Source organism: Undibacterium paludis (genome assembly GCF_022568815.1).
GTDB lineage: Bacteria > Pseudomonadota > Gammaproteobacteria > Burkholderiales > Burkholderiaceae_D > Undibacterium.
The window spans coordinates 230,687-346,029 of record NZ_JAKZHX010000004.1; the positions used below are offsets into that span (position 1 = coordinate 230,687).

General features: G+C 51.4%; 84 protein-coding genes (2 of these 84 running past the window's edge). 34 read left to right on the plus strand and 50 right to left on the minus strand.

From position 1 onward, the window contains the following. Positions 1–50, plus strand: partial view of a D-glycero-beta-D-manno-heptose 1,7-bisphosphate 7-phosphatase gene (gmhB, locus tag LZ463_RS09320; RefSeq protein WP_241455351.1) — the final stretch only. 514 nt of this gene lie to the left of the window's left edge; 50 of the gene's 564 nt are visible here — the last part of the coding sequence; the start codon falls outside the window, past its left edge; it ends in the stop codon at positions 48–50. Between the two features lie 32 nt (positions 51–82). Further along, positions 83–838, plus strand: a complete 756-nt coding sequence (locus LZ463_RS09325) for a lysophospholipid acyltransferase family protein (protein WP_241455352.1) — start codon at positions 83–85, stop codon at positions 836–838. Positions 839–919: 81 nt separating this feature from the next. Here LZ463_RS09325 and LZ463_RS09330 read toward each other — a convergent pair whose 3' ends face one another. Then, a complete protein-coding gene (locus LZ463_RS09330) occupies positions 920–2,539 on the minus strand; it encodes a MutS-related protein (RefSeq protein WP_241455353.1) in 1,620 nt (539 codons plus the stop codon). Positions 2,540–2,842: 303 nt separating this feature from the next. Between LZ463_RS09330 and LZ463_RS09335 the strand changes: the two genes are divergently transcribed. Next, entirely contained in the window at positions 2,843–3,781 is a 939-nt protein-coding gene (locus LZ463_RS09335; protein WP_241455354.1) for a M48 family metallopeptidase, read from the plus strand. A gap of 142 nt (positions 3,782–3,923) precedes the next feature. Here LZ463_RS09335 and LZ463_RS09340 read toward each other — a convergent pair whose 3' ends face one another. The 5 genes from LZ463_RS09340 to LZ463_RS09360 form a co-directional block, all read right to left on the minus strand. Beyond that, positions 3,924–4,787: a FecR family protein gene (locus LZ463_RS09340; protein WP_241455355.1), complete on the minus strand. Its 864-nt coding sequence runs from the start codon at positions 4,785–4,787 to the stop codon at positions 3,924–3,926. Then, on the minus strand, positions 4,756–11,055 hold the full coding sequence (locus tag LZ463_RS09345; RefSeq protein WP_241455356.1) for a beta strand repeat-containing protein: 6,300 nt from the start codon (positions 11,053–11,055) through the stop codon (positions 4,756–4,758). Before LZ463_RS09345 ends, LZ463_RS09340 begins: the two co-directional genes overlap by 32 nt. Before the next feature lie 15 nt (positions 11,056–11,070). Beyond that, positions 11,071–12,684, minus strand: a complete 1,614-nt coding sequence (locus tag LZ463_RS09350; protein ID WP_241455357.1) for a ShlB/FhaC/HecB family hemolysin secretion/activation protein — start codon at positions 12,682–12,684, stop codon at positions 11,071–11,073. Positions 12,685–12,981: 297 nt separating this feature from the next. Continuing rightward, on the minus strand, positions 12,982–13,587 hold the full coding sequence (locus tag LZ463_RS09355; RefSeq protein WP_241455358.1) for a hypothetical protein: 606 nt from the start codon (positions 13,585–13,587) through the stop codon (positions 12,982–12,984). A 2-nt stretch (positions 13,588–13,589) separates the two neighbouring features. After that, complete coding sequence (locus tag LZ463_RS09360; RefSeq protein WP_241455359.1) at positions 13,590–14,009, minus strand: DUF6404 family protein; 420 nt, start codon at positions 14,007–14,009, stop codon at positions 13,590–13,592. 440 nt (positions 14,010–14,449) lie between these two features. On the opposite strand from LZ463_RS09360, the gene LZ463_RS09365 reads away from it, so the two are divergent. From LZ463_RS09365 to LZ463_RS09375, 3 genes are all read left to right on the plus strand, one after another. After that, complete coding sequence (locus tag LZ463_RS09365; protein WP_241455360.1) at positions 14,450–15,604, plus strand: acyltransferase family protein; 1,155 nt, start codon at positions 14,450–14,452, stop codon at positions 15,602–15,604. A gap of 72 nt (positions 15,605–15,676) precedes the next feature. Then, a complete protein-coding gene (locus LZ463_RS09370) occupies positions 15,677–17,290 on the plus strand; it encodes a glycoside hydrolase family 10-like protein (RefSeq protein ID WP_241455361.1) in 1,614 nt (537 codons plus the stop codon). Positions 17,291–17,624: 334 nt separating this feature from the next. Continuing rightward, the gene (locus tag LZ463_RS09375; RefSeq protein WP_241455362.1) at positions 17,625–20,462 is read left to right on the plus strand and encodes a TonB-dependent receptor domain-containing protein; all 2,838 of its coding nucleotides are present in this window, start codon (positions 17,625–17,627) and stop codon (positions 20,460–20,462) included. A 96-nt stretch (positions 20,463–20,558) separates the two neighbouring features. Here the strand turns inward: LZ463_RS09375 and LZ463_RS09380 are convergent, their stop codons facing one another. Next, a complete protein-coding gene (locus tag LZ463_RS09380) occupies positions 20,559–21,881 on the minus strand; it encodes a serpin family protein (RefSeq protein WP_241455363.1) in 1,323 nt (440 codons plus the stop codon). Between the two features lie 157 nt (positions 21,882–22,038). Beyond that, positions 22,039–22,614, minus strand: coding sequence for a L,D-transpeptidase (locus LZ463_RS09385; protein ID WP_241455364.1), 576 nt, complete (start codon positions 22,612–22,614; stop codon positions 22,039–22,041). A gap of 177 nt (positions 22,615–22,791) precedes the next feature. Here LZ463_RS09385 and LZ463_RS09390 point away from each other — a divergent pair, with 177 nt between their 5' ends. Continuing rightward, a complete protein-coding gene (locus LZ463_RS09390; RefSeq protein ID WP_241455365.1) occupies positions 22,792–23,694 on the plus strand; it encodes an N-acetylmuramic acid 6-phosphate etherase in 903 nt (300 codons plus the stop codon). A 39-nt stretch (positions 23,695–23,733) separates the two neighbouring features. Then, positions 23,734–24,636: a LysR family transcriptional regulator gene (locus LZ463_RS09395; protein WP_241455366.1), complete on the plus strand. Its 903-nt coding sequence runs from the start codon at positions 23,734–23,736 to the stop codon at positions 24,634–24,636. A gap of 8 nt (positions 24,637–24,644) precedes the next feature. On the opposite strand, the gene LZ463_RS09400 is transcribed toward LZ463_RS09395, so the two are convergent. The 5 genes from LZ463_RS09400 to LZ463_RS09420 all read right to left on the minus strand — a co-directional run bounded on the left by LZ463_RS09400 (position 24,645) and on the right by LZ463_RS09420 (position 30,852). Then, positions 24,645–25,952: a serine hydrolase domain-containing protein gene (locus tag LZ463_RS09400; protein ID WP_241455367.1), complete on the minus strand. Its 1,308-nt coding sequence runs from the start codon at positions 25,950–25,952 to the stop codon at positions 24,645–24,647. 55 nt (positions 25,953–26,007) lie between these two features. Then, entirely contained in the window at positions 26,008–26,607 is a 600-nt protein-coding gene (locus LZ463_RS09405; RefSeq protein ID WP_241455368.1) for a M15 family metallopeptidase, read from the minus strand. A 128-nt stretch (positions 26,608–26,735) separates the two neighbouring features. After that, complete coding sequence (locus LZ463_RS09410) at positions 26,736–28,535, minus strand: ABC transporter substrate-binding protein (RefSeq protein WP_241455369.1); 1,800 nt, start codon at positions 28,533–28,535, stop codon at positions 26,736–26,738. Further along, positions 28,532–29,527, minus strand: a complete 996-nt coding sequence (locus tag LZ463_RS09415) for a M14 family metallopeptidase (protein WP_241455370.1) — start codon at positions 29,525–29,527, stop codon at positions 28,532–28,534. The genes LZ463_RS09410 and LZ463_RS09415 overlap by 4 nt, the downstream gene beginning before the upstream one ends. Next, positions 29,524–30,852, minus strand: coding sequence for an MFS transporter (locus LZ463_RS09420; protein ID WP_347176253.1), 1,329 nt, complete (start codon positions 30,850–30,852; stop codon positions 29,524–29,526). Before LZ463_RS09420 ends, LZ463_RS09415 begins: the two co-directional genes overlap by 4 nt. Positions 30,853–31,040: 188 nt before the next feature. On the opposite strand from LZ463_RS09420, the gene LZ463_RS09425 reads away from it, so the two are divergent. From LZ463_RS09425 to LZ463_RS09435, 3 genes are read left to right on the plus strand one after another with little or no spacing between them, the layout of a single operon-like run. Beyond that, positions 31,041–32,018 carry an N-acetylglucosamine kinase gene (locus tag LZ463_RS09425; protein WP_241455371.1) on the plus strand — a complete coding sequence of 326 codons (978 nt, stop codon included), beginning with the start codon at positions 31,041–31,043 and terminating at the stop codon, positions 32,016–32,018. After that, positions 31,996–32,874, plus strand: coding sequence for an N-acetylmuramoyl-L-alanine amidase (locus LZ463_RS09430; RefSeq protein WP_241455372.1), 879 nt, complete (start codon positions 31,996–31,998; stop codon positions 32,872–32,874). The genes LZ463_RS09425 and LZ463_RS09430 overlap by 23 nt, the downstream gene beginning before the upstream one ends. A gap of 2 nt (positions 32,875–32,876) precedes the next feature. Beyond that, complete coding sequence (locus LZ463_RS09435) at positions 32,877–33,380, plus strand: M15 family metallopeptidase (RefSeq protein WP_241455373.1); 504 nt, start codon at positions 32,877–32,879, stop codon at positions 33,378–33,380. Positions 33,381–33,385: 5 nt separating this feature from the next. On the opposite strand, the gene LZ463_RS09440 is transcribed toward LZ463_RS09435, so the two are convergent. Genes LZ463_RS09440 through LZ463_RS09455 form a run of 4 tightly spaced genes read right to left on the minus strand, consistent with a single transcriptional unit; the run spans position 33,386 to position 37,137 of the window. Continuing rightward, positions 33,386–34,519 carry an ABC transporter permease gene (locus LZ463_RS09440; RefSeq protein ID WP_241455374.1) on the minus strand — a complete coding sequence of 378 codons (1,134 nt, stop codon included), beginning with the start codon at positions 34,517–34,519 and terminating at the stop codon, positions 33,386–33,388. Then, positions 34,516–35,469 carry an ABC transporter ATP-binding protein gene (locus LZ463_RS09445; protein WP_241455455.1) on the minus strand — a complete coding sequence of 318 codons (954 nt, stop codon included), beginning with the start codon at positions 35,467–35,469 and terminating at the stop codon, positions 34,516–34,518. The genes LZ463_RS09440 and LZ463_RS09445 overlap by 4 nt, the downstream gene beginning before the upstream one ends. Positions 35,470–35,483: 14 nt before the next feature. After that, positions 35,484–36,500 carry an HlyD family secretion protein gene (locus tag LZ463_RS09450; RefSeq protein WP_241455375.1) on the minus strand — a complete coding sequence of 339 codons (1,017 nt, stop codon included), beginning with the start codon at positions 36,498–36,500 and terminating at the stop codon, positions 35,484–35,486. Further along, the gene (locus tag LZ463_RS09455; protein WP_241455376.1) at positions 36,493–37,137 is read right to left on the minus strand and encodes a TetR/AcrR family transcriptional regulator; all 645 of its coding nucleotides are present in this window, start codon (positions 37,135–37,137) and stop codon (positions 36,493–36,495) included. The genes LZ463_RS09450 and LZ463_RS09455 overlap by 8 nt, the downstream gene beginning before the upstream one ends. A gap of 445 nt (positions 37,138–37,582) precedes the next feature. Here LZ463_RS09455 and LZ463_RS09460 point away from each other — a divergent pair, with 445 nt between their 5' ends. Beyond that, positions 37,583–37,777: a hypothetical protein gene (locus tag LZ463_RS09460; RefSeq protein ID WP_241455377.1), complete on the plus strand. Its 195-nt coding sequence runs from the start codon at positions 37,583–37,585 to the stop codon at positions 37,775–37,777. Between the two features lie 406 nt (positions 37,778–38,183). Further along, positions 38,184–39,698, plus strand: coding sequence for a hypothetical protein (locus LZ463_RS09465; protein ID WP_241455378.1), 1,515 nt, complete (start codon positions 38,184–38,186; stop codon positions 39,696–39,698). A gap of 90 nt (positions 39,699–39,788) precedes the next feature. Here LZ463_RS09465 and LZ463_RS09470 read toward each other — a convergent pair whose 3' ends face one another. The 3 genes from LZ463_RS09470 to LZ463_RS09480 form a co-directional block, all read right to left on the minus strand. Next, positions 39,789–40,661: an HDOD domain-containing protein gene (locus LZ463_RS09470; protein ID WP_241455379.1), complete on the minus strand. Its 873-nt coding sequence runs from the start codon at positions 40,659–40,661 to the stop codon at positions 39,789–39,791. Between the two features lie 146 nt (positions 40,662–40,807). Continuing rightward, positions 40,808–41,287: a CreA family protein gene (locus tag LZ463_RS09475; RefSeq protein WP_241455380.1), complete on the minus strand. Its 480-nt coding sequence runs from the start codon at positions 41,285–41,287 to the stop codon at positions 40,808–40,810. A gap of 57 nt (positions 41,288–41,344) precedes the next feature. Beyond that, on the minus strand, positions 41,345–42,811 hold the full coding sequence (locus LZ463_RS09480) for an APC family permease (protein ID WP_241455381.1): 1,467 nt from the start codon (positions 42,809–42,811) through the stop codon (positions 41,345–41,347). A gap of 211 nt (positions 42,812–43,022) precedes the next feature. On the opposite strand from LZ463_RS09480, the gene LZ463_RS09485 reads away from it, so the two are divergent. Both LZ463_RS09485 and LZ463_RS09490 read left to right on the plus strand, forming a co-directional pair. Then, positions 43,023–43,448 (plus strand): DUF2946 family protein, encoded by a 426-nt coding sequence (locus LZ463_RS09485; protein WP_241455382.1) that lies wholly within the window; start codon positions 43,023–43,025, stop codon positions 43,446–43,448. Between the two features lie 79 nt (positions 43,449–43,527). Next, entirely contained in the window at positions 43,528–45,921 is a 2,394-nt protein-coding gene (locus LZ463_RS09490; protein WP_347176254.1) for a TonB-dependent receptor, read from the plus strand. A gap of 46 nt (positions 45,922–45,967) precedes the next feature. Here LZ463_RS09490 and LZ463_RS09495 read toward each other — a convergent pair whose 3' ends face one another. The 3 genes from LZ463_RS09495 to LZ463_RS09505 form a co-directional block, all read right to left on the minus strand. Beyond that, on the minus strand, positions 45,968–46,327 hold the full coding sequence (locus LZ463_RS09495) for a 5-carboxymethyl-2-hydroxymuconate Delta-isomerase (RefSeq protein WP_241455383.1): 360 nt from the start codon (positions 46,325–46,327) through the stop codon (positions 45,968–45,970). 104 nt (positions 46,328–46,431) lie between these two features. Continuing rightward, positions 46,432–47,028, minus strand: a complete 597-nt coding sequence (locus LZ463_RS09500) for a hypothetical protein (protein WP_241455384.1) — start codon at positions 47,026–47,028, stop codon at positions 46,432–46,434. A 73-nt stretch (positions 47,029–47,101) separates the two neighbouring features. Beyond that, the gene (locus tag LZ463_RS09505; protein WP_241455385.1) at positions 47,102–47,524 is read right to left on the minus strand and encodes a hypothetical protein; all 423 of its coding nucleotides are present in this window, start codon (positions 47,522–47,524) and stop codon (positions 47,102–47,104) included. Between the two features lie 202 nt (positions 47,525–47,726). Between LZ463_RS09505 and LZ463_RS09510 the strand changes: the two genes are divergently transcribed. Continuing rightward, complete coding sequence (locus LZ463_RS09510) at positions 47,727–48,410, plus strand: MarC family protein (RefSeq protein WP_241455386.1); 684 nt, start codon at positions 47,727–47,729, stop codon at positions 48,408–48,410. Between the two features lie 8 nt (positions 48,411–48,418). Here LZ463_RS09510 and cadR read toward each other — a convergent pair whose 3' ends face one another. Further along, on the minus strand, positions 48,419–48,856 hold the full coding sequence (gene cadR, locus LZ463_RS09515) for a Cd(II)/Pb(II)-responsive transcriptional regulator (RefSeq protein WP_241455387.1): 438 nt from the start codon (positions 48,854–48,856) through the stop codon (positions 48,419–48,421). Between the two features lie 127 nt (positions 48,857–48,983). On the opposite strand from cadR, the gene LZ463_RS09520 reads away from it, so the two are divergent. Beyond that, on the plus strand, positions 48,984–51,281 hold the full coding sequence (locus LZ463_RS09520; RefSeq protein WP_241455388.1) for a heavy metal translocating P-type ATPase: 2,298 nt from the start codon (positions 48,984–48,986) through the stop codon (positions 51,279–51,281). A 50-nt stretch (positions 51,282–51,331) separates the two neighbouring features. Here LZ463_RS09520 and LZ463_RS09525 read toward each other — a convergent pair whose 3' ends face one another. The 5 genes from LZ463_RS09525 to LZ463_RS09545 form a co-directional block, all read right to left on the minus strand. Beyond that, positions 51,332–51,637 carry a hypothetical protein gene (locus LZ463_RS09525; RefSeq protein WP_241455389.1) on the minus strand — a complete coding sequence of 102 codons (306 nt, stop codon included), beginning with the start codon at positions 51,635–51,637 and terminating at the stop codon, positions 51,332–51,334. Between the two features lie 99 nt (positions 51,638–51,736). After that, the gene (locus tag LZ463_RS09530) at positions 51,737–53,278 is read right to left on the minus strand and encodes a SpoVR family protein (protein WP_241455390.1); all 1,542 of its coding nucleotides are present in this window, start codon (positions 53,276–53,278) and stop codon (positions 51,737–51,739) included. Positions 53,279–53,286: 8 nt separating this feature from the next. After that, positions 53,287–54,558: a YeaH/YhbH family protein gene (locus tag LZ463_RS09535; protein ID WP_241455391.1), complete on the minus strand. Its 1,272-nt coding sequence runs from the start codon at positions 54,556–54,558 to the stop codon at positions 53,287–53,289. A gap of 71 nt (positions 54,559–54,629) precedes the next feature. Beyond that, positions 54,630–56,552, minus strand: a complete 1,923-nt coding sequence (locus LZ463_RS09540; RefSeq protein WP_241455392.1) for a PrkA family serine protein kinase — start codon at positions 56,550–56,552, stop codon at positions 54,630–54,632. Between the two features lie 349 nt (positions 56,553–56,901). Beyond that, a complete protein-coding gene (locus LZ463_RS09545; RefSeq protein WP_241455393.1) occupies positions 56,902–59,118 on the minus strand; it encodes a putative bifunctional diguanylate cyclase/phosphodiesterase in 2,217 nt (738 codons plus the stop codon). A 694-nt stretch (positions 59,119–59,812) separates the two neighbouring features. Between LZ463_RS09545 and LZ463_RS29055 the strand changes: the two genes are divergently transcribed. Next, complete coding sequence (locus tag LZ463_RS29055; protein WP_277624001.1) at positions 59,813–59,941, plus strand: hypothetical protein; 129 nt, start codon at positions 59,813–59,815, stop codon at positions 59,939–59,941. Positions 59,942–59,997: 56 nt separating this feature from the next. Here LZ463_RS29055 and LZ463_RS09550 read toward each other — a convergent pair whose 3' ends face one another. The 4 genes from LZ463_RS09550 to LZ463_RS09565 form a co-directional block, all read right to left on the minus strand. Then, a complete protein-coding gene (locus LZ463_RS09550; protein WP_241455394.1) occupies positions 59,998–60,810 on the minus strand; it encodes an ABC transporter ATP-binding protein in 813 nt (270 codons plus the stop codon). Between the two features lie 2 nt (positions 60,811–60,812). Then, a complete protein-coding gene (gene ntrB / locus LZ463_RS09555) occupies positions 60,813–61,724 on the minus strand; it encodes a nitrate ABC transporter permease (protein ID WP_241455395.1) in 912 nt (303 codons plus the stop codon). 9 nt (positions 61,725–61,733) lie between these two features. Then, complete coding sequence (locus LZ463_RS09560) at positions 61,734–62,906, minus strand: CmpA/NrtA family ABC transporter substrate-binding protein (protein ID WP_489686099.1); 1,173 nt, start codon at positions 62,904–62,906, stop codon at positions 61,734–61,736. A 404-nt stretch (positions 62,907–63,310) separates the two neighbouring features. Continuing rightward, the gene (locus tag LZ463_RS09565) at positions 63,311–63,979 is read right to left on the minus strand and encodes an ANTAR domain-containing response regulator (protein WP_241455397.1); all 669 of its coding nucleotides are present in this window, start codon (positions 63,977–63,979) and stop codon (positions 63,311–63,313) included. A 134-nt stretch (positions 63,980–64,113) separates the two neighbouring features. Between LZ463_RS09565 and tsaD the strand changes: the two genes are divergently transcribed. Further along, complete coding sequence (gene tsaD, locus LZ463_RS09570) at positions 64,114–65,142, plus strand: tRNA (adenosine(37)-N6)-threonylcarbamoyltransferase complex transferase subunit TsaD (protein WP_241455398.1); 1,029 nt, start codon at positions 64,114–64,116, stop codon at positions 65,140–65,142. A 26-nt stretch (positions 65,143–65,168) separates the two neighbouring features. On the opposite strand, the gene LZ463_RS09575 is transcribed toward tsaD, so the two are convergent. From LZ463_RS09575 to LZ463_RS09600, 6 genes are all read right to left on the minus strand, one after another. Then, positions 65,169–65,633 (minus strand): cache domain-containing protein, encoded by a 465-nt coding sequence (locus tag LZ463_RS09575; RefSeq protein WP_241455399.1) that lies wholly within the window; start codon positions 65,631–65,633, stop codon positions 65,169–65,171. Between the two features lie 95 nt (positions 65,634–65,728). Then, complete coding sequence (gene plsY / locus LZ463_RS09580; protein ID WP_241455400.1) at positions 65,729–66,358, minus strand: glycerol-3-phosphate 1-O-acyltransferase PlsY; 630 nt, start codon at positions 66,356–66,358, stop codon at positions 65,729–65,731. 103 nt (positions 66,359–66,461) lie between these two features. Further along, on the minus strand, positions 66,462–66,956 hold the full coding sequence (gene ybaK / locus LZ463_RS09585; protein ID WP_489686100.1) for a Cys-tRNA(Pro) deacylase: 495 nt from the start codon (positions 66,954–66,956) through the stop codon (positions 66,462–66,464). A gap of 170 nt (positions 66,957–67,126) precedes the next feature. After that, on the minus strand, positions 67,127–69,124 hold the full coding sequence (locus LZ463_RS09590; RefSeq protein WP_241455402.1) for a S9 family peptidase: 1,998 nt from the start codon (positions 69,122–69,124) through the stop codon (positions 67,127–67,129). Between the two features lie 121 nt (positions 69,125–69,245). Then, positions 69,246–71,999, minus strand: a complete 2,754-nt coding sequence (locus LZ463_RS09595) for a TonB-dependent receptor (protein ID WP_241455403.1) — start codon at positions 71,997–71,999, stop codon at positions 69,246–69,248. Positions 72,000–72,577: 578 nt separating this feature from the next. Continuing rightward, positions 72,578–75,220 carry a zinc-dependent metalloprotease gene (locus LZ463_RS09600; RefSeq protein ID WP_241455404.1) on the minus strand — a complete coding sequence of 881 codons (2,643 nt, stop codon included), beginning with the start codon at positions 75,218–75,220 and terminating at the stop codon, positions 72,578–72,580. Positions 75,221–75,837: 617 nt separating this feature from the next. On the opposite strand from LZ463_RS09600, the gene LZ463_RS09605 reads away from it, so the two are divergent. Beyond that, entirely contained in the window at positions 75,838–78,726 is a 2,889-nt protein-coding gene (locus LZ463_RS09605) for a TonB-dependent receptor plug domain-containing protein (RefSeq protein ID WP_241455405.1), read from the plus strand. Between the two features lie 95 nt (positions 78,727–78,821). Beyond that, positions 78,822–80,804, plus strand: a complete 1,983-nt coding sequence (locus LZ463_RS09610; RefSeq protein WP_241455406.1) for an alpha/beta hydrolase family protein — start codon at positions 78,822–78,824, stop codon at positions 80,802–80,804. 64 nt (positions 80,805–80,868) lie between these two features. Here LZ463_RS09610 and xerD read toward each other — a convergent pair whose 3' ends face one another. The 3 genes from xerD to LZ463_RS09625 form a co-directional block, all read right to left on the minus strand. After that, complete coding sequence (gene xerD, locus LZ463_RS09615; RefSeq protein ID WP_241455407.1) at positions 80,869–81,801, minus strand: site-specific tyrosine recombinase XerD; 933 nt, start codon at positions 81,799–81,801, stop codon at positions 80,869–80,871. After that, a complete protein-coding gene (locus tag LZ463_RS09620; RefSeq protein WP_241455408.1) occupies positions 81,792–82,325 on the minus strand; it encodes a methylated-DNA--[protein]-cysteine S-methyltransferase in 534 nt (177 codons plus the stop codon). Before LZ463_RS09620 ends, xerD begins: the two co-directional genes overlap by 10 nt. Positions 82,326–83,132: 807 nt before the next feature. Next, on the minus strand, positions 83,133–84,137 hold the full coding sequence (locus tag LZ463_RS09625; RefSeq protein WP_241455409.1) for a TRAP transporter substrate-binding protein: 1,005 nt from the start codon (positions 84,135–84,137) through the stop codon (positions 83,133–83,135). 585 nt (positions 84,138–84,722) lie between these two features. Here LZ463_RS09625 and LZ463_RS09630 point away from each other — a divergent pair. The 5 genes from LZ463_RS09630 (at position 84,723) to LZ463_RS09650 (ending at position 90,454) form a co-directional block, all read left to right on the plus strand. Then, positions 84,723–85,361 (plus strand): TRAP transporter small permease, encoded by a 639-nt coding sequence (locus LZ463_RS09630; RefSeq protein ID WP_241455410.1) that lies wholly within the window; start codon positions 84,723–84,725, stop codon positions 85,359–85,361. A 101-nt stretch (positions 85,362–85,462) separates the two neighbouring features. After that, positions 85,463–86,749: a TRAP transporter large permease gene (locus LZ463_RS09635; protein WP_241455457.1), complete on the plus strand. Its 1,287-nt coding sequence runs from the start codon at positions 85,463–85,465 to the stop codon at positions 86,747–86,749. Positions 86,750–86,910: 161 nt separating this feature from the next. Further along, the gene (locus tag LZ463_RS09640) at positions 86,911–88,908 is read left to right on the plus strand and encodes a sensor histidine kinase (protein ID WP_241455411.1); all 1,998 of its coding nucleotides are present in this window, start codon (positions 86,911–86,913) and stop codon (positions 88,906–88,908) included. A 42-nt stretch (positions 88,909–88,950) separates the two neighbouring features. After that, complete coding sequence (locus LZ463_RS09645) at positions 88,951–89,541, plus strand: response regulator transcription factor (RefSeq protein ID WP_241455412.1); 591 nt, start codon at positions 88,951–88,953, stop codon at positions 89,539–89,541. A gap of 22 nt (positions 89,542–89,563) precedes the next feature. Beyond that, the gene (locus LZ463_RS09650) at positions 89,564–90,454 is read left to right on the plus strand and encodes an AEC family transporter (RefSeq protein WP_241455413.1); all 891 of its coding nucleotides are present in this window, start codon (positions 89,564–89,566) and stop codon (positions 90,452–90,454) included. Between the two features lie 78 nt (positions 90,455–90,532). Here the strand turns inward: LZ463_RS09650 and LZ463_RS09655 are convergent, their stop codons facing one another. From LZ463_RS09655 to LZ463_RS09675, 5 genes are all read right to left on the minus strand, one after another. Then, a complete protein-coding gene (locus LZ463_RS09655; RefSeq protein WP_241455414.1) occupies positions 90,533–92,413 on the minus strand; it encodes a hypothetical protein in 1,881 nt (626 codons plus the stop codon). Continuing rightward, positions 92,410–96,822, minus strand: a complete 4,413-nt coding sequence (locus tag LZ463_RS09660) for a DUF6603 domain-containing protein (RefSeq protein WP_241455415.1) — start codon at positions 96,820–96,822, stop codon at positions 92,410–92,412. The genes LZ463_RS09655 and LZ463_RS09660 overlap by 4 nt, the downstream gene beginning before the upstream one ends. Before the next feature lie 2 nt (positions 96,823–96,824). Further along, on the minus strand, positions 96,825–98,588 hold the full coding sequence (locus LZ463_RS09665; RefSeq protein ID WP_241455416.1) for a ComEC/Rec2 family competence protein: 1,764 nt from the start codon (positions 98,586–98,588) through the stop codon (positions 96,825–96,827). Between the two features lie 322 nt (positions 98,589–98,910). After that, entirely contained in the window at positions 98,911–100,986 is a 2,076-nt protein-coding gene (locus tag LZ463_RS09670) for a hypothetical protein (protein WP_241455417.1), read from the minus strand. A 32-nt stretch (positions 100,987–101,018) separates the two neighbouring features. Further along, a complete protein-coding gene (locus LZ463_RS09675; protein WP_241455418.1) occupies positions 101,019–104,552 on the minus strand; it encodes a hypothetical protein in 3,534 nt (1,177 codons plus the stop codon). 354 nt (positions 104,553–104,906) lie between these two features. On the opposite strand from LZ463_RS09675, the gene LZ463_RS09680 reads away from it, so the two are divergent. Beyond that, a complete protein-coding gene (locus tag LZ463_RS09680; RefSeq protein ID WP_241455419.1) occupies positions 104,907–105,221 on the plus strand; it encodes an AEC family transporter in 315 nt (104 codons plus the stop codon). Between the two features lie 92 nt (positions 105,222–105,313). Here the strand turns inward: LZ463_RS09680 and queG are convergent, their stop codons facing one another. After that, entirely contained in the window at positions 105,314–106,408 is a 1,095-nt protein-coding gene (queG, locus tag LZ463_RS09685) for a tRNA epoxyqueuosine(34) reductase QueG (protein ID WP_241455420.1), read from the minus strand. Positions 106,409–106,497: 89 nt separating this feature from the next. Here queG and tsaE point away from each other — a divergent pair, with 89 nt between their 5' ends. Genes tsaE through LZ463_RS09700 form a run of 3 tightly spaced genes read left to right on the plus strand, consistent with a single transcriptional unit; the run spans position 106,498 to position 108,943 of the window. Beyond that, positions 106,498–106,983 (plus strand): tRNA (adenosine(37)-N6)-threonylcarbamoyltransferase complex ATPase subunit type 1 TsaE, encoded by a 486-nt coding sequence (gene tsaE / locus LZ463_RS09690; protein WP_241455421.1) that lies wholly within the window; start codon positions 106,498–106,500, stop codon positions 106,981–106,983. Then, complete coding sequence (locus LZ463_RS09695; RefSeq protein WP_241455422.1) at positions 106,947–108,407, plus strand: N-acetylmuramoyl-L-alanine amidase; 1,461 nt, start codon at positions 106,947–106,949, stop codon at positions 108,405–108,407. Before tsaE ends, LZ463_RS09695 begins: the two co-directional genes overlap by 37 nt. An 11-nt stretch (positions 108,408–108,418) precedes the next feature. Then, positions 108,419–108,943 carry a hypothetical protein gene (locus LZ463_RS09700; protein ID WP_241455423.1) on the plus strand — a complete coding sequence of 175 codons (525 nt, stop codon included), beginning with the start codon at positions 108,419–108,421 and terminating at the stop codon, positions 108,941–108,943. Positions 108,944–108,958: 15 nt separating this feature from the next. On the opposite strand, the gene LZ463_RS09705 is transcribed toward LZ463_RS09700, so the two are convergent. Continuing rightward, entirely contained in the window at positions 108,959–110,284 is a 1,326-nt protein-coding gene (locus tag LZ463_RS09705; RefSeq protein WP_241455424.1) for an aminotransferase-like domain-containing protein, read from the minus strand. 92 nt (positions 110,285–110,376) lie between these two features. Between LZ463_RS09705 and LZ463_RS09710 the strand changes: the two genes are divergently transcribed. Further along, the gene (locus LZ463_RS09710; RefSeq protein WP_241455425.1) at positions 110,377–111,009 is read left to right on the plus strand and encodes a LysE family translocator; all 633 of its coding nucleotides are present in this window, start codon (positions 110,377–110,379) and stop codon (positions 111,007–111,009) included. A 111-nt stretch (positions 111,010–111,120) separates the two neighbouring features. Then, positions 111,121–111,780, plus strand: coding sequence for a hypothetical protein (locus LZ463_RS09715; RefSeq protein ID WP_241455426.1), 660 nt, complete (start codon positions 111,121–111,123; stop codon positions 111,778–111,780). 336 nt (positions 111,781–112,116) lie between these two features. Here LZ463_RS09715 and LZ463_RS09720 read toward each other — a convergent pair whose 3' ends face one another. Next, positions 112,117–112,770: a DedA family protein gene (locus tag LZ463_RS09720; protein WP_241455427.1), complete on the minus strand. Its 654-nt coding sequence runs from the start codon at positions 112,768–112,770 to the stop codon at positions 112,117–112,119. A 94-nt stretch (positions 112,771–112,864) separates the two neighbouring features. On the opposite strand from LZ463_RS09720, the gene mutL reads away from it, so the two are divergent. Beyond that, on the plus strand, positions 112,865–114,769 hold the full coding sequence (mutL, locus tag LZ463_RS09725) for a DNA mismatch repair endonuclease MutL (protein WP_241455428.1): 1,905 nt from the start codon (positions 112,865–112,867) through the stop codon (positions 114,767–114,769). 13 nt (positions 114,770–114,782) lie between these two features. Further along, positions 114,783–115,343: the beginning of a multidrug effflux MFS transporter gene (locus LZ463_RS09730; RefSeq protein ID WP_241455429.1), read on the plus strand. The gene runs 672 nt beyond the window's last position; 561 of the gene's 1,233 nt are visible here — the first part of the coding sequence; it begins with the start codon at positions 114,783–114,785; the stop codon falls past the right edge of the window.

Consider the following 115,343-nt stretch of genomic DNA (forward strand, 5'->3'; position numbering starts at 1 on the left):
TGAACCAACTGGTTGAAAACTCACCATCAGAATTTAATATCGCAATCTGAGCTGGCTCAGCATCGCTACAACTGGAGACTACATGCTTAGCATCACCCGTTTCATACGTTCACTGATTTTCCTGCTGGTGATGGCGATAGTCACTGTCATCTGGGCGCCGATCAGCATGCTGTTTGCATTTTTGCCGTATAACCAGCGTTACTACATCACGGCGCGCTGGAATGTTTTCATTATCTGGGCCGCAAAAGTGATTTGCGGCATACGTTATCAAACCAAGGGCTTTGAAAACTTCCCTGACGGCCCTGCTATCTTGCTGGCCAAGCATCAGTCAGCATGGGAAACCATCTTCCTGTTGATGGCAACTCCGCGCCCACTGGTCTTCGTCTTCAAAAAAGAAATTACCTACATCCCCTTCTTTGGATGGGCGATTTCCATGCTGCGCATGATCCCTATCGACCGCAGCAAGGGCAAGGATGCCTTTGCCCACGTTGTCACTCAGGGCCGCAAGCGCCTGGCTGATGGACAGTGGATCATCATGTTCCCCGAAGGTACACGTATTGCCGTTGGCAAAAAAGGTCAGTATAAAGGCGGCGGTGCCCGTCTGGCAGTAGAAACCAACACCCCGGTCGTACCTATCGCACTGAACTCAGGCGAATGCTGGCCGAAGAATTCTTTCACAAAATTGCCAGGCACAGTCACCGTATCAGTTGGCAAACCAATACCGCCCAATGGCATGAATGCAGTGGAACTGATGGCTGAAGTGGAAAAATGGATAGAAGCTGAAATGCGTGTCATTTCTCCTCATGCCTACGCTGGAGAAAACAAGCTTCAGTCCTGAAGCCCTTTCATCTCTGGACAGTTGCCATCACATCCCGTCGTGGCAACTGTATCCGGGTAACGATTCAAGTGATGCTTCAAGTCACGATTCAAGCTCAAGTATTTGTCCAGACTTGTCAGGGTGCGCGAGGTAACTGCTCAGCCATTCGAACACACGCCTCGCCTTGTTCTCTATCTCGCCTCCCAACCCCTGGGAAGCAAGCAGCTTGATGCCATTGGTATGCGCCAGCACTCCATCCTGCAATTGTAAAAAATCTTTCCCCGGATGTCCGGCAACAACACACATGGGCGTCAGTTGTTGCTCCAGCAGGCTGGCAAGGACAAGGTTATGGGAAGACACGATCACCAGATTTGATCTGGACAGGCTATGCAGCACGGCAGCAGCGGCCGAGATGGACTCCATGTGATTAGTGCCGCGAAAGACTTCATCGATAATGAACAAGGCGGCTTGCCCCTTTTCAGCCACGCTGAGCAACTCCCTGGCACGTCTCAATTCTGTCAGATATAAACTCTCCCCGCCCAGCAAGGAATCTTCACTTTGCATGCTTGAATAAACTGTCAGCACAGGAACGGCGGCCGTGGCGGCATAGCAAAAACCAAAAGCTTTGGCGACAATCAGGTTAAGGCCCACAGTACGCAAGAGCGTGCTTTTACCCACGCCGTTCTGACCTGAAATAAAGGCCCCCTTGTCGATTAACTCAATGGACAGGGGCTGCATCTGCTCCAGCAGCGGATGTGTGAGCTGCTGAAAATTCAGTTGCGTCGCAGCAGTCTGCTCTGTCCAGCAATACTGTGGCACTGTCTGCAAATGCCTTACCAGAGCCAGGTCGGCGTCAAGGTTTGCCAGCAACAGATAAAGCTGTTTGAGACATTCCTGACTGTCCCTGACGAGGAGGCTGGTCTTGAAATAATATTTGATATTGTCCAGCATGACCCAGTCTGCATATTCACGAAAACCAGGTATCGAGATAAATATTGAGCGATTACTGCCCCGAATTATTTTCTTTACCTGCTGACGATTGATAGCGCTCGCCGTGTCACCTGTCGTAGCATCCCATAGCTGTTGTTCATCAAGTAAATGAAAACTGTGCAGCATATACCTGATAGCACGCATTTTTTTGTCCCATCCGGCTACCTCAGCTTGAAAATGCATTTGCAAGAATAACAAACCACCCCAGGCCAGGATAACGGCAGTCCAGACATAAGCATTTGAGGGTAATAACACAGCCAGTGATATCATCAGGATCATGAAGATCGGCGCCAGCCAGATCATCTTGAACCACTTCGGCGGTACCGGTATATGGCTGGCAAAAAGCTGTTCGCTGAGCTCACTCTCGACCTCACGCAAGGGTTGACAATGCGTGATAACCTGCGCCAGCGCCGGATGCTCAGACAAGGCGGTCAATCGCTGCTTCTGATGCGCCCCCTGATACCCCTCGCGCAGACGTTTATACAATATTTGCCGACCAAAAATACTGGTTCCGGCCGCCAGTGTGTCTGCATATTCGTCGACCAGCATGTCAGCCGTAGTCTGCTCATCAATGGCAACAATATCAGCACAGGCTGTATGCTGATACAACAGGGTGGCGTCACTGCGTGCAAATGGATAATCCAGGGGCTTTTTATCAAAGATGCCCAGCCATCTCAATAATTTACCGGTCAGGATGTGTCGGTATTTTTGCAGCAATGTCAGTATGGACATACAGGCCCGGTAGTTAATGAATGGATACAGGAAATGGATAGAAGCCGGTGACTGGAAATAACACGCCATCAGCAATCGTCTTCATCTGTCGCCACAACGATATGTGTGCGATAACAAAAAAAGCAAATTCATTCCATAATTGCCATGTTTTTTTAATGGAGATTGATTTTTCCGCATAAAAACACGAACCCTTAAAAATAGGTCAAACTAAGGGGAGTAAGGACTTTTATTGCAGGACAAATGCCTGCAAAAGATGAGCCCTTTAAAATCTGTATTATTGAATCAGGATCACCCCAATCTGAAATGAAACCGCGCATTCCATCATCAATAGGCAAGGCAATACAAATGGCCTTGCAGCTGGATTTATTCAGTGATTTTCTGGTGCCGGACAAATTGCGTCCCACCTCACCAGGTGCACCAGATTCACCGGGCGCTGCAAAGCGTGAAATACCAGTCATGGATAAACCCGGGCAGACCGGGGCTGTGCCGCAGCCACCGTCGACCTATGTCAACACCAGCAACAAACGCAGAATCCTGATCCAGGATTATTTGCTCGAATATGACCTGCAACGTTCCAAACGCCGCAGCATAGGTTTTTTGATCAGTGAAGATGGCCTGCGCATCACTGCGCCGCGCTGGGTGACAATAGCAGATATAGAAACTGCCATACAGGAAAAGCAGGCCTGGATCCTGCGCAAGCTGACTGAAAGACGCGAACGCACACAGCGTCAGCTGGAACCCAGCATGCACTGGCGGGATGGCGCAAAACTGCCTTACCTTGGTGGTGAGATCACCTTGCGGATTGCACCGGCTTCTGTCAGCGGCACCCATTTTGAAGCTGACCGTGCTGAACTGGTCATCAGCCTGCCTGTCGACGCCGGTGAACAACAATTGAAAGACCGTGTACAGGCCTGGTTGCAGCAGGAGGCAAAACGTATATTCAATGAGCGCCTGCCAGTATTTGCGGAAAAACTCAATGTACGCTACCAGAGCATGAGTCTGTCATCGGCAAGTACCCGCTGGGGGTCGTGTACTTCGCAAGGCAGGATCAGGCTGAACTGGCGCCTGATTCATTTCTCGCCGATGATCATTGATTATGTGGTCGCACACGAACTTGCCCACTTGCGCGAAATGAATCACAGCCCACGCTTCTGGGCGACGGTGCAGTCCGTCTTCCCTGACTTTGAAACTGCACGCCATACCCTGCGCCAGCACGCGAGTTCTGACTTGCCGGCTTTTTAAATTGAATACGAATGGCCGTACAAGCTATCCAAACCAAGCTATAGAAACCGGTCCATCCATACAATAAATACCCTGCAAGAAAACATTCAGCAGGCTCGTTTTAACACAGAGTCATCCAAATTAAATTGTCCCCAGTTGTCAATCAACGTACCTCGCAAATCAGGCTGCCCGCCTTATTGTCGCTATTGGTATTGTCCTGACTGACATTGACCGGGAAACCCCTTGGCGGATTAAACTGCATGCCAGGATTGTTCGGCAGAATGATGGGGGGCCGGTTAAAGCTGATAGCAAAACCAAACTGTCCCGTGGTGACATCAAGCAGGCCGGCATTGTTTTTCATGAAGATGGTGCCATCAAGAACCTGTACATACAAACCTGGCGCACGCCCCTGCCCTGCCCCCGGGGTTTCATCCGCAGCCAATTGCAGAGCCTGTATCGGTGCGATCGATGTACCGGCATCAGTATGGATGCTGCTATTGGCGACGGGGACTTTATCCAGCGCCGCCACCGTCGCCAGGTTGTAGGCTGCCAGACTGTTTTCCGGTGGCACGTATTCCGCGATGAAGGTGGTACCACGTATGCCTATCGACGCCGTAGGTGTATTCAAGCCAAAACGTTCTTTATTGCGCTTGCCCAGCAAACCGGTGACAGCACGCAAGCCCCCCTTGATCAGGGTCATGGTGAAACCGTCGTTATTGGGTTTGTCTTCTTCAAATGAAAACTGGTCTATCTTGATCTGGCTATTGGGTCTCAAGACAATTTCACTATTGTCGGCAAACTTGATGCGGGCATACGTATCTTTTTCTGCAATCAGGGTATCCCCCTGCTCTACATTCGATTGCAGCGCCAATACCTTGACCGCACCGTCGGCTTTTTTGGCGATCAACGGTCCGCTCAGATGCGTCACTGTTCCCGCAACCTGTGCAGCAGCGGCGAGCGCGCAGCTCAGGCACAGGGCAACAAGAAAGACGAACTTAATTGCAATAGAGTTTTTTATCACTGACATTTTTTAATACTCCGTTGTCCCTGCTGCCGGCAAAACTGCTTTTTTGCTCAAACCTGGTTTCCCTGCCCGAATCACTGGCTCCGCTCTCGAAGAAATGATCGGGATTGCTGAGTGAATTCGTCATCGACAGCGTGGAGCTGATGAAGTTGTTCAGGGCAAAATTGATCGTATTGTTCAAGACATTGCCAGTCCTCAGATCGCCTATAGGCAATACCAGGGTACAACCCAACAGGCCAGGATTGGCTGCACACTGTGCCTGCGTAGGCAGGATGGCAGCGCATCCGTTCAGGGCCGGATTGGCCGCGCAACTGGCCAGCGTAGGTAAGACTACACTGCAACCAGGGGTGGCAGGGCTGGCGACACAAGTAGCGATGCTGGGTAGTATGGCGCTACAGCCAGCTGCAAATGGTGAAGCAATACAGGTGGCCAAAGTAGGCAATACAGCCGAGCATCCGGGCAAAGCAGGATTGGCCACACAGGCGGTCAAGCCTGGCAGGACTGCACTGCAACCTGCCGCGGACGGTGTCGCCGTACATGTTGCCAAAGTCGGCAAGACTACATTACATCCGGCCTGTGCCGGGTTGGCAGTGCAACTGGCCAGACTTGGCAATACTGCGCTGCATCCGGGTGTAGTCGGCGCTGCAGTACAGGTGGCCAGACCAGGCAAGACAACACTGCAACCTGGCAATCCGGGATTGGCAATACAACTGCTCAGGCCTGGCAACACGACATTGCAACCTGGCAGGTTGGGTGTCGCTGTACAGGCTGTCAGTGTCGGCAAGACTGCACTGCAACCAGCCAGTGTCGGTGTTGCTATGCAAGTCGCTATACCAGGCAACACTGCAGTACAGCCTGGCAGGCCAGGGTTGGCAACACAGGCGGCAAGTGTAGGCAGGATGGAACTGCAACCTGGCAAATTAGGATTGGCCGTACAGTTTGCCAGTGTTGGCAGTACCGCACTACACCCCGGCAGACTGGAGTTGGCCTGGCAAGCAGCCAGGGTAGGCAGCACACTGCTGCAACCAGCCAGGTTAGGACTGGCAGTACAGGCTGCCAAAGTCGGCAGAACCACACTACAGCCTGACAGATTAGGGTTAGCCTGACATGCAGCCAGGGTTGGCAGTACACTGCTGCAACCGACCAGGGCAGGATTGGCTATACAGGCAGTTAATGTGGGCAGGACCGCGCTGCAACCGGACAAAGCTGGGTTGGCCTGGCAAGCGGCTAGGCTTGGCAAGACACTGCTGCAACCAGCCAGTGAAGGGTTACTGATACAGGCACTCAATGTCGGCAAAACAGCACTGCAACCTGCCAGGCTTGGCGTTGCAGTACATGCGGCCAGCGTCGGCAGGACAGCACTACAGCCAGCCAGACTGCTATTGCTGATACAGGCAGACAGTGTGGGCAGGACAGCGCTGCAACCTGGCAATGTCGGGGTGGCCGTGCAAGTGGCAATACTTGGCAACACTGCCGAGCAACCGGCAATGTTTGGTGAAACCAGGCACGCTGCCAATGCCGGCAGGACCACGCTGCAGCCTGCCGTAGAAGGGCTGGCGGTACATTGTGTCAGGCTAGGCAGTACCACGCTGCAACCGACCTGGCTGGAATTGCTGATGCAGGAATTCAGGCTGGGCAATACCGAGCTGCATCCAGGTATGGCAGGATTGACCAGGCATGAAGACAAACTGGGCAGGACAGCACTGCAACCGGCCAGATTGGGGTTAGCCTGGCAGGCAGATGCGCTGGGCAAGACATAGCTACAATTAAAAAGACCAGGATTGGCTAAACAGGCACTCAGACTGGGCAACACTACACTGCAACCAGACAACGTAGGTGAAGCCTGGCAAGCAGCGATGCTGGGCAGGACGACGCTGCAACCTGCCAGTTCCGGATTGGACATGCATGACGCCAGGCTTGGCAATACAGAACTGCAGCCCGCCAGGGACGGATTGGCAATACATTGCGACAGCGTTGGCAAACTGACAGAAGCATTCAGGAACTCTTGCTTGGTTACAGGGCCAGTCCCTACCGAGCTGGGGTTGGCAATGACAATTGAGTCCCCTGCCTTGAGCAGTATATTACCCGTGGTATTTACCACACCGGTAGAGCTTATCGTCAGCTTGTCAGCAGTACTGCCAGTTGCGCCAGCTTCCAGTGTGATATTGCCGCCGTTTGCGCTGGCAACCGTACCATTCACCGTCAACGGGCTATGTGCGACCAGACTGATGTTGCCAGCCTTGCTGCGCACTGAATCAGTACTGTCGAGGGTAATGGCGCCGGTATTATCGATCAGTATGTTACCCGTACTGCCGGCACTGCTTTGCTGCACATTGCGGATATTCAACGCACCGGTGTTCTTGATATTGATATCTGTATTTGAACCTGTATTATTGGCCAGCAACACAGGCACAGCGGTTTTAAGACCAGTTCCGTTGCCTATGCCGCCGCTGGCTGTTGCATCAAGCGCCCCACCGCTCAGCACGCTGCCGCCGGACTGGCTGATGGCCCCATTGGGTGCTGACAGGGTAGTGGTAGCCGTGCCGGAATTGACATTGGCCCCCAGAGCGATATTGCCGCTATTGGCAGTCAGGTACAAGTTACCTGCAGTAGCAATACCAGAGAGGCTATAGGTACTGGAACCATTACCTCCGCTCAAAGTCGTGACATTGATACCCTGACCATTTACCAGACTCAGACCAGCATTAGTTTTGGCAGCCAGATTGCTGATCATGTTCGTACCATTGAGGGTAACGCTGCTACCGGCAACGATACCCAGATCCTGCACCGTGATAGGGTTGACCTGCGTAATATCACTACCTGTCAACAAACCTATGCGTGTTGTTGTCAGATGCTTGATATCAGTAATTGCACTGGTATTGGTATCCGTGATGCCAACTACAGATATGGGGCCGGATGCATTGCCCGCATCTCCGCTGCCTATCGCAATATTGGCTGCACTGACCTTGTACAGATTGGTCACACTGAGGCAAGGTGAAGAAGTACAGGTACCTGAGCCTATCGTAATAGCCCGCCCAGAGGTAAATGGGCGTATGCCAACATCTCCCGCAGTGACACCGCCCGGTCCGCCCAGCGAAAGCTGGTCGGCAATGAAGCCCACCTTGCCGGTACCTGCATTGACATTGTCAGAGACCGTCAGCGTGCCAGTACCAGAACTGACCGTCACCGACTGGTTATTGGTCGTAATACCAGTGATAGCAGCGAGATTTGAGATATTGAGATTGCCCGAACTATAAATATTCAGACTGCCGGTACCGAGACCGGAAGGATTGAGGTCAGCGGCCAGCGAACTGAAACTGTTGCCCGTATTAGCCAGATTGACCGCCCCCTTGGTCTGCAAGGCCAGACCACCTGTCGTGATTGGGTTGCTTGCGGCCTGACTGATACCGGATACGGAATCAGATATGAGCTTGACACTTGATGGCGCATTGATGCCGCTGTATCCATCAACCGTAGAAATATTAATAGGATTGCTTGAACGATAAAAGAAACTGCCTGTGCTGGCGGAGCCGGAGATGACACCAATGAAGTTTGCTTCAGTCAGGCTGACACTGTAACCTCGCGCCTGCACGGCACTGGCACCATCTATGGTGGCCCCTGCTTGCTGCGTGATGGTATTGCCAGAATTCAGGGTCAGTGAAGTATTGATATTCTGCAGAGCCCCACCAGAACCGGAACCCATGGCACCTTTGATATCTATGGCGCCGCCAGCCATTGAACCTATCTTCAAGCGCGTCGCCGTAATGCGGTTCAATTCAGCAGCAGATAATTCCAGTGTGCTGGCTGTCAGATTGGTCGCCACTGTCGCCAAGTGTATGCTGCTCCCCCCTGCATTCGGCTGCAATATCACAGAACCTGAGCCCGCATTGACATTACCAAGCAAATCCATCTTGTCAGACTGTAGGGAAACATTTGCGCCAGAACTGTTGATCTGTGCACCAGACGCTGTACTGGTCAGGGCATCAGCATCAGAGGCGGACAGGCTGACCGTACCGCCCGTGCTGACAATATTACCGCCTGCAAACTGATTGATGCCGCCTGCACCATTCACTGAAATCAGCCCGTTATTGGTAATAACGGGTGCATTGAGTTCAACGGCAAAAGTTGTCGGTGAACTCAAGTATATCGCCTGGCCTGCGGTCTGTTGTTTAATGCCGTAACCGGTAGCACCGACGTCACCAACGACAAGATTGGCGCCGCTACTGGTAATGCGAATATCGCCACTACCGGTATTCAAGGCATTCACTTTTGCCGCCTTGACTACCATATTGTCGGTGGGATTGGTACCATGCAGACCAGTGGCGGCAATCAGCTTCAGGTCGTTGGCATAAATAATTGTTCCGTTGAGCTGGGTTACGTCAGTACCCGCAGTGATCGTGACATTCGCATTCGCCGCAGAGTTGCCGCGTGCATCGACACCACCAGAACCGAGACTGACAAAACCACTACTATTAATAGTAATGTTGCCGCCAGCCCCAGTCGTCCCTGGTGTCGTCAACAGAGTTTTGGTTGTAGTATTACCGCTGGAGTTCAAACTGATCGTCCCGCCATTTGTGGTCAGCTTCGCAACCGAAATATCGGCGGCCTGCGGCGACACGGCTGACCCGGCCTGCAGGCTGATGCTGCCGGTACCGGCAGTCTTGAATTCAAGATTGGGGTCAGCTCCCGTCAGATTGATGCCCCGTGTGGCACTGATATCAGTAGAAGCATTGCGGGTTCGCAGCGTGAGGTTTGAATTGGCAGGAAGATTGATCACACTGCCAAAGAAGGTGCCACTGGTGTCAATATAATTGCTTGCTTCCAGGATGATGTTAGTACCTGGCGTCAGTCCCTGAAGCTCAGACTGGTATACGGTCGTTGGACTGCCATCAGCAAAATTGATCGTGCCTATCGCTGATCCCTGGAAGGTACTGGTACCATCTGAAGCACCATCACCAGTGCCGCCAGCGATGGTGATTGATGCAGGGTCAAGTAATAGAGTACCGTTCTTGCCGCGCGGAGAACTGACATTTACTTTGGCATGAAAATCCAGAGTCTGCTTACCGGAGGTTTCGACAAAGCCGCCATTGCCCCCCTGTACACCGCCGCGTGCAGAAATACTGCCATTTACCCGTGTCAACTCATCCGACCAGACGATGACCTTGCCACCATCTCCTGCGGACAAGGCGTCAGCACTGATTTTCGCATCAATCGCCACAAAGGCACGTTTGGCATTCATCACACCAGGGTTGTCGCCGTGATAGTCGCCGCCTAGCAGTACCTGACCACCGCCCGTATTGCCGCTGGCATCCACCTCGGCATTACCGGCCAGTGCTACACGCTGCCCGAGTATCTGGATGTCACCGCCCTTGCCTGCCGAAGTCGCCGAGGTGCGGCTGCCGCTGTCAAGTATTGTATCCTGGCTGGCCTTGAAGTAAATTTTTCCATTTGCGCCAACAACAGCGCTATCAGCACTGACCAGACCACGCTGGCTGATCAGTGCGCCATAAATACCGATTCTGCCTCCTTGCGATATCACCTGCCCCAGGTTGACAATCTGGTTATTGTCGGCACTGACAACCACATGCACATCGGGATTGGCAGAGTCAACCAGTTTGACCGAGCGCCCGGCCGCCAGCAATACCTCACCATTTGGCGAAGTGATGATGCCGTTGTTTTCTACATCAGGTGCAATCAGATAAACATGGCCACCGGCATTCGTCGTGATGGCGCCCTGGTTTGTCACCTTGCCAGCTTGTGCACCCGCTTCAAAATTCAGCTTGCCGGCCTTGAAGTCGGCATCGCTCATGCCCAGGCTGGATACAGTCAGGCCATTGACATCAACCTGCGCTCCTTTTCCAAACAGCACCCCATTGGGATTGATCAGAAACACCCGGCCATTCGATTGCAGGGCGCCCAGTATCTGGGACGGATTCTGTCCAGTGACACGATTAAGCACCGCACTGTTTGCATTCTCTTGTATGAAGCGCGTTATCTCACCGCTGTCGATGGAAAAATCCTGCCAGTTGATGATGGCGCCCGGTGTATTGGTGATCGTGAACAGGTTGCCATTCTTGTTGAATATCACCTTGCCATTAACGACCTGCGGGCCAACCGGATTGGCCATCGCCCCAGACAACACAAAACAGCTGGCCAGCAGCACAGGTAACAACCTGGGCGTCATGGGGATTAGGCGTGATAACAAGCCAGGTTTCAGGTTCGGGCACAATGCAGATTCAGTGTGGGCGAACAGATTGATTTCTTTCCTCATGCTCTTCCTCATCGATCAGTAGTTGACGCCAAGCCTGACATGCAGGCGCCTGTCGTCTTTACTCAATTCATCCGGTGAACGCAAGCCTTTGCCATAATCCATCTGCAAGGACATCATCCTCGACATCGCCAGGCGAAAGCCTATACCCACACTGGCAATCGAAGCTGAAGCCTGCTCACCGGGCAAGGCTTTGTTACGTGAAACGTGAGCCATATCATAAAAACCCAGCAACTGGCACTGTGTAAAACTGGATGTGAAACCTGCACACAGATTTGGTGTATAAATCTCACCGCTGAACAGGGTGCCATAATCATTTGCCAGTGCACGTTCGGTAAAGCCGCGTACACTGCTGGCACCACCGGCGCCGAATTGCTCACCGGGCACCAGACTGTCACTGGTATATTGTCCGCTCAAGGTCAACTTCAGCTGCCAGGCGGCCGGCAATACCCTGCTATAGCCAGCACCATAACGGAGTATGCTGTACCCTGCTTTGGCGCCGCTGCGTACCTTCAGAAAATCTTCGGTCTTGCCTTTTTCTCCACCGGGGATATTGTGCACGGCAGTCAGGTAAAAACTGGTTTCGCCAGTGGTTGAGCTCACATTGCCGGAATAGGTCAGGCTGAGCGGATGCACAGTCACATCATTGCCCAGTTGTATGCCCTGCAGGGCCACATTATTCTTGAAAGCCTTGTAATCCAGACCCAGGCTAAGGCGGGAATCAAAATCTTCGCTGCGGCCAAGACTGTAGTTATAACGGGTACCAAACACCGAGCCACGACCACTGACTGCCAGGTCAAAAATACCGGCGGCCACTGAGCCGGAATCGACATTCGAGTAGCTCGCATAGACATCGACAGAATCACCGCGCGCATAGACAGGCAAATGATAGCCGACGCCAAGCACACTGTATTTGCTGGGCTTTTGCAGGGTAGTCGTATATTGCAGGCTCAGCACATCATCGTTACCGCTGATGTTTGCATGCTGGAACAATAAACCGAGGTGCGATTTACCCGTATTGCTGTCGCCAGCATTGTCGAGGTTGGCGCCGACAGCCCAGGGTTTGTTATCCACCACATTCAGGACAGCATTGACCTCACCTTCCTTACTGGCGGTTTCAAACTGCAAATTGGTTTTCTTGGCCGGATTTTCATTGGCCAGCTTGAGGCTGTTCGACAGCACCTTGATGTTCGGCGTATCGCCTTCACGCAATTGCGGCAGGCTGCGGCGTACATTATCGCTGTCAAAATTCTTGTTGCCCTTGACGCTGATACTGCCTATACGCGCCTGCACAACGACGAATTTGACAACACCCTGATTAAGTTCCTGCTCTGGCAAGACCACTTGCACCAGGCCGTAGCCTTTCTGGTGATAAGCTTTTTCCAGCGTTTCCAGCGCTTTTTGCACATCGGCAAAGCTACGATTTTTCCCGGTATAGGGGGTCAGCAACTCATTGATCACAGTTGCCGGAAGTAAATCATTGCCTTTGACGTCATAGCGACTGACCTCAAATCTGCCGATCACACTGTCAGTATCTTGCGCTGACACCGGTTGACCGAACCCACATGTCAGTGCCAATAACAGACTGACAGTAAAACAAGGTCTGGAATACTTGCTCTTCAATGATCTCATACTAAGATTTCCCAGTAACGGAATCGTGCTATATCAAGTTTTATGCAAAGGCTAAACTGCCTCCACTGATCATGTCGATAAGGGCTATCGAAAAACTTTTTCTATTGAATCAAGCTGCTGTATTACTGTGACCAGGGTGCGCGCAACACGACAATGTGTTTGAGATGCCTGGGGCTGATTATCGCTCCACTGATGAAACCGCCCCCGGGACAAGTATCCTGCAATCCAATTGCCACCACAAGTACTATGTTGTTAATTCTGTCAAGGGAAACGAATTAATTGCAATGACGCGTGAACTTACCCGGCCCTGGCCTTGCGTGTTGAAGTTTCGCGTTTGCCTGGTCCTGTTTTTGTTTCCACGACATGGTCAAATTCATCAATGCGAAATATCCTTGTGATAGGGACGGATGCGCAACACAATGCATCCCGGGGACCGGCTTCCTTACCCTTGATACTGATAGTCCGCCCTTCTATACGTGCTGTCTCGAAATCAAATACGCGCCAGCCCCGCTCACCCAGCTTGCTGACGGCAATCAACTGATAAGGTTTGGCTGTCTTGCCTGCCAATTCCATCTGCTCACGCTGGGCATAAACCGCCATGTACTCAGCATGATGGTTGCCGCCACCAAAACCCTCGAGATTAAAAAAAACCACGGCATCATGTTGATGATCGTCAAAAAGCTGCCCATACAGGATAACTGCAGGATTGCCATCAAATGGCGCAGCCAGACCATCGCTGAACTGATCAGTCAGCCTGTTCAATTCTGCTTTCATGAAAGCCTGTTGCACAGGTGATGCCGATACAGCAGGGGAGGGTTTGGTGGTTTGGGCCATTACCAGGATTGGCAAGCCAAGACTGCAGGCCAGCAATAGCCTGTTTGTCATCTGTGTCAAACGCGTCATGCTCAAGCCTTCCCCGCGTCATCAGTCATGAAGTCTTGCCATGACGGCAAACCATGCTTGCGCTTGCCATAGGCATAATAGCTGGCCAGCGCCAGTCCAAAAAAGAAACCGGCGCTCAACGCCGCCCCCAACATGGTGCCTGGCAACATATTCAGTTTATGCCAGATAAAGAAGTACATCAATATTCCCCACCCCAGTGCATAAAACAGACCGGAATACAGGGTGTTTTTCCAGAACGGGGCAAAATGTGGCGGCGATACATCCAGCCCCAGGCGCCAGCAAAGACGCAGATAAGGAGGTGCATAGTTGCTATGCATGATGCCGGTTTTTTCCAGCATGTCCAAGGCTGCCTGACGTCTGGCTTCGAGTCTGCCCCGGATTTCGCCAGAGGCCTGTGTATCTTTGTCACTGGTATTCATCATTACATTCTTCGATCAATTTTAAGGTTTGGCCAGATGCGATCCCGAGCATGTTCATATTACAATATGTCGTCACGGCAAGTACATTATTTATAGACAATTTAATCACAGCCAAGACAGGCTCACAAAGTAAAGATTGATAATTTCCGGCTGGAAAATATTTCTATTAAAGTTCCGTCATAGAATGATGATGCAAAGAAACAAACTCGATGGTTGCAAACAAACGGATAACCCAGGCTTATAAGTGGCACATAAAAAGTCAATCGCAGTAAACTGGTATTGTTGCCTATCATGATGACTATCCTTCAGGACTTGATGGATAACTCAAGACTCCCCCAGACGATTGAGATTTCAAGGGCGCATGTTTCTGGACTGCGCCCTTTTTTTAGCCTGTCGCTTCCTTTTAAACAGATACTTTTTTTCGACCAGACAAAACGAATGACATGATGAGCAACAATGCCAGATTGCTGTCACTTGATGCATTTCGCGGTTTCACCATAGCCAGCATGTTTTTGGTCAACAACCCTGGCGACTGGTCGCATCTGTATGGCCCTCTGGAACATGCAAGCTGGTCGGGTTGGACTTTCACTGACTGCATCTTTCCCTTCTTCCTGTTTATCGTCGGTGTTTCCCTGCATTTGTCTCTGCATCAGAAAATACTGGCTGGTTATGCCCGGCAACAATTATTGTGGCAGACCATGAAACGTGCCCTGTGGATCTTCCTGATAGGGCTGGCGCTCAATCTCTTACCCGGTTTTGATTTCCAGCATGTGCGCATACCTGGCGTTCTGCAACGTATTGCGCTCTGCACGGCAATCGCCGCGCCACTGGCGATTTACTGCGAATGGCGTGCGCAATTGCTGTGGGCATTCGTACTGATGGGACTGTACACAATCACCATGCTTTGTATAGCGGTACCCGACAGCAATGGCGTCTGGGTCACCGCCGCACTGGAACCAGGGCGTGACGCTGGCGCTTACATTGACCGACTGATGCTCGATGGGCATTTGTGGCAACGCGCGAAAACCTGGGACCCGGAAGGCCTGCTCAGCAGCCTGCCTGCTGTAGCCAGTGTCATCTTTGGCATGCTGGCCGGACGCTGGCTGACCATACAGCGCGATGCAGCCACAAAAACCGTCTGTCTACTGATCACTGGTCTGGTTTGCCTGGCCCTGGGTCAGGTCGGCGACGCGGTGCTCATGCCAATCAACAAGAGCCTGTGGACACCATCGTTTGCGGTCTTTATGACAGGCTGGGCATTGCTGGTCTTTGCCTGTTTTTACTGGTTTTTTGACGCCAGTCCCTCTACAAACCTGAAGGCGAACATGGCGAAATTTTGCCACCCGTTCATCATGTATGGCATGAACGCCCTGTTTTTATTCACCCTGTCCGGTCTGATAGCCAAGATGCTGGGCTTTATACACATCAACCAGAAGGATGGTAGCAAGCCCAGCCTGCATGCCATCATCTATGCACCGATCAAGGCTTTGCCGCTCAGCCCGGTCAACGCGTCATTGCTATTTGCCGTGCTGTTCAACCTGCTCATGCTGCTGATCGCCTGGGGTATGTGGAAGAAACGCTGGTTTGTCAAAGTGTAATGCAGTAGCATCTCAGGTCTTTAGCACATCATCTGTTTACGCATGTTTTCGTTTCAACAATTGTACTTGTCCATGACCAACCTGAAAACCAGCCAAAGACGTGCCCGGTCTGGTGTATTGATGACTATCAGTTGCGCCATCCTGCTGGCCTGTTCAACACCCGCCCCTCCACCTGTCGTCAAGTCTGGCAAAACCAATCTTGGCAATGTGCCGCAAAATGCACCGGTCAATTACCCTGTACTGGCCCGCGAAGCACCACCGCTGCCGCGTGAATTTCGCGCGGCCTGGGTCTCAACGGTGGCAAACATAGACTGGCCTTCACGCCGCGACCTGAGCAGCGACAAACAAAAGGCTGAAATACTGAACATACTCGACAACGCCGTCAGCCTGAAACTCAATGCCATCGTACTGCAGGTACGTCCGGCTGCCGATGCGATTTACCCGTCCAGCATAGAACCGTGGTCAGAGTTCCTGACCGGCGAACAAGGCCGTCCGCCCTCACCTTATTACGATCCCCTGCAATTCTGGGTAGAGCAGGCTCATGCACGCGGACTGGAACTGCACGCCTGGTTCAATCCCTATCGCGCCCGCACTGCACAGTCAAAAACGGTGATGGCCAGCAACCACATCAGCAAACAGTTTCCCCAGGTAGTGAAAACCTATGGCGACCTGCAATGGATGGACCCGGGTGAGCCCATCGCCATACAACAAACCCTGAACGTCATTGGCGATGTCGCCCGGCGCTATGATGTCGATGGCATACACATTGATGACTATTTCTACCCATATCCAGTCAAGAACGGCAACAGTACAGAAATTGATTTCCCCGATGATCCGTCCTGGATAGCCTACCTGCAGGCCGGTGGCAGTCTGAACAGAGCTGACTGGCGGCGCAGCAATGTCAACCACCTGGTTGAAGCGATACATTTGCGCGTGCACCAGGAGAAACCCTGGATCAAGTTTGGCATCAGCCCCTTCGGCATAGGCCGGCCTGACCGTCTGCCGCCTGGCATAGCTGGCTTCAGCCAGTACGACAAGCTGTATGCCGATGTTGAATTATGGCTGGCGCAAGGCTGGCTTGATTATCTGGCGCCGCAACTATACTGGCCCATCAATCAGGGGCCACAAGCCTTCAAGGTCTTGCTTGACTATTGGCTGGCGCAGAACAGCCAGAACAAGCATGTCTGGCCCGGTCTGTACACCAGCCGCATAGACAGTAGCGACAAGTCCTGGCCAACCGATGAAATACTGAACCAGGTTGACGCCATGCGTGAAAAAGGCGGTAATGGCCACCTGCACTTCAGTATGGCGGCACTGAACCAGAACCGCAAAGACATACGCAAACGCTTAAGCACAGAGAAATATACCTCGCAAGCCCTGATACCGGCCAGTCCCTGGCTCGACGCCAGCTTGCCCGGCAGCCCTGTGCTGGAAGCCAGCGCCGACAAGAAGTCATTGCGTCTGCAATTGCCCGAGCCAGTCCCTGGCATCGGCACCAGCAACGCCCGTTTGCTGGCAATCTGGAAGCGCACCGGGCAGCAATGGCTGTTCTCGGTCCTGCCGGCGCAGAACATGACGATAGACCTGGCAGATGACCCGCAATTTGGCGCTATCAAGCAGGTCACCGTCTCAACCATCAGTCGTACCGGGCAAGAAAGTCTGCGCAGCAGTTATAGTTTGCCTTAAGCACACTGAAAGTCAGCCTGCTGCAAACATGCAAAAGTGTGGTTTTTTGGATGCGCGGAAGCACCCTGTTTCCGCACATTTTTTTATCGCACCACCATGACTGGACATGAAATCTGCGCCGCCGCTGGCTATCCAGCCCTGACCAACAGACGCCATATCTTTTGGTTATCGCCTGCCCTGAAATTTTCATTTGTCACCCGCCACCGTGTAACCCTAGTCTGGAACGCATACCTAGAAAATATTTATATCGATATTCAGGCAATACTCAAAGGCGACTTGAGATTGTTGGAAATTCTTTAAGAAATTAATGTCATTCGACCCCAAGGAGAAAGCAGTGAAGTTAAAGACTATAGCCAGGTGCATCGCCCTGATTGGTATTTCTGCCGGCAGCTCATGGGTGCAGGCGCAGGAAAAATCCGATGCCCCCCCGCAAAGAGTTGAGATTACCGGCAGCAGCATCAAACGTATCGCCAGCGAAGGCGCCTTGCCTATTGAAGTCATTACCCGCAAGCAGCTTGAAGCTTCCGGCATCGTCACTGCCGAACAATTCATTGCCAACCTCAATATCAATGGCAATGGTTCAGACAACCTGGCCAGCAATGCCGACGTCACATCAGGTGCCCAGCGCGGCAACAATGGCGCTTCGTCTGCCAATCTGCGCGGCCAGGGGGCAGACAGTACCCTGGTCTTACTCAATGGTCGCCGTGTCGCCACTCATGGCATGAAAGGCTCGGCAGTTGACCTGAATTCCATCCCCATGGCTGCTGTCGAAAGAATCGAAGTTCTCAAAGACGGCGCCTCAGCCATCTACGGTACGGATGCAATAGGCGGCGTTATCAACTTCATCCTGCGCAAGAATTACAATGGGCTGGAAGCGCAGGCTTTTACCGATGTGACCCAGCAGGGTGGCGGCAATATCAAGCGCGTGTCTGTCGTCGGTGGTTTTGGTGACCTTGAAACGGATAACTACAATGTCCTGCTGACAGCCACCCATAGCGAAAACGACGCCTTGCGGGGCGATCAGCGTGATTTCGTCAATACCTTCCAGCCCAACCGTGGTTTGTCGGTAGATACGCGCGGTACACCGGTGGCGACCGTATTTGCCACTTCGTTGGCCAATACCATACTCAGCAACAAGAGCAATAACGGCCCCGTATTCCCTGGCACTACCCAGGTCATGAATGCCATCAATGTACTGAACCTGCCAGGCGGGGCCGGTTGCGGCGCTGTCGACGGCATGGCGGCCTATGATGCCAAGCTGTGGGATGTGGCATCGTCCAAATACGCCTGCGCCTGGGATACTGGCCGTGCGGCAGTATTGCAACAGCCAGTCAAGAATGACAATTTTGTCGCACGCGGCACCTTCAAGCTGGGCTCACACCAGTTGTTTGCCGAAGCGGTCGGCTCCCAGGTCGAGGTGGCAAAACGTTTTTCGCCCAACCAGATTTCCCCTGGCAGCAACTTCCCTGCTTCGTCATTTTACCCAAGCACAGGTTCTGCCTATAACGATGTATTCAACGCCATCGTCGCCGTCTTCCCGAGCATAGAAGCCAACCGTGGTGCGCCTATTGCCTACCGCTGGCGCTGCATGGAATGCGGCAACCGGGAAATCACCACCAAGACAGAAGCAGCACGCCTGCAACTGGGTGCGGATGGTCAGATCGGCAAATGGGATTACCGCGTTGGCCTGTCCCGCGCCTACAGCCAGTCCGAATCCAAATTAGGCACAGGCTATAACTACACCGTAGCACTGGCAAACGCACTGGGTACGGGCATCATCAATCCCTTCCTGAAACCCGGTGAAAAACAGTCGCAGGCAGCGCTTGACCTGATCAACAGTACTTCAGCAGCAGGAGTCACGCTATACGGCGGCAAGACCACACTGACACAGGCTGATGCAGCACTGTCCGGCGAAATCTGGCAATTGCCTGCTGGCCCGGTCATGGCAGCTGTTGGTACCGACCTACGCAAGGAAGAGTATGCATTCAATGGCGATGCCAGGGCAGCCAGCGCCCGCCCGGCCATCTTGAATGCACCTTTCGATGACAGCAATGCGTTGTCCAAGGTCAGCCGTGACATACGGGCCGTGTATGCGGAAGTCCTGGTGCCGGTACTCAAATCCCTGGAGGTCACCGTTGCCGGTCGCCAGGACCACTATTCAGGCTTCGGCAGTACCTTCAATCCCAAACTGAGCTTCCGTTACACACCGACAGAGACTCTGCTATTCCGTGGCTCGTATAACACAGGCTTCCGCGCACCGTCATTCAACCAGTTGTTTAACGGCATCACCGATTCGCCTTATGCCGGTAAAGACCTGGCCGATCCGGCTACCTGCCCAACTTTAAAAGTTGACAGCAGCAAACCTGGTTGCGCCTCTATCACACCGAATATCCTGACCGGCGGCAAAACCACGCTGGGGCCGGAAACAGCCAAACAGGGTACAGTAGGCGTGGTCTGGGCGCCAAGCGCCAACTTCAGTGTCAACGCAGACATCTGGGAAATCCGCAAGGAAAATTCCATCACATCCATAGACCTGACCACCATGCTGCAAAACTATGAATTGTTCAAAGCACAGTTCTTGCGTGACAGCACAGGCGCCCTGGTCTTCATCGATCAACGCTGGGTCAATGCCGGTTCCAGCATCACAAGGGGCGTGGAAGTCGGTGCCAAGGCCAATGGTGCGATCCTTAACGGCAAATGGACTGCAGGCCTTGATGGCTCTTACCTGCTGGAGAAAAAATCCCGCCCTATGGCAAACGCCCCGTATGGCGAGAGTGAGGTTGGCCGTTTCACCTTCACCGGTGACCTGGGTCTGAAGTGGAAGCACACAGCCTATGTCACCTATACCCAGGGCGACTGGACTGGTACATTCACCCAGATCTACCGCGATGGCTACAAGGACCAGGTCTTGCCCGGCGTACAGAACGGTCTGGTCATGCCGTCCAACTACAATCCCACTGTCAAGGCCTATACCATCTATAACATGAGTGTGACCTACAGCGGCATCAAGAATCTGACACTGACGGCCGGACTGAAAAACATTTTCAATACCGATCCGCCATTTGCCATCACTTATGACAGCAATACCGGCGCAGGCAGCTCGTGGGAACCACGTGTCGCTGATCCGCGTGGCCGGTCATTTACCTTGCTGGCGAACTACAAGTTCAAGTAACTGAGTCTGGTAACTCTGCACAAGGCGCAAGCACAAAAAAATCCCCCGATGTGACAATCGGGGGATTTTTCATTCACAGCCACAACTGAAGACGGATCAGCTCGCAGCAGGATTCATCAGCTTGCCCATGAAGATGACAAGACCGGTCTGTCTGTCCCTGATCATGAACAGGAAGGGGCGGTCCAGCGTCAGCTTCAACGGCTGGGTCACATTGATACTGGTAGTACCGATGACAACGCCAGTCGCTGCAGCAGCCTCGGTGCCTTTCTCGTCTACATTGATGTATGCCTTGTGCAAGACACCCGAAATCGACAGGTCGCGATTACCTGTCAAGCCGGAAAAATCTGCCCTGGCCGCATCAAAAGCAATCCCCATTCCCAGATTGGTGAGTGTGGAATTCATGTCCGGACTGGCGCTGAAGTTAAATTTGGGCATGCCCAGGGCCAGATACTGATCTTTCAGACCTGTCGTGATATCAGCGAGCGTATTGCTGCTCAGACCCTGAACAAAACTGTCAAACTTGCCAGCATCAGGCACGACAACCAGCATCGCCAGCTTGTTGTCCATATAAGGCAGTTCAACTGCCTGATAGCCTTTACCCTGCACATAAGGGAAATTCGCTGTCTGGTTCATGAAGGGGACATTTTTTACACTGCCCTTGCGGTCAGTGAAGTCCTGGTTCTTCGTACCTTCCTTGGTAAATGGCAAAGCCCAGTCTGACTTGAACCAGATCGCATTTGTCAGCACGACACGAGTCATATTGGAGACCGAATTGGCGGGCAGCAAATCCTTGATTTTTTGCTGGGTCTGGTCAGCTACCCAGTTATTGATGGTCAGACGGGAAGGTTCGGCAGCCTTGACAAAATCGAGCAGGTTCACAGCAGCACCAAAATTCACGCCAAGTGCATCGAGATAACTGCCTTGCAGGCTATATCCCTGTTGCGCCCACAGGGCGTTGGCAATGTTCAGGTTAGGTAATTGCGCATTGGGTTTCGCGGCCGTCGAAGTCTTACCCGCCAGCAATAAATCAAGGCGGTTCAGCGCAGTCTGCAAACGACTTTGCTGCAATTGAAAAGACAGTGCTTTTTCCATGCCGCTGAGCGTGTCACCCTTGGCGCCGGCAGCTGCCATTTCCAGCGCCAGTGTCAGGCTATAGGGTGAATACACCAGGTTGCTGTCGCCCTGTGCATCAAGCGAAGGTAGGACTTTGAGGGCGAACTCGGTATTTCCGGCCACTGCCGAAGCCAGGTCGGCGTCGCTTGCTTGCGGAGCAACATTGCGTGCCAGCGTGGATTTGGCTGTGCCGATAGCCTGGGGTTGATTGGTGTCAGAGATCGCAGCCGCTGTTGAACCGCCAGAACCACCACAGGCAGACACGAGGGCAAGCAACAGGCATGAGCATATTAATGTAGGACGCATTTTGAGCTTTCTTTTGAATTGTCAGAATAAAAACAAGCACCTGGTTATCATACCCCTGGCTCTCTGTGCAATCAGTCCAAAAGTGTACTCAAATTGTCATTAAATTGTAAATACTGAAAGTTATTTCTGATAGTCGGACGCGGCCAAGTCTGGAATCTCATTGCTGCCGAGAGGCGGCATCAGCATCAGCCTCATCGACAACATCAACCACGGCGCCAATCCCGACCCGCTCAAACAGTTCTGCAATGTCAGATGAGCGCATGCGTATACAGCCATAGCTCGCTGGCGTACCCAGCAGACTTTCCTGTGGTGTGCCGTGGATATAGATATAGCGCTGATAGGCATTACGATTGCGTTCTTCCGTACCACGCAGCCAGAGTATGCGGGTGACCACAGGGTCACGTCCCGGCGCATCTGCCGCCACAACTTCGCCCGTAGGCAGACGGTCCTTGAACACCATGCCCAGCGGCATGCCTGCACCTATCTTTTCGGCGATTTCCATGCGCCCGCCTGGTGTCATATAACTGTCGGGCATATCGCCAATACCGCGCTTTGCCGTGGAAATGGTATAGCTGGCCACTTGCCTGCCGTCTTCGAACAGACGCATGTTCTGGTTCGCGACAGAGATGATTAATTGATGGCGGGTATCAGCTGGCCTCAGCCAGCTCCATTGACATGCAGTCAGGAGCAGGCTGACCAGCAGTATCCATCCCGCGTGACGAAGAATTTGCATTATTTATCTGTGTATTAGCCAGCAAGCAGCATAAGCTGTTCTGGAAACCCCGGCAAATCAAACCTGCTGACGCAGGCATTACCTGAAGTTATGGGAAGAACATGAGCTTTCATTTGTATAGCCTCCTCTCAGGGAATAAGGTATTCAAAGGATAAGGATGGATGAGGATAAGCAAGCATGTTGAATACGGAAGCGCCAAGCACTACACATACTGGCCTGGATTTATACCCGACTGAACAGTTGCTCGAAGTACTCATTGACGACCAGTTCAATGCAGTCAGGGCTGTCAGACAGGCTGCCAGCCAGATTGCTGCGGCCGTTGATGCTGCTGCACCGCGCATTCTGGCCGGAGGCCGTCTGGTCTACGTCGGCGCAGGCACATCTGGCCGCCTCGGTGTGCTTGACGGCGTGGAATTACTGCCTACCTTCTCCTGGCCCAATGAACGCGCACTGGCCTTGCTGGCCGGAGGAAGACAGGCCATGTTTGTTGCTGTCGAAGGTGCGGAAGACGATGCCGGACAGGGTGACAAAGAAATCCATGAACTGGCATTAAACAGTCATGATGTCGTTATCCTGATTGCCGCATCTGGCGCCACTCCTTACGTACTGGGAGCTTTGCAGGCAGCACGCGAAGCAGGTGCACTGACTATAGGCTTCGCCAACAATCCTGGCGCACCTGTGACTTTGCAGGCAGAGATAGGTATCACCCTTGATACCGGCAGCGAGGTCATCTCAGGCAGCACACGTCTGAAAGCCGGTACTTCACAAAAAGTCGCCCTGAACAGTTTTTCCAGCGCCCTGATGGTGAGACTGCACAAAGTATACGGCAATCTGATGGTTGATGTGAAACCAACCAATGTCAAACTGTTGCGACGTACAGTCAGCCTGACCATGCATGCTACCGGACGTGATGAAACTTATTGTCGTCGCATCCTGGAAGAATGTGATTTCCACGTCAAGACTGCCATACTCGCCATACTCAACAAGATCAGTGTCACCGATGCAGAACAGTTACTGAGCCAATGTGGTGACGACCTGCGTCTGGCCCTGCGCAGACATTCTGACAGCAGCCACGTCTAGGCGTTACAATCAGCTAGTTTTGCTCTTTGGAAAGTCACCATGCGTTTGCGCCACATAGAAGTCTTTCACGCCATCATGCAGGCTGGCACCATCAGTGGTGCGGCCCAGCTATTGAATATTTCCCAGCCGGCCGCCACCAAGGTTTTGCAGCATTGCGAAATACAACTGGGTCTGAAACTGTTTGAGCGTATCAAGGGCAAACTGCATCCCACGCCGGAAGCGCACAAGCTGTTTGCCGAAGTCGACAAGCTCAACCGCGACCTGCAATCGGTACGCAGACTGGCCAGCAACCTGAAAAATCATCCTGATGAAGCAGTGCGCCTGGCCTCTACACCGACACTGTCAATTACCGTGGTGCCAACTGCCCTGGCTGCCTGGCGCAAAAAATTTGGTAACGTACACTGCACGCTGGCTACCCATCACACCAGCGAGATCGTCAACGCCCTGCTGCTTGGTGATGTGGATTTCGCCTTGTCGCTGTATGACCCATGCCATCCCAATATTGCATCAGAACCGTTGATACGCGGCAGCATGACGGCCATCGCCCCTATAGGCAGTTGGGCAAGGCAACTGGATAATACCGCCCTGCCAGTTGCAGACCTGCCCAAGAACCTGATCGCACTCGATCTGGATGACCACCTGGTCAGTCGCGTCATGGACGCCTGTGAAGAACAGGGATTGAGTTTCACGTCATACACAGTGGTGCAAACCTACCTGCTGGCCCGTACCCTGGTGGAACTCGGTGCCGGCGCCGCCGTGATTGACCCGTTTACTGCGGCGACTTCAGACCAAAGCAAGGTACAGTGCCGCCCCCTCTCGCCCAATGTGCCCGTGGATTTATATTTGCTGACAGTAAAATCCACACCTCTGTCACGCTCGGCGCGCGCCTTTGTGGAATGCATCCGCGAAGCCGGGGCAGATTTCATTGCCCGCACATCTTAGAACATGGCTTAAAAAAACCGGTACAGCTGAGTCAGTATTTTTTCTTCCCATATACTGAGGCTTGAATACTGGCCCGGATTCTTTTCCGGGTCTGCGGCGACACCGCCTATCACATAAATCATGCCATTGCGGGTGCCGGGATTAAACATGAAGCCTGACTGCAAGCCATAGGCAAAGCCCAGATGGCCCACTGCCTTGAACGCAGCCTGCCCCATGCCTGGCTGCACCAGTCTGTCACCGTAATGTACAGCACTGACATCGCTAAAGCGCTGTACTCCCAGCCCCCATGACTGGAACAGGCCATGATAGTCATCACCATTGTGTGCAGCCCTGTCGTAGCGCCACTGCTCGCTGACCAAGGTTCGCACCGTAGCTGGTTGTAGCAGGCGCAGACCATCGAGTTCACCTTCATTCATCAACATCAGCATAATGCGGCCCAGACCTTGCACACTGATGCGCAAGCCACCCTGCGGGCTGAACAGACTTGCATTGGTGCCGGGAACGTAATGATCAAAAGCTCGCCTGGCCAGGGGCCTGGAGTGAAAATCATCGACTTGCGCATGCCAGGGGCCTTGCGGATTCCAGACTTCATTTTCCTGTTTTCGGTACAGCACCGCCAGCCTGCCCAGTTCATCATCCGACAAAAGTTCGGGATGATAAGCACCCTCTACCTGCAAGGGTTTGAGCACCAGCTCCTGCATCAACAGATCAAAACGCTGACCGCTTACTGCTTCCATCACCGTACCCAGCACACCCCAATTCAGGTTGACGTAATCAAAGTACTTACCAGGCTGATAATCTTCACCAGACCTGGCCCTGGCCGGGTCTGCCCATTGTGCACCCGCAGATGACAGAAAGTTTTGCATACTAACGTCAGGCGGGAAGTTATAACCGGCAGCATCACGCAACGATGATGTGTGACTGAGCAGCATGCGGGTAGTGATGACCACACCCGGATAATGCGGATTACGCAGTTTGAAACCGAGGTAATGGCTGATATCTTGATCCAGGTCCAGCTTGCCCTGTTCAACCAGTATCATCGCGCCAACAGTGGCAACCATCTTGGATAGGGATGCAACCCGGTACAGGGTGCGTGCATCGACAGGCAGGTTATTTGCCGGATTTTGCCTATCCAGATAGCGATACCCAAATTGTTGCTGGTAACCAGGCTTGCCATCTTTGATGACCAGCACAGACAGGCTGGCCAGAGTCTGGTCTTTATCGGCAACGATAGCAGCGAGCGCCTGGTCGACCTGGTTTTTTAATGTGGTATCTGCCCGTGCCGTCGCTGGGAGCGCTGGCAATGAACATGCCATGACCATCCCGGCATACCAGAAAAATCTGTGCAACAGAAATCGACGGCAAGACATGTCAGTCTATGCGCAGATAAGTTTCACGCACAAGCACGGGATCACCACAATTGAAATGCCACCACTCACTATTGATACCGCGATAACCGCCGTGGTACATGGCTTGCCGCAAGATATTGCGCTGGTCCAGGTGGTGTTGCGTCAACTGCCCCTCTGCCAGCATTTTTTGCTCCAGTGCAGGATGCGATTTCTCTTCAAGCGCGTCAAAGCCGCTACCCATGTCAAGTTCCTTGCCATCTGCATCAATCAGGGTAACATCGACTGCCATGCCGAAGGAGTGAATGGAGCCACGCGCCGGATCAGCCACATACATGCGCAAGGGTGTGCCGTCCAGGTGCTGCCACAGCATTTCCTGTATGCGATGTGGGCGCAAGGCGTCCAGTACCAGAATGCGCAAGTCGGGATGATGTCTATTCAACCAGTCGACAGCAGCCTGCAAGGCCTGTGCGGCTTGTTTATGCAACCAGCTGCAGTCAAGGTCGCCATACAATTCCCTGCCTACAAAATTGTCGGCACCGACATAACGCAAATCAATAACAATACCTTCGACGGTATCCAGCCTGCAAAAATCCGGGTGATCAGCTATCAATTCGCAACGCACAACATCTCCACACAGCAGAGTTTTTCATACTGGCAGCATAGGGGCTCTACCTTACCCCTGCCAATGAAAACTTGCCAATCACATATAACCTGATGGAATGATCATTTACCATCAGCAAGAGTAATAACTCATTTGCTGATTTTACTCCGTCCGACGAGGTCTATATCCACATAACGCCAGTTGGTGAAATCTACAGGATGGCGATAGTAATTCAACAGCCAGGGCTGTATCAGGTCTGCTGTCACCGGATGGATGCGCGTCACCCAGGGTGTATACCCATGCATCAGTTGCGCCATCTGCCGGTACAGCGCCGTACGTTCAGGACTGTCGCCAAGACGACTGGCCTGTTCATACAACTGATTGAAGGCCGGCAGGTTGAAGCGTGCATAGTTGGCGCGACCGGCATTGGGACCATATAAAAGCTGGTAAAAATTCTCGGCGTCTGGGAAATCCGCTATCCAGTTAGCCTCTGTCATCTGCACCTTGCCCAAACGGGCCGCGCGCAAGACTTCAGAATGCTTGTCTGTTTTAAAACTGATATGTATGCCCAATGCGTCAAGATTCTTGCGCCAGACTTCATCACGCAGACGCCCTGTCGTGCTGGCCAGGCTATGCATTTGCAGATGCAGGGGTTGGCCATCGGGCAGGGTACGGTAATTATCTGCGCCTCGCTTATAGCCGAATTTATCAAGCAGGGCATTCGCCAGTTTCAGATCATATTGCACCGGTGTTCTGTAATTTGCATCATAGCCGAGTACATTTGGTGGCAAGGGTGATTGCGCCTGCATTGCCAGGCCTTTTTCTTGCAGGGCAATGTCTTCCTTGCTGTCATAGCTGAGCGCAATGGCACGACGCAGGGCGATCTTTTCCGGCGTGTAACCACCGATGACCGGGTCTTCCATGTTCATCCACATGTAATAGGTTTGCAGTGGAGTAAACAGCGACAGGCGTACACCCTGTTTTTCCAATTCAGGTTTCAGCTTGCCTTTGTCCAGTACCATGCCAGACAGGGGTGGTGGCACCTGCTCAAGATAGTCGAATTCATGATTCAAAAAACCCAGTACACGCGACTGCTGCTCTTCCATGATCTTGATCTCAACCTTGCTGACCCGTGGCAAGGTTTGACCCGCAAGACTGGCTGCTATTTTTTTACTCGCCTCATCAATACCCTGGTCATTGAATATCACTTTGCGATAATTGGGATTTGCCAGCAATTCTATGCGGAAACTGCGTTGCCACTGCCCCAGCATGAAGGGGCCTGTACCTACCGGGTGATTGCCAACTTGATTGCCGTAGGCATCGACCACCTCTTTGGCCAATGCCCCTGTCGCTGTCGTCGCCAGGATGAACAGCAGGTTACTGTCAGGCGCATTCAGGCGTATGCGCAGAGTGTATTTGTCTAATGCCTGTAAACCCGGGATACTGGTTTGCAAATTGAAGCCACCGGCCTTGCCGTCTTTCGCTGTTCGCAGTTTTTCGTCACCAAGCAATTTGCCTTCAAACATGAACAGCCACGGCGATTTGACCGCGGGGTCGTACAAACGTTTGATGCTGTAGACATAATCTTCCACCGTCAATTCCCTGGGTTTGCCCTGGAATGCAGGATCAGGCGTAAAGAATATGCCAGGTTGCAGATGCAATAGATAAGTCTTGCCGCCATCGCTGATCTCTGGCATGGACTTCAGGGTGTTCGGTTTGATCTTGACCGGTCGCGCCAGGTAGTCATAGCGCAGCATGGGCTCAAAAATATTTTCATTGATACTGACCGAGGGGACGTCGGACGCCACGGCAGGATCCAGGCTGCTTTCCGGTGTGGTGACCAGGACACGCAAGACCTTTTCTGCCGCCGTTGCCGCCAGCACTGGCGAAACCGCGACAAGCAAACTGATTCCCAATACGGCGACACCTGTCATCAAGCGCAGCTTCATGCAGCGCCCCCTGACTGTAAACGCGGATTTGGCATGGTCAGGTAAAACCACTCTTCTCCTTCAGCAGCACCTGCATCGGGAAAGATAATACGTCCGCCCTTGTCTGCCCGGACTTCTGTGCCATCAGCACGTATGCCGATCAAATCACCTTCACGCAATTCATCAAAGCTGCGCCATTCACGGACAAAACTGTCATCTGCATGGAACTTGTCGATCACGTCATAAATGCGCAAGGCTTCCATCACGTCGACAGGCCGGGGCGCAGCACCGGCAATCACGCCAAGATGACGCAAGGTATTGATGATGGCCTGGTAGGCGACTTCCGGCGCGTGCGGGTCGAGGTGTTGACCGCATTCCAGTGTCATGGCATAGCCGCCGACTGAACGCATGTATTCCGTGGTGCCGACACCAAATCGGGTATCGGCATTGGCTACGGCCCTGGCATCCGCACCATGACTCAGGCGCAGCTGACGTCTTTCCACACCACGGGCATAGGTACTGAGCCAGCCATCAACCAGTCTGTGTACGCCCAGACGCATGGCCATCGCCAGTTCATGCCTGGCATGGCTGAATGATTCTAGCGGGCCACGATTGTTTTCCGGCCCTATCAGTACAAAGGGGTCACCCTGGCTGCGAAAAGAATGCAGGTCAAGCAAAACTTCATGCTGGGCCAGCAGTGGACATAGCCAGTTGGCGACATGATCTTCGAATTCCCTGACATCATCTGTCGGTATCAACCTGCGATTGAGATTGCGTTCACCTTCACGGGTACCTTGCTGATAGGCCAGCGGATTGCAGACAGGCACCAGGGTCAGCTTGCCTGCAACGATTTGCAGGCTGCCGTTTTCCAGTTCGTCAATGACACGACGGATAGCCTGGGTGCCACAGGTTTCATTGCCATGCACGGCACCGGTGATAATGACACTGGTGCCAATTGCAGGGGAACTGAAGCTGCTGTTTTGAAAATGAAAAGAGTAACTTTTTTCTGTCATGGCGTATCTGAACTCATGGCTTTTTTACCGAAACCGGGATCAACTCTGATCAGTGCTGTCACAATAAAGGTGGGCACGGCAGCAATGCAAATCCAGACAAAGAAATGCGCATAGCCAAGCTGCGCCTGCAACCAGCCACTAAACATGCCCGGCAGCATCATGCTCAACGCCATGAAGCCAGTGCAAATTGCATAGTGTGCCGTCTTATGCTCGCCGTCAGCAATCATGATCATGTATAAAACATAGGCAGTAAAGCCAAAGCCATAACCCATTTGTTCTATGGCTACTGCAGCACCGACCAGATACACATTTTGTGGTTGCATAAAAGCCAGGTAAACATAGACCAGGTGCGGTACATTGATGGCCAGTGCCATGGGCCACAGCATGCGTTTCAAACCAAACCTGGCGATCAGGCCGCCACCGGCCAGTCCGCCCACTGTCAACGCGATCATGCCCATAGTGCCGTAGACGATGCCAACTGCCTGGGTAGACAGACCCAGCCCCCCCTTATCCACGCTGTCAAGTAAAAATGGTGGTGCCATCTTTACCAGTTGCGCCTCACCAAAGCGATACAACAGGAGGAAAGCAATCGTTAATAATATATTTTTCTTCTTGATGAACTTGCCAAAGATGGTAAAAAAAGTGGCCACTACCTGATTCGGGTCTCCCTGGGCATGATCACTGTCAGGCTTGGGTAAAGCCCATTTATGATAGACAGACAGGCTGATGAACATGCCGGCCAGTATGCAAAACACCACCACCCAGCCAAACCGCACATTACCGGTCATATCCTTCAGAGTGCCGGCGAGATAGACCAGGGCTCCCTGCCCCGTCAGCATGGAAATACGAAAAAACATGCTGCGTACGCCAACGAAGGCAGCCTGCTGATGTTGTTCCAGCGCCAGCATGTAAAAGCCATCCGTACTGATATCGTGGGTTGCCGCACTGAAGGCCAGCAACCAGAAAGCCAGCAGGCTGGCCTGAAAAAAGCCGGGCAAGGGTATGGTCAGTGCCACCAGGCCAAACAAGGCGCCTATCAATAATTCCAGACTGATGATCCAGAAGCGTTTGGTCCTGAACATGTCGACAAACGGTGACCAAAACGGTTTGATGACAAAAGGCAGATATAACCAGCTTGTATATAATGCAATATCCGCGTTAGAAATATCCATGTTTTTGTACATAATCACGGAAAGTGTCATCACGACGACGTATGGAATCCCCTGGCTGAAATACAATGACGGTATCCAGCGCCATACTCCGTTCAGCGGCATAGCCTGCGTGGTAGCTTCTTTATTGACTGCCTGTATGATCTCGCTTGTCATCTCTGTCTTTTATGATTGGAGTAAGGGCATGGATATCTTCCCAGCAAAATGCGGGGAAGACGATTGAAATTTAGCAAGCTTTACATAGCAAAAAGTTATAAGCAGCTTGTATATTTTCATTCGCAGCCCGTACCTGAAGCGCCCTATGATAAACGAACAACTGCCAGTTATTGCAAATCAGTTCAACGATGTCCTACCAATTTCCCAGGAAACGCACCTTTATGCCCGCTGAGCAGCCAGGCAAGCCCATTGCCCTGGGCATAGATGCTGGCGGCACGCAGACGCGCTGGGCCCTGGCCAGCCGGGACGAGCAGATCCTTGCCAGCGGCACGGCAGCGGGCCTGACGGCATTGCAAACTGATAACGCCGAAGGCATGGAAGACCTGCGCCAGATATTTGCCGGACTGGCGGCTACAGCCAGCAGTCATGGACATGTTTGCAGCATCAGGGCGGGTATCACGGGATTTGGCGGCGACGCCCATACACTGCCTGACCTGCTGGCTGAATGCTTTGCCATGCCACAGTCGCACATATCGGTCAGCAACGATATAGAAATTGCTTTCCTCGACATCTTCAAACCAGGCGCAGGTTATCTGATCTATGCGGGCACCGGCTCCATTGCTGCCTATATAGACGAAAATCATGTGTTCCACCGTGCCGGCGGCCGTGGCTACCTGCTTGACGATGCCGGCGGCGGTTTCTGGATAGCCCGTGAAGCCATGCGCAGCCTGTGGCGCGCCGAAGATGAACATCCTGATCACTGGAAAAGCTCCGAAATGGCCAAACGCCTGTTCAAACTGATCGGCGGCAACGACTGGAATCTTTCGCGTGATTTTATCTATCATCGCAGCCGTGGCGACATAGGCAAGCTGGCCCTGGCCGTGGCTGCCGCAGCCAACAGCGACCCTGCCGCCATGGCCATCCTGCACGATGCCGGCAAGGAACTGGCACGCCTGGGTGTTGCCATGTGCTCTCGCTTTGGCAATAAACCTATTGCACTCAGTGGCAGAGTACAGGAACTGCATCCCGCCATCGTGGAATCCTTACGCCAGAACCTGCCGCCAGAAATCAGCCTGCGCCAGAGCACATGCCAAGCCCATTTTTCCGCAGCCAGACTGGCTGCCCGACAACTGAAGAAAATCAATGATGAACAAGACCAGCCTTAGTTTCAGTTTATATAGCGGTATTGCCGCCCTCAGCCTGCTCATCAGCGGTTGCGCCACCAACGCCAGTCGTGCACCGGTAGAGACACGCAGCGACAATCCTGCCATCAGCGTCGCTGTCAATGAGAAAGCCATAGACAGCAGCATATCTGCCAAGAGCCAGGAAGAACGTGTGCAGTTCATCATCCTGCATTACACCGCCATCGACCAGCCGACGTCTCTACGGGTACTGAGCCAGAAAGAAGTCAGTGCCCATTACCTGGTTGGCGATGAGGACCCGGTCAAGGTCTGGCAACTGGTGCCGGAAAATCGCATGTCCTATCACGCCGGACTCAGCGAATGGAAAGGCTACAGCCGCCTCAATGCCAGTTCCATCGGCATAGAAATCGTCAATCTTGGTTTCAAGGATACGCCTGAGGGCCGTGTTTACTTCCCCTTCCCGCAAGCGCAGATAGATCGCGTCATACAGCTGGTGCGCGATATTTCTGCCCGTTACCAGATACGACCCGAATACATACTGGGCCACTCCGACATTGCACCGCAACGCAAATCTGACCCCGGCCCGATGTTCCCATGGAAGCAACTGGCCGATGCCGGCCTGATTCCCTGGCCGAATGCCGACGAAGTGGCACTGCGCCAGCCAGCCTATGAAGTGCAGTTGCCCGATGTCAAATGGTTCCAGCAAAAACTGGCGCAATACGGTTATGGCGTGCCGCAAACTGGTATGCTGGATGAGGCGACTCGCAGCGTACTGGTGGCGTTCCAGACCAAATACCGGCCCGCCAAATTCGACGGCATGCCCGACGCAGAAACCGCCGCCATGCTCGACACCCTGCTCGCCAGCCTGAAAGCAAAATAAGCATGCAGGCAAAAATCATCATCCCGCCGGAACTGCTACAGCAACGCGGTTTGCTCAGACAGGAAGAAGCTCAACAACTGGTGCTGGCAGAAACCGGCGAAGACGGCCGACAATACCTGCTGACCCCTGCAGCCAACCAGGCATGGCAAGCCATGAAACAGGCAGCCGCCAACGATGGTATAGACTTGCTGATGATTTCTGCCTTTCGCAGCGTCGCCAGGCAGACAGAAATCATCAGCGACAAACTCGCCAGCGGCATGATACTGGCAGACATTTTGCAAGTCTGCGCCCCGCCTGGTTACAGTGAACACCATACTGGCCGCGCCATCGACATTGCGATGCCGGAAGACCCTGAACTCGAAATCTCTTTCGACACCACACCTGCCTTTGCCTGGCTGAAAAACAATGCAGCGCGTTTTGGTTTTCAGATGTCCTACCCCCCCGGAAATAGTAGTGGCTTTCAATATGAACCCTGGCACTGGTGTTTTGAAAAAACCAGTACCTGAAAATTTCAGTCCAGAGTCTGCCTATACCTCTTCAAGGCAACAATGCCGGCCAGCAGCAAAAATACCAGCATGGGCCACAATTCCGGCGTGAGTTGATTTGCCGTATTCCCCTTCAATAAAATACCGCGCACGATGCGTAGGAAATGGGTCAATGGCAGGGCCTCACCTAAGGTCTGCGCCCATTCCGGCATGGCACGGAAAGGAAACATGAAGCCGGACAAGAGCAGGGACGGCAAGAAGAAAAAGAAGGTCATCTGCATTGCTTGCAACTGGTTTTTGGCTATCGTGGAAAAGGTGAAGCCAACGGCCAGATTAGCCAGGATGAAAACGCCTATCATGCTCATCAACAGGCTGAAACTGCCCATCATCGGCACTTCAAACAGCAGGAAAGCAGCACTGATGATGACACCCAGTTGTATATAGCCTATCAGCACGTAAGGCAGGATTTTACCGACCATGACTTCTGCCGGGCGCACTGGCGTTGCCAGCAGGTTTTCCATGGTACCCCGTTCGCGTTCACGCGTCATGGCCAGTGAAGTCAGCATGACCATGGTCATGGTGAGTATCGTGCCTATCAGGCCAGGGACGATGTTATAACGTGACAGGCCTTCAGGGTTATAGCGACGGTGCACGCGCACTTCATAAGCCGGTACGCCGGTTTGCAGGTATTGCAAAGGACCTTTCAAATCATGGTGCAGGGCCTGGGTAGCAATGGCGTTTAAAGCCGCGATGGCATTGCCTGAGGCGGAAGGATCAGTGGCATCGACAGATATCAGCAGGGCCGGTTTTTCACCACGTACCAGTTGCTGGGTAAATTGCGGTGGTATCACCAGCATGAATTGTATTTTGCCATTTTCAAGTAAGGTTTCTGCCTCTTGTTCACTCTGGCTCGTGGAATCGATACGGAAATAACCCGTGTTTTGCATGGCGACGACAAAGCTGCGCGCCAGCGGACTGTTGTCCGTACTGACTACCGCGGTTGGCAAACCCTTTGGGTCGGTATTAATGGCATAACCAAACAGGATAAGCTGCAAAACCGGTATGCCGACTGCCATGGCAAATGTCAGGCGGTCGCGCATCATCTGCTGAAATTCCTTGACGAAAATGGCGAACATGCGCGCCAGAGAAAAGCGCTTCATGCCACCACCTTTTGCCTGATGTCGTCTTTGGAAAAATTATCAGGCGCACTGGCAATCAGACTGATGAAAACATCTTCCAGATTGGCTGCACTGGATGTGACGTGTATATTCGCCTGATGCCTGATCGTGTCGAGCGCCTGCAAGACCAGCCCCTCATCCAGCCCGGCCACGTGAACAGCATTGCCAAAGGCTGCGACACTCAAGACACCCGGTGCAGATTTCAATGGTTCCAGCAAAGTTCCCAGTTGTTCGCCTTGCAGTGTCCAGACCTTGAGTTTGGAATCACGGATGATGTCAGCTTCGGTGCCACGCGCCAGTATCTTGCCGTAGGCGATATACACAAGTTCATGGCAACGCTCCGCTTCATCCATGTAATGGGTGGACACCAGCACGGTAATGCCCTGGTCCGCCAGCAAATGAATCTGGTCCCAGAAATCGCGACGTGCCTTGGGATCGACACCAGCTGTCGGCTCATCAAGCAATAACAGTCGTGGCTCATGAATGAGACAGGCGGCCAGCGCCAGTCTCTGTTTCCAGCCGCCCGACAATGAGCCTGCCAGTTGATGCTGACGAGCTGTCAGGCCCAGTCTTTCCAGCGACTGATCTACTGCGTTTTTTCTGTTTGCCAACTCAAACAGGCGTGCGACAAAATCCAGATTCTGACGTATCGACAAATCATCGTATAAACCAAATTTTTGCGTCATGTAACCAACCTGGCGCTTGATCTGCTCAGCCTGTTTGATGATGTCCAGCCCCAGGCAGGAACCTGTGCCGGCATCAGGTGTCAGCAAACCGCACAGCATGCGTATGGTAGTAGTTTTACCACTGCCATTAGGGCCGAGAAAGCCGCATATACGGCCTTTGGCGACTTGCAGTTCCACCTTGTCGACCACAGCGCGGCCACCATAGGATTTGCTCAGGCCATGCACATCAATGGCCAGGTTGCCCATATCGACGGCGGCATTCACTGTGTTTTTCCCGTATTGCCTGCATTCTGCAAAGCGACATCGAGCGGCTGGCCGGGATGCAGCAGGAGTTTGCCTGGCTGATCTGGTCTGGCCTCGACCATGAACACCAGCTTGGCTCTTTGCGCGTTTGAATAAATCACTGGTGGTGTATATTCAGCCTGGCTGGCTATACGGGAGATGTGGGCCGGAATAGCAGTCGCACAACCATCACAATGCAGACTGACTGCCTGGCCGACAGCTATCTTGCCAAGCTCTGCTTCAGGCACAAAGAACCTGGCTTTGCGATTTTCTGGCGGCAACAGGGACAACACAGGCTGCCCCGACTGCACATATTCGCCTTGACGAAAAAACACTTCGGTCACCAGCGCATTGGCAGGTGAGTTTTGTGATTTTTGTCCTGAACGCCAACTGGTCTGGCGCAGTGCTTCTTTTGCGGCATCGGCATTGGCCTGGGCGGCGGCGCGCTCATCGATCCGCGCCGGCAGCTTTGCCACACTCAACGCCGCATTCAGTTCTGCCACACGAGCCTCACTGAGTTTGACATTGGTTTGCGCGTCGTCAATGCGGGATCTGGAGACAAAACCCTGCCCTACCAGTTGCTGCTGGCGTGCCAGCTCCTGTTTTGCCAGCGCAGCCTGTGCCTGGGCGCTGGCGAGCTGCGCCCGGGTGACAGCAATCTCTTCACTGCGCCTGCCTTTTTCAGCGTTGCTGGCCTGAGCCCTGGCATTTTGCAACCTGGCATTGGCCTCGCCCAGCGCTGCATTTTCTACTTCAGCATCAAGGGCAAATAGCACACTGTCCTTATTGACTTGCTGGCCAGCCTGGACATTGATGTTGTCAAGCCTGCCGCCCAGGGGCGCAGAGATGTACACGTATTCGCCTTCTGCATAACCCGACCAGGTGGCAGCTGTTTTTTCATTACAGCCACTCAACAAAAAAAACGCACCAAGGCTTAGCAAAGGCACTGAAGCCTTGGCAAATTTGAGAAGGGTTCGCGACAAGAATTCAGTCATTTTCTATCTCCTGCCTGGTCGCTGCCAGGGCAAACAAAGCGCGATTGACACGTTCTGCAATCCACTCATCACTCAGCACCTGTTGCAAGGGTGCTTGCAACATCGGTGGTACAAATCCCATATCCAGCGCACGTGGTGCGATCAGCATGGGGGCGACGACACTACCCATCAAAAAACTGAGTGACTGCATGGGGGGCGCCATGGTCAACTCGCCTGCCTGCATGGCTTCCATCAGCAAACCGATGATCAGTTGCACATGACGGGAAGCGTTTTTTTCCAGGAACTGCCTCGCAACTTTTTCACCATTGGCGGCGTCAGTCCAGACACACCCTATCCAGTTGCCATGCTCACGCAGCATGCGCGCCAGCAGACACAGGGCTTGCCGCAAACGCTGCAATGGCGAGCCGGCATGACTCACTTCTGCCTGCAGCTGTACAAAGAGTTCTTCATACATGGTCTGCAAGAGTTGGCCCAGGTAATTGTCCTTGTTTTTAAAGTGATAATGAAACATGCCCACATTAACACCGGCATGTTCTGCCAGCATGCGCAAGGACAGACCATTACAGCCATGCAGAGGGAACAAGGTACGACCGCTTTGCAGTAAGACCTCATCAAGTTGCTGGGAGGGACGAGCCATAGTTTCAGTTTTTTGCAATTACTACTCAGTTGACTAATAATTGTAGTCTGGAGGCCCAGAGTGTGTTTGTCAAGCGCTTTTTTGAATCCCTTGATTAACGACAGGTATGATCAAAGCATCGGACATAAGCAAGATGAAATGCCAAATCAGCCAGTTTCAACCATGGTTACGATCACTTTTATCCGCTCTTGTCAGCGCAAGAAAAGCCTGCAAAAAAAATCCTCATTTCATCCTCTCCAAACGCATTCCGATACGAGGATTTTGCACTTCGTCGCCTGCTGCTGGCACTGCAATCTGACGCGGACTACAGTGCAATCACTCCCACTGAATTTGAAAGGAAACATCATGAACATCATCGCAAACATGGACGGCGTTGTGATTGCCAGCATCGCCCTGCTGATCGTCAGCAGCCTGTTTCTTGCCATCATCGCTTAAGGAAAAAACCATGCTGGGTTTTCTCGTCTGGATCGTTTTATTCGTGCTGTGCTGGCCACTGGCCATACTGGCCCTGTTGATTTATCCGTTGGTGTGGCTGTTGCTGCTACCTTTCCGCCTGCTGGGCATAGCAGTCAACGGTGTTTTTGAATTATTGCGGGCAATTTTCATGTTACCGGCAAATTTATTGAAAAGCCGCCCCTGAACATCGGTGGCTTTTCTCCCCCTTGCTCATGGAAGCACCAGAAACGCTTTTCCCTGTTTGCACGGCTTGATCTGCAATCAGGTTCAGAGACCGTCATCTGATTTCATACTTAAGTATGCTGTTCAATTCTTCCTTCATCATCAATCATTCGCTTGCGGAAAAACTTGACTGCCCCTGGTTCTTTGCTACTCCAAACAGGGTGACAGGCAAATCAAGTGTATCCGCAGTTTAAGCCTGCGACTTGCTACAGTTCTGCGTTATTTCATTCCATCTCATTTCATCCGCATATGGCTTACCAATTTTGCAAATGACAACAATAAATAGATGCAGAAGTAAACCGCAATACGCTTGAGCATGCTCAACATCAGGTGTACCTGTACCATCCAATTCAACTACGGAGAAACGTGTGACTCTTCAACATTGCCTTGACCATTCTGTATGCAGAAAAACCGCCCTGGCTGTCAGCCTGTCCCTGCTCTTATGCACACCTCTGTCTTTGACATCAGCAAATGCTGCCACCTCTGCTGACTCCAATGTACAAACCAGTACCTTCAGGGCCGATAGCATTGGCACTGATCATTTCAACTTCACGGTGACCAACACTGCTAACAGCATCGGCTATTACAAATTGCTTGCTTCTTCCGAAATCACGCCCAGCCCTGAGGACTTGAAACGAACCGCCAAATCCGTCCTCATGACAGCCAATCAGCCCGTCAGCCTGAACATGGCCAACCTGTACCCTTCCACGGCTTACGTGCTGTACTTTGTTGCGGCAGATAGCCAAGGCGTACTGCAAACGACTGTGCAATCCCTGCCAGTACAAACAGGCCGCGATGTCAGGCTGTGGCCTTTCAGCAGCGACAGCATCTGGAATACACCAATTGGTAGTGGTGCAGTGTATGGTGACGCCAATCTGCCGGCAGTTCCAGGTGTTACGGATGACAACAAATACTGGTCCATGTCTGCAGGTGTCGATACGGAAATCATCGTCCTGACTCCAAACGAGACGACGGTGAAGGTCGTGCAAAATACCTCCGGCTGGCAAGCTCCTATCAACCGCTGCTACAGCAGTCCCTACACGACGAGCGTACAACTGGCCGCGGTTCCCATGCCTGCCAGTTACATCATTCCCAATTCCAATAAAAACAATGGTGGCGCATTTCTGATGCAGGATGGCCGTACCCTGTTGCAAATGCAACCGGCTACACACTGCAATCCCGATGACCCAATAACAGCCCTGCTGACCTTCCCAAAAGAGGATCTGTATGGACCCGGAACAACTGGTGCGCATGGAGGATCTCGCCTGTCAACGTTAGGTGGCACGCTGCGTTTAGGGGAACTGCGCCCGAATACGCCACCACCACGTCATGCCCTGAAAATCGATGTCGACACACGCGTGGTATTCCCCAAATGCTCACGTACTGACAAAACCCTGCCAGCCTGCTTCCGCTGGCCAGCCTTAACAGCAGACAGTCAGGCTGATAAAGACACGGCTTACAGTTATGGGAAAATGGCACAAAGCAATGTCAGCAAAGACATGAGCATGGGCGCCTTGCTGGCTCTACCCAAGGATTTGCGGATTGAAGACCTTCAATTGGAAACGTCGGTGGCAAAGCAACTGGCCTGGACCCTGCAAAACTATGGCGCTTATATAGTGGACAGTTCTGGTGGATTTAATTACTTCTTTGGCGTGGAAACAGGCCCAGCCGGAAATTTCACGGACCAATTCGCAAAAGACTGGGGATTTAATTTTGACCAATACAATAAAAATGGCGCCACCGCCTGGGTACGCGACATTCAAAGAATCATTGTTAAATTAAAAGTCGTCACCAACAATGGCCCTACCAGCATTGGCGGAGGTGGAACTCCCTTGCAACCATTGGCAGTTCCTTTGTCACCACCAGCAACACAGCTGCGCTGAACTGGCAGGCTTGCAAGCAATGAAAAAGGGCCATATGGCCCTTTTTCATTAAACAGCAACAAACAAAAAATTTGAGCAAAAGCGCATCCTCTAATGTGCCTGATTGAATAATTCATGCAACTCTTCAAACCTGTCTTCGACCTCATCAGCAGACAGTCCCAAAAATGCGCAGGCAGCCTCGCTGCCTTTTTCCCATTCACACGAGAATTCCTGTCCATGGTATCGCTGGATACCATATTCAGCCAGCAGGGCCAGCGCGATCAGGCTTTTGACGGCATCCTCCGTATTTGGATCTTCCAGCACGGCATAATCATGGTGCAGCAAGATAGCCAGCGACACGGTTTCAGGCAAACCCCAGGTACGCGCCATCAAGGAACCGATCGCCGTGTGTGAAGTAGCATGACGCTGCTGTTCCACTTCCGTGAACTTGTCGTGCAGCTCCTGATTGGCCAGTTCCAGGGTCTCGGTATAGTCGGGGAAGCGTTCAAGCAGCAACGGGATGCCGATATCGCAAAACAATCCAAAGGTATGCGCCAGGTCAGCAGAGCACACACGCATGCGACGGGCCAGTTGCGTCATGGCCTGGGCACGCTTGGTGGAAAAATCCCAGAACTTGACCAGCGATATTTTTTCAACCTGTATGCTCTGCTTGGCAATAATGCCTGTCATCAATGTACCGCACTGGCTAATGCCCAACAAATTGACCGCATGATCAACTGATTTTGCTTTCAGTCGCAAGCCAAAAAATGAAGAATTGGCAAGCTTCAACAGTGAAGCCGACATGGCCACGTCATTTGAAATGATATTGGTCAGCCTGCGCGGATCGGGGTCTTCCATGGCAAGCTCTGTCTGTACGTCAGCCAGCAAACTGGGGCGTGGCGGGATACGTATCGTCTTGATGAGGGCATCAACCGATTGTTCTGTCGTCAGTTTGGGGGCTGCCTGTACGGCGGAGCTAGTCATAAGGAATACGTTAGAAAGAATTACGCGTACAGACTACATTGTAAGCGCAATTCGTTGCCGAACAGAAATTTCATCATTTTTTAAGTATCCCTCTCCATTTACATCGTATCTGCTTATTTTTGCCGTTGATCTGGATAGCAAAACACTCATTTAACGGGGATAGGCGTGCTTTGATCCACCGCTACGGCCGTCACACTGTTTTTGGGTGAGCCGTCAACCAGCTTGTCGGAATAAGTCAGGTAAACCAGGGCATTCCTTTTCTGGTCCACCATGCGTACTATGCGCAATTTCTTGAACAGGATAGATAAACTTTGGTTAAATACTTCATCCTGCTGTCTCAAGGGACCAGGGAAGCTGATGGGGCCAACCTGCCGGCAGGCAATTGATGCTTCAGCCTTATCTTCTGCCAGACCAAGGCCACCTGAGATACCACCGGTCTTGGCGCGAGACACATAGCAGGTGACGCCATTCACCTTGGGGTCATCATAAGCTTCCACCACGACCTTGTGGTCAGGGCCTATCAACTTGAATGCCGTATCAACACTGCCTATGTTTTCTGCATGAGTGGCAAAACTCAGTGAAGCAAAAAGTGCAAAGGCAGTCAAACGCAGTTGTGACAATTTCATGATCTGGTTCTTTCCTGTAAAAGTGCTCAAGCGAACACTTCTGGGATATCTGTCTTATTATTGTTTATTCAAGTGAGAGTGCGTTTTGCCATAGAAGAAATAAATGGCGATTGCCACAAACATCCAGACAAAGAACACATGGTAAGTGGTGGCCGACAAGTCCTTCAGGATATACAAGCAAGCCAGAATGCTCAAGCCCGGGATCACATAAGGACCAAACGGCACGCGGAAACCGCCCGCCCCTTCACCCAGTTTTTGCCTGCGTATGACAGGAACAGCAACAGATACCACCATGAAGGCAACCAGGGTCCCCATACTGACCATATCCCACAGGAAAGTCGAATCAACCAGACCGGCAACGATGCCAACCAGCAAACAGACGATGATGGTATTGCTGACCGGTGTACGGGTGCGCGCATGCACACGCTGGAAGGATGCCGGAATCAGGCCATCCCTGCTGATCGCGAACAGGATGCGGCTCTGTCCGTAAATCGTGACCAGGGTAACGCTGAAGACAGAAATGACAGCGCCCGCCGACAGGATCAATGCAGGCCAGGCCTTGCCGGTGACATTCTGCAAAATCACGGCCAAGCCAGCCTCTTGCCCTTCAAACATCTTCGCCGGTTGGGCACCAACGGCAGCAACTGCCACCAGCAGGTAAAACACCGTCACAACAACCAAAGCCACCATGATGCCCAGCGGTACATTGCGCTTGGGGTCTTTGACTTCTGCGCCTGCTGTTGCCACAGTATCAAGGCCGATGAATGAAAAGAATACCGTGCCGGCCGCCGCCGTGACACCGGCCATGCCAGCCAGGCCCTTGCTGTTGTCTGTGTTGAAGAATGGGGTAAAGTGATCAGCATTAAAACCTGAAAAGGCGACAACGGCAAAGAATGTCAATATGACCAGCTTGATCATGACCATGATTGCATTCACCGTCGCCGATTCCTTGGCGCCACGCAATAGCAGCACACAGCAAATCGCGACCAGTACCATGGGTGGCAGGTTGAATTGACTGGCATGGAACTCTACGCCATTGGCGCCGGCAACGATCATCGGCGAACGCAACATTTCCGGTATTTGCCAGCCGACGGCATTGCTCAGGAAATTATTCAGGTAAGCCGACCAGCCTATCGCCGTGGCACTGGCTGCCAGCCCATATTCCAGTAACAGACATGCTGCCACGATGAAAGCGCCGAACTCACCAACGGTCGCATAGGCATAAGAGTAGGAAGAACCCGATGCCGGTATCCGTGACGCCAGTTCAGAATAGCAAAGTGCTGTCAGACCTGCGGTAACCGCAGCGATGACAAAAGACAGAATCACTGAAGGCCCGGCTTTGGGAACTGCCTCAACCATGGTAAAGAAAATCCCTGTACCTATGGTGGAACCGACACCTATCATGATCAGGGCAAACAGGCCCAGGGAACGATGCAAGCTGTGCCCCTGATCATCGCTTACCTGTTCGCTGTTGTCGATGGGCTTGGTACGTGTCAGTTGCTGAGCCAGGCTGGTTTGTCTCAAGATAATTCCTTTTTTATATCTGTTCACAGGGGTGCGCTGTTTACTGGCAGCAATTGATCAAAACTGCCAAGCACAAACCGGGCCATTATGTGACCACTGCATGACAGACACGCCCCAAAAATCGCCATGATAGCTGCAAATTTGCCCGTCTTGATGTCAGAAAATATATTTTTAGCGACTTTCAATCGTGGATTTGAGCAGCGGCAGAACGATGTTACAATGCCGCCCCATGTATGCCCGAAGAATTTCCCTGTCGTGTTTTCGCCACCTGGTGCGAGCAGTACTGCTGATGTATGTGCTGACTCTTGGCGTAGCCATGGCCTCTTCGATGGTGAAATCAAGGGACCAGGGCATGAACCTGATCTGTACCAGTACAGGCTATAAATTCGTCAAAATTAGCAATGACGACAATCAGCCTGTTCAGACTAACCAAAAAGCCCAGAGTGAGGGCAAGCATGTCACCCATTTACTGGACTGTTCGCTCTGCCTGGGTATTGCCCTGCCGGCAGATTTCCCCCAGACCAGCGCCTGTGAAGCACCCCATGTATTGTCTTACGCCACCCGCTCTATTCCAGCGGCACGCCTGGCGTCGCTAGTCTCAGCCCCCTTACCTGCACGTGGACCACCTGCCATCTGAAATAACGGAATAGCTCTTGCTGTCGTGCTGCCCACAGGCATGACGACAGCCTGCTTTGCACACCTTTTCAGAAAAATATATGTCCTACTCTTCAAGCAATGCACGCCTGCGCGTGCTATCGGCTGCACTGGCTGCCGCTTTTCCCTTGATTCCCGCATCTGTCATGGCGGAATCCCTTGCCACTACAGGCAGCGAACAAAGCGCTCAGGCCGAGCGTGTCATCATCAATGGTGACCGTCCTTCTTCCCTGCCCAAAGAAATACCTACCACCATAGAAGGCATCAATGCCAAAGCGATGGAACAGACCATCAATGCAATCGATGCAGAAGATGCCTTGAAATACCTGCCCAGCCTGCTGGTACGCAAACGTTATGTCGGCGATTACAATCATGCGGTACTGGCCACCCGTGCATCGGGCACCGGCAATAGCGCCCGCTCGCTTGTGTATGCCGATGGCATATTACTGTCCAACCTGCTTGGCAACGGCGCAACCTACACACCGCGCTGGGGGCTGGTGACACCGGAAGAAATTGAGCGTGTTGATGTATTGTACGGTCCGTTTTCCGCCGCTTACCCAGGTAATTCTGCTGGTGCGGTAGTCGACTATGTCACACGCATGCCCAAACAGTTTGAAGCCCATGCAAAGCTGCTCGGTTTCAGTGAAAATTTCCAGCAATACGGCACGGACAAAACCTATAGCGGCAAGCAACTGAGCGCCAGCCTTGGTAACAGACAGGGCAATTTGTCCTGGTGGCTGAACCTGAACCAGCTCGACAGCGATGGTCACCCTATCGTGTTTGCCAGCAAGCTGCTGTCTGCCGGCATCAGCAGCACAGCGGGCACCGCTGTCACCGGCGCCATCGCAGACAAAAATCCGCAGGGTCAGGATTGGTGGATACTTGGCGCAACGGGTCAGTACCATACCACGCAAGACCATGCCAAGATCAAACTGGCCTATGACTTCAGTCCGACGTTGCGTGCCAGCTATACCCTGGGCTACTGGCGCAACAACATGAATAGCAGCGTAGAAAGTTATCTGCGTGATGCAACCGGCAATCCCGTCTACAGTGGTGACATCAATATTGCCGGTAAAAAATTTACGCTCGCCCCTACTGATATGGCCAACAGCAAAAACCAGCTGGAACATATCACCCATGGCCTGAACCTCAAGAGCAATACCAGAGGCATATTTGATTGGGAAATTGCCGCCAGCCTGTATGACTACAGCAAGGATATGGCGCGCGCACCGATCGTCGCCATTCCTCTGGCAGATACCGGCGGCGTTGGCCGGACTACCGATGGCGCAGGCACAGGCTGGAATACCCTGGCGCTCAAAGGTATCTGGCGCCCTGACAACCAGCATACTGCGGAATTTGGCTACCAGCGCGAAGCTTACCGGCTGCGCACCCTGGTATCGGATACGAATAACTGGATCAGCGATGACGCCTTCAGGCCTTTTTCTGCCTTCAAGGGCAATACACAATTACAAAGCCTGTATGCGCAAGACGCCTGGCGTATCAATGCACAATGGAAAACCATCATTGGCGGCCGTGTCGAACAATGGAAGGCCAGCGATGGCGCCATTTCAAGCACAGTACCAACCAGCACACTCGCCAATCCGGCCAGCGCTTGCCAGTCAGCCAGCTACGCCATCAACAAGGTGGACAACTGCTATGTGACAAAAAACCTCAACAGTCGCCAGGAAACATCTTTTTCACCCAAGGCCGCCATCGCTTACCAGGCCAACGAAGACTGGACCTATAAGGCATCCGTTGGACGTGCAGTACGCATGCCTACCGTTGCAGAACTGTATCAGGGCACAATCTCCAATGATCAGGTCGTCAATAATGACCCCAACCTGAAGCCGGAAAAGTCCTGGACAACGGAATGGACGGCAGAGCGTGTACTCAATGAAGGCAAAGGTTTTCTGCGCGCTACCTTATTCCACGAGAGAACCCGGGACGCTTTGTACTCACAAATAAACACGCTGGTGACACCGAACGTAACGAATATCCAGAACGTCGATGAAATCCATACGACCGGACTGGAACTGGCTTACCAGGCCAGTGATGTATTTACACGCGGTGTCGACGTACTTGCCAGCCTGACCTATGCCGATTCCAGGATTACCAGGAACGACAAGTTCCCGGCCAGCGTAGGCAAATGGCAACCCAGGGTACCGGCATGGCGCGGCAATCTTGTCATCAGCTACAAGCCGAATGAAAAACTCAGCACCAGCCTGGGCTTGCGTTACAGCGGCAGGCAATATGGTTCACTCGATAATAGCGACAGCAATGCCTTCACCTACCAGGGTTTTTCAAGCTTTGTGGTAGCTGATGTCCGGGTCCGTTATCAACTGGCCAGGCAGTGGGTTGCGTCGATAGGCATAGATAACCTGAACAATAAAAAATACTGGGCTTTCCACCCTTACACACAGCGTAGCGTGGTTGGTGAACTGAAGTTCGATTTTTAATCGTTCAGGCTTGATTGCGGGCTGGGGCATGTAGTCCTAAAAATCTTCAGGACTGGAAATGCGTTTTCGCATAGGTTTCGCGTTCCAGTTCCTGCATTTCCACACAGAGCTGCACATCCAGGTCTGCCGGCCAGTTGCCGGCATTCTGTATGGTCGCCAGTACGGCCTCTGCCAGTTGACGCTTCACCTCGGTTGAGCGGCCCGTCAGGATCACCAGTTTCGCATGCACAAATGCGCGGGCATCTGGCGCAATGCCGACCGCAAAATCATCAAATCGCAAAGCCCTGCTTTTGATGTCAGCTTCCTGGAAATGACCAGATTCAGCCAGTGTCTTATTAATTGCGAGCAGCAGGTCCTTGGCGACAAGGGGTAAATTGCCCGTGTATTCCAGTGTCAGGTGTGGCATAGATCTTCATCCATGATTTTTTGAGATGAGTCCAGTATGCCATGCAAACAGAACAATACCAGACACAGTACAGTACTTTTTCCAGCCTGACTGTTATTGCATGCTCACTTTTGCTCTGGCGTCGGGCATTCATGCGCAACAGGTCTGACCCAGGCCGGCACTGGTCCGCTCATCAGAAATTCCGGTGCATCAGGATTGTTGCTCGTCGTATCGTTTGGCATACAGGTAAAACGAGCCAGTATTTTGCCATCCACCACACGGCGCAAGGTATAGGCGATAACGCTACTGCCATGAACCGTGCTTTGTCGATAAGCCACGCTGGAGCCGTCACCAACAAAGCGCCAGGCCCAGACCGGCGGCACTTCATCAAAACGCCGGATGATTTTTCCATTGCGAAGTATCAGCAATGCCGTCGGGATGGGGTAGGAGGTGCAACAGTTTTTTGTCAAAGCCAGCCAGCCTGCCGATTTATGGTCGGCAGATAAAGCCGCACTTTGAAAGCCGACCTGGTCTTCCTCTGTCACCGGTGCACTGCTACTGCCTTTTGAATCACGTATCGTCAATACCTGCTGGTCCGCACTGATGGATACCGTTTGATAGCGCATTTCCATTGCCGAAACAGGGATAGTGATGAACATCAGCGGCAAACTCAATGCACAAGCAATCTGGACGAGATGATGTGCTGGCAAATTCAAAGGCATGATTTCTCTGTCATCGTAGCAAGCGACAAGTCAGGTAAAACACATGATATGCTTTGTCGCTCCAGGCATGCCGCTATTTGACGGCCTTGGCTGCACTGCTGGCTTCAGCTTTTTTCAATTCTTCATCGGCATTACAGCCGCCCACATTTTCACTATCAAAAACCCGGGGCTCCCACTTGCTGTCCATGATTGATACCTTGGTCGCCGTCAGGTAATAACGGGTACAAGGCTGCACATCAAGCAGCATGATTTTTTGTGCCGGGACATGCGATGTCGAGTGTTTTAGTTGCAACAGGACCTGATGCTTGCCCGGGGTCACTTGTACCGGCCCACTCAGGTACGCCTGCTGATCAACTGCAACTATATGAACAGGATATTCATGCATGGGCAAAGGACGATCAGGATTGCCATTCAGGTATGACAGTGGTGCCATCTGACAAGCCCCCAGTACCAGGCTCCCCATGGAAAGCAGCATCGTTTTCAAAACAGCTTTCATATTGACTCCCATGATCATTAAAATTGTATTTCCTAACTTTTGCGGCTTCAATATACTGCCTCAATTGATTTAATTGTACATCTTGCATTTTGCAATACCGGTTTGATGGTGTGTATCATTTTGTACCGCGCCAAACAGTGTACCTGGTCGCCAATTGCAGGTTTCTCATGCATAATCAAAATCCATCCATTCAGGAGTCCGCATGAGCGTCACGATGATCATTTTTTTCAAGGCCTTGATCGTGGTACCGATCACCTTGTTACCTATCTTAAATCCCATCGCGATCGCCCCGATTTTTCTTTCCATGACGGGGCCGATAGAACCACCGCTGGCCAACCGGCTGGCCAAACGTATTGCCCTGAACTGCTTTTTCCTGCTGCTGGGTGCGATATTCGTCGGCTCTTATGTCCTTGATTTTTTTGGTATTTCCCTGCCTATCGTAAGGGTTGCCGGTGGTATCGTGGTTGCCATGGCTGGCTGGAAACTGCTCAATGACCAGGGCCAGGACAACTTGCGCACTTCGGTCGCAGCTTCCCATGGGGGCAGCTGGACACGTGAAGAATTGCGTCGGCGCAGTTTTTACCCCTTCAGCTTCCCGCTGACCGTGGGTCCGGGCACGATAGCTGCATCTATTACGCTGGGTACACAGATGCCGCATAAACCGGTGGACTGGATCATCACTGGCATCGCCTCCCTGTTGGGTGCCTTGCTGACCAGCCTGGTCATTTACCTCTGCTATCGCTTTGCCCGCAATATGGAAAGAGTACTCGGCGACGTCGGCGCCATCGTCTTGCTGCGCCTGTCCGCCTTTATTCTGTTATGCATAGGCATAGAAATCGGCTGGGCCGGCATATCTGACCTGCTCGGTGATCTGAAGCTACATTGATAGAGGTTTCATGCAGAGACAGTCTGTGGGTGGCAGGCACACGCTTCACCATGTGCTGCCGCCACCAGTTCATGCAGGATGCCACATTCCTGCCCGTGATGCGCATCATCACAACGTGCTCTTAGTTGCGTCAGCTGTTTTTCCAAAGCCCGCATGCTTTTCAGGCGTGCCTTGACCCGGCTGATTTGCTGGTCTATCAGTAAATTGATGTCGCCACAGTCTTCGGATGGGCTGGCGATGAATGATGTCAAACGCCGGACATCGGCCAGGGAAATATCAAGCGCCCGGCAATGTCTTATAAAGGACAGTCTCTCCAGATGGGCCGGCGTATAACTGCGGTAACCATTGTCCTGCCGTTCCGGCTCAGACAGCAAACCTTGTTTTTCATAATAGCGTATTGTTTCTATATCAACACCGGTGGCGCTGGCCAGTTCACTGATGCGCATATATCACTCCTGACAAGGACCTGAATCCTGAATTAAAAGACAAGGGGAAACAAGCTCGAAAAATCCACTTGACCCTGTAGCGACTCCACAGTTTACACTGACTTTAACTTATCCATGAGAGATGTCTATGTCAGACAAAATTACCTGCTGCAGCACGCACAATCACAAGAGTGATGATACGCATGATCACCATCATGGACATGGACACGCCCATGGAGCTCATGTCCACAAGCATGAACATCATCACGCTCCTGCCGTCGCCGTACCTGTACTGCCGGCACACGCCGACAAACTCAGGCTGAAAATCGAGCAAATGGATTGCCCGACTGAAGAAGCACTCATACGCAAAGCCATCTCGACACAAGCTGGCGTCCTGGCGCTGGAGTTTGACTTGCTCAACCGCGTGCTGACGGTACACCACAAGGAGGCTGAGGTTACTGAAATCCATCGCCGACTGGCAGCAACAGGCATGGCTGGCACGGTCATGGACGATGCCAGGTCCATTGAGCCAAAGGCGCTCACGCACGCCACATCCGTCTGGCAACGATACTGGCGTGTAGCTCTTGGCGGCGTTGCCGCCGTCGCAGCCGAACTGCTGGCATGGTATAGCGGCGACGAGAATTCCATGGCTATCGCCATCCTGGCCCTGGTCGCGATCAGCAGCAGTGGCATCCCCACTCTAAAAAAAGGCTGGATAGCCTTGCGTCACCTCACCCTCAATATCCACCTGCTGATGACTGCCGCAGTCATCGGTGCCACAGCCATAGGCCAATGGCCGGAAGCCGCCATGGTGATCTGGCTGTTCGCGATTGCAGAGCTGATAGAAGCTGCCAGCCTGTCACGTGCCCGCGATGTCATTAATGGCCTGCGTTCGCAGGCACCGGAAACCACCTTGTTGCAACAAACCGGCGGTAGCTGGCAAATGGTGGAAACCCATACCGTAGAGCCTGGGCAGATCATACAGATACGTCCTGGCGACAGAATTGCGCTCGACGGCCAGATAGAAGCCGGTACGTCCAGCATCAATGAAGCCGCCATCACCGGTGAAAGCATGCCTGTGGAAAAAACCACAGGCGACCAGGTATATGCCGGCAGCCTGAACCAGAGCGGGCTGATACAGGTCAAGGTGACCGCAGGCCAGGCATCAACCATGCTGGCACGGATCGCCCAGTCCGTGCAAGAAGCACAAGGTCAACGCGCACCTACCCAGCGTTTTGTCGATCAGTTTTCGGCCATCTACACACCAGTGGTGTTCATCATCGCTCTGTTGGTGGCAGTCTTGCCACCGATCTTGTTGCATCAGGACTGGCATGACAGCCTGTACCGCGCGCTGGTTCTGCTGGTCATCGCCTGCCCCTGCGCCCTGGTGATCTCAACACCTGTCACCGTCGTCAGCGGCCTGGCACTGGCGGCCAGACGCGGCATCGTCATCAAGGGTGGCGTATACCTGGAACAGGCCAGGCATTTAAAAATCATCGCCTTTGACAAAACCGGCACGCTGACTGAAGGCAAGCCACAATTGACCGATATCATCAGCCTGACCGGCCAGAGCAAGGAAGAACTGCTGAGCATCGCAGCCAGCCTTGATGCCCATTCCAGTCACCCGCTGGCCATCGCTCTGGTACAGGCTTGCAAAACACCGCAGGTCACAGCAAGCGATGTCCAACTCTATGAAGAAGGTCGTGGCCGGGGCATCAGCGGACGCCTGGGTACCACTTTATACCAGCTTGGCAACCAGGCGATGTGGGAAAATCTGCAGACACAGTCAGAAAAGCAAGGGCTCGTGGAAGCATTGGGAATCAACCTGGCAAGTCTGGAAGCACAGGCCAGGACCGTGCTATTCCTGTGCCAGGATGGACGCTTGCTGGGCCTATTAGCCCTGGCAGACAAGTTGCGCGAGCACAGCAGCACCGCCATGGCACAATTGCACGTACTTGGCATCAAGACGGTCATGCTGACCGGAGACAATGCACAGACCGCAGCGACCATCGCCAGCCAGGCTGGCATCCGTGAATTCCGCAGCCAGTTGCTGCCGACAGAAAAGCTGGAAGCGATACGGCAGTACAGCACCGAAGGTCTGACCGGCATGTGCGGTGACGGCATCAATGATGCACCGGCCCTGGCCCGCGCCGATATCGGCTTTGCCATGGCTGCTGGCAGCGATACAGCTCTGGAGACCGCCGATGTCGCCTTCATGCAGGACGATTTGCGCAAACTGCCGGAAATGATAGGTATTTCACGTCGCACTTCACAGGTTCTGCTGCAAAACATCAGCTTTGCCCTGTTGGTCAAGTTTGTATTTTTTGGTCTGGCCCTGACTGGTCATGCCAGCTTGTGGATGGCTGTATTTGCCGATGCCGGCACCAGTGTGCTGGTAGTCTTGAATGGTTTGCGCCTGCTGCAAAGTAAAACCACCGGCGTATAGCCGGTGGTTCTTGAAGATACTGCAGTACCAGATCAAGCTGGCAAACTGACTTATTCAGCGTTAGAGATGGCTTCGTTGAGCATCAGTGCATGTTCAACCAGTTCTGTTTCATCACCAATACGGCTATTCCAGGCGCGCACAAAATAATTTTTTTCTGCTATCGTTGGCGCCACGTACCAGATCACCATCAGAGTACCCTTATGATCATGTATCTTGGCCAGTTTGGTAATGCATTCAGTATTGCCATCGACGTCAGCCAGACCCATTGCATAGCCATACACCCGACTCAGGCGCTCAATGCGGTCTGGTTCGGTTTCACTATTGGTGGCAGAAATTTTCGGGTGGTCCAGATACATGGTGCGGTCTCCGTGTCTGATGGTGGCACTTCATTCTAACGTAAGGCCCAGCCTGTCGCCATCGGCATTTGCCGACATGACACAAGGACAGGTAAAAACTCATGGTCTGTTGCGTTTTTCCCATTTGCATTCTTGCTTGGCAAGAACTTTACCATCGGGATCTACGGTTTCAAGATACACATCAAAACCCCATAAACGGGCAACATGCTTGAGCATCTCACCCGTCTGCACATTGAGGGGTCTGCGTAAATACTGAGAATGACGCAGAGTCAGCGCCCTGTCCCCTTGCATGTCCACAGACCAGACTTGGATATTGGGCTCACGATTGCCAAGATTATATTGCCCCGCCAGTTTTTCACGCAGATAGCGATAGCCATGCTCATCATGAATGGCTGAAATCAGCAATTTGTCCTTGCTGTCATCATCCAGTATGGAAAAGAAATGAAAATCACGCATCAGTTTCGGTGAAAGATATTGGGCAATGAAACTTTCATCCTTGAAATTGCGCATGGCAAATTGCAAGGTCTTTTGCCAGTCAGAACCGGCAAAGTCAGGGAACCATTCACGGTCTTCCTCAGTAGGATTTTCGCATATACGGCGTATGTCGCGCATCATGGCAAAACCCAGTGCATAAGGATTGATACCATTAAAATAGCGGCTGCCTACCGGTGGCTGATAAACCACATTAGTGTGGCTTTGCAAAAATTCCATCATGAAACCTTCGCCCACCACACCTTCTTCGTACAACTGGTGCAGTATGGTGTAATGCCAGAAAGTCGCCCAGCCTTCATTCATCACCTGGGTCTGACGCTGAGGATAAAAATACTGCGATATCTTGCGTATGATACGCACGACTTCGCGTTGCCAGGGTTCAAGCAAGGGTGAATATTTTTCAATGAAGTACAGCAGATTCTCTTGCGGCTCGGGCGGAAAGCGTTGCTTGACCTGACTTTCCGGTGCCTCAACACGCCTGGGTAACGTGCGCCACAAATCATTAACCTGGGACTGAATATACTTTTCCCTGTCTTCCTGGCGTTCACGTTCTTCGGCCAGTGAAATCCTGGCTGGCCGTTTGTACCTGTCCACGCCATAATTCTGCAGAGCATGGCAAGAATCAATAATCAACTCTACTGCTTCCATGCCATAACGCTGTTCGCAGTCTGCCAGGTAATTCTTGGCAAACAACATGTAGTCGATAATCGCCTCGGCATCTGTCCAGGTACGGAACAGGTAATTACCCTTGAAAAAAGAATTATGACCATACGCAGCATGAGCAATCACCAAGGCCTGCATGGTCAGGCTGTTTTCTTCCATCAGGTAACAAATACAGGGATTGGAATTGATCACAATTTCATAGGCCAAACCCATTTGCCCGCGCTTGTAGCTTTTTTCCGTCGACAGGAAGTGTTTACCGAAAGACCAGTGGTTATACGACACTGGCATGCCGACTGAGGCATAGGCATCCATCATCTGCTCGGCAGTAATGATTTCCAGCTGGTTAGGGTAGGTATCAAGGCCGAATTGCTCGGCAACCCGGCGTATCTCGTCATGAGCTTGTTCGATTAAATCGAAAGTCCATTCTGATTGCTCGGGCAAGGCATTCGGATGTTTTTTTCTGGGGCTGACATGGTCGGTTTCCATGGAGGACCTCATTTTGGCTGCTTCTTGAACAGTTCCCTAAAAACCGGGTAAATATCGGCCGGTGTTTCTATTTTTTGCATCGCAAAATGGGCGTGATGCGCAGCAACCTTTTCATATTCCAGCCACAGGTTTTGCGGCTGACCATCCGTGATCTCGACATAGGCATAATACTGCACCATGGGCATGATGGTCGTACTCAGGAGCTGCTTGCAGGTAGCGGAATCATTGTCCCAGTTGTCTCCATCCGACGCCTGGGCTACATAAACATTCCAGTCGCTGGCGGAGTAGCGTTCACGTATCACTTGCGACAGCAGATTCAATGCAGAAGACACGATGGTGCCACCAGACTCACGTGAATGGAAAAAAGCGTCCTCATCGACTTCCAGTGCCGTGGTATGGTGACGAATGAAGACCACATCAATTTTCTCATAGGCACGTGTCAGGAACAGATACAGCAAGATGAAAAACCGCTTTGCAGTATCCTTTTTCTGCTCATCCATGGAACCCGATACATCCAGCAGGCAAAACATCACGCACTGACTGGCCGGTTTGGGAATTTTGACGCGATTGCTATACCGTAAATCAAAGGGGTCCAGAAATGGGATGGCAAGCAAGCGCGTACGCAAATGATGGATTTCATGCTTGAGCGTCAGCACCCTGTTATCAGTCGGTCCCGCTCCCGATTCCAGCAAAGCCGTCATTTCAGCTTCAGCTTCTTTCAAGCGACGTGCCGATTTGCCACCGACGGCAATGCGCCGTCCCATGGCGCCACGCAGAGAACGCAGCACATGCAGGCTGGATGCCGTACCTGAGGTCTTGTAACCGGCACGCTGACTCTTGAAGTCCGTGGTCGAGGTCAATTGCGTCTTGACCATATTCGGCAATTCCAGGTCTTCAAAGAAGTAGTTCATGAACTCTTCGCGACTCAGCTGGAAGACAAAATCATCTTCCGTACTTTCATCGCTGTTACCGGCCTGCCCTTTGCCACCACCGCCACCGCCGCCCTTGGGCCTGGCAACCTGGTCGCCACGCTGGTATTGTTCATTGCCTGGCTGCACCCCCTCCCAGACACCACCCTGGGCATGGCCAAAAGTGGGCTCGTTTACATCCTTGACGGGAATCGATACCTTTTCACCGCTTTCTATATCGGTGATGGAGCGGCCTTTGACAGCACGCGCAACCGCATCCTTGATCTGCCCTTTATAACGACGCAAGAAGCGTTCACGATTTGGTGCAGACTTGTTTTTCCCCTGGACACGCCGGTCAATCAGATGAACCAAAATGCTCTCCCGTTTGTCCTGAAAACTTTCACTCTGTTGCTGCTGTTTTCCTGCGATTACTGCAGCGCAGCTTACGAAGATTTTCTTACCCGCAGATACCATTCACATAGCAAGCGAACCTGTTTTGCCGTGTAACCTTTGGCAACCATGCGTTCAACAAATTCCTGGTGCTTGTTGGAATCGTCGACACTGGCCTTGGCATTGAAAGAAATGACAGGCAAGAGTTCTTCGGTATTTGAGAACATTTTTTTCTCTATGACCGTACGCAATTTTTCGTAACTGGTCCAGGTAGGATTTTTGCCAGCATTCTGTGCCCGCGCCCGCAAGACGAAATTGACGATCTCGTTGCGGAAGTCCTTGGGATTCGATATGCCGGCCGGCTTCTCGATTTTTTCCAGTTCATTGTTCAAGGCGTCGCGGTCAAAACTTTCGCCGGTATCCGGATCGCGGAATTCCTGGTCCTGTATCCAGAAGTCGGCAAAGGTCACATAACGATCAAAAATATTCTGGCCATATTCAGAATAGCTTTCCAGATATGCGGTCTGGATTTCCTTGCCGATGAATTCTGCATAGCGCTGTGCCAGGTATTCTTTGACATAGGATACATATTTCTGTTCGGTCTCTGGTGCAAACTGTTCGCGTTCTATCTGCTGCTCAAGCACATACAAAAGATGCACAGGGTTGGCTGCCACCTCGGTATTATCGAAGTTGAACACCTTGGACAGAATCTTGAAAGCAAAGCGCGTGGACAGGCCATTCATGCCTTCGTCAACACCAGCATAATCAGCATATTCCTGACGCGACTTGGCTTTGGGATCAGTGTCCTTGAGGTTCTCACCATCATAGACTTGCATCTTGCTGAAGATGCTGGAATTTTCCGGTTCTTTCAGACGCGATAAAACAGCAAATTGCGCCATCATTTTCAAGGTACCAGGTGCGCAAGGTGCTGCAGCCAGAGATGATGTTCGTACCAGCTTGTCATAGATTTTTATTTCATCACTGACACGCAGGCAATACGGTACTTTGACAATATAAATACGATCAAGAAAAGCTTCATTGTTTTTATTGTTCTTGAAGGCCTTCCATTCAGATTCATTCGAGTGGGCCAGCACGATACCTTCAAATGGTATGGCGCCAAAACCTTCTGTACCCTTGAAATTCCCCTCCTGGGTTGCAGTCAGCAAAGGATGCAGGACCTTGATCGGGGCCTTGAACATTTCCACAAATTCCATCAAACCCTGATTGGCCAGGCACAGGCCGCCGGAATAGCTGTAAGCATCAGGATCGTCCTGAGCATATTCTTCAAGCTTGCGAATATCAACCTTACCGACCAGGGAAGAAATGTCCTGGTTGTTTTCATCACCAGGTTCGGTTTTGGAGACGGCAATCTGCTTCAAGACCGATGGATAACGACGTACCACACGGAACTGGTTGATGTCACCATTGAATTCATGCAGACGTTTGACAGCCCAGGGGCTGGGTATGTTTCTCAGGTAACGGCGTGGTATACCAAAATCTTCTTCAAGCAAGACACCATCTTCTTCTTCGCTGAACAACCCCAGAGGGCATTCATTGACGGGGGAACCCTTGATGCAATAAAAAGGGATTTTTTCCATCAGGGCTTTAAGACGTTCTGCGATGGATGATTTACCACCGCCGACAGGCCCCAGCAGGTACAGGATTTGTTTGCGCTCTTCCAGTCCCTGTGCTGCATGACGGAAATAAGCAACCACCTGTTCTATCACTTCTTCCATGCCATAAAATTCACGGAAAGCCGGATAGATCTTGATCACCTTGTTGGAAAATATGCGGGACAGGCGTGAATCATGTCGCGTATCCACCAGCTCAGGGTCACCGATGGCAGCGAGCATACGTTCAGAAGCACTGGCATAAACCAGCCTGTCTTTTTTACAGAGTTCGAGGTACTCCTGCATGGAATACTCTTCTTCACGTGTACGTTCATACCGCGCGGTGTAGTTGTCAAAGATATTCATCCCGACCTCCTTGGATAAGCAGTCAACTTGCAAATACCGAACCGGTCTGGTGGCCACTAATTGCATTGCCGCCAGCACACTACAACTTTAGTGTAGTTGAAATTATCAAAACGTGCAGCGCAAATTGTTACTCTGTGCAAAATGTTGGGCTTATGCAAAACTCTGTAACATTTTCGCCGCTACCTGTTGCCTATCCCAACGCATGCGTGCTCTTCATCGTTGACAGCAACGCCGTGTATTTGCAGCACTTGTCACAATGCTGGTAAATCTTTTACGCAGATGCACAAATTTCTGCGTATGCAGATTACTTTTGTACAGAAGCGCAAAAGGCAAAGAAGAATGTATTTATTCAGGCGAGCTTGAACTGGAAAGCAGGAGCCTGCTCCCTGGCAGGCATTTCAGCAAGTAATAATTCCATCGCCGAGACCTCGAGCGGTCTGTAATAATAGTAACCCTGGAAGTAATCGCAGCCTATCTCTTTGAGGAAGGATTCCTGCTCCACATTCTCCACACCTTCGGCAACGGTGCGACAAGAGAGGATATTGGCTAGTGAAATGATCGCCTTGATGATCATCTCACTCTTCTGGTTGTGGCCGATCTGTGCGACAAACGAGCGGTCTATTTTGACGCTTTGGGCAGGAAAATGACTGAGTTTGGACAAGGATGAATAGCCAGTACCAAAATCGTCGATGGCGATATTAAAACCACGCGTCTTGAGTTCACCAAGATGATGTATGGTCAGCGCTTCATTGGCAATAAGCCCGGTCTCGGTGATTTCAAATTCTATATATGACGGGGCAATATCATAACGATGACAACTGCTGTCGATCAAATGTAACAAGTCATTACGGGCTATGTCAGTAGCCGACAGATTCAGCGCGATGACCGGGCAATCACCGTAGCGATCCAGCCACTGCCTGATCTGGTAAGAGACCTGGTTCATGACAAAATTGCTGATCAGTCGTATCAAACCCGCGCGTTCCGCAATTGGAATAAATTCTGCCGGCGTCACATTACCCAGATTGGGGGACTCCCAGCGCAACAGTGCTTCGAGGCTGGCGATATTGCCGTCACGATCCACCTTGGGCTGATAGACCATGCGGAACTCATTTTGCTTCAAGCCATTGACGATACCAACTTCGATTTCCACACTGCGGCGTATTTGTTGGGCATCGTCCTCATCAAACAGGGTCACGCTCTGGTCGCTGGAGCGGCGTGCCGTATCGAGTGCAACTTCACTGCGCCGTATCAAGTCATCTGGTTCAGTGTCCTCTGGTCTGACCAGGGCAATGCCAGCAGAAAACTGCACCAGCAGGTTCTCGCCATTGACTTCAAGTTCACGCGGTAAGGTATTCCTGACGCGCTCAACGAGTTTGATGATTTCGCCCGGGGTACGTGACTGCTCAACCACAAACGAAAATACGATGCTGCGCAAACGTGCGCAAAAACAGTTTTTTGGCAAGACCCGCGACAATTCCTCAGCAAAGCGACGTAACAGGATGTCGCCAGTATGTGCGCCGAACTGCTGGTTTGCATGCCGTATGCTGTTGAGTCGAAATGACACCAGGGCGGTTACCTTGTTTTCGTCAATATTGCTCAATATCTCTTGCAGATGACTGCGCAACATGTCGCGATTGGGCAAGTTGGTCAAGGCATCATGACGGCTCAGGTAATCTTCTCGCTCCAGGCTCAGTTGCAGTGCATGATGCATGGAATGCAGACCTGATACATCACGCAGGGCAACGATGTAATGATCGGTCGATGTCTGTGAAATATTCTCGAGCGCGACCAGCTTGCCGTCACGGGTGCGGTAGGCAGACATGCGCATGTTTTCTGATTCGTCGCTGTTCGGGCTTTTCAGACGCACGCTATTGTCCAGCGACAACCAGGCAAACAGGGCCAGATCCTCTTCGTCACCAGAAGCATTGCGCCCCAACAAGCTGTTGGCCTGCTGATTGGCCTGCAAAATCTGGCCACTTGCATCTGTCAATAACAGGGCCGTGCCGGCATTCTGGAATACCTCTTCATATTGCGCATGACTGACTACCAGTTCAGCGCTGGCCTGGCGATAGCGCAAAGCTGACAAATCCAGTTCATGCAAAACCCTGAATACAGCGAGCGGCACACAGGTGTTGAAAAACAGGAATAGCAAGGACTGCACATAAGTATTGCTGGCTGGCAGGGTGACATCAAAGCCAGGCACGGTCAACAAGGGGCGATTCAACAAGAGCAGAAGAAACGGCAGGATATTGAACACCATCAGGCCGATCGCCAGCCGTGTACCAAAAAACAGCCGCGCAATAATGGGGGTTGTATAGATGAAGATATAGCCGAATTTGGCAATATCGTATTGATTGATCAGGCAAACGATGGCAAACGACGACGCGTATACCGTGCCAATAAGAATGGCTGCGCCAGCACGCAAATGACGGGATGAATAGTACAAACCCAGCGACAGCACAAGATAGAAAAAGCCAACTACCCACAACACCTGATAAGCACCAACTGCGAATGCATTCACCGAACTATGAATCGCCACAGCCGCTTCCAGCAAAAAGCCAGACATCAAAATGATACGTAGTGCACTTAATTTCCATGCAGCGTGCTCGGCGGGCGTTAGTGCACTTTCATTAAGAAAAAGCCAGCGAAACATGTCATGTAATCAAAATAAGTAGCTAATAAGCAATTACGATGAAAAAGAATGAAACGCGTCTGCAATGACTGCAAATCATTGCGCGACATTACTCCAAAGCAAACTATTGCCCACACCACGAGTCGTATTTTCGCCAGCAAAATTAACTCACAGCAAGAAATGAAGTAACGCGTCTCATTTCCATTCCAGATCAACAGATTTTAAAAAATCTGTAAATAAATGTTTCCAAAAGGATTATGCATTCTCTCATAGATTTAAATAATTTCCTCACTTCTTGTCACAATTAGCGCCATTAAAAATGAAAACTAATTTTCATTTGGTCAAACAGAGAGATGATTGTGTTTCATATTGTCGGAATTGCCTGAATTGCAAGCATCAATCTGACTACATGAATGAACCTGTCAACTTGACGGGGTATCAAGATGTCCGATTGAGTGTCGTTGAAGACACGGGACAGTGGGAGAAGTAAAACTTGATCATTTCAGGCTCTGGTGAGAAAGCGCAGTCAGTTTTCTGGCGCCACATTCATACTTGTCGCAAACACGCAGCAAACGGTCAAAATCATCGCACGATATCTTAATCGCAACGACACAACAAGTACGTCATCATGGCGCGCACATTGTTCAGCAATCAGACAGATGTGGCGACGCTGAACAGGGCGAGCCGTGGTATATATGCCGCAGACAAATTATCGGCAAGCGACGGGCAGACAAGCTTCCAGGGTCGCCCGGCATGAATTGCTGACAGCATCGCTCGAGCAAGCAAGAGCCATGCTGCATGTTGGTGTGAAATTCAGGCAGCTTCATGAGCAGGATGTGATTGCTTGTGATACAGGAACTCGAGTACTGCTGTACGGTATCTTGCATAATCAGCATCCTGCGCCAGGGTCACACGGTCACGTGGTCTTGCCAGGTCAACTTTCAACACCTCACCGATGGTTGCGGCAGGCCCATTGGTCAGCATGACGATGCGGTCTGACAAAAGTACCGCCTCATCAACGTCATGTGTCACCATGACCACGGTCGACTGGGTCTTGGCAACGATCTTCAGTAGTTCATCCTGCAAGTGCGCGCGCGTCAAGGCGTCAAGTGCACCAAAAGGCTCATCCATTAACAAGACTTTGGGTTCTATTGCAAGAGCGCGGGCAATACCGACGCGCTGCTTCATGCCACCCGATATTTCATTAGGTCGTTTTTTTTCTGCATGGCTCAAGCCCACAAGTGACAAGGCTGCCATGGCGCGTTTCTGCAATTTTGTATTGTTTTCCGTTGCACCGAATACACGTTCGACGGCGAGGAAAACATTTTCATAACAAGTCAGCCATGGCAGTAATGAGTGATTCTGGAACACGACGCCGCGCTCCGGTGAAGGGCCTGCAATTTCCCTGTGTGCACAGAGCAAGGTACCAGACGTGGCATTCGTCAGGCCGGCGATCAGGTTCAGCAAGGTCGATTTACCACAACCAGAATGGCCAATCAAGGTAATGAATTCGCCTTTTTTGACATTGAGGTTGATGTCGCGCAATGCATGAAAACTCCCCTTCCTGGTATTGAATACCATGTCAACCTGATTGATCTCTATGTACTTGTTATCAATTTCATTCATGATCATGCTCCCACATCTTCATAAGTAAAGGCACGTGCAAGCGCCACAAGTATCTGTTCCAGTATCAGGCCCACCATGCCGATCACGACGATGGCAATGATGATGTGCGGCACATTCAGATTATTCCATTCATCCCAGACCCAGAAGCCTATGCCCACACCACCGGTCAGCATCTCCGCCGCGACAATCACCAACCATGCTGTGCCTATCGCGAGACGCACGCCGGTCAGCATGTAAGGCAAGACTGAAGGCAACAGTATCTTGGTAACAATTTTCCATTCAGACAAATTCAGCACGCGTGCCACATTCATATAGTCTTGCGGCACGCGTTGCACACCAATCGCGGTATTGATGATCATGGGCCAGATCGAGCAGATAAAGATGGACCAGATCGCTGCCGGGTGAGCTGACTTGAACACCAGCAGGCCGATAGGCAGCCAGGCCAGGGGCGATACTGGCTTCAACAGACTGATGACAGGATTGAACATACCTGACAAGAATCTGAAGCGACCAATCAGGAAGCCCAGCGGTATGCCAACCACGGCAGCCAGTCCAAAGCCCACAGCAACCCGTTTTAATGAGGCATAGATATTCCAGCCTATGCCTTGATCATTTGGCCCTTTTTGATAGAAGGGGTCAGAAAATACCTTGACCGCTTCCTGCAAAGTGACCCAGGGTGAAGGGAAGCTGGAGTTTTTAACAGCAATGATTTCCCAGATCAATATCAGCAAACTGATACCAAACAGTGGCGGCAGCACCTTCAATAAAAATGGCTTGAACACATATGTTTTCTTAATCGCCGTTTTTTTTACGGCCGGCACCTGCAATGGCTTGATTCCGGCCTGATCAACTTCTGCCACCGTGCTGTTAGTGCTTCCCAGTTCGGGCATTGCCCCGTGTATCAAGGTATTCATCACCGCTCCTCAAGCCTTGATTTTGAAAGAAGCTGCATAGGCAGCCGGATTCTTGCCATCCCACACCATGCCATCCATCAGCTTGCTGCTGCGCATGACATCTTTTGGCACAGCCACTTTGGCCATGGCCGCTGCATCCTTGTACACGTCAATGCGATTGACTGCCTTGGCAACGGCCAGGTAATCCGGGTCTGTCTTGAGCAAACCCCAGCGTTTGTGCTGGGTCAGGAACCACATGCCATCCGACAGGTAAGGAAAATTGACAGCACCATCATTAAAAAATTTCATGTAGTTCGGGTCATCCCAGGTCTTGCCCAGGCCATTCTGGTAACGTCCCAGAATGCGTTGATTAATGACATCGACCGAGGTGTTGACATAAGACTTGTCAGCAATGGTTTCTGCCATTTTTGTCTTGTTCGACAGGGATGCATCTATCCAGCGGCTGGCTTCGAGTATCGCTGCCACCATGGCGCGCGCCGTGTTGGGATATTTCTGCACAAACTCTGCCGTCGCACCCAGCACTTTTTCCGGATGATCTTTCCAGATATCCTGGGTCGTTGCTGCCGTGATACCTATGCCATCAGCAATCGCCCGGTGATTCCAGGGTTCGCCAACACAATAACCATCCATGTTACCAACCCGCATGTTCGCCACCATTTGCGGTGGTGGCACGGTAATCACCTTGGCGTCTTTCATCGGATTGATGCCATGTGCCGCCAGCCAGTAATACAACCACATTGCATGGGTGCCCGTCGGGAAGGTTTGCGCAAAAGTATATTCACGTTTATCTGTCTGCATCAGCCTGGCCAGGCCGGCACCATCAACAGCACCTTTGTCAGCCAGTTTTTTTGACAGCGTGATGGCCTGACCATTATTGTTAAGGGTCATCAGTACCGACATGTCTTTTTTATTGCCGCCCACACCCAGTTGTACACCATAAATCAGGCCGTACAGGACATGGGCTGCATCAAGTTCACCATTGACCAGTTTGTCACGCACACTGGCCCAGGATGACTCTTTGCTGGGGATGATTTTAATACCATATTTCTTGTCAAATCCCAGCACTGAAGCCATCACCACAGAAGCACAGTCCGTCAGCGGGATGAAGCCTATATGAACTTCTTCTTTTTCAGGTTTATCCGAACCTGCTGCCCATACTCCCCCAGTACTCAAGCCCATCATGCCTGCCCCTGCTGCCAATACGGCGCTTTGTAATAAATTGCGACGTTGAAAATTCGGTTCACGATCTGTCTGCTCCGTTAGCTTGTATACATTGCCTTGATTGATAGGTGTTTCCCGGTTCGACATGTCTGCACTCCAGCGTAAAGAAGATGAATCAAAAATGACCTGCAATGAAAAAAGGTGTCAGTCCACACCGGTCAAACCGGGTGAAACAGACACCTTTGTCTAAGATGATCTGACCGCCGTTAGTCAGACTCACACATTCTTTTGCGCCAGCATTGGCACTTAATACCATCTAGCAATTGCCATGCCAGACCAATATTGAATCATTTCGGGGTAGTCAAGCTTCCCTGCGCAGTAAAATCACGCACTCAAATGACGCAATGCACCATTTACATGCAAGATCATCCACCTAATAAATCCGCGACATCCAGCATGCGTTGCGCCAGATCGACGAGCTTGAGGTTTTTTTCCATCGCCTGCTTGCGCATCTTTTGATAAGCCTCGCTTTCAGTCAGGTGATGGCGCTCCATCAGCAAACCCTTGGCGCGCTCGATGGTCTTGCGTTCTTGCAGCTTGGCCTTGGTATCGGATAATTCGCTACGCAATTTCTGGTCAGCATTGAAACGCGCCATCGCCACATCAAGCACAGGCTTGATACGCTCGGCTTGCAAACCGGCGACGACATAAGCGGATACTCCAGCTTCCATCGCTGCAGCCATATTTGTCTGGCTACCGTCTTCAGTAAACAAGACAATCGGGCGTGGTGCGTCACGTGTCAGCATGACCATGTGTTCAAGCACGTCGCGCGAATCAGACTCTGCATCAATGATGATCATGTCGGGCTGCAATTGCGCGATGCGCTCGCTCATGTACATGTCACCGGGGATCACTGCAATGATGTTGTAGCCAGCCTGCAGCAAGCCTATGCGCAGGGCGCGTGATCTGGCCAGTTGCGCTTGTGCATGCTCTTGCAATTCATCTTCGGTCTGGATGACGGTATTCACCACGACAATACGCAAGCTGGGCGTCGCAGTTGTCTTTTCATTAGCAGTATTCGGTTTGCTGCGCATTGATGGGCCATGCCAGATATAATCTCGTCATGCGATCCATAGCAAGATTCGCACCACGATCCGTCCTTTTAATAGTATGAAGACAAGGCTTTGCCTTTATACCAAGCAATTAAGTAAGCAAATAAGAAATTGACATGATAGTTCTCGGCGTTGAATCCTCCTGTGACGAAACCGGTCTGGCTTTGTATGACACAGAACGCGGCTTGCTGGCACATGCCCTGCACTCGCAGATTGCCATGCATCAGGAATATGGCGGTGTTGTGCCTGAACTGGCATCACGTGACCACATACGCCGCGCCCTGCCCCTGCTGACCGAGGTATTAGCCAAGGCAGATCTGGATAAACAAGCCATCGACGCCATCGCCTACACCCAGGGACCTGGCCTGGCCGGCGCCCTGCTGGTCGGTGCCGCTGTTGCCTGCGGTCTGGGCATGGCACTGGACAAGCCGGTACTGGGCGTACATCACCTGGAGGGCCATCTGTTGTCGCCGCTGCTGGCCAGCAAACCGCCGGAATTCCCTTTCATTGCCTTGCTGGTGTCGGGCGGACATACACAATTGATGCGGGTGGATGGCGTCGGCCGTTATCAATTGCTGGGCGAAACCCTGGATGATGCAGCAGGTGAAGCTTTTGACAAGTCGGCCAAATTGCTGGGACTGCCTTACCCCGGTGGCCCGGCCATATCACGCCTGGCAGAGTTTGGTGACCCGGCTGCCTACCAGTTCCCGCGTCCCATGCTGCACTCCAAGGACTTCAACTTTAGTTTTTCGGGTTTGAAAACCGCTGTACTGACCGTAGTCAAAAATCATGCAGCTAATATCTGTGAACAGGACAAGGCAAACATCGCCCGTGGCTTTGTTGACGCTATCGTCGCCGTACTGACAGCAAAATGCAGTACAGCCATGAAAGAGAGTGGTTTGAAACGCCTGGTCATCGCAGGAGGCGTTGGCGCCAATCTGCAATTGCGTGCGTCTTTAAATGCAGCCGCAGCAAAACGGCGCTTTCAGGTGTATTACCCGGAACTGGAATTCTGCACTGACAATGGGGCCATGATTGCCTTTGCAGGTGCCATGCGGCTGATGCGCAACCCTGACCTGGCGACCCGAGATTATGGCTTCAACGTCAGGCCACGCTGGCCACTTCAGGAATTGATTGCAGCCTGAAAACAGGGTAGCCCGGCACCAGCACTCTATTTGTAGATGCCGCAACCAACGATGACGTTCTCGTATTTTTCCACATACATGGATTTGGGCTCTATCTGCTTGGTAGTGGGATTGATAAATTTATAATCCTGCCAACCCTTGCCCTTGGTTTTGACCAACTCTATGCGTTCACGGATGAAGAATTTACCGTCAACATCAGTCAGATCCATCATGTCCTTCCCCACCATCTTGGGGTTCAGGTGGGCCAGGTTTTTGCCATTGACATCATAGACGACAATATATAAGTCCTTGTCCTGGTACTGACCGTCACGTTTATTGATTTCAGCAATGGTGGCGTCGACTCCATGCTTTTTCATCGCATCCAGCGCTTTTTGCACCATCGCCTTGGCTTCGTTGGCGGTTCCGTGCTCGGCGGCAAAAACCGGTAAATTCAGCAGCATCAGTAAGAATGACAACGACGCCAGCCAGGACCTGCCGAATATCATTTTCATTTTTTAACTCCGTCTTTGTAGTTAAAATGATTTGCCATCAAATCAAGCATACTTAACGGAATAAAATTATTCTAGATTTATTTGCAATTTTTAATCTATTTTCTGGCGGCAGCCTGAGCATCAGTCTTTTTGCTGCCAAGGCGACTTTCTTTACCTGCAATCAGATTGGCAATGTTCTGGCTATGACGGTAGACCAGCAAGCCACTCATGATCGCAACTGCAGCCATTTGCACATCTGGCCCGAATAGAAAACCATAATAAAGAGGCGCAAAAATCGCCGCGATCAAAGCCGCCAGCGACGAATAGCGGAAAGCAAACGCTACCATCAACCAGGTTGACAGGGTTGCGACACCCAGCCAGATATCAATACCAATCAGTATGCCTGCGGCGGTAGCCACCCCTTTGCCACCGACAAATTTAAAGAATACCGGCCACAGGTGACCAATAAAGACTGCGAGCGCAACCACGGCGGTACTGGTATCATCCAGTCCGAACTTGCCACCAAAACGGATTACCAGCCACACAGCCAGCCAGCCCTTGAAGGCATCACCAAGCAGCGTCAATATTGCTGCCGCCTTGTTACCGCTACGTAAAACATTGGTAGCGCCAGGGTTTTTTGAACCATAGGTACGCGGGTCAGCCAGACCAAATAATTTACTGACGACAACAGCAAAAGACAGTGAGCCGATCAGGTAAGCAGCAATGGCGGCCAATAGTGTATTCATCTTATTCCTTATCCTTATTTCTTATTCTTCATGGGGAAATTTCCCGCAAGTATATGACAGTCCTGCCATCCGGCAATTGAAATCGTACAATGCGGAAACAGAATCATTCGTCAAGCGCACAATCAACAGCACGCGCATGCAGCAGCGTCACCAGGACTTCAGGCGCAATGCCTATCAGGTAGCCGCGCTGGCCGCCGTTGATGTAAATCTTGCTCAGCTCAAGTATGCTGCGTTCCACATACACGGGCATGATTTTTTTTGTGCCAAACGGGGATGTCCCGCCGACCAGGTAACCGGAATGCTTTTGTGCAATCTCTGGCTTGCAAGGTTCAACCAGCTTGCAGGGAATTTGCCGTGCCAGATTCTTGGTCGAAACTTTTCTGTCTCCGTGCATAAGTACGATCAAGGGTTTGGCTGCTTCATCCTGCATCACCAGGGTCTTGACGACATGGTGCTCATCTACCCCCAGTTCACGTGCAGATACGGCCGTGCCGCCATGCTCTTCATAAGCGTAAGGATGCTCGCTAAACTCAATTTTTTGCTTGCGCAACAACTGTGTCGCCTGGGTGGCTGATACATGCTCTTTTTTGGCCAAAATTACACTCTCAAAAACAGGATTTGCTAACGATACCGCTGCAAATTATAGCGTTCGATTACAAACTTGCATAATTTACGTCCCAATTACGGACAATATCGTGAACAATAAAAAAACCGGCAAGCGAACTTGCCGGTTTCAAATTCAAGCAGATTCAGACATCTGTTCGACTATTATTTTTTAGCCACCGGAGAGTTATCGCCTATATATTTGTCTATGAAGCGCAGAACAGCCTCGCCCCATTTGATGCGATTACTTTCTTTCGCCCAGCCATGCCCCTCACCGGCAAATACCATCCATTCCACGGTATTACCTTGTGCCAGCAGCTTGTCGCGCATTTTTTCACCATGGATCAAGGGTACGCGTACGTCTTCACTACCATAAGCCATCAGTACCGGGGCCTTGATCTTGCTGGCGTTTTCTATCGCCGACACTTTATGAAAATAGGCATCGTCAGTTTTTGGGTCACCATGCATTTTTGCACCCATATTATCCATGTACGGGCCTGACATATCTGACCAGTTAACAGTGAATAACATTTTGACGTCAGTCACGCCCACCCAGTTGACGCCGCACTTGTACAAATCCGGGTCTTTCACCAGGCCGTACATCGTTGCATAGCCACCGTAACTGGCGCCAATGATGCAAACACGGTTTTTATCAACGATACCTTTTTTGACCAGGTCTTCGATACCGTCGGTAATATCATCCTGCATGGACAGGCCCCATTGCTTCCAGCCCGCCGTATGATGCTTCCAGCCAAAGCCGGTAGACATACGGAACTGCGGCTGGAGGACGGCATAGCCACGTGAAGCAAGTGTTTGTGTCATCGGGTCGAAGCCATAGCCGTCACGAGCATGTGGGCCGCCATGGACATAGGCAACCAGAGGGAGATTCTTTGCCGGCACACCTTCCGGTAAAGTCAGGTATGCCGGAATATTCAAGCCATCACGAGCCTGGTAATTAATGACTTTTTGAGCAGATAGTTTTTTGCCTTCCAGTTCTGGTTTGGACACATAGACTGGCTCAAGTGCTTTCTTTTCTGTGTCGTAAAAATAGACCGAGCCTGGGTTATTATCGCCGTAAACAAAGGCAACAACATTTTTTCCGCTCCACTGAAAAGACACATGCTGCCCCGGAAAACTGGCGCTCAGCGTCGCATTCATGCGAGCATAGTCTTCGTCAAAATAAATATTCTCCGGCAGCATGGCTTCTACTGGTACACCAACCAGTTTCTTGCGCTGTAAATCCATGCGAAGATCATTCAGATCAGCAACAGGGTGATCGGCTACCATTTCACCAACTGTCTGCTTCGCAAAATCCCAGATATAGACTGCAGATTTGTCTGCCCCATTGAAGCGGCCAGCTACCAGCAAGGTCTTGTTATCGAAGTCAAAGCCAAGCGGATACATTTCCTTGCCTTCGTCCAGATACGCCTGATGTATCACCTTCCAGGGTGCAGCCTCACCTTCGCGATAATATACGACTTGTTTAATACGCTTATTCGCTGGGTCGACATCATTTGAAATGCCAGCACGTATCACGTTATTGTGGTCAAGCAGCCAACTACCAATTTTACCTGGATTGTCAAACGTCAGAAGTTTGGTCTTGCCACTGACGGTATCAAGACGCAGTACATCGGATGCCCCGAGCTTGGCATCCCTGCCACGCGAATTATTGGCCACGATCAGGTCATTGCTGGTAGCGTCAACACGACTCAGCACCGCATACGGTTTATAGGTAATATTCCCGGCCTTTGCTTCCTTGATTGTCGGAACCAGTTTGCGGAAAGAAGACCCGTCAATATTGACGGCGAACAAGCCACCACCATCATTGTCTTCCATCACAACATCACTGCCACGACTCAAACTGAATACCAGGCGCTGGTTGTTGACCCATTGTGGGCTAACGATATCCCAGTCTATATCTGCTGCGATCACTTTTGGCTGACGTGAATCCAGGCGGATGACAGCCAGTGCATATCGCCCGTTCTTTGGCACCAGCACAGCCATGCTTTGTCCGTCCGGAGACAATACCGGACGGCCGCCGAATTGTGGTTTTTTAAAAAAATCTGCGACAGGAATGGATTTGTCTGCATGGGCAGGCAAGCTGACTACGCCCGCGGCACATAACAGTCCCACCAGGACTGCTTTGCTGAATTGTTTCTTCATGTTCTTATCTCCCTCTGAAGAATTGATATTCTTACTTCATGATTTAATTTGCCGGCACAACCGGCGAATAAAAAAATAAGTGCCGGAATCAGGGATTCCGGCACTTATTCAATTCATGGAATTACTTGAACTTGTAATCCACTGTGAACTGGAAGTAACGACCAACAACATCATGCAGACTGGTGATGGCAGGAATAGCCTGAGTAGAAGTTGCGCTTGGTGCAAAAGGAGGCATACGGTCAAATACGTTCCTGATTGCGAAGCTCAGTTTCAAGTCTTTCATCAGGCCAGAGTAGCTGCCACCCAGGTTGAACGTTGTGAAGGAAGGAATGTCCTTGCACAGTGCCGGATAACCCTGGGTTTCAAACACACATGGCTGTGTGAAATCACCGTTGGAAGACATATGGCCGATATGGACTGCATCCAGCGATGCTTTCCATGCAGCTTTTTCCCAGGTGATACCCGCTGTCGCCTGTACTCGCGGTTGATTGCGTGAGCCAGCGTATTCAATCAGGTCAGCCTCTGGCGAAGGGGCAGATTTGTAAGAGTGGTTATAAGTCACTTTCACGTTTGGATTGATACGGCCATATTCGCCGAGGTTGAACTTGGCGTTCACATCCAGATCCACGCCGCGTACTTGTGTTACGGCGACATTCGTCAGCAACAAGCGCAGGTTGGTGATTTCACCGGCAGTCGCACCAGCAGCCTTGTCAGCAGCAGTCAGAGGATCACGTGTGATGATGGCAGCAGGGTTCCCGGCATAGCGGCCAGGATTTGCCAGAACTGTCTGCAGATCGAAAGTCGAGATTTCATCCTTGCGCTTGATCTGCCAGAAATCCAGGCTTGCATTGAGCCATGAAGTTGGTTCCCAGACAATACCCAGGGTAAAGCTGTCTGCTGTTTCTGGCTTCAGCGCAGGGTTGGAGCCGCTTTCATATGCACTGCTCCATTGGCAACCATTGGTGAACTTGTCGTTGCAACGCTCTGGATCACGATAGGACAGGAATGCCTTGAGGATCTGCGTAGAGTTTTCCACCAGTGTCGGTGCGCGGAAACCAGTCGCGTAAGTACCACGGACCATAATGGATGGATCAACATTCCATTTCAGGCCGACTTTTGGTGTCGTGGAACTGCCATAGTCAGAGTAACGGTCGTAACGGACTGCCAGTTGACCTTCCAGGGTCTTGAGCAATGGCGCAGACAATTCAGCATAAGTCGAAGCGATGTTGCGGCCACGCTCATAACCTGGCTGAGCTTGTGCGCGGTGATACAGAGCGCCGTCAACTGACAACTGGGAAGGATTGACCGACAGTGTTTCACGACGAGCTTCTACGCCAACCGCGATGGACAAAGGACCAGCTGGCAATTGCATCAACTCGCCAGAGACTTTGCCATCCCACAGATACATGCCCGATTTGAAGCTGTCTGCTGAATCAGTAACGATTTTTTTATACAGATCAGCATTTTGTGCAGAAGAACCGAACAGGAAGGTACCATTTTTATAGGCCTCAATGAATGGTGCTGCCAGGATACCGGCCGTTGCCTTGGATTCAACCTTGCTGGTGTTGTACATCAGCGCAGATTCCCAGTCCCATTTGGAATAAGTGCCCTTGATACCTGCCAGATAGCGACCAAAGTCGGTTGTATTTTCCAGGCCCTGACCTGGGAAATCACGCAAGGAAGCGCGAACACGTACCGAACCGTTACCACCAGCCAGCGTTTTACCTGTGACCGGATCAATCAGCTCTTTAGGGTATTGTGGATGCGTGATAGGCAGAGCTGGTGTGTCCAGGCCATTCTGACCAGCAAACCAGTGTGGCAAGCCTGTGACCGAGGCTTTGTTCTGGTTGTACATGATTTCAGCAAATACGCTGGTGTCAGCATTGAGCTGCCAGGTACCGCGGCTGACCAGACCTACGCGGTCTGTTTTGCCGCCAGAATTGACGGTCGCATCTTTCAGGTCATCAAATACGCAGGCTGTACCCTGAGTACCGGCACCAAAGAAGGTGTCAGCGGAGACCAGGCGGTCTGCCGGGCAGTTTTTGTCCAGGGAACGGGAAACAAATTTACCTGTAGCTTTATCTGTCCAGTAAATGTTGCCAGGGAAGGTATACAGAGAACGATTGTCCTTGTAGCCATAAGGACGCAGGTCTTCCGTACTCAGGTAGTCATCACGCTTGCTGATGAACATCGGTTTGCGTTGACGGATATCAAGCGTTGCATACACGTTATAGTGGTCTTCAACCAGGCTACCAAAACCATAGCTCATGGTCGTACGGACTTGTTCGCCGTCATGTTTTTGCGACTGGGCGATCGAACCACTGATTTCAGCCCCCTGGAAGCTGTCACGCAGGATGATGTTGACAACACCGGCCATCGCTTCAGAACCATAGATAGCGGATGCGCCGTCTTTCAAGACTTCAATACGTTCAACTGCACCAACCGGTACTGAGTTCAAATCCACAAATGTGGTCTGGTATTCCGGTTGTGCGTAAGCAGCCAGGCGGCGGCCATTGATCAGCACCAGGGTTGCCTGGCTACCGATGCCGCGCAAGTTCAGACCAGAAGCGCCCGCTGTAAAACCATTGGTACGGTTTTCATCAATACCACCCTGGTTCGCAGAGATGGTTTTCAGCACTTCGGTCAATGAGGTAGCACCGCCACGTACCAGTTCGTCACGGGTAATGACCTGGACTGGTGAGGCTGTTTCATAATTGATACGTTTAATTTTGGAACCTGTCACTTCCACCTTCTGGATTTGCTTCTCAGCTTTTTTCTCATCCTCTTGCGACGTGGTTACTTGCGCTAATGCTCCAGTGGCTATGGAAAACAAGCCTATGCTGGACAAAGCAAATGCGAGACGACTCAGCTTCATGAATTACCTTTCTGTTTTAATTTTTCAATGCAAGCGCTTACTTCCCTATACGAACCTTATGTGCACCATTTTGAGCAAATTTTATTTGGATAAGTTACTCCAGCCTTCAGAGAAAGCTGGCAATCTCCACACTTCGCCAGATAATTTCGCTTACAAAAACATAAGGTTTTTGAGAAGAACCCTGATTATGGACTGTTACATTATGTAACTTGCCGAGTTTTTTTTACCTGGATTTAGAGCTTTTACTCAGCAAATCATGGAATTGGAAATAATGTTTTTGATTAATGAGGAAAAAAAAAGTTTTTTATTGAATTTTCCCGTTTAACAAAAATTAAGTTTTTAAAAATTAGCTTTTGACTAATTTTTAAAATATATTTAGCACTGTTGTTTTTTTGAGTCACCTTTTCATTTCCTCATTTACTCAAGGAAAGATTTAATAAATTCAGATCAAGCAAAATAAAAAAACCCGTGCCAAGGCACGGGTTCTTCAGCAACCTGATCAACTCTCGCTCAACAGGTCAGCAGATACTACATATTGAATAAAATATTGAGCATTTGTTACACAGGTAGTCTCGCCATCAAATACCGGCTCGCACCAGAGAAGCCTTCAATACCTCATTCAGGGTTGCCAGACTTTCAGACAAATGCGCACGTGATTCTGCACTCATGGGCTTGCCGACTGCACCACGGATCGCCACCAGCAATTGATTTGCCTGCTCCCTTTGCAAACTGCGTGCGTCAGCAGGAGTCGTTGCTGCAGGTTTCAACAAGGCATTCGACAAACGCTTCAAGTGCTCGCGTTGCAGATTGCGACGTGCAGAACTGATATCTGCACCACTCGCCAATTCGCTCCAGATGTTCGATTGTAAAGTGCCATACAATTCGTGCAGAGACAGCACCTTTTTGGCGTCACGCAGTTTCTCGGCAGTATTCAACATGCGTTGGGCAACCATATCCGACATCAACGAATCCAGTGCGCCGGTTTGCAGACTCAGCAAGCGGGCAGAAATCGAAACGTCGTTGCGGTTGGCACGCTGGAAATGATCCACGCCCAAGCGGCTCAGCAGTTCTGGCGTGAAAACAAAACTCTTGGCTGCAAACAAGCTGTCAGAAACCAGCTTCAATGCCAGACGCTGACGCTCTACAGATATAGGTGTGAATGTGGCGCGCCCCGTTCCTGCATGATCCCTCAGGAATGTCGTTCCGCCGACATATTTGGTGGCCAAAGGCACGGTACGGGCAAACTGACCGAAGCCATAGTCAAAACTGCGACGCAAGGCTTCATAGCTGTCACCAGCCTTTAATTGGCGAGTCTGCAATCTGTCCCACAGTTCGCGTGATATCGTCAGGCGTTTCTGAATATAGGCCAGCGGGTCTGAGCCCAGGTCAAACACGTTGACATCCGGGTCAGATACCATGGTCCCCATGGCATCTTCATCCGTACCATAAGCAAGCAGAGGTTCCGTCGAGCGAGATGCAATACGCGTCAGCTCTTCTTTTTCCTTGTCAGCATCGATAGGCTTGTAAGCATATTCAATTGCCCAGTAATCATAAGGTCCCAGTGAAGACATTACATACTCGCCCTGAGGCTCACCCTTGGTCGCCAGGTTGAAAGGCACATAGTCCATCACCGAACCTGCCAGGCCATTGACCTTGGTGAAAGCCGGGTCCTGCAATTGCTTCAGGGTATAGATGGTCGAAGAACGGAAGTTGTGACGCAAGCCCAGGGTGTGTCCCACTTCATGCATGATGACGTCTTTGACATAGGCCTGCGCCAATGCTTCAGCTTTCGGGCTATCCATGTCTACTTCACCACGGGCGTCGAGCAAATCCATGGCAAAACCCATTTCCATTGATGCTTCATGGGCAAAGTCACAATCACCGTGCTGATGCTGAGCCGCAGGCTGCTGGCCGTCTTCACCGATCATCCGGCGTGCGCCACGGGCAAATACGTCGGACATACCGATATCGGCGTCCAGGATTTCGCCACTTCGCTCATCCACGCGTGAAGGGCCAATGGCAAAGCCGACGTCAGCACCGACAAACCAGCGTATCGATGCATGACGGGCATCCATGGTGTCAAAGGTATCTGCTTCGGTCTGCTGTTTGACGACTACGGCATTCTTGAAACCTATCTTTTCAAATGCCTTGTTCCACTCCAGCACGCCTTCGCTGATGCTCTTGCGATATTTTTCCGGTACGTTCTTGTCCAGCCAATAAACAATAGGTTGCTTGGGTTCAGACAGGGCGGCAGCAGGGTCCTGCTTTTCGAGACGCCAGCGGTTGACAAAATGACGTGAGGTCTTGGGCTTGATATCGTCTGTGAAATCATAGCTGGTTGTCACGAAATGCCCCAACCTGTCATCCGCCAGTCGCGGGCGCATGACTTCAGCCGGCAAAGCTGAGAAATTAAAATAGAAACCCACGAAAAAGCTACGCGGATCAGGTGTAGTTTGTGGCGGCGTAGGGAGCGCAACTGGTGGTGGTACCAATGGAGAGGCAGCAATGCGTGGTGTCATGAAATGCGCATTGACAAAAAAACCTGCCAGTGAATCATCGACATTCAACTTGCCAAAGCTGGTGTTGGCCTTGTCCATGGCATAGATAGTGCGGTAAGCATATTCCAGCCGGGTCGAATACGCAGGAATATCATTGAACAGCAAGGCGCTGGCATCCACCAGTATGCCCTTGGTTTCTGAATTTGGTGTACTCAACACGGCAGCACTGGCCAGCAGGCTGTCTGAAAATGCCTGGGCAACTGCATGGGCCTGCGGTGTGCCTGGTGTTGCCACAAACTCAGTATTCTTAGCCAGCAATTGAACCTGGTTACCAACTTTCTTGAAAACAACATGATAACCACGGCCCATCTGGCTGCCGTACAAACCACGCTCGCCTATGCTGTTGGGGATGTTATAAGTAAACAGGAAGGGCTTATCAAATTGTTCAGGGCGGATTTCTATCCAGACCTTTTCGTCTTTTTGATACAGATTAAAGAACCCCTTGAGCTCTTTTGCATCCTTGATAATTTCCTTGAATGGCTTGAGTCCGGCGGCGGGTGCCGGTGTAGCCGCCGCTACCGGTGCTGCGGCATTAGCGCCATTTGCTGCGGGGGCAGCAACAGGAGGTGTCTGGGGTGCCTGGGCGAAAGCTGCTTCGCTCAGCGCGCAAATCAAAAGGAATAGGGTCTTCTTCTTAAAATGTACAACTTTTGCTGATCTCATATCGATTCCTGGTTGATTAAATAAATGACAGCAATATGCATAAAACTCTCACAATGCCCCTTAAAGTTACAATCCATTGTGACAAGATTTGCCCTTACAAGTTCTTACAAGTTGAAGGAACTTTCTTTGCTGCCCGGATTTTTACAGAAAATCTTCAATTTGAAAATTTTTTCGCATTTTTTGAAAAGCATACTCATCAGAAAATCAAATATATTTGATCAGTTTTATATCTATATAGAGCGATTTCCTATCATTTATAAGCTTATTACTTGAATTTATATGATGTTGAATAAATTTATAAAATAGCCATCAATTTTACAATTCGTGAAAATTTAGAAATTAAATTTTCATTTCTTGTCTCCGTCAAACAACATACGGTCAAAAAAACGTAACAAATGCTTTCCCCAAAGGTATTTTATTTACATAATAAAGTTCTGTTTGATTCATTGCCTTTCATTTCCCAAGCGTAAATATATAGAGGAAAAACGCAGCAATTTCTCATCAGACGGCAGCACAAGAAAGTTTCATTATTAACAAAATTTTTGAAACTGATCTCCACTGCTCAAACGGATCCGGCACCCGAATGCATCAGGTCTATCAATAAAGAGGGAACAATAATGATATTTAAAGAAAAAGTGGGCGTACAGTCAGTGCGCCTGGCGCTAAGCGTACTCGCTGGCTCCATGTTGATCGGGGGTTATGCCCACGCGCAATCTGAAGCTGCTCCACAGCGTATCGAAATTACCGGCTCGAACATCAAGCGTGCTGATAAAGAAGGTACGTCCCCAATTCAAACGATCACCGCTAAAGAAATCAAGCAAAGTGGTGCAACAACGGTGCTGGAATTGTTGAAGAGCGTCCCATCCATGGGGACTGGTGGTTACAACGATACGCCGGACCAGAATGGTTTCTCCCGCGGTGTTGCAACAGCATCCCTGCGCGGCCTGGGTTCGACATCGACACTGATCCTGTTGAATGGCCGTCGCATGACACCATCGGCTTATGCCAATCCGAACAACGGTCAATCCACACTGTACGATCTGAACAGCATTCCTCTGTCCGCCATTGAAAAAGTAGAGATTTTCAAAGACGGCGCATCTGCAGTGTATGGTTCCGATGCGGTCGCCGGCGTTATCAACTTCATCACCAAGCGTGACTATCAGGGTGGAGAGGTTTCCGCCAGTATCGCAGCCAATGATGACCGCGAATTCGGCCGCCAGAATGTCAATGGCACAATCGGCTTCGGTGACTACGCCAGCCAGGGCTACAACGTCCTGTTTGCAGTAGACTACCGCAAACAAAACGCTACAACCATGAAGAATGGTTCCAACGACATCAATGCACAGGCTTATGCTGACATTAACTATCGTTTGAATCCATTTAGTAGCAGCGTTTCCAACCAGGCTTTCTTCTTCAAGGAACGTTCACCTGGCTCCCTGTCCTTCTTCACGACAGGTGCAACCGTCATCAACCAGACCAATTGCGCAGACAATCGTAAAGTGACTGGCGCAGCTGTGAACAATATCGCATCTACCAGCGTTTTGTTTGGCCGTACTTTCTGTAACTACGATCTGGATGCAGATACCGACGTACAGACCAAAGGCGATGACATCAGCTTCATGACCGTCGGCAACCTGAAAATCAACGACAAGCTGTCCGCTTTCGGTGAATTTGCCTATAACGATTCCAAGCGTGTCTATCGCGGCTCTCCACGTTCGATCAGCGGCACATCTCCTACAACCAACTTCCTGGTTGGCGGTCTGGCGACACCTTTCCAGGCGATTTTGCCTATCGGTCATCCTGACAATCCGAATAAAGATGCGCGCTCTGCTGTTTCCTATCGCTTTGAAAACGTCAGATTCGGTACCGATCTGGACAATAAAGCGTCTCGCTTGGTCGCCGGCCTGAAAGGGACAGTTTCCAGCTGGGATTGGGAAAGTGCGGTACTGTGGAACCGTTCTGAACGTAATGAAGTTGCCCATGGCTTCCTGTATCTGCCTACCTTGCGCAAGCTGGTCACGGAAAACCGCTCACTCGCTTCCATCGCAGCGGATCCAACCCTGAGCCCTGACCTGACCAACGTCGGCACTGCTGAAATAGCTCAATGGGACGCCAAGGCAACAACAGAATTTGGCAACCTGGGCGGCGGTGCAATCGGCTTCGCGGCAGGTGTTGAATTCCGTCAGGAAAAACTGACTATCAATCCCGATCCTATCAATGCACGTGGCGATATCCTCGGCCTGTCGACAACAGCGATTGATGCGAAGCGCAATGTTTCTTCCGCATTCTTCGAGTTCCGTACGCCATTCCTGAAAAACTTCGAAATGGATTTCGCCGGCCGTTACGATAAATACCCAAGCATCAAGGGTAACTTCGTACCTAAAGTCGGTGCAAAATGGACAGTCGTTGACGGTCTGGCATTCCGTGGTACTTACGCTGAAGGTTTCCGTGCTCCAGCTCTGTCCCAGGTTGCAGCCGGTGGTGCGCAGTTCTTCCTGAACAATACAGTTGACCCTGTTCGTTGCCCTAACGGCGCAAATCCTGTTGCCGGTGCTGAACAGGCTGACTGCGCCAAGAGCGTATCCGGTGTCGGTGGTGCCAACCCTGACCTGAAACCAGAAAAATCCAAGAGCATCGCTTTTGGTATGATCTACTCTCCAACTGCCAACTTTGACGTCGTTGTAGATGCCTACAAACTGCGTCAAGAAGGTGAAGTGGCCCTGAGTAGCTCTACTTACCTGCTCGAACATCCAAACAACTTCCCGGCTGATTATATCGTCCGCGATACTAATCCGCTGAATCAGTTGAAAGATGCCAACGGCAATCCTATCCCTGGTACGGGTCCATTGCTGGCAGTGAAAACACCTTGGGTTAATCAGGGTAGTACAGAAGTCAGTGGTGTGGACGTTGAGCTGAAAATGCGCAACAACCTCGGTGAAAATGGCAAATTGTCTACTTCCCTGAAATCCACTTACCTGATTTCCTATCGTCGTGCAGAATCCCCTGGCGACCTGGAAAGGAATGCTGTTGGTACAAACGGCGGTCTGAATGACTGGACCACGTCAGTCGGCAATATTCCTCGTCTGCGTGCAACACTGCGTACTGTCTGGGAAAAGGGTCCACACACAGCATACGGTGCCATCAACTTTACTGACAGTGTTTCCCAGTATCGTCGTTATGACAACACGACAACCTACTCCACACCATACTGCTACTATGGCAGTGGCGTGCCAGCCGGTGTCAACGCAACCTTTGCCAATCAGCCGAATTACACCAAGTACTTCCCTGATTGCCAAATTTCAAGCTGGACCACTCTGGACGTAGGTTACAACTACACCGGATTCAAGGATCTGACTTTGGGCATCAATATCCGCAACATCACTGATTCCAAAGCACCTTACAGTCCGACAACAACAGCAACAACTATACAGCAAGGTTACAACTCAACTTTGCATAACGACTTCGGCCGTTATTTCACAATCTCTGCAAGATATGTTTTCCGTTGATCGGTTGACGTAGTAAAACGAATAAACGCCTCGTAACCCGGGGCGTTTATTTTTAGTACTTCTTATTATCAAAGATAAATCACATAGGACAAAGAATGAAACAGGTGCTCACCGTTATGTGCAGGCAACTTTCAGTTTGCACAGCTATAGCCTTCATCCTTGCGCTGCCAGCCCATGCACAGGTACCGGTAAAAGAAAAAATCCCGGTCGAAAATTTCTTCAAGAATCAGCAAATTGAAAAAGTGCAGGTATCACCAGATGGCAAAACCATTGCCATGCTGGCTAAAGGTAAAAATGACCGCGTAGTCCTGTCAGTCATGGATACGGCGACAATGACACCGAAAATCCTGGCAGGCTACGAAAAAACGGATGTCAATGATTTCCATTGGGTGAACTCCCAGCGGCTGGTTTTCAGCACTTGGGATAATAACGCGGGACAAGACGAATTCCGCAATGGAAATGGCCTGTTCGCCATCAATCTCGATAGCAGCCAGTTTCGACAACTCGTCGGTGGCCCCGGTGCCTCCAACACACGCGTCCTGTCTTACGGACATCGCTACCTTAGCACTGTCAATACCGCAAGCTCAAATGAAATCTATGTCACCCGCAGGACTGGTACCCGTAAAAACCCCACTGCCTCACTCATCAAGCTAGACACACTCACAGGCCAAAGCGAAACCATTCCCACGCCACCAAATGCGATTGGGTTTATGACTGACAAGAATGGATTGCTTCGCGTGGCTCTCACCAATGTAGATAATCTGTCAGGCGTTGATTATAAAGATGAAAAAACTCAGCAATGGCGCACCCTGATCAGTTATGACAAAACAAAAGAAGACGGTTTTTCACCGCAGTTCATTTCACCCGATGGGCAACTCTACGTTACGGCTCATCAGGGCCAGGATACAACCGCAGTCTATCGTTACGATCTTGAGAAAAACAAAATCGACGACACGCCTATCGTGTCCACAAAGGGTTTTGATTTCAATGGAAATTTCTTTTTCAACAAAAAACTCAATAAACTGCTGGGAGTGAGTTTTGAAACCGATGCACCAGGTGTTTTGTGGCTGGATGACAAATTAAAGGCGTTGCAGGCAAAAATAGACAAGGCGCTTCCTAACACCATCAATAGTCTGTCTATCGCAACAGATGCGGATACTCAGCTGGCTGTCGTCTTCTCCCGTTCCGACACGCACCCTGGCTCTTATTACATCTACAATACGCAAACAGACCAGTTCACTGCCATAGGTGACCGTAGTCCTGAAATCCAGGCCAAGGATATGTCCTATAAAGACTTTGTTAAAGTCAAAGCCAGGGATGGCCTGGAAATCCCGACATACGTCACGATTCCCCGTAACAGCACAGGCAAAAATCTGCCCATGGTAGTCATGGTGCATGGCGGCCCGTATGTTAGGGGCGGCCACTGGAACTGGAATAGAGAAACACAGTTCCTGGCCTCACGTGGCTACGTCGTCATCGAACCAGATTTTCGCGGCAGCGAAGGATATGGCAAGACATTGCACAAGGCAGGCTGGAAACAATGGGGACTCGCCATGCAGGACGACGTTACTGACGTCACCAAATGGGCCATTGAAAAAGGCTATGCCGATCCAAAACGTATCTGCATCGCTGGTGCAAGTTATGGCGGGTACGCTGTGTTGATGGGGCTGATCAAGGAACCGGATATGTACCGCTGCGGTATCAGCTGGGTTGGCGTGACTGACATCAACCTCTTGTATGACGTTAGCTGGAGTGATACCGCAGGCAGCACCTGGGCGCGTTATGGTATGCCGGTATTGATAGGTGATCAGGAAAAAGATGCGGCCCAGTTGAAAGCAACCTCACCGGTGGAACAGGCAAATAGATTAACCAGACCGCTGATCCTTGCTTATGGCGTCGAAGACGTCCGTGTACCATTAGTACATGGTGAGCGCTTCAAAAAAGCAGTGCCCGCTACGACCAAAGTGGAGTGGATCACTTATACAGGTGAAGGCCATGGTTGGCGTCAACTCAAAAACAATGTTGACTTCTGGACCAGGGTAGAAAAATTCCTGGAAGAAAATACAGCAGTAAAATAGGTCTACATATCTGCATTGGAAATCCACACCGTCAGACCGGTGTGGATTTTTTTATCCAGACAACTTAACCACGCGGATGATGCATGGCATGTAATTTCTTCAGGCGCTCCCGCGCCACATGTGTGTAGATTTGCGTAGTGGAAATATCAGCATGGCCAAGCAGCAACTGCACGACCCGCAAGTCAGCGCCATGATTGAGCAGATGCGTGGCAAACGCGTGGCGCAAGGTATGCGGTGACAAGGATGTGGTGATATTGGCCTGCATTGCATATTTTTTTATCAATATCCAAAACATCTGTCTGGTCATGGCGCCGCCACGGGCGGTAACAAACAGCGCATCGTCTATTTGCCCATTCAATATTGCTGGCCTGCCCTCGCGCAGATAGCGCTCCAGCCAGCCACGTGCTACTTCGCCAAACGGTACCAGCCTGGTTTTGTCGCCTTTGCCAGTGATACGCAATACCCCCTCGTTGAGTCCTACTTCAATAGAACGCAGCCCCACCAGTTCACTGACTCGCAAGCCGCAGGCATATAAAAGTTCCAGCATGGTCTTATCGCGCAAACCCAGCGGCTCGGTATCATCGGGGGCCTGTAGCAAGGCAACAACCTGGTCTTCACTCAAACTTTTAGGCAAGCGCAATGCCTGCTTGGCCGCACGCAGTTTGGTACAGGGATTCTGCCCAATCAGGTTCTGGCGAAATGCCAGCAAATAGAAACGCTTGAGCACACTCATGCGCCGATTGGCTGAACTGGCTTTCGAGCTCGCATGTTTCTCTGCGATATAATTAGCAATTTCCACATGGCCAACTTGATACAGGTGCTTTCCCTGCCCCTGATGCAACCATTGCGCAAACAGGCGCATATCGCGACGATAGGCCTCTATGGTGTTCCTGGCCAAGCCGTCTTCCAGCCATAAGGCATCACAAAACTGGTCTATCTGTGCTGTGACATGGTCTGGCAAAACGACTGGTATTTCCTGATTTTTTCTTACTTCCACATGCTTTCCTGGGTGAAACCCGCCACACCTTCATGTGTCAGCAGCCAGCGTTTAACGCCCAGCTGGAATCCTGTCTCATCATCATTATGTGCAAAACCACCCAAGCCGCCAGCCGCCGTCACGCGGTGGCAAGGTATGATCAAGGGATACCAGTTGGCGCCGCAGGCCTGGCCAACTGCCCGTGGCGCAGAACGTATGTGTTTGGCAATTTGCCCGTAGGTAAGTACCTGACCACGCGGTATGGATGAAATTGCCTGCCAGACCTTACCCTGGAATGCCGTGCCCGCTGCTTTCAAGGGCAAATCAAATTGAAAATCGGGATCCTGGAGGTAAGCTTCTATCTGCCTGACCACTTTTTCAGTGAGCTTGTCAGCAGGCGCTTTCTCCTGGAAGCGTGGCGGCAAATACACCAGTTCACTGACTTGCTGGTCTTCGCAACGTATGCCGACAGCACCAAAAGGAGCCTCAACAACTGCAGAGAAGAAACCAGCCTCTTTTGATACATGAGATTCTTTGTACAGCATGGATTTCCTTTGGACAAAAGAAAAAAGGCGCATCATCTGATGCGCCTTTAAAACATCTTTCGCGTTTTCGGCTGTTTAGCGCATGTGATTTTTTTAATTTATCACATTCACTCAGCTTGTAGTAAAAACGCGCGTCTCCTCAGTGTGTACGGTATTGTTACCGTTATTTTGCACTACCGCCTTATAAACCTATGTGCTTTTTCTTCTTATTTTTATCTTGCAGAAATCTGAACTGCCGTGAATATAGCATGACAAGTTTTCGCTTTCAAAACAAAAATGACACAAAACAGTGCATTGTTGCAGATATGTGAAAAACGATCATAAACCTAAAAAATGTGCTAGGCAATACCAATTTAAATTCTGCCAAAATAAAAATTGCCGTATTTCCTTGTGGGAAATGCGGCAATTACTTTTAAACTTTGGCGAATCAATTTCGTTTAGCTTATTGGCAATCCAAATTGACAAGTAAGTAATGATTTATTTTACATCCCCACCGCCCCTTGGAGGAGAGCGCTTGTCATGACCAAACAAGGCCAAGCAGCTATAGAACTACATGCAATCCCCATTTTGGTGCTTGTAAAAAACAAATATCAACACAGAGAATCATTCCATGTTCTGGAAACCTTTTGCCGATCAGGTAAAACGCTTACATTTACATATATCGATATCGTGCGACCATGATCTTTGTAGGGCAGAATTTGAGCCCAAAACCGCAATGATCAGGAACTGGCATGAGCAGTTTCATTTGTAAATGTGCAATAAAAAGCCACCTTGACTGCGTCACGATGGCTTTTTATTTTCACAAAATTACTTGAAGCCCAGTTTGGCCGCTTCCTTGTTGACATTGGCAATAAGGTCTTTGCCAATGCGACCTTCCATCTCTTTTTGCACAGGCAAAAGTGCTTTGCGCCATTCAGCCTTTTCCTTGTCCGTCAGCACATAGACCGTGGTCTTGCCGGATTTTTTCACGGCTTCCAGGGCATTGTCATTTTCTTGCTGCGCGATGGCGTTGGCATATTTGGTTGCTGCTTTCATCGCCTCATCGAGTTGAGCGCGGATATCCGCCGGCAAGCCATCCCAGAATTTCTTGTTGACGATGACTGCATAGCCTAAGTAACCGTGATTAGTAACAGTTACATGCTTTTGCACTTCATGCATTTTTTGTGTGTACAGATTGCTTGGCGGATTTTCTGTCCCGTCGACAACACCGGTCTGCAAGGCTTGATAGACTTCAGAGAACGCCAGTACCTGAGGATTGGCGCCCAGTGCGCGCATCTGGGCATCCAGTACCTTGGATGACTGTATGCGCAATTTTTGCCCCTTCACGTCCGCGGGCAAGTGCATGGGCTTATTGGCGGACATGACCTTGAAGCCATTATCCCAAAAACCCAGGCCGGTAATACCCTTGGGTTCCAGCTTTTTCATGAGGTCTTTGCCTATCTGGCCTTCAGTCACTGCATACAGCACATCTTTAGACGGGAAAATATAAGGCAGGTCGAAGACTTCAAATTCCTTGACACCCAGGGGGCCAAACTTGGCCAGCGAAGGCGCCAGCATCTGTACTGCGCCCAATTGCAGTGCCTCCAGTTCTTCCTTGTCTTTATACAAGGTGCTGTTGGCATACACTTCAACCTTGACGCGGCCTTTGGTGGCTTTTTCGGCCAGTTCCTTGAAACGCTCGGCAGCCTTGCCTTTAGGTGTATCGTTGGAAACCACATGACTGAATTTGATGACGATAGGCGTCTGCGCAAAAGCAGCACCACTGACAAGTGAAGCAGCCAGCAGGGAAAACAGCATTGACTTCAATTTCATATTTAGTCTCCGGACGTTTTTGTGGATTGTTGCACAAATTATTGCAATGCCAGCATTATCTGCCAACTGTGGAAAACCACAAGCCCTGCCAATCTTGTGCAGAAACGCCACGTACACGCTCAACAAGCCCAAAATCTTACTATACTTGCACTCATCTTATTCCTGGACTCGGGCGCGGCATGCCGAAACTGTCAGATGCAGAACAAGGACATGTTCGGTTACACCAAAGCACGCGGGATTTGCTGTTTCAAGATGAACTGGATAACACGATGTGGAAAACCACAGTTGCCGCAAGCAGCATGCTTGCCTGAAACTGGGAAGCAAAACAAAATCTTAAAATACGGGGACCTTATGACGCAAACATCTGCATTGCTCAATACTGCTGGCACGTCGTCCTGAATGCCAGCGCAATATCTAACGCAGTCCTGTAATTTGTAGCACCTGCAAGCATCCGGTCTGACTATCCACTGCTAAAGTTAAACAGTCATGACAGATATCAGCTGTATTGTGTGCCGCTTGCCCTGTTAAACAGGCATACTGCCGGGTTTGTTCGTCATCGCCTTCTTTTTTCAAAGGGATCTTGCCATGAAATTTCTCGATCATCTGGAAGAATGGATTATCGCCGCCCTCATGGGGGGTGCAACTCTCATTATCTTCATCTCTGTACTGCACCGCTATGGGACTGGTTTTAACATCCCTGTCGTGCAAGACTGGTTGCTCTCTCTGCACTTTAGCTGGGCGCAAGAGTTATGCATCATCATGTTCGTCTGGATGGCCAAATTTGGCGCCGCCTACGGCGTACGGGCCGGCGTACATGTAGGGGTTGATGTCCTGGTCACCCGCCTGCCGGCAGAATGGCGCAATGCCACCGTCTATACCGCTCTGGTCTGCGGCATGATCTTTACCGGCATCATTGGTACACTGGGCCTGACCTTCGTCTGGGAAAACGGTATGCACTATGCCATTTTCAATACCCTGGGCCTGTCAGTCGGTGATCTGACAGAAGGACCGACGACGCCAGATCTGGAATGGCCAACCTGGATCGTCTATTCCGCCGTCTGGATGGGATCCTATCTGATGTGTTTCCGCTTCATTCAGGTTGCGCTGGTTTTTTATCGAACAGGTGAAGTACCACAGCATGATCATGCCCATGTTGAGGGGCTGAGTGATGAAGAAAATGAAGTTCAATTACAACCAGCAACCGCTGCGAAAGGAGGTGCGTAATGAGTGCCGCCATGGATACGCTGGGCATCAAGCAGATGTCCAAGCAACGCGCCACCATCGTTTTGTGTGGCATAGCCCTGGCGCTGGGCGCCATGTGTATGATGGGCAAGATAGGCATCGTTTTCGCCTTGCTGATTGCGCTGATGCTGACCGGCATCCCGGTCTCGATTGCCCTTGGCCTGACTGTATTGATGTTCATGTACCTGCTGACCCAGGTGCCGATAGAAGCTGTGGCCCTGAAGCTGTTCACAGGTATAGAAAAGTTCGAGATCATGGCGATCCCTTTCTTTATCCTGGCAGGTAACTTCCTGACGCACGGAGGTGTTGCCAAGCGCATGATCAATTTTGCTACCAGCATGGTAGGTCACTGGCATGGCGGCCTGGCCCTCGCCGGCATCATCTCCTGCGCGATGTTTGCGCTAGTCTGCGGCTCCAGCGTGGCGACAGTAGTGGCGATTGGCTCCATCATCCTGCCTGCCATGGTCAAGCAGGGCTATCCCAAGCAGTTTGGCGCCGGTGTCATCATCACGGCCGGCTCACTGGGCATACTGATGCTGCCATCCATCCCCAAGGTGATTTACGCGATTTCCACCAATACCTCGATCGGCGCCCTGTTCGTCGCCGGTCTGTTCCCGGGCATGCTGCTGACAGCCATGCTGTGCGCCACCACCTGGTATCTGGCGAAGAAAAATGGCTACCCGCGCATGAAAAAGGCCACCTGGGGTGAACGCTGGAAAGCCTTCCGTGAAAGTATCTGGGGTTTGCTGCTGGTGGTCATCATCATAGGCGGCATCTACAGCGGTGTGTTCACGGCAACCGAAGCCGCGGCCATGAGCGCGGTCTACGCTTTTTTCATTTCAGTCTTTGTGTATAAAGACATGAAGATTTCAAACACCCCCAAGGTACTGGTCAATTCGGCAGCATTGTCGGCCATGCTGTTGTATATCATCACCAATGCGGTGCTGTTTTCTTTCCTGATGGCGCATGAAAATATTCCCCAGCTCATGGCTGACTGGATACTGGGCAAAGAGCTGGGCCAGGCTGGCTTCCTGTTCTTTACCAATGTCCTGCTCCTGCTGGCAGGTAATGTGATGGAGCCTTCATCCATCATCCTGGTGATGGCTCCTATCCTCCACCCTGCCGCCATACGCCTGGGCATAGACTCTGTCCATTTTGGTATTCTGATTGACGCCAATATGGAAGTCGGCCTTTGCCATCCACCGGTTGGTCTCAATCTGTATGTGGCCAGCGGTATTTCAAAAATGAGTATCACGGAACTGACTGTCGCTGTCATGCCCTGGCTGATCACGATGCTGGTTTTCCTGGTCATTGTTACTTACTGGCCGGGCCTGTCTCTGTGGCTGCCACGCGCCATGGGGATGATGTAAACAAGCACAGGGTCAGGAATGCCATCATTTCTGACCCTTTTCACTGGCCCGCTCCACCAACCTGCCATGCCGCTTGAGCTCTGCACCATGTCCTGACATTCGCGAGCAGATATACAAATCAAGCCTGTCAGCAATACCGGTGTTACGGTAAACTCGTTTCTATGAAAACCCTGCACCGCTCACAGTCCTGGCCCAATCAAAAATGGCGCTGGATTATCCCCATCCTGCTATTGTTGCTGTTTTTGTCCACACTGATCTGGTTGCCGTGGCAGGCACAACGCATGGAAGCCAATGAGCGCCAGGAGCAACTGATTGCCGACTCGCTCTGGGTCGAACAGGCCATACAATTCCAGTTGAACCGCAATGATGAAGTCTTGCGTCAGATCGGTGGTGAGATCAAATCAGCCAAACTGCAAAAAGACACAGTACTTGAACGCTTTCGCACCATACTCAAGAATAACCGCGAAATCCAGCGCATTGCCTGGTACGACGCCAATAACAAGGTAGTAGCCGATACCCGTGATATCGTCCAGGCTGATGGCGGCCGCGTCCCCTCCCCCAAATTCGAATTTGGCGACCTGGAAATCAGCGAAGAGACGATCTGCCTCAAGCCTGTACTGGAAATCAATGCAAAGAACACCTATCTCATGCATTGCCAGATCCCCATCATCAAGGATGAGCGCAGGATAGGCAGCATGATGATCAGCTATCGCATGAATGCCATCCTGGAAGAACTGGTGCCCTGGTGGTTCGCCCAGGACAACCAGATCACCATCACAGATATTGATGACCGCATACTGGCAGAACGCAGTGCCGGCGGCAGTGGCAAGAGTGTCTACACCCACAGCCGTGCCCTGGAACTGCCCAGCCTGACGCTGGTGCTGCGTACCAACAGCATCAAGACCGAGCCAAAACTCCTGTCCAACCTCCTGGTGCTATCCGTCATCCTGCTGTCGATAGGCCTGATCTGGAGCCTGATGGCCCTATGGCGCGACATTAACCGCCGGCTTGCCGCAGAAGGCGCCCTTCGTCAGCAAGTCACCTTCCGTACTGCAATGGAAAACTCCCTGGTGACCGGCTTGCGCGCCCGCGACATGGAAGGCCGCCTGACCTATGTCAACCCGGCCTTTTGCCGCATGGTGGGTTTCCCGGCGGAAGACATCATAGGACGCATCCCCCCCATGCCCTATTGGGCGCCGGAAGCAATAGAAGAATATCAGCAGCGCTTCAACCAGCTGCTTGCAGGATCAGTGCCGTCGGAAGGCTTTGAAACCACCTACCAGCATGCCAGCGGCGAGCGCATCCCCGTGCTGATCTATGAGTCACCGCTGATCGATGAAAATGGCAAACAGACAGGCTGGATGAGTTCCATCCTCGACATCTCTGAACTGCGCCGCGCCCAGGAACTGACACGCCAGCAGGAGGAAAAGCTGCACACCAGCGCCAAGCTCGCCACCATGGGGGAAATCGCCTCCATGCTCGCCCATGAGCTGAACCAGCCACTGGCTGCCATTTCAAGTTACACCACCGGCGCCGTCAATCTTTTACAGGGCGGCATGATAGATAAGTCCCTGTTCCAGAGTGCCCTGGAAAAAGTCAATGCACAGGCACAGAGAGCGGGCCAGATCATACGCAGCGTCCACGAATTTGTTAAAAAGCGGGAAGCCACGCGCGAACCAGTACAAATAGCCGACCTGATACAGAGCGCCATGCCCCTGGTTGAATTGCAGGCACAAGCCAGCCATGTCGCCTTGCAGTGGAAGATTGCAAAAAAACTACCATTGGTGCTGGCAGATGGCATCCTGCTGGAGCAGGTATTGCTAAACCTGACAAGAAATGCGATAGAAGCCATGCAAACCACACCGCCGGAAAAGCGTATATTGAGAGTGGAAGCCAGCTACGACGACAATGAGCAGCACATACTTGTGAGCGTCATCGATCGCGGTCATGGGATACCGGCAGAGGTGTCGGAAAAACTGTTTTCCCCCTTCTTCAGTACCAAGTCGGCCGGTATGGGCATGGGCCTGAACATCTGTCGTACAGCCATAGAATTTCATGGTGGCAAGCTGTCACATAGCGACAATCCTGTCGGTGGTACTATTTTCCAATTCGCATTACCCATATCAGCAAGTCATATTAACAACATACACAATGCGTAGCGCAGCTAGCTAAAGTGCGCCAGATTATTTACGGGAGACCACATGCTACACATCATCGACGACGAAGAAGTCATACGTGACTCTTTATCCTGGCTGGCAAGATCCAGGCAAATTGCCGCCCACGGTTATGACAGCGCTGAAAAATTCCTGACTGCACTGGACAAGCCCCTGCTCTTTGACAGCCAGGGCGATTGCATACTGCTTGATGTACGCATGCCGGGCTTGACCGGCATCAATCTGTTTGAAATGCTGGCCGCCAGACAACTGACCAAGCGTCTGCCCGTAATTTTTTTGACCGGCCATGGTGACGTGCCCATGGCAGTCGATACCCTTAAACGCGGCGCTTTTGATTTTTTTGAAAAACCTTTCAACGACAACAAATTGATGGACCGGGTACAAGAAGCACTTGGCGTATCACGCCAGGCTGGTTCTGCAGCTGTCATCCATGAACGCCTGGCCAGCCTGTCCACCCGAGAGAGAGAAGTGCTGGACCTGATCTTGCTGGGCAAGATGAACAAGGTCATTGCCGACCAGTTGGGCATCAGCATGCGTACCGTAGAAGTACATCGCGCCCATATTTTTGACAAGATGCAAGTCAAGACAGCCGTGGAGTTGGCGGGCATGTTGAAATAAATGGGTGGGGATACAGTAAAGCATGTCGATCTTCACCCTGCTCTTTCCCGACTTCAGCCTGATCCTGCTGGGCTTTTTACTGGCCCGCCATGCGCACTGGGGCGGTCATTTCTGGGCTGGTGTCGAGAAGATTGTTTACTTCATCATGTTCCCGGCTTTACTGTTTTACACCACTTCACGCACCCGCTTTGATTTTCACGCAACCGGTCATTTACTGCAGGTAGCATTGATTGCCACAGCCTGTGGCATGCTGCTGGGCTGGTGCGCCAAGTTCATGTTCAGCACAGCACCACGGATATTTGAATCCGGCGTGCAAACCGCTTTCCGTTTCAATTCATATATAGCACTGGCAATTGCATCGCGCCTGGCCGGCGAACAGGGTACAGCCCTGATGGCCCTGCTGATCGGTTTTCTGGTCCCTCTGTGCAATATGGGTGCGGTGTATGCCCTGGCGCACAATAGCGGCAGGTTGATGAAAGAAATCGCCAGCAACCCTTTGGTGGTTGGTACGGCATCCGGTGTCTTGTTCAGTGTGCTGGAAATACCCATCCCCGAAGGCATCAGCGCCACCCTGTCACGCCTCGGCAACGCCTCGATTGCACTGGGTCTGCTGGCAGTAGGGGCGGGCATGCGCCTGTCTGGCCTGCGCGAAGCCAAGGGCATCGCTGCCTACTTCCTGTCCGTCAAACTGCTGGCCCTGCCCTTCATCGCCCTGTTGCTGGGCCGCTGGCTGCAGCTACCACCTCTGCAACTGCAAATCGCCGTGGTCTTTTGTGCCCTGCCGACAGCCTCCAGCGCTTATGTATTAGCTGCCCGCATGGGTGGCAATGGGCCCTTCGTGGCGTTTTTGATTTCGGCGAGTACGGTGTTGTCGGTACTGACTTTGCCGCTGTGGTTAAGTCTGGTGCGGTAAAGTCAATGTGCAGGTAAAATAAATAGCCCGATTAGGACTTACGCAAAAATTATCCCGACGTCCGAAACAACTTGATTATTACTGTGGCGGCTGCGCCATGGCGAAAGTCACCTCCTCAACGCCTTCTATCATTGCAGAGGCAAAATTGGCCGAATCAATGGTGGCCACTCCGGAGCACATGGCAGTGCTGAATGCTGTCATGTCAATGATGCGTTTGCTCTTGTCCTTCCAAATAACACTGATGTCATTTTCTTGGGATCGTGGTTTTTTTGTGAGTGCATCGTTTTCGCCACGCAGCCCGAAGTGCAAGGTTTCTATTTTCTGGTGAATCTTGATTTCATCGAGCACCCCATCGAACAGGTAAAAAAGCACATCAGGTGCCAGCCTGGCGATCCTGAGGGGAGGTTTGAGTTTCTTATTGCCTCCAATATAGCCATCGATCTGTAATCCAGGCCAGCCAGGAACCACTTCAGAGCGAAGAAGCACGCCTGTCACCAAGCCCTGAGGATCAGTCCTATGCCGCAAATAAGCTTTGTCCCGCTCTTTGTCGGCTTGTGTCACACTGCCGACGCTGAACGCACCGTCAAGCAGACAGGTGATCCACAACCAATCCATTGCAAAAAAACGAATGGATTCCACTGGGAGCATACGTTCGTCTGGTACGAGGTAAGAAAACGGCACACCTTCTAACAGTCTCAGACCCAACATCCAATCTTGCAGGCTGGGCGGCAATGCTACATCGATGTCTGTCATTGAGCTCGACACTGGAATGGCCAAAGGATGGCAACTTCGGGTTTGCCGCAATTTGGCTTGTTCCTGTTTCCAGTGTAGCAGCTCGAGCGAGAACTTCTTGTTTTGCAAGGCCACGAGTCGTCCAATTTCCCATGCTGCTGCGTAGGAAACGTCGAACATCCCGCTCTCCCTGTTGTAGCGCAAGAGCTTGTCTGCTACCTTAACAGGCCAGGAAGGCAGTGCTTTGCTGTGAGGATCAAGCGGGTTGTTCGCGGGGGCAAGCGGCCCGTGATACCACGACACGGTTTTTTTACCATTGCGCAAAGAGTGGCGCATCGGCACTGCACCTGATGCCAATTGCGCTTTGGCTATTTCATCCCTATTCCACGGAAAATCGCTTTCCGGCAAACGCAAGCTGCTGGGGCCAGTAGCCGGTGTGCTTCCTTTGAGATTCAACAGCAGGCTGGTAAATTGCTGCTCTGGTTGAGTACAGCCAAACCTGAAACTGGCCAAACTGATGAATCGAATCTTTTGTTCTTCTGTGGTTTCCTTATTCTTAAAATCAAAAGTGTTATCCTCACCCGTATACCTGTTCTCCAATGAAACCAGATGTGCCGTGCTCATGCCATTGGCCTTGGGGAGCCGTTTTGCAATGATAGTCGCCACTTCCGCCAGTGGAGTAGCAGTGGCGGATGAGCGTTGCCGCACATGGGTCAGTAATTTGAGTTCATTGATGCTAGGAAGCAGGGACTCCAGCAGTGATTTCTCGACTTCAATGATGATGACTTGATCGTCAAGGGATTGTCCCTTTTCTGCCTGATAGCCGAGTTTTGTATCTTTCAGTGCCATCGTCTGTGGGTCGCCTATCTCTCCTTCGTGAAAGACCAGCAGCGCCAGCCACGGTGCGTCGGAATCGGCCTGTGCTTTGCGTTCCCAGGGCAAGGTACTGCGCTGTAAAACCATATGCGGCAATACATTCGCATGATCGCCCATGCTGCCGTTGGGCGGGAACATGGCGAGGATTTCGGTTGGTGGTAAACTAAAACGCTGGCCCTGAATCGAAAAGCTTACTTTTTTCGAAAAAGTAGCTTCCGGAATACCTGTCCCAACTATCTCTTGCGTGACTTCAATTTCATAGTCACCGGCTTCGACACCAGGACGGTGCGAATCGAGAAAGCAAATCACATCGTCCGGGTTTTGCAGGGAATTATTTCCTGGCTGGCTCATGATGTTGCCTCTGCTTGTGGTAGCTCTTCGAGATAATCGAAGCTAAAGTCATTATCGAGTTCGGCGATACTGAGGCCTAAATTTTTGAGCAACTCATTGCGTTTGCCTGTGTTCGCTTTTGTTGTTGCTTCTATACTATTGGTGCTGCAGGTGAAAGACTTCCCCATCGCTCCCCAAGTACATGTGCGGGTATTTTCGGCACCTTTGTCGTTTACAAGTAAATCCTGGCGTTTGACGGCCTCAGTCTTATAGGCAGGCTTGGGTTCATTTGCCTTGATCTCAAACCCACAGAGCGCATTTTCGACAAATTGAGGGCCGTGGAGTTGTGGGGTGAGCGATGCGCCCCAAAGCGATGAGGGAACATTTTTCGTGATCGCCGTGCAGAAAAACTGGTCTGTCTGTGCCGTCGAGCTAACATCATTGGTCTTGATCTTTTTGCTGAGCTTAATGGTTTGTTTAGACGAAGTGACTGACGGCAGCCCCATCGGTGCCACACCAAAGTGATGCGCTATGGCGGGCGCAGTTTGGGCGTCGAAGTTGGGTACCTGGTGAGAAGTAGCTGGAATTACAGAGTTGGTCACCAGCCTGAAATGTTTGCCGTTGATGATGCCGAGCTCATCCTTGTCATCCCCTTTATGTATCAGCCCATCGGCTACCGCTATGCTGCATACTTCTTCAGGCAGGAACATCTTTTTAAAATCTTCCCAGCCTATTGCTTTAGCCTGGCTGGCAGCGGTATTACCAAAATGGATGGTGAATGAAATAATCCACAAATGCACCGTGGCGTCACCCGCGAATTCTGGGCCCCAGATATGCAGATCCGCGCCGACTTCTAGTGACAGTCGTTGTGTTCCAAAAAACTCGAAGGTGAGCTGTATGCCTATATCAACATAGGCTTGCGCATCATAATGGTAGGGCATCCAGGCAATCAAAAAATCTATCCCGGCTTTGAGCCAGGCCATGACTGCGCTGCTTTTCCAAATGACCTGCAAATGTCCACCAGCCATGATTGCTGATGGGGTAAGTGCGAAATACACATCGCCTTGCAGTGACAGGCCAAATTCCTGCATCTGCCACAAAAAACCGAGTCGTGGTACTACAGGATAATGCTTGAGTACCTGGAAACGCGGATGATAGCCACCCAGCGTCAAGATGAAATCACCACTTTTTGCCGAGCCGCCGTCCTTGAGCCAGCACATAAATGCGAATCCCCCACTCAAGTGACAATCCCTGGAAAAGAGGTAGGACGTGGGGGTGAGTTGCGCACGCAATTCCACAAAGCCATCGTCGGGAATGAAACTGCCTTTCAGCGCCAGTTCGACCTCGGCGACGGCGGGTATGGCATCGCCAAATTCCGCTGACGGAATGCGCATGGTGGACAAGCCCAGAAGGTGTAGTTCAAGTTTTTTGCCAAAGGCAGCGGTGAGTAATACGGTAGACTCTACCATCTTGAAAGAGCTGAACATCACGCCAGCGGCGAGGAAGTGCTGGCCCACAGTGGCAGGGATGGCTGCGCTGGCGCGTTGGAGTATCGCCAGCATCTTGCTTGCATCGGTCTTTTTTTGCGCTGCTTCGATGAGTGGGAACTGCGCCAGCCGCTCAATGGGGGGAACGACCACGTTGCGGTTGTAGCCAAATCCTGCAGCAAGGCCCGTGATGAAAAAGAATGGTGGGCCGCCAATTGGATAATCGAGCAGACCGTAAATAAAAAATGACGAATCTTCTTTGCTTGAGTCTTTTTCGTCCTTGATGGTGGTGTAGGAACCAAGTGCGCTGATGGTAAAACCCTTTGCCTTGATCACAGCAGCGCCGCCGAATGCAATTGGGGCATCTTCTTTTGTGGATGGCAGCCTCAGGAAGCTACCTCCAATTTCGACAAAACCGTTGTTGTAATCGATGCCCATGCCACGTAATGAGACATCAACCTCAAGTTTGGATGGATCTACGCCAAACGCCAGGCCGTCCAGCGAGATGGTCAGTCCTGTCGCACTCATGGAGGCGCTCAGCAGCACCCAAATCTTTGATTGGCGATATTCAACACCGACCCGCTCGACATGTAGGGGACCGACTGCTCTTTGGATATTGAGCCAGATAGCACTGTCAGGTGGCGGTGCGATTGGTGTTGTGCCTGTGGGCAGTGCCTGCGCTGCAACCGGGAACATCACAGGTTGCGATACAGGTCCGAGATTCAGAACTGCGGCGAGATTGACGCCACGCTGCAGTACTACCGCATTAAGATCAGGCGAATTCGCCATTCCGGGGGTCGTGGTTTGCGCGACCGCAGGGAGATTGTGGACAGGCGGGTTAAACGTGCCCAGCAAACTGTTTAATTTCTGCACTTCGTTTGCCTTGAATTCCGCCGTGGCAAAAACGACCTGCAGGTTGTCGAATCCTATGTTTTTCCCTGCCGCGCTCGCAACGTATTTCCCGACGAGTGGCAATTGAGAAAAGTCCAGTTTTATACCGAGATCGACGCCGAACAGCGATTTGCCAGGATCGGTGGCGGGTTTGCTGTAGGCGAACAGTGCATCCTTGATGATGATACTCAGCGCGTCAGGGACCAGCCCTGCCAGCGTAGGGGAAATTTCTCCGAGCAATGCCGATAGCTTGAGCTTTTGGTTTTTAGTATCAGAATAAGCCCCGACGAAAAAACTCGTTCCTGCATCCCCCTGTTTGGCAGTATCGTACTTTACATGAAATCCAATTTTCCCTATGCGCAATTCTCCACCGAACTGGTATTCATACGTGTTTTCCGCCTTTTGGCTGACGAATGCATCAAATGACAAGAGCGCCATTTTTGCATCGTCTTCGCTCGAAAGGGGGAAGTCAATTCCGGCATTGAATTGAACGGCCTGTGACTTGTTGTTTGTCCCAGGTGCAGGGGAGTTGTTCTGCTCGGTTGTTGTGGTAAAACGTAAAGACAATAGCTTGATTTGCAGTTTTTCTTCAATAACATCTGGCAATGCGATAGGAGAACGATAATGATTTGACAGGGCAATGGCTAGCTTACCGATCTCGATCGGTTTAGACGCCGCGCAAGCAAAACTCCAACCGTTGATTTGCTTTGTCGCTTCGACAGTGAAAGGAATGTCGCTCACAGCGAGCGTCCCCGAAATGCTTCCCTCAAGGCTTTTCGGATTTTTTGCAGCAGCAACATCGAACGGGTTATTCGCGATGAACTCTAACCTGGGGTTAATAATGTTGAGTCCATGTATCAATTCGCAAGCCGCCTTCAGTTGCAAATCGAATGCAATTGCGCCAACAGTTTTATTGACAGGATTAAAATCGACTTCGAATTTCTTGAGATCCACTGATTCAAATGTAAAAAATCCTTGGTGCAGATGCAGGTCTTTCACCTCGTATCCCCAGTGAAGGTTCTCGATATCTTTCAATTCTGTGATATCGACATGCCCTGATGCAAAAAGCGACCACGGATCCAGAAGGTTCTCAGGTAGTATGACCTGTAAGTCCAACGCGGCATCATCCTTGATTTGCATATGCCCGAACATTGTCAGCCCAATCGCTGGCTTCTGGCCTGGTGATGGGGTCACGTTGACACGCATGCCCACCTTGTTAATTGCGAGCGAATCGAAAATTTCAAACTGTTTCCCGGACTTAAGGCGAATCGAAAGAAATAGCAATTTTTTTTCGACCGGGTCCAAAAGAATGCTGAGATCGTCCAGAAAAACGGTCCTTATCGCAGAAAAATCTGCCGGGAAAAGTTGCGCAACTGGAACCTTGATGACTTGAGCAAGTAATGCTCCCAGATCTGACGCCCAGGCACCAAGGGGGATTGTAGAGCGCGATGACAAAGCCCAGGATTTTGGGGCAAGAGTTCCACCGAGGGGAATTTCAATTTTAACTTCAATGGACGTGTTTCCCGCTTCGAGGGTCGCGTACATGTCGAGCAGTAATTCAGGCTGCGCCCCGTAACAGCGAAAAAATTCGAAGCCCAAATTACCGAGGGAAATTCCCGGGAAAATAGCGCAATTATGTTTCGATTGGAGACAAACGAAGTAAAGCCTGGAATTTGTTGAATCAAATATGAGATCGACGGTAGTATATTCTGCATCCAGTAGAGGCTGGACGAAGGGCGTAGAGGGGAGAATGCCGAGTTCGCTGAGCGTGCTGAGCTTCATCACGGCTAATGTGGTTTTGAAATCGAAACTCCACTGGCCATTGATGTAATCGAGATTGATCTCAATCTCTACCTTACCTTCATGCAATGGCAGCGTTGTGTCACCTTTCAATGTCAAATACGTACTTGGCGCATGGCTGCGCTCAACGCTCACGGCATCAATGATCAGCGAACCAAGTCCAAAAGCACGAAGCAAATGATCAAATGACTCGGAGGTATATTTTTCATCATTGAAGCTAATTGACTGATTGAAGATGGTTGCGGATGTCATTTTTATTTACCCCTCTTCGCAGATGGAAGTTTTGGAGCATATTCGCGTCCCCTCTTCATCCTTCCGCCTGTATCCTCTGGATATGGCGATTCAAGGAGCTTACGTCCTCCATTTGGAGAGTAGCGTAAATTGAAGTAAGTCTGATTGATGTTATCGACAAGCAGGTAATAAAGAGTTATCTTGTCGTCATTGAGTATGTTTGCAGGAGTGTGCAGATTAAAATATGGTTTTTCCCCCTCCATTTTGATCTTAACGGCTGCCGTTAATAGTACGTCCATTTTTTTGTAAAATTGATCGACTGCTTGCTCTTTAGTACAAGCGCCACTTTGGAATTTGCTCCATGTTTCTATAAAGCCCGGGAAATATGCAGTGATGAAATCAATACCAACAGTGCTTGAATCACTCTTGTCCTTCTTCGCCCAAGCGGATATTTCTTCGGCCTGTATTTTAAAACCATCGCAGATTGCCTTGTTCAGGCCCTTTACTTCATCAAGAGTACCAAAAGCGAATGAACGATTGATGTCGTAACTTTGAAATACTATTTTTTTTTGCAGATTATTAACTTCATCCGGCGACCGCTTGATCAATACAATGTCATGGCTATCTTTAATCAATTGATACCCAGCACAATCTCTCTCTGGTTTAGATTGATCGACTACAAGCCCGTTTTTGACACGCCGTCGAATTACAGCCACCTTAGTACCCAAATTCGAGGCTTGCGTATTTCCGTCTTGATCGCTGAAGATTACATTTCCGTCTGTGATCTGCTCCTTAATTTTAGAAAGCGCGTCATAACGCTCATCACCTTTAAAGACGTGCAGGGAATTGGAAAACGCAACAATGGGTTTAGTATCAAGCGAGCTGAGTCGCTCAAGAAATTTTTCGCTCGGCACCTCTTTCATCTGGTTGCAGGACACGACGATCGTTTCTGGTTTTAGTTGGCCCAGCAAGTATAGTTGATTGCTGTGTTCGCTGCCGTGGTGACTCGCCTTGAAGACGCTGACTGTTTTTCCGCCCGCAAGTGGCCCCTTATCTGACTTCAAATAGTCAATCAAAGGTTTTTCGACGTCGTAGTAACTACTCATTTCAGTATCGCCGCTCAAGTCTCCAGCTGTAAAATAGCGAAATTGTCCCCATTCAACCAATAGCGCCAACGATAGATCGTTGGGATTGAATTTCCGAGCTTTCGTTGCTTTTTGCGACGTTAGCACATTGCTGCCATCAGCAAGAATTCCGTCGGCGCAATAGCACTTCAATGTAATGTCAGATTTGCCCCCCAGTTCAATTTCGAATGGTCGCCGATCGGCTACATTAAAGAACGGTATCTGGCATCGTAATGAGATTGTTTTGGGGTCTTTTTCTTTCATTCTCTTTAACTGCGCTTGTACTTGGGCAGCATAAGCGCTAAAGGTCCCTGTCCTGGCGCCTGTGCCTATACCATTTGCAGGTGTCGCTTCAAAATTTTTGGCCTCCGCATAGCCGCCTATATCAAGGAATTGATCGAATTGGATGCCAGCTTCAAAAAAACCCTGAATATGGTCTTGATGGTAATGCGTGGCAACAATGAGATCGAAGTGCGTGCCTGCAAAATACTTCTCCAAATAGTGCTTTAGCGCGCTACTTCCGCTACCTTCAGCTCCTGCATCAATCAGCACCCGATAAACGACTTTCCCTTCTGCGTCGCTGACATGATCTTTGACAATAATCGCAGTAGCATCACCACCCCGCACATCCAGGTGATGTATTTCCAAACTGATGTCGGACATGGTCCTCTCCGTGTATTCAGGTTTTTCGATTAAGTCACGTCGCGCCCGCCAGTGCCGAGCCTTATCTATGTCCTGCGCATAAAATGCGGTATCGTTCTATTTTTCAAACCAGATTTGGCGTCTGTTTGCATACCCGTCAGCTTTGTCAACAAGCGCCGTTTACCGTTTAATTCCTTTGCTTTTTTCAACAGCAAATACACGGAACCATGCTAATGCCTTGCCTGGAAACTGATACTGCAAAAAAATTTCCTCAAGCACACCTATGGGCTTGTCATGGAGTGAGACGAAAACAGGCTGGAACAACCCGACATCCATGATCCTGCTAGAAGACATCAAAGTACTCGACCCAAAGTTCATACAAATAAGCTGCGGTGGCTGCGTTTCCCGTTATGCTTCTTATATTGATTTCTTTTATCCAATTAAGTTTGGGAGATTTGATTGGTTTGGGAGGTTCGGCTGGCTGGGGAAATTCGAAAAGTTCCGAATAGGCATGCCCTTTATGCTTATCTTCAGTGCTCCCCCAGATTGCAGGGATATGCACTTCGATTGACTTACCTGTATCAGGTATTATTTGCACCAGGGTCCCATCACCTGAGCCGTGCTTATAATTCCACGAGTCCCAAGCGACAATATAGAATCGGTACTTGCGCGTTGCACCCGTCTGAGGAGGCGGGCCGCCAAGACCATATATACCCATATCGAGGATGCTAATACATTTGTTTAAGTATTCTTTCTCTTGAGCTAGTTTCCTGCTCCCCACGAACTGCTTGGTACCCTTGATGATTACCGCTCCGCTGTCACCCTTACCCTTAATCGCACCTGCGACCTCAATATCACCCGCAGCCATCACAGTTTGGGCATTAAGGGAAATAGCATTCAACAAAGCTCTTTCGCCATTTTTGTTGACATAGACGTCCGCAATCGTGAGCCCATTGTTCGGTTGGTGAGTACCATCGGCCTGCTGTAAGCCTACAAAAATCCCCGTGTTATTATTGGTATTGGCCTGAAGCCGTAACCCACTGCCCGCGCCAAAATCCATTTTGACGTCGCCATTCACCTCCAGCATCTTGGCGGATAATTTGTTACCCTCTATATCCTTAGCGCAAACAATATTGCCTGGAACGCTGAGTTCTTCCGTACGCAAGGCCATTTTCTGAATATTGCCTCCATAATTCCCAGAGTTGCCACTGCAGACCTGGAATTCATTGCCCTGTACCATCATGGTTGGATAGGCTGGTCCGTTGCCTAAAAATGCCAGGCTGCCGGAGTCGCCAAACGCCATCTTGACGGGGCCAGTTACTCCCAGTTTCATTGGCGACTTCTGCTTGTTGGCGTCCTCGATCTCCAGCGGTGCACCACCTATCCCCACGTTACCGTCCTTGATGACGACAGGTCCTTTTTCTATGCTGCACACAAATTGCCCATCCCAATAGCCAGGGATGTTGTCGTAGTGCAGGTACAGGTTGGCATTGCCGGTTTTTGCAGAGACATCGATGGTGATCGCAAGGTCTAGGCTTTTTCCGTATTCAAGAGAATAGTTATTGTTAGGGAAGGTGATATCCCAGCTTGGTGTTTCGCCTATCCTGGGACCTGCCGCGCTCACCAGGCCAACAGGAACGCCCACGCCCGTGATGCTCCCAAGATCCCAGTCATCCGTTCCTGTGTCGCATGATAAGACCAGCTTCGTTGCAGGATAATTGTCCTCACCCTTGCTAAATACGATCGTCGACGTACTGACATCCTTGGCCTTGCAAATATTGGTAAGACGTAGCGTGAGCGTCGCGGCCATAGCACCGTTCTGCACGCGACTGCCCTCGATGATACTCATATGCAAAGGAATATTTTTTCTGCCGCTATGGTTGGTCACATGCATGTATTGCGTGCGGCTGCCGGTAATCGCTGTATTGCCAGGTAATTGCAGTTGGTGTGGAATCAATTCAACCTGCGTCCCGCGTGCTCCGCTGCCTGGCGCAGCACTGAGACCCGAAAGCACAATCGAGCGCGTTTCCCCTATCGAAAGAGTGCTCTTGCTTCCCGTGTAAAGGAAATAAAGCCTCACGGGTGCATTTGTCCCAGCCTGATGGACATGCTGTGCCAACTTCCAGTCTGGCGTGCTCACAACTTTGTTGGCTGCTGGGCTAGCGAGTAATTCCAGTGTTCGCCTGGACAAGGTCCCCGGACGAAACTGTAAAGCAAAATGATAATTGCTTGCCGAGACCTCAGTTGGCCCGGCCATCATGCTCATGTCTTGCGTGGATGTATTGGCAATCGTTAAATGTAATTTCCGGTCGCTGATGTCTTCGGAAATGTACATGACGGCTTGTTCGTCATCGTCGAACAGCGTGAAATCAATAGGGTGGCTCTTGCGAAACTGGGTCGAATTATTCTCAGTTGCCATGATTTGATCGCTTTCTGATAAATAGCAGGGGTTTATTTTTTATCTTCTGACGTGCTCAGTTTGAGCCAACCTTCTTGAATTTCGAGCACCTCGTCCCAATTCGCCTGGGTATTGGCCGGCCCGATGTGGGTAGCCTCACTCGCCTCGCGCCTGGCAATCCACGACCACTTGTGGTCTGCTTCTGTGGGCAGGGGTAAGGCAATCTTGTCCGCCGGGCTCAGGATAGGCGCTGTCAAAAACCATGCTTCCATTGCCTTGAGTGCTGGTGCATAGTGATCTGGTGCGATTTCGTGTACCTCTGCAGGCAAAATCCCGGATGTGACATGCACCACACCGCGTGGGTCCAGCAGCATGGTCAGGTTCACTTCACCGTCGGCGATGCAACGCTCTATCCAGGTGTCATTACCAGTCTGGTATGCACCATAGTTGCCATCCTTGTCTTCTATCCAATACCCCAATAGTCCATCGTTCAATTGCCGGCTGTCTCCAAGACGAATCTGCAATTTCACCCTGCTCACACCATCGCTTGATCGCTCGAATTGTTTACCATCACTTTCAAAAAACTTTTCAAGATCAATGCGGAAGCAGTCCCAGCTTTGGTTAATCGCCGGATGTCCCTGTAGATCCAGTTTCAATTTTGCCCGCACCACGGCAATTGGTCTTCCAATCAAAAGTGCCAGGGCTTCATGTTCGGAAGAGCGCGCCGGGTTAATGTGCTCCAGTGCCGTATCCAGTTGCTTAAAAAAATTGGCTGGTGCTTTTGTGATTAACTCTTCTACCATCACGCCAAGATACTTGGGCAGTTTCTCAGGCTTGACTGGTGCGGCCCCCGGTGCGTATGTCCACTTGAAATCGCTATCAAGCGCCCCTTGTGCCTTGCCGCTGGCATCATAGACCATGAGACTTTGATCCAGCTGGTTTTGCAAGAACCAGCCACAAACCGGTGTCGTTGCCGGGTGAGAGTTCATCTCAACTTCGCCATTGTCACCTGCAAGCCATTGAAAAAATATCCGCGCTGCTTGTGTCAGCCGGGGGGGCAATGAAAAAAAACCTGATTCGCCTGATGCTGCAGGCATCAACTCGCTCGCCAGCCAGTTTTTTACGTCCAGATCTTGCACCCGTCCAAAGGTATCTACCAGACGCAAATCAAGCACCTTGAAGCCACCACTACGTATCAGGTGAAAGTCGTCCAGTGGTTGTGGCGCAACCCAGGTGTTTGAGCCCACAGCCTGTTTCACACGGCGGGTGAATGCTTTGGCATCTTCAAATCCCAGCGGTTCGTCAAGTGGCAGTTGGAAGGTTTGCTTGTGCATCAGCAAGGCTTCGTTAAAGCCATTCAACGCTTGTGCCAATACATGGAATTGCGCATCGTCAATCACCGATGCAACCTCGAGTATGGTGTCTACGACTGTATCAGCAATCTTGGGGTCTGCTTTTTTTGTGTCGTACCATTCCTTGATGGCATGAACGTGGGTTTCGAAAAAGTCGTTGCTGCGCTCTTTTGGTGGGATAGCCTTGTCCTCGAAATATTTTGGCAGCAGCCTTAGCGACAAGAAAGCATTGATGCGCTCAGAGAGTTTCAGTTTGGCGTGGCCCGTTAGCAAACTGCTGCCCGTGTAGATACTTGCAGCTTGTCCGGTCCCTGCTTTGCCTGCAATAGCGGTCAATTCCACCTGATCATGATCGAGCTTATAGGTGTTCAGAATAAAATCAGGATCGTAATGGCGATTATGGGCAGAAAGATTGTTCTTCTCTTGCACGGGTTTCATCTCCACCCGCCAATCGAGTGAGAATGGATGCCATGTTCCTGGCGGGTCTTCGTGCGTGCCGCCTTTGAATTGACCTATGAGCTCGGAGAGCGTATCAATGTTGGACAGGTCCAGGTCCTTCGTCAAAACGCCACATGGATGTGGGCCGCTTTGAAAGTGGCGAGTGGTCATGCGCAAGCCATTGCCGGAAATCAGCAGTACCGGCTCATTCGGGCGGAAAAAACGCATTCCCGGTCGGGACTGGAGTTGTTTCGGTGTGTGCAGCAGATCTTCGAGTTCTTTTTTGCACTTGTCGCGGTTTGCTGTCAACTGCGTGAGCTGTTCTTTTTTGTCAGCAATAGGGATAAGCTGGTGTTTTTCTATGAAAAACCGCACTTCGTCAATGTCCGGGTAATCGTCACGTGCATCGCCAGGTGGATAGGCGCACAGCATGTATTTGTACCAGTCTGCATACAGCTGCTTTTGCATGCAGTCCAATTCACAGATTGCCTGATCGAGTTCGCGTTGTGCCAGGTTGAGTTGATTGAGCAAATGCGGCTCTTTTATCGCATCGGCAGCAGGGATGGTATCGCTGAGTGGCAAGTTTTTCTTGGCGCTGGCATCGGTTATGCGTATGCCCCACACCGTCCCCCCGGTAAGCGAGGAAAACCCGCGATCATGTCTTGCATGCTGAAATTTCGGTCCAATGTCTAGCGTCAAATGATCAATGCGCTCTGACAAATGCAAGGCCTCCAGCTTGGCTTCGAGATTTTCTTTCACATGATGAAGACGGGCATCGTGTGCCAGCAATGCCGACAAGGCTTCAGTGGCAGTATTGCCCATTGCCACGGACACATTGTCTGGTTTGAAAGTGTCTGCTTTCTTGTCCATGCTTATGTGTGCATGGAAGATACTCGCTTTTGGCAAAGCCGCCTGTGCGTCTGCTATCTCCCAATTGAATGCATCCTTTAGCGCATGCTTCAATACTGCAGCTTCATCGATGGTTTGACCTGCCTTTTTCAGATTTTGGTGGGCTATTTCCAGGGCTTCGCTCATTGCTTCACTATTGAGCCAATCCTGGCCAGGATCACTGTACCAACCGATGACTTCGTATCTAAGCCCGCTTACGTCAGTGGGTAACTCGGCATCATGCAATCCGAACACGCTCAGGCAATTGGAATACAGCGCAGCAAATGTGGGTTCGCCCAAGCCGCCTTTGGGGGGCACGGTATTACTCATCTCTCTGGGATTGGGCTGGTATCCCACTACGGTTAAACGATAGTTTTTGCTTGAAAGATATTCGGGGGTAGTGTCGTTTTCTATCTGCGGACGTATCCGTCCGAGGTAACGAAATGGTCGCTCCCCTTTTTGCCTGTCACATGGGAAGGGGATTGCCACGCTGTGCAGGGTTTTGCCATCGGCTGGCGGGAATACGGTTTTGTCCGGGTGTAAATAATCGCTTTCTACCACCCATTGCTTGTCTTGTTTTTCATTTTGAAGACGCGTCACCAACCACCTGTTTGGCACTGCCGGGAAGAGCATGCCTTGCTCATAGCCGGCGGGAACCTTGCTGCTGCCGTGTGCCAGGGCATCAGGCAAGCTCCAGTGCAGATGTACCCCTGGGGGTAGAACCAGCGTCTGGTTCTCAAACGGATACGATGCCAGATCTTCACTGATGTTTGCAACGTCAGGGTTGACTTCATGCTCGCCATTCCAGTAGGGCATGCGTGTGAAATCTGCTTTTGCGTTGACAACTGACAGTGGCGCCGTCAAATGCAGTGCATCCAGACGAATGGGGACGGTCAAAAAAACTGTCATATCTCATCCATTTCCTAGGCAAGTCGGAAGGCGTGTAATATTTTATTTTTATTTTTATAATTGCATAATGTACATTCTAATCTTCGCAGTTTCCAATAAAACATTGCACCTTGTTAGGTATTTGTCTGTAATTGGAGAATTTTGTGACGGGAGCATTAAAAGCTTGAAGAAATGAAGCGTCATTCAAGGCATTATTTATCAATTTGCAATTATTAAATTGAAAATGAAATGCTGATTGTGTTCACACCGCACATATTGAGCAAAGTGCTTTAGCAAGTACTTTCGACATACCAGGTCCCCCTCATTCAAGAAAATCAAAACGCAATTCATGAGGTATCCGGTCTCAGGTTCAGCATGCTGGAAATCCATCTCACGAAAGGTATCAATGCCACCCTGCCGCGTCTGCGCAACGCCTCGATTGCGCTGGGCCTGCTGGCGATAGGCGCGGGCATGCGCCTGTCAGGTCTGCGAGAAGCCAAGGGGATTGCTGCCTACTTCCTGTCCGCCAAACTGCTGGCCCTGCCCTTCATCGCCTTACCGTCGGTCTCAAGCGCTTATGTATTAGCCGCCCGCATGGGTGGCAACGGATTCTTCGTGGCTTTCCTGCTTTCGGCCAGTACGGTGCTGTCGGTGTTGACTTTGCCGCTGTGGTTGAGTCTGGTCAGGTGAAAGCGACAAGCGAAATTAGCAATAAGAGTTTGCAGCAAACGCCGCCAGGCTCCTGCCTGCGCAGGAGTGACGAAATGACGGGTACGGTTGATTTACGTAATAGACAAAACCTGAATCCCGTGCTGCCCCAAAGCCCAAACCACATGCTCCCTCACCATCTCTGAGGGATGATCTAGCCGTGACTGCAACACCGCGACTATCTCGGCATCCCCATGCATGGCGGATGCCGCATTACCGAGGCCGACTGCAATATTGCGCAACCAGCGTTCATGGCCTATGCGGCGTATCGGGCTGCCTTCCATGATGCGCAGGAACTGTTCTTCGTTCCAGGCAAACAGGTGCACCATACGGGCATTGTCGAGACCGTTTCTGACAGCAAAATCATCAACGGCAGCAACCTGGGCAAACTTGTTCCAGGGGCAGACCAGTTGGCAGTCATCGCAGCCATACACACGGTTGCCTATCAAAGGACGTAATTCCACCGGTATGCTGCCATGCAATTCTATGGTCAGGTAAGACACGCACAGACGGGCATCGACGGTATAAGGGGCGACGATCGCCCTGGTCGGGCAAACATCCATGCAGGCGCTGCATTGGCCGCAGTGCGCACCTACCGGCTCATCAACGGGCAGTGGCAAATCAACCAGTATTTCCCCAAGAAAGAACATGGATCCGGCCTCGCGACTGAGTAAAAGACTATGCTTGCCACGCCAGCCCAGGCCAGCCTTGGCTGCCAGCGCCACTTCCATGACAGGGGCAGAATCGGTAAATACCCGGAAACCATATGGTCCTATCGCCTGCTCTATGCGTTCTGCCAGTTGTTGCAGGCGGTTGCGCAAGACCTTGTGGTAATCGCGACCACGCGCATACAGGGAAATGACGGCCATGTCCGGCCCCTGCGCAAGCTCGGCAGTACGCCAGTTCTCATTTTGCGGCAGATAATTCATGCGGGCAGAGATCACCCTGACCGTGCCTGGTACCAGTTCTGCCGGGCGGGTGCGCTTGCTGCCATGGCTGGCCATATACGTCATTTCACCATGGTAGCCTGCGTCAAGCCAGGCCTGGAAACTGTCTTCAATATGACTTAAATCAACATCGCCTATACGTAATTCAGAAAACCCCAATTCCCTGCCCCACAGGCGTATCTGTCCGGCCAGGTCGGCCAGGGCCTGCTGACTGATACTCATAGCCCCCTCCCGCTGGCGCTGACAGGGGTCAGGCGATATGTTATATATGCAGCTTGAAGCAGGATCATGAATAAGGGACTTTGCAGGAAATGTCACATTATAAGACTACACTCGCCGATGAAGCAGCAACCCAGGCACTGGGAAAATGCCTGGCCCATGCACTGGCGCCAGGTATGAGTATTTTTTTACATGGCGACCTCGGCGCCGGCAAAACTGCCCTGACACGCGCCATGATCCATGCCGCCGGCCATGCCGGTAATGTCAAAAGCCCGACCTACACCCTGGCAGAGCCCTATCAGGTCACATTGAAGGGGCAGGCTGTCACCATCATGCATTTTGACCTGTATCGCATGGTCAGTGCAGATGAATTTGCCGAGGCCGGCTTCAGGGAAGAATTTAATGACAGTAATATTTGTGTGGTGGAATGGCCGGAAAAAGCGGATGGCCTGCTACCCAAACCTGATTTGAATATATTTTTGCGCGTCGCCGGTGACGGTCGTGAGGTAGAATTGCACGCGTTGTCTGCTAAAGGTATCGCATGTCTCGCATCACTCAAGTTCGCCCCGAATCTGTAAGCGCTGAAAGTACGTCGGGTACTGGTATCGCGCACTCTAAAAAACGCCGCGTCCTGCTCAAGGCGGGCGGCACCCTGCTGCTGTCAGTACTGGCGCCCGCCGCCAATGCGGCGCAGATACTGGCCGTGCGCGTATGGCCAGCAGAAGACTATACCCGTGTCACGCTGGAAAACGACAGTGAACTGAAGACCAGTCATTTTGTACTGAAAGACCCCTATCGCCTGTTTGTCGATATCGAGGGTCTGGAACTCAATGCCAAGCTCAAGGAGCTGGTCGCCAAGATCAAGTCAAACGATCCTTACATCAAGCAGGTGCGCGTGGGACAGAACCGGCCCAACGTCGTGCGCCTGGTATTTGACCTGAAAGAAGAAGTCAGCCCGCAGGTATTCACCCTGGAGCCCGTCGGCAATTACAAGCACAGGCTGGTGTTTGACCTGTATCCGGCCAATCCAGTCGACCCATTGACTGCCATGATAGAAAAAGGCGAATGGAATAAGGATGCCGCCAATAAAACAGCCGCCCCGAATGCGACCACCAACCCGGCAGATATCCTGGCCGGCAAGAGCGAGGGGAAAGCTGATACCAGGGCCGACAATAAAGCCGAGGTCAAAACCGAACCAAAAACGGATGAGAAATCTGCCAGGGCCGATACACCCAATAATGCACATCAGGATAAGCCAGCAGATAAACCGGCTGAAAAAGCCGTTCAGCTGACACGCATGATCACCATCGCCATCGACCCCGGTCATGGCGGTGAAGACCCCGGTGCAATAGGCCGTGGCGGCAGTCGCGAAAAAGACGTGGTACTGGCGATTGCCAAACGCCTCAAGGCCAAGATAGAGCAACACCCGAATATGCGTGTCATGCTGACCCGTGATTCAGACTACTTTGTTCCCTTGAATGTCAGGGTGCAAAAAGCCCGCGCCGTGCAGGCTGACCTGTTCATGTCCGTGCATGCGGATGCCTTTGTCAATTCAAGTGCACGCGGCTCTTCTGTCTTCGTCTTATCAGAAAAAGGAGCCAGCTCCACCGCAGCACGCTGGCTGGCGGATAAAGAAAATGCGGCCGACCTGATCGGTGGGGTCAATATCAAGACCCACGACAAGCAGCTTGCCAGCGTCTTGCTGGATTTGTCCACGACAGCGCAGATCAATGACAGCCTCAAACTGGGCAAAGTTGTGTTGAATGAAATAAGTGGCATCAACAGACTGCACAAGGGTGCGGTTGAACAGGCTGGCTTCGCGGTACTAAAAGCACCAGATATTCCCAGTATCCTGATAGAAACAGCCTTCATCTCCAACCCGGAAGAAGAAGCCAAACTGACCGATGATGCCTATCAGGATCAACTGGCTGATGCGGTCATGAAAGGGATCAAGAAATATTTTTCCAAAAACCCGCCTTTGGCAAAAAATCGCATGACATGATAGGCCCGTGTATGAGGACAATACTCGCCGTCACTTTGGCTTTGATGTTCATCCCGTCCGTCAAGGCCGAAGACGTAGCCAGTACTCCTGTTTATGTGGAGATGAAGGTTATCAGTTGCACCTCAGCCCTGCCACTGATAGAACAAAAGATCAAAAATGCAGGCTACACTAACGAAGAACTGGAGCACACTCGCCTGTCAGCCCGTGGTCTCGGTCTGCTGACCGCCCAGCCTCTGCAAGAAGTGGAGTATATTCAAAGCTTTTATGATCATAGCGCTGATGTCTACAAGGGGCGAGTAAAAAACCTGGGAAAGGTAGCGGTACGCCAGTTCATGAGCCCAGGGAAGGACGTGGATTTTTGTACCCGGTTTTATCTGGGCAAGACGCAATTATTCGAAACTACCGAACATTTGAGCTGTGGCGAAATCAAGGCCTGGTCCAAGCATGTGACGGTTGCTCAATGCCTGACGGATTTGCCATCAGCTCATGGCCTCAATACGACGATACGGGAGTTAAAAAAATTTCCGGCACGTTGAACCTGCTCAACTGCTTCATACCTTGCAGGCCTCGTTGACCTTTGCCAAAGCCGTTGACAGGATATCTGGCGGTACTGACCCCAGCGCCAGCCGCAGAGCCTGAGGTAAGGCAATACTGGCAGCAAAAGCCTCAGCTGTCGCCACCATGACGCCTTGTTGTGCCAGACTAGCCGCAATCTGATCTGCACGTAATCCCTCAGGCAGGCTCAGCCATAAATAATAGGCACTGGGATGGGCGGTCAGCATGCAGTCAGGCAAAGCCATCCGTGCCAATTGCTGCCTTTTCCTGGCGTCCTTGCGCTTTTTGATTTCCAGCGCATCGACAACCCCGTCTTCTATCCAACGACATGCCAAGGCTATCATCAGTGAAGGAGTATTACCAGAAGTGACGCGAATAGCTGTTTCCAGTGCAGCTATTTTGGCTGCGGGCGCCGCCAGCATGCCTATACGCAAACCTGATGCCACGCTTTTTGACAGGCCGGAAATATAGATAGTCTGCTCTGGCGCGTGGACAAACACAGGTTTTGGTGCGGGTTCAGCCAAAAATGCATAGGCACCATCTTCAATGATCAGAAATTGATATTGCTGCGCCAGCCGCGCCAGTTGGAGCCGCTCTTTTTCAGTCATGACCGTACCCATGGGATTATGCATGGTGGGCATGACATACACGGCACGCACTGGCCGTCGCTGGCACAGGGTGGCCAGGGCTGGCAGATTCAACTTGCCGCTGAGCAAAGGCAGTGCTTCCACATCGAGCCTGGCCGATTGCGCCAGGGTTTTCATACCAGGAAAAGTCAGTGCATCCATCACCAGAATATCACCTGGAGCCAGGAAAGCCTGCACTGTTACCGCCAGTGCTTGCTGAGCACCGTTGACGATGAGCACCTGCGAGGCTGGCAGACGCAAGCCCCGATTACGTAAATGCCTGGCAAAAATTTGCCTCTCATGCAAACGGCCACCTTGCGGCGCGGCGTGCAGCAATGCGTCCAGGTCGCCTGAGCTGGCTATGCATCGCAAAGCTTCGCGCAGCATCTCATCCTGCCCCGGCAGGCAAGGGTAGTTAAACACCAGGTCGACTGCACCTGATTGCAGAGCTTGCTGCTCCAGTCCCAATCCGCGCGGAAGGCTGGTATCGCGCACGAAAGTGCCGCGCCCCATTTCACAGCTCACCAGGCCATGACGTTCAAGTTCCGCATACACGCGCGATGCCGTAGCCAGGGCAATGCCATGCTCATGCATGAGCCGGCGCAGTGTTGGTAATTGGGTGCCGGGTCGTAATTTACCATTACGAATAAGATGAGCATATTCATCAACAACTGTTTTGTAACGCGCCAGGGCCATAAGAGTATCTAGAACATTTTTTTTACTGTATCAGGTCAAAAGGCTACACTGCCAGCATCTTTTCTGCAATCAATCACTAAAGGATGCAAGCCATGATCAGCATGAGCACCTTCACCACCTTCTGTATTGCCGTTTTGCTTCTGCTTTGCTCTCCAGGCCCGAATATGGCCTTTGTCATGACTTGTGGCATGCAATACGGCACGCGCGGTGGTATCGCTGCGGCGGCAGGTATTGCTGTTGCCGATATCGTGCTGACCATACTGACAGCCAGCGGCATCACCGCCATCATCACGGCCTGGCCCCCTTCTTTTGACCTGATACGCTATGCAGGTGCTGTGTATTTATTGTGGCTGGCCTGGAAAGCTCTGCGCACTACTGGCAGCAGTGGCAAGTCAGCAGATAGCACGGCGCCTCCGATCTCCTTAACCACAGTATTTGCACAGGCAACCCTCAACAGCCTGCTCAACCCCAAGGCTTTATTGTTCTTTATGGTGTTCCTGCCGCAATTTGTGGACATGCAAGCTGGCCCAGCCTGGCAGCAATTACTGGTATTGGGCTTGATATTGACCTTCATCAGCACAGTGTTTCACGCCTTGCTCGGCAGCTTTGGTCATGCCATCCGCCAGATGCTGGCCCGCTACGCCCATGCTGCCAGATTGCAGGCGCGCCTGCTGGCCGCCGTGCTTTTGATGCTGGCCTTACGCCTGATATTGATGACGCGATAGCGGATCAGCATGCATTTTGAGGTTTGATGTTATCTGTATGCTATGATTTATCAACATTGATAAAACATCAGGGGGACAGCTTTTCCCTCCTTACAGGAAGCACCTAGCTCTATGGCAATCAAAACCATCTTGAATGTAACTGCCCTGGCCGGCGTTAAAATCACGTCCCGCCTGATAGGCTATACCGTGTTCGGGCTCTTCTTCAACCTGGTGTTGTTCCTGTTTTTCGCGAACTGGGCTGGCAGGTATAACAGTGGCCTGCCCTGGTTAATGCTTTGTCTGACTACTTTGCTGGCCCCCATACTGTATTTTCTGATGGGTAAAAAACAGGGGGTCGCTGCGGCCCTGCATTTTCTGGTCGAGCAGCATGGGCCTGACCTCAGTCAGTTTGTTGTTGGCAAACTGGCTGATAACTACCCGCAATTGCTGGACAATGCCCATGCCGCAGGCAATTCCAGCGCCGCCATTCATGAAAAGATAAAAACCCTGCTAAACAAACTGAGCGAGCAATCGCCAGTCAACAAACTTGTCTTCACTGCGCTTTTGCAAAAGTTTGATTTCATTTCCGTAATCAGCCGGGTATTGGAAAACAATCCGGCAGCCGGCTCAGAAAACCGTGAAGAAACGGTGGGCAGAATTGCCAAAGCCCTGGAAGAAAAAATGAATGCAAATGAATTGAAGCCGGACCTAAGTGCCCCGGCCAGACTGGTGGCGGGTAACGTGGCAGTAGCCTTGGTCTGTGCCAGCATACTGCCAATACTATTCAGATAGACCGGGATTGACTGTCTGTATCAGCATCAGAATCACAAACCGTATCAGCAGCTATCCAGCGCCTGACACGCCGCGCAAACCATGTCTGCGTCCCTCGCGGCAGCCAGGCTACATAGTGAGCTGGCTGCACCAGCATGCCGCAGCGATATTGCCTTGCATCGGCATGCCATTCCAATGCCTGGCAAGAACCACGAAACTGCCAAAGAAACACCCTGGCCACTGGACAGGGTTCAGCGGCGCAACAGACCCCACATCCATTGCAAGTCTGCCCCATGACCGGCTTCTGTGGTGCATCGACATGCAACCAGACTACACTTGAAGAGGTGTGCCCGGGTTTCACGACACGGTACGTTTGCGCCTGAAAAGGCGCCACAGGCCACCTAGTACGACAGGCACGACAGCGGTGGCAACACCAATCAGGACGATGGTGTTCAAATGATCACGGAAGATAGGGATGTTGCCAAAATAATATCCACTCAGCACGACACTGAATACCCACAACAAGGCACCGAGTACATTGTAGAGCTGAAAAGTCTTGTGCGTCATTTCAGAAAAACCTGCCACGAAAGGAGCAAAGGTACGTACCAGCGGGATGAACCGCGCCAGCACGACTGTCTTGCCACCATGCTTTTCATAAAACTCATGGGTCTTCATCAAGGCATTGCGGTCTATCCAGCGAACATCTTTTTCCATCACCTTGTGGCCTATCAGGCTGCCTATCCAGTAATTGATGGAATTACCCGTTATCGATGCAACCACCAGCAAGGCAATCAATACCCAGACATTCAAAGGCGAGTCGGGAGAAGCGCACAAGGCTCCGGCGATGAATAGCAGGGAATCCCCTGGCAAAAAAGGGAAAACAACAAAAGCCGTTTCGCAAAAAACGATAGCAAACAAAATGACATACACCAGCATGCCATACTGCGTAACGAAGCTACCCAGCATTTTATCGACATGCAAAATCATGTCGAGGAGTTGCATAAAATCCATTATTGTCCCAGGGTCTAGATAGTCTGTACATAAAGCCGCCGCAATCATACACCAGACGGCGCGAACTGCGACGCCTGACAGGTATAATCATGGGATGAATTCGAACAGCACACCCCACCGCCCCATACAGGCCCTGCCCGATAACCTGATTTCCCAGATCGCCGCCGGCGAAGTGGTAGAACGCCCGTCTGCCGTCGTCAAGGAAGTGCTCGAAAACGCTCTTGATGCCGGCGCCAGCAATATCGTCATCCGCCTGGAAGAAGGGGGAGTCAAACGCATCGCCATTACCGACAACGGTCGTGGCATACCGGCAGACCAGTTGCCATTGGCAGTAGCCAGGCACGCTACTTCCAAGATCGCCTCACTGGATGATCTGGAAAACGTCGGCACCCTGGGTTTTCGCGGTGAAGCGCTTGCATCCATTGCCTCGGTCGCCCTGCTGACGCTGACCACCCGCACGGCCGACGCACCGCATGCCTGGCAGATAGAAAATGGCAAGGTCACACCAGCCTCAGGTGCACAGGGGACCACGGTCGATGTGCAGGACCTGTATTACAACACACCAGCCAGACGGAAATTTTTGAAGTCTGAACAGACAGAATTTGGGCATTGCGCAGAAATCGTACGCCGCATCGCCCTGGCCAGGCCGGATGTATCCTTCTCGCTCAGTCATAATGGCAAGGCGGTGGATCACTGGAACGTCAGCGCCATCGATAAGCGCAGCGCACAGATTCTGGGGGAAGCTTTTTCCAGCGCACGTCTGCACCTTGATGAAAGCGCAGGTCCCTTGCGCCTGCATGGCTTTGTCGGTTTGCCGACTGCCTCCAAGGCAAGAGCCGATGCGCAATTCTTTTATGTCAATGGCCGCTTTGTCCGCGACAAGCTGCTGACCCATGCAGTACGTGCTGCCTATCAGGATGTCTTGCATGGCGACCGCTATCCCTCGTATGTGCTGGGACTGGACCTCGACCCGGCGCTGGTGGATGTGAATGTCCATCCTTCAAAAATCGAAGTGCGCTTCCGCGACAGCCGCTCAGTGCACCAGTTTGTCTTCCACGCCGTCAGCCGGGCACTGGCGCAGACTTCAGCCACGTCATTTGGCACGGTGCCAGCACCAGCGACGGCAGTATCGGGCAATAACATGCCCTGGATCAATGGTGAGCAAACCACGTTTGCAGCGCAGTTTGCCAATCCATCACCCTATGCCAGCGGTATTGGAGGCGGCAATGGGAGTAGCGGTGGCAGCAACGGAAATGGTTATGGCAATTACCAAACCCCTTACCGCCCCGCCCCGAATGGCAACGTCGCGCAAAGCCTGGAAAGCTATGGGGCTTTCTTCCGGCCAGGTAATGACAGTCCGGCCATCAATGCCCCCGCCAACACACCTTTTGCCGGTAACAGCCTGCCAGAAGACGAACATCCACTGGGTTTTGCCCTGGCGCAACTGCATGGAGTGTATGTGCTGGCGCAAAACAGCAAGGGACTGATCCTGGTCGACATGCATGCCGCCCATGAACGCATTCTGTACGAGCAACTCAAGAATGCCCTCGATGAAAATGCCATGCCTGTCCAGCCCATGCTAATCCCTGTCACTTTTTACGCCGATGCCGTCGAAGTCGGCACGGTGGAGGAGCATCAGGATACCCTGAAGTCGCTGGGCTTTGACATGGCTGCGATATCGCCAACCACCCTGGCCGTGCGTGCCGTACCTGCACTGCTGAAAAATGCCGATGCTCAATCGCTGGCCCGCGATGTCTTGCGTGAAGTACGCGAATTCGGTGGCTCACGCGTCTTGATAGACAGGCGCAATGAATTGCTTGGCACCTTGGCCTGCCATACCGCCGTGCGCGCCAACCGCAGCCTGACCGTGCCTGAGATGAATGCCTTGCTGCGGCAGATGGAACAGACAGAGCGGTCAGACCAGTGCAACCATGGTCGCCCGACCTGGGTGCAGCTGGGCTTGAATGACCTGGACAAAATGTTCCTGCGCGGTCAGTAGGGCGCAGGCAAACATGACTGATACGAGCAGACCCCAGTCACTGGAACAATTCCGTGCAGCGCCGCTGTTTTTCCTGATTACCGCTTTTCTCATGCTGCAGCCGCTGTCAACCGACCTTTACCTGGCGTCATTACCGAGCCTGGCCACGGTGTTTTCCGTACCGCCATCAACGGTGCAGTTGACCTTGTCCCTGTTTGTGGCAGGGTTTGGCGGTGCACAACTGGTGATTGGCCCCCTGTCAGACCGTTTTGGCCGTCGCCCCATCGTCATCGCCGGCCTGGGCCTGTACCTGCTGGCCAGCCTGCTGTGCGGCCTGTCGCAAAGCATGGGTATGCTGATCATGGCGCGCTTCTTACAGGCACTGGGCTGCTGCTCGGCCGTCATCATCGCGCGCGCCATTATCAGGGATGCATACCAACCACAAGACAGCATTAAACTGATTTCCAGGGCCAGCACCTGGTTTTCAGCCGCACCGTTGCTGGGACCAATTCTGGGCTCTTTCCTGCAGGTGAATGTAGGCTGGCGCGCAGCATTCTCCATACACGCACTGCTGGCACTGATTTTGCTGATCACA

What these genes read in the sequence shown, in the direction of transcription:
- LZ463_RS09340 (WP_241455355.1), bottom strand. Translation starts at nt 4,787, where the DNA reads ATGTCAGTGATAAAAAACTCTATTGCAATTAAGTTCGTCTTTCTTGTT.
- plsY (WP_241455400.1), bottom strand. Translation starts at nt 66,358, where the DNA reads ATGAATACACTATTGGCCGCCATTGCTGCTTACCTGATCGGCTCACTG.
- LZ463_RS09600 (WP_241455404.1), bottom strand. Translation starts at nt 75,220, where the DNA reads ATGAGATCAGCAAAAGTTGTACATTTTAAGAAGAAGACCCTATTCCTT.
- LZ463_RS09665 (WP_241455416.1), bottom strand. Translation starts at nt 98,588, where the DNA reads ATGTCCGACATCAGTTTGGAAATACATCACCTGGATGTGCGGGGTGGT.
- LZ463_RS09645 (WP_241455412.1), top strand. Translation starts at nt 88,951, where the DNA reads ATGCTACACATCATCGACGACGAAGAAGTCATACGTGACTCTTTATCC.
- LZ463_RS09595 (WP_241455403.1), bottom strand. Translation starts at nt 71,999, where the DNA reads ATGAAGCTGAGTCGTCTCGCATTTGCTTTGTCCAGCATAGGCTTGTTT.
- LZ463_RS09425 (WP_241455371.1), top strand. Translation starts at nt 31,041, where the DNA reads ATGTCCTACCAATTTCCCAGGAAACGCACCTTTATGCCCGCTGAGCAG.
- LZ463_RS09350 (WP_241455357.1), bottom strand. Translation starts at nt 12,684, where the DNA reads ATGAGATCATTGAAGAGCAAGTATTCCAGACCTTGTTTTACTGTCAGT.
- LZ463_RS09560 (WP_489686099.1), bottom strand. Translation starts at nt 62,906, where the DNA reads ATGATGGGCTTGAGTACTGGGGGAGTATGGGCAGCAGGTTCGGATAAA.
- LZ463_RS09505 (WP_241455385.1), bottom strand. Translation starts at nt 47,524, where the DNA reads ATGAAAGCTGTTTTGAAAACGATGCTGCTTTCCATGGGGAGCCTGGTA.
- LZ463_RS09445 (WP_241455455.1), bottom strand. Translation starts at nt 35,469, where the DNA reads ATGGGCAACCTGGCCATTGATGTGCATGGCCTGAGCAAATCCTATGGT.
- LZ463_RS09420 (WP_347176253.1), bottom strand. Translation starts at nt 30,852, where the DNA reads ATGACAAGCGAGATCATACAGGCAGTCAATAAAGAAGCTACCACGCAG.
- LZ463_RS09385 (WP_241455364.1), bottom strand. Translation starts at nt 22,614, where the DNA reads ATGCAAATTCTTCGTCACGCGGGATGGATACTGCTGGTCAGCCTGCTC.
- LZ463_RS09360 (WP_241455359.1), bottom strand. Translation starts at nt 14,009, where the DNA reads ATGATGAATACCAGTGACAAAGATACACAGGCCTCTGGCGAAATCCGG.
- LZ463_RS09640 (WP_241455411.1), top strand. Translation starts at nt 86,911, where the DNA reads ATGAAAACCCTGCACCGCTCACAGTCCTGGCCCAATCAAAAATGGCGC.
- LZ463_RS09590 (WP_241455402.1), bottom strand. Translation starts at nt 69,124, where the DNA reads ATGAAGAAACAATTCAGCAAAGCAGTCCTGGTGGGACTGTTATGTGCC.
- LZ463_RS09520 (WP_241455388.1), top strand. Translation starts at nt 48,984, where the DNA reads ATGTCAGACAAAATTACCTGCTGCAGCACGCACAATCACAAGAGTGAT.
- LZ463_RS09635 (WP_241455457.1), top strand. Translation starts at nt 85,463, where the DNA reads ATGGGCAAGATAGGCATCGTTTTCGCCTTGCTGATTGCGCTGATGCTG.
- LZ463_RS09630 (WP_241455410.1), top strand. Translation starts at nt 84,723, where the DNA reads ATGAAATTTCTCGATCATCTGGAAGAATGGATTATCGCCGCCCTCATG.
- LZ463_RS09400 (WP_241455367.1), bottom strand. Translation starts at nt 25,952, where the DNA reads ATGGCATGTTCATTGCCAGCGCTCCCAGCGACGGCACGGGCAGATACC.
- LZ463_RS09415 (WP_241455370.1), bottom strand. Translation starts at nt 29,527, where the DNA reads ATGACAGAAAAAAGTTACTCTTTTCATTTTCAAAACAGCAGCTTCAGT.
- LZ463_RS09540 (WP_241455392.1), bottom strand. Translation starts at nt 56,552, where the DNA reads ATGAATATCTTTGACAACTACACCGCGCGGTATGAACGTACACGTGAA.
- LZ463_RS09440 (WP_241455374.1), bottom strand. Translation starts at nt 34,519, where the DNA reads ATGAAGCGCTTTTCTCTGGCGCGCATGTTCGCCATTTTCGTCAAGGAA.
- LZ463_RS09490 (WP_347176254.1), top strand. Translation starts at nt 43,528, where the DNA reads ATGTCCTACTCTTCAAGCAATGCACGCCTGCGCGTGCTATCGGCTGCA.
- LZ463_RS09450 (WP_241455375.1), bottom strand. Translation starts at nt 36,500, where the DNA reads ATGACTGAATTCTTGTCGCGAACCCTTCTCAAATTTGCCAAGGCTTCA.
- LZ463_RS09365 (WP_241455360.1), top strand. Translation starts at nt 14,450, where the DNA reads ATGATGAGCAACAATGCCAGATTGCTGTCACTTGATGCATTTCGCGGT.
- LZ463_RS09500 (WP_241455384.1), bottom strand. Translation starts at nt 47,028, where the DNA reads ATGCCTTTGAATTTGCCAGCACATCATCTCGTCCAGATTGCTTGTGCA.
- ntrB (WP_241455395.1), bottom strand. Translation starts at nt 61,724, where the DNA reads ATGAATACCTTGATACACGGGGCAATGCCCGAACTGGGAAGCACTAAC.
- queG (WP_241455420.1), bottom strand. Translation starts at nt 106,408, where the DNA reads ATGAGTATCAGTCAGCAGGCCCTGGCCGACCTGGCCGGACAGATACGC.
- LZ463_RS09325 (WP_241455352.1), top strand. Translation starts at nt 83, where the DNA reads ATGCTTAGCATCACCCGTTTCATACGTTCACTGATTTTCCTGCTGGTG.
- LZ463_RS09680 (WP_241455419.1), top strand. Translation starts at nt 104,907, where the DNA reads ATGCTGGAAATCCATCTCACGAAAGGTATCAATGCCACCCTGCCGCGT.
- LZ463_RS09670 (WP_241455417.1), bottom strand. Translation starts at nt 100,986, where the DNA reads ATGGCAACTGAGAATAATTCGACCCAGTTTCGCAAGAGCCACCCTATT.
- LZ463_RS09510 (WP_241455386.1), top strand. Translation starts at nt 47,727, where the DNA reads ATGAGCGTCACGATGATCATTTTTTTCAAGGCCTTGATCGTGGTACCG.
- cadR (WP_241455387.1), bottom strand. Translation starts at nt 48,856, where the DNA reads ATGCGCATCAGTGAACTGGCCAGCGCCACCGGTGTTGATATAGAAACA.
- LZ463_RS09485 (WP_241455382.1), top strand. Translation starts at nt 43,023, where the DNA reads ATGTTACAATGCCGCCCCATGTATGCCCGAAGAATTTCCCTGTCGTGT.
- LZ463_RS09370 (WP_241455361.1), top strand. Translation starts at nt 15,677, where the DNA reads ATGACCAACCTGAAAACCAGCCAAAGACGTGCCCGGTCTGGTGTATTG.
- LZ463_RS09475 (WP_241455380.1), bottom strand. Translation starts at nt 41,287, where the DNA reads ATGAAATTGTCACAACTGCGTTTGACTGCCTTTGCACTTTTTGCTTCA.
- LZ463_RS09610 (WP_241455406.1), top strand. Translation starts at nt 78,822, where the DNA reads ATGAAACAGGTGCTCACCGTTATGTGCAGGCAACTTTCAGTTTGCACA.
- LZ463_RS09575 (WP_241455399.1), bottom strand. Translation starts at nt 65,633, where the DNA reads ATGAAAATGATATTCGGCAGGTCCTGGCTGGCGTCGTTGTCATTCTTA.
- LZ463_RS09345 (WP_241455356.1), bottom strand. Translation starts at nt 11,055, where the DNA reads ATGAGGAAAGAAATCAATCTGTTCGCCCACACTGAATCTGCATTGTGC.
- LZ463_RS09715 (WP_241455426.1), top strand. Translation starts at nt 111,121, where the DNA reads ATGGCAATCAAAACCATCTTGAATGTAACTGCCCTGGCCGGCGTTAAA.
- LZ463_RS09495 (WP_241455383.1), bottom strand. Translation starts at nt 46,327, where the DNA reads ATGCCACACCTGACACTGGAATACACGGGCAATTTACCCCTTGTCGCC.
- LZ463_RS09710 (WP_241455425.1), top strand. Translation starts at nt 110,377, where the DNA reads ATGATCAGCATGAGCACCTTCACCACCTTCTGTATTGCCGTTTTGCTT.
- tsaD (WP_241455398.1), top strand. Translation starts at nt 64,114, where the DNA reads ATGATAGTTCTCGGCGTTGAATCCTCCTGTGACGAAACCGGTCTGGCT.
- LZ463_RS09410 (WP_241455369.1), bottom strand. Translation starts at nt 28,535, where the DNA reads ATGAAGCTGCGCTTGATGACAGGTGTCGCCGTATTGGGAATCAGTTTG.
- LZ463_RS09335 (WP_241455354.1), top strand. Translation starts at nt 2,843, where the DNA reads ATGAAACCGCGCATTCCATCATCAATAGGCAAGGCAATACAAATGGCC.
- mutL (WP_241455428.1), top strand. Translation starts at nt 112,865, where the DNA reads ATGAATTCGAACAGCACACCCCACCGCCCCATACAGGCCCTGCCCGAT.
- LZ463_RS09565 (WP_241455397.1), bottom strand. Translation starts at nt 63,979, where the DNA reads ATGCGCAGCAAACCGAATACTGCTAATGAAAAGACAACTGCGACGCCC.
- LZ463_RS09330 (WP_241455353.1), bottom strand. Translation starts at nt 2,539, where the DNA reads ATGTCCATACTGACATTGCTGCAAAAATACCGACACATCCTGACCGGT.
- LZ463_RS09355 (WP_241455358.1), bottom strand. Translation starts at nt 13,587, where the DNA reads ATGACGCGTTTGACACAGATGACAAACAGGCTATTGCTGGCCTGCAGT.
- LZ463_RS09675 (WP_241455418.1), bottom strand. Translation starts at nt 104,552, where the DNA reads ATGACAGTTTTTTTGACCGTCCCCATTCGTCTGGATGCACTGCATTTG.
- LZ463_RS09435 (WP_241455373.1), top strand. Translation starts at nt 32,877, where the DNA reads ATGCAGGCAAAAATCATCATCCCGCCGGAACTGCTACAGCAACGCGGT.
- LZ463_RS09390 (WP_241455365.1), top strand. Translation starts at nt 22,792, where the DNA reads ATGTTGAATACGGAAGCGCCAAGCACTACACATACTGGCCTGGATTTA.
- LZ463_RS09525 (WP_241455389.1), bottom strand. Translation starts at nt 51,637, where the DNA reads ATGTATCTGGACCACCCGAAAATTTCTGCCACCAATAGTGAAACCGAA.
- LZ463_RS09455 (WP_241455376.1), bottom strand. Translation starts at nt 37,137, where the DNA reads ATGGCTCGTCCCTCCCAGCAACTTGATGAGGTCTTACTGCAAAGCGGT.
- LZ463_RS29055 (WP_277624001.1), top strand. Translation starts at nt 59,813, where the DNA reads ATGGCGCGCACATTGTTCAGCAATCAGACAGATGTGGCGACGCTGAAC.
- LZ463_RS09660 (WP_241455415.1), bottom strand. Translation starts at nt 96,822, where the DNA reads ATGACATCCGCAACCATCTTCAATCAGTCAATTAGCTTCAATGATGAA.
- LZ463_RS09545 (WP_241455393.1), bottom strand. Translation starts at nt 59,118, where the DNA reads ATGTCTGGCTTTTTGCTGGAAGCGGCTGTGGCGATTCATAGTTCGGTG.
- LZ463_RS09720 (WP_241455427.1), bottom strand. Translation starts at nt 112,770, where the DNA reads ATGGATTTTATGCAACTCCTCGACATGATTTTGCATGTCGATAAAATG.
- LZ463_RS09605 (WP_241455405.1), top strand. Translation starts at nt 75,838, where the DNA reads ATGATATTTAAAGAAAAAGTGGGCGTACAGTCAGTGCGCCTGGCGCTA.
- LZ463_RS09470 (WP_241455379.1), bottom strand. Translation starts at nt 40,661, where the DNA reads ATGACTAGCTCCGCCGTACAGGCAGCCCCCAAACTGACGACAGAACAA.
- LZ463_RS09625 (WP_241455409.1), bottom strand. Translation starts at nt 84,137, where the DNA reads ATGAAATTGAAGTCAATGCTGTTTTCCCTGCTGGCTGCTTCACTTGTC.
- LZ463_RS09650 (WP_241455413.1), top strand. Translation starts at nt 89,564, where the DNA reads ATGTCGATCTTCACCCTGCTCTTTCCCGACTTCAGCCTGATCCTGCTG.
- LZ463_RS09395 (WP_241455366.1), top strand. Translation starts at nt 23,734, where the DNA reads ATGCGTTTGCGCCACATAGAAGTCTTTCACGCCATCATGCAGGCTGGC.
- LZ463_RS09460 (WP_241455377.1), top strand. Translation starts at nt 37,583, where the DNA reads ATGCTGGGTTTTCTCGTCTGGATCGTTTTATTCGTGCTGTGCTGGCCA.
- LZ463_RS09700 (WP_241455423.1), top strand. Translation starts at nt 108,419, where the DNA reads ATGAGGACAATACTCGCCGTCACTTTGGCTTTGATGTTCATCCCGTCC.
- LZ463_RS09380 (WP_241455363.1), bottom strand. Translation starts at nt 21,881, where the DNA reads ATGCGTCCTACATTAATATGCTCATGCCTGTTGCTTGCCCTCGTGTCT.
- LZ463_RS09705 (WP_241455424.1), bottom strand. Translation starts at nt 110,284, where the DNA reads ATGGCCCTGGCGCGTTACAAAACAGTTGTTGATGAATATGCTCATCTT.
- LZ463_RS09530 (WP_241455390.1), bottom strand. Translation starts at nt 53,278, where the DNA reads ATGGAAACCGACCATGTCAGCCCCAGAAAAAAACATCCGAATGCCTTG.
- LZ463_RS09620 (WP_241455408.1), bottom strand. Translation starts at nt 82,325, where the DNA reads ATGCTGTACAAAGAATCTCATGTATCAAAAGAGGCTGGTTTCTTCTCT.
- LZ463_RS09655 (WP_241455414.1), bottom strand. Translation starts at nt 92,413, where the DNA reads ATGAGCCAGCCAGGAAATAATTCCCTGCAAAACCCGGACGATGTGATT.
- tsaE (WP_241455421.1), top strand. Translation starts at nt 106,498, where the DNA reads ATGTCACATTATAAGACTACACTCGCCGATGAAGCAGCAACCCAGGCA.
- LZ463_RS09430 (WP_241455372.1), top strand. Translation starts at nt 31,996, where the DNA reads ATGATGAACAAGACCAGCCTTAGTTTCAGTTTATATAGCGGTATTGCC.
- LZ463_RS09695 (WP_241455422.1), top strand. Translation starts at nt 106,947, where the DNA reads ATGTCTCGCATCACTCAAGTTCGCCCCGAATCTGTAAGCGCTGAAAGT.
- LZ463_RS09550 (WP_241455394.1), bottom strand. Translation starts at nt 60,810, where the DNA reads ATGAATGAAATTGATAACAAGTACATAGAGATCAATCAGGTTGACATG.